This is a genomic window from Streptomyces sp. NPDC001508 (assembly GCF_040298665.1).
In the GTDB taxonomy this organism is placed as follows: domain Bacteria; phylum Actinomycetota; class Actinomycetes; order Streptomycetales; family Streptomycetaceae; genus Streptomyces.
Genome location: NZ_JBEPAP010000025.1, coordinates 1 through 114,410, shown reverse-complemented (window position 1 = coordinate 114,410; position 114,410 = coordinate 1). Strand labels below are relative to the sequence as shown.

Below are 114,410 nucleotides of genomic sequence, written 5' to 3'. Positions count from 1 at the left end.
CCCGGAACGCCGTCGGGGAGCCGAAACCCGCCTGGTGCGCGATGCGTTCGACGGGGTGCGCGGTCGTCTCCAGCAGGTGCTGCGCGCGCCGCACCCGCGCCCGGTGCAGCCACTGGAGCGGGGTCGTGCCGGTCTGCTCGCGGAAGCGGCGGTTCAGGGTGCGGGTGCTCATGCCCGCCTTCGCGGCCACCTCCTCCAGGGTGAGGTCCTGGTCGCAGTGGTCCTCCAGCCACTCCAGGAGCGGTTCCAGGGTGGCGCCTGCGGGGGCCGGGGGCAGCTCGTGGACGATGAACTGGGCCTGGCCGCCCTCCCGTTCGAGCGGCATGACGCACATGCGGGCCGCGTGTGCGGCGACCGCGGAGCCGTAGTCCTTGCGGATCATGTGCAGGCACATGTCCATTCCGGCGGCGGCGCCCGCCGAGGTGAGGAACTGACCGTTGTCGACGTACAGGACGTTCGGGTCGACGGTGATCTCCGGGTGGCGGGCCGCCAGATGGCGGGCCCCCACCCAGTGCGTCGTGGCGCGCAGGCCGTCCAGCAGGCCCGTCGCCGCGAAGACGAACGCGCCGACGCAGATGGACGCGATGCGCGTGCCGTTCGCCGCCGCGGCGCGCAGCGCCTCGGCCACCCCGGGCGGCAGCGGCACCGTCGGGTCCGCGACGCCGGGCAGGATGATCGTGTCGGCGTCCGCGAGCGCTTCAAGACCGTACGGCGCCCGCACGGTGAACGCGCCCGCGCTCATCTCGCCCGGCGGTGAGCACACCCGGATCCGGTAGGCCTCGCGGCCGTCCGGCAGCCGGGCCCAGCCGAAGGTGTCGATCGGGGCGGCGATGTCGAAGGGGATGACCTGGTCCAGCGCCAGTACGGCCACGGTGTGCATGGCAGGAAACGTAGCTTACGACGGATTGTGGCCAGGCAGGCGGGCCGGGGGAAGCGGGCCGGGCGGTGTGGTGGGAGCGGGCGGCGAGAATCCGTTGGTCTCTGGCATTACTGCCGCTTCTGCCGCGCCGGCCGGCTGTCTAGCGTCGTCCCGTGACCAAGTTCCTGCTCGCCGTCCATGTACTGGCCGCCATCGTCGCCATCGGTCCCGTCACCGTCGCCGCCAGCATGTTCCCGCCGGCCGCCCGCCGGGCCCTGGCCGCCCCGGAGGATGTCCGGGCCACCGGGACCGTGGAGCTGCTGCACCGGATCTGCCGGGTGTACGGCGTCGTCGGTGTCGCCGTGCCCGTCTTCGGGTTCGCCACGGCGAGCAACATGGGCGTGCTCGGCAGCGCCTGGCTGATCGTGTCGATCGTGCTGACGGCGATGGCCGCCGTGGTGCTGGTGGCGCTGGTGCTGCCGCGGCAGAGCGCGCTGGTCGAGGGGGCGGGCACGCGGGAGACGACCGTACGGCTCGCCATGTTCACCGGGATGTTCAACATCCTGTGGGCGATCGTCACGGTGCTGATGATCGTCCGCCCGGGATCGACCACCGGCGCATGACCCTCCGGGGGAAGGCGCGGACCCTCCTGCGGGCCGCGCGTCCCACCTCCGAGGCGCGCCTCCCACGGGCAGCCGCCTCTCCGGTCCGGCGGCTCCGATCACCGCCCCAAAGGGGCGCGGGGCTGTATCAATATGCGGCTCCGCCGCGATGGGGCCCCTGTTCGAGCGAAGCCGGGAACTTGGGGGAGCGCCCAGCCACGACGGCGCCGCGGACAACCGACGGCACATCGCGGCACATCCGATCGCTGCACAACCAGCGGAGCGTTTCGGCCTAGTCCGCCGCCGTCAGCGGACGGGCGATGTCCTCCAGCGCCCGTCGCTGCGCCGGTACCGCGAGGACCGCCGCGACCAGTCCGGCCGCGCACATCAGGCCCGCTCCGACCTGGAAGGCGAGGACCGTGTCGGCGACCCTGCCGGTGCCGGTGAGTTCGGCGAACAGCAGGGGGCCGCTGATCCCGCCGGCGGCGGTGCCGAGGGCGTAGAAGAAGGCGATGCACAGGGCCCGGGTCTCCATGGGGAAGATCTCGGAGACGGTCAGATAGGCGCTGGAGGCGCCCGCCGAGGCGAAGAACAGCACCGCGCACCAGCACGCGGTCAGCGTGCTCGCGTCGAGGGCACCCCGGTCGAACAGCCAGGCCGTGCCGAACAGCAGCAGGCCGGAGAGCAGATAGGTCGAGGAGATCATCACCCGCCGGCCCACGGTGTCGAAGAGCTTGCCGAGCAGCAGCGGGCCCAGGAAGTTGCCGGCCGCGATGACGACGAAGTAGTACCCGGTGCGGTCGGCGGGGATGTCGAAGAACGTGGTCAGGATCGCGCCGAAGCCGAAGGTGATCGCGTTGTAGAGGAACGCCTGCCCGATGAAGAGGGCGAAGCCGAGCACGGCGCGGCTGCGGTAGTCGTGCAGGACCGTGCGGGCGATCTCCCTGAAGCCGATGTCGCGGCGCTGGCGGATGACCAGTTCGCCGTGCGGCTCGGGCAGCGGCTCGCCCCGTTCCTCGGTGACCCGCCGCTCGATCGCGGCGACGATCCGTTCCGCCTCCCGCTCCCGGCCGTGGATGAGCAGCCAGCGCGGGCTCTCCGGGACGTGCCGCCGCACCAGGAGGATGACCAGGGCGAGTACGGCGCCCAGCGCGAACGTAAGCCGCCAGCCGATGTCCGCGGGCAGCAGGTCCGTGTTCAGCGCGACGATCGACAGCAGTGAACCGCCGACGGCGCCCAGCCAGAAGCTGCCGTTGATGAGCAGGTCGACCCGGCCGCGGTAGTACGCCGGGATCAGCTCGTCGATCGCCGAGTTGATGGCCGCGTACTCGCCGCCGATGCCGAAGCCCGTCAGAAAGCGGAACAGGAAGAACCACCAGGTGGAGAAGGAGATGGCGGTCAGCGCGGTGGCGGCCAGATAGAGCCCCAGGGTGATCATGAAGAGCTTGCGGCGGCCGTGCCGGTCGGTCAGCCGGCCCCAGAAGAGGGCGCCGGAGCAGGCTCCCGCGACATACAGCGCGGCGGCGACCCCGGTGACCTCACCCGAGGTGATCGGCAGCCCGCTGCCGGGCTCGGACAGCCGACTCGCGATGTTGCCGACGACCGTGACCTCCAGGCCGTCCAGGATCCACACGGTGCCGAGGCCGAACACGATCCTCCAGTGCCAGCCGGACCAGGGCAGACGGTCCAGCCGGGCGGGCACGGAGGTGGTGACGGTCCGGCCGGTGGCGGCCTCGGCAGCGGTCATGGGCGCGGCTCCCTCGTCGTCGGTCGCCGCGTCGCCGAAGAGCCCGGCCGGGCCCTGGCCACCGGCCCGGCCAGGACAGGTCCTAAGCGCCGAACGCCTGCGACACCGTGTAGATCAACAACCCTGCCAGGGAACCCACCACTGTGCCATTGATACGAATGAACTGCAGGTCACGGCCGATGTGCGCCTCGATCTTCCGGGTGGTGTGCTCGGCGTCCCAGCCGGCCACGGTGTCGGTGATCAGGGAGGTGATCTCCTTGCGGTAGGTCGTCACGACGTGCACCGCCGCGCCCTCGACCCAGCTGTCGACCTTGTCCTGGACCTTGGGTTCGGTGGCCATCCGGGCGCCCAGCGACAGCAGCGAGGCGCGCACCCGCAGCCGCAGCTCGCTGCGCTCGTCCTCGGCCGCCGAGACGATCATGGATCGTACGGCCGTCCAGGCGGAGGCGATCAGGTCCTGGACCTCGCCACGGCCCAGCACCTCACCCTTGAGCCGTTCCACGCGCGCGCGGGTGTCCGTGTCGGACTGCAGGTCGGAGGCGAAGTCGCCGAGGAAGCGGTCGAGGGCGCCGCGCGCCGGGTGGGAGGGCATGTCCCGCATCTCGGTGACGAAGCGCAGCAGCTCCTTGTAGACCCGTTCGCCGACCTTCTTGTCGACGAAGCGCGGCGTCCAGCCGGGAGCGCCGCCCTGGACGGCGTCCATGACCTGCTCGTCGTGCAGGACGAGCCAGTCGTGCGCCCGGCCGACGATCAGGTCCACGAACCGTCTGTGACCGCCGTCCGCGACGATCTTCTCCAGCATCTTCCCCATGCCGGGGGCGATCTCCTGGGTGTCGGCGCGGCGCGTGATGGCCTCGCCGACCACCGCCTGGACGTCGGAGTCGCGCAGCACCGTCAGCGCGCCGCGCAGCGCCGTGGCCAGCTCCGCCGTCACCCGGTCCGCGTGCTCGGGCTCGGCCAGCCAGGCGCCGAGTCTGCTGCCGATGCCGACGGCGCGCAGCCGCTGCCGTACGACGTCCTGGGACAGGAAGTTCTCGCCGACGAACTCGCCGAGCGAGATCCCCAGCTGGTCCTTCTTGTTGGGGATGATCGCGGTGTGCGGGATGGGCAGGCCGAGGGGGTGCCGGAAGAGGGCGGTGACCGCGAACCAGTCGGCGAGCGCGCCGACCATGCCGGCCTCGGCCGCCGCGGCGACATAGCCCGCCCAGGGGCCCGCGCCCGCGTTCGACGCCCATTTCGCGAGGCCGTAGACGACGGCCACGAAGAGCAGCAGGCCGACCGCGGTGAGCTTCATGCGTCGCACGCCGCGCTGCCGCTCCGCGTCGGCCGGGGTGAACGACGTCATGGCGCGGTAGCCGCGCGGCACCGCGGCCCCGGCCGCCGCGCCCGCCGCCGCACCAGCCGCCGCTCCTTCGATCGTGCGTTCGGCCATACGCTCGGCCATACGTTCGGTCGTGCGCCTTTCCGCGCCTTCCTCCGTGCCGTCCATACGCTCCACCCGTTCGGCGATCCCGCACCCATTGTCCCAACCTGACCGACTCCTGGAACGGAACAAGAGTTCCCGGCGTCTGTCCGGACGGGGGTTTGCACAGGGTCCTGTCAGGTCACCCCGGCTCATGACGCATCATGGGCTCGTCGGACCGGAGCCAGGGCTCCCCTCGCCGAGGAGAACAGCACAAGCATGACCAGGCGTCATGGCTATGTCCTGCTCAGTGCGGTCATCGCGCTGGTGCTGGGACTGTCCGCCGCCATCTACGCCGGCGTGGCGGCCGACGGCGGCACATCCCGCACCACCGTCGCCGGCCACCGCCCGCGGCACGACTCCTCGGCGGCCCCCGCGTCCACGGGCACCTGGGTCGGCGCCTGGTCCGCCTCCCCGGTCGGCGGCGAACCCGGCACGGAGACACAGGGCATGGCGGGCCGCTCGATACGGAACGTGGTGCACACGAGCGTGAGCGGCACCAGCGCCCGGATCACGCTGTCCAACCTGTACGGCCAGTCGGCGCTGGCCGTCACGCACGCGTCCCTGGCGGTCGCCGCCGGTGACGGCACCGCGGCCGCCGTGGCGCGCACGATGCGGCAACTCACGTTCGGCGGCGGCACCGGTGTGCTGATAGCGCCCGGCGAGCAGGTGGTGAGCGACGCCGTGCGGATCACCGTCCCGCACGACGCGGACATCCTGGTCACCACGTACTCCCCGACCGCGGCCGGACCGGTCACCTACCATCCGCACGCGCGGCAGACCTCGTACGTCGCCCAGGGCGACCGCACCGAGGACGCGGCCGGCGCCCGCTACACCGAGCAGACGTCGGTCTGGCGCTATCTGACCGCCCTCGACGTGCTCAGCAACGAGTCCGACGGCACGGTGGTCGTGTTCGGCGACTCGCTCACCGACGGCATCACCTCCACCGAGAACGCCAACCGCCGCTGGACGGACCTCCTCGCCCGGCGGCTGCGCGACGCCGTCGCGGACGGCGCGGACCTGCCCCGCTACGGCATCGTCAACGCGGGCATCAGCGGGAACCAGATACTCGCGGACGGGCTTGGCCGGCCCGCCGACAACGAGAGCGCGCTCGACCGCTTCGACCGGGACGTGCTCGACCGTACGAACGTCAAGGTGGTCGTCATCGACCTCGGGGTCAACGACATCCTGCGCAACCCGCGGCTCGCCGACCCGGACCGCGTGGTTGAAGGGCTGCGTACGCTGGTCCGCCGGGCCCATGCCCGCGGCCTCAAGGTCGTCGGCGCCACCCTGATGCCGTTCTCCGGGCACCGGGGTTCGACACCGGCCCGCGAACACGTCCGCCAGGAGATCAACGCCCGGATACGCGGGGGCCGGGTCTTCGACGCGGTGGTCGACTTCGACGCGGCCCTACGGGATCCGTGGAGCCCGCGACGGCTGCGCCCGCAGTACGACTCCGGCGACCATCTGCACCCCAGCGACCGCGGCTACCGCAAAATGGCCGAAGCCTTCGACCTGGCCACCCTCAAGGGCGCGGGCCAGGCGGAACTATAGCGGAACCAGCACCGATAGCCGACCGACGGCGGCAGGGTCGTGACAGCTCAGCCGTCGGCCGGGTGGGTGGCGTCCTGCGAGGCGCGGGTGGGCGCGGCCGAGCCGTGGGGGTGTGGCACGGGTGGTGGCCGATGTCCGTCTGGGGCCGGGCAGCACCCCGTGGCCCCGGGCGCGGGCAGCCCCGTGACAGGGTCGGGTAGCGCCCCATGGCGCCGGGGGGCTCTGCCAAGCTGGCCCGTATGGACGCGTCCGACCTCGCCGCGCTGCTCGCGCGGCTCTCGCCCGGTCAGCGGCTGGCGCCGTCCGGCCACACGATGCGCACGGGCACACCGGTCCGCTCCGCGTAAGCGACCACGTCCGCTGTCCCGCCGAACGCCCAGGCCGGTTTCCCGTCCCACACGGCGATCAGCTCGTCGACCAGGCCCACCAAGACCTCGCTTCCCGCCTGGTGCGCCTCGGAGGTTGACTCGGTCATGCCGGTTTCATGGATGTCGACCGCGCCGCCGTACAGCTCGTCATAGACGGGGTGGTGCCACTCCGGAAGGCTCTCGCGGTACTCCGCCGCGGGAACGACGACTTCAAGCCGGCCGCCCCGCTTCAACACCGCTTCCGCAAACCACGAATCGGGACCATCGGCAATGCACGACACGGCCGTCAGATCAGCGGTGTCCAAGTCGCGTACGACCTCATCGAGCATGGCGCATACCCGTTGCTCCACGTCCTTGCTGAGCCCGCGGTGTCCGGTGATCCCTACGCGCATCGGTGATCCCCTCTGCTACAGGTAGACGCCGTGAAGGCGCTCGTCGAAGTCTCGTACCACTGCGTGGCCCCGGGAATCGCGTACGCGGATGAAACCCCGTACGACCGGGACAGCTTCGGCGTGCTCTGGGTCCGGTACGCCCTGCGGCCCAAGCAGCGGCGGGGCAGCCCACAACTGCGGAACGTCCACCCCTACCGGCAGCGCCGGGCGATGCTGAACATGATGTGCCAGGTCTGCTCCCGCACGCCGACCGACCCCCACGGCCCGCACCTGTTTCTCCTGCGGGACAGCGTCGGCCCGATCCGGGAAGGGGAGCGCACGACGAGCCCGCCGGTATGCGTACCGTGCGCCGGGATCTCCATCCAGCTCTGCCACGCCCTGCGCGGTGGACAGTTCGTGGCGGCGTGGGCGAGGCGTGTACCCGCGTGGGGAGTCGTCGGCCCCCTCCATCATCCCGTGACGCTTCAGCCGGTCCCGGGGGGTCACATGGAGCAGGTGAAGTACGGGTCGGAGTGGGCGCCATGGGTCCGGGCCGCCCGCACGATGGTGGAACTGCGCGGAGTGACACCAGCAGACCTGGACCGGGAGTTCGCGGGCCTCGGCCGTGACCGCCTGGAGGAAGAGTTCGCCCGGGTCGCGGCACTGGCGGCGGTCGCCTGACGGCCGCATAGGCCCCCGGGCGGGGTCGGTCTGGACACCACAACCCCGAACCCCAGCACCCCAAGCCCCGGGGAGTCAGGCAGCCCCCGAGACCCGGGGACCGGGGCGAACGGTCCTCCTGGTGGGTGTCGTTCAGTGCTCCCAGTGGCGGCGTCGTTCGCGCTCGTCGCGGATGCGGTCCCCGCGCCTGCCCTCGGGGAGTTCGCGGCGTTCGGACCGCCGGTCCAGCCGCTGCTGCCGGCGCTCCTCCTTCAGCCGTTGCCGCTCCGCGCGGGCGATCTTGCGTTCCACGCCGACGCCGCCCCAGAAGGCGAAGCCGGTCACGATCACCCGTGGCGCGCCGGGGTCGCCGGGCACGCCCTCCTGCCGGTGGTCGAAGCCGCCCATGATGCCGATGCCGCGCACCACGACCTCCACCCCGGGGGGCACCACGACCTGCATACCGCCCATGATCGCAACGCAGTTGATCACCACTTCGCGGTCCGCGAAGTCGGCGTCCCGCAGATCGATCTCGCCGCCGCCCCAGAAGGCGAAGCTGTTGAAGCGGCGCGGCACGGTCCAGCGCCCCTTGCGCTGGAACCCGGACATCACGGCGACCGCCCAGGACGAAGAGCCCTCGCCGCCGACGATCCGGCCCGCCCAACTCCCGTCCGCCGCGGGCTCCTTGTTCAGCGCCACCGCGGGCGGCGGGGCCACCGCGCCGGCCGCGGGCAGGTCCTTGGTGATCGGGGCCAGTTCCCGGTAGGTGCGCGCCTTGTAGGTGGCGTCGAGCCGTTCGTCGAACTCCTCCATGTCGAGCCGCCCTTCCGCGAGGGCGTCCCGCAGGACTTCGGCGACCCGCTCGCGATCGGCGTCGGAGGCGCGCAGTTCCGGGGCATCGTCGGTCATAGCCAGCAGCCTACGAGGTCCGCCCGTGCCCGTGCTACGAGGCGGCCGGGGCCACCGTACGGCTAGGGCGTCGGCATTGGCCCTAGGAGACGGCGCCCTCGGTCTCGCCGGCGTACATTCTGGCGATCACCGCCTCGATGTCCGGTTCCCGTACGGACAGGTCCGCCAGCGGGTAGCTCGCGGCGATCCGTGCCACCAGCGGCGCCGCCGACGCGGACGCCGGGAAGGCGAGCCACTGCCGGGGCCCCTCGACCTTGGTCACCCGGGCCCCGGGCACCTCGATCGGCGGGACCTCCCGTTCCAGGTCCACCACCAGGGTCCGCTCGCTCTCCCCAGCCTCGTGCAGCCCGGCGAGAGGGCCGTCGTACACCAGCCGCCCGTGGTCGATGACCATCACCCGGGAGCACAACTGCTCGATGTCCTGAAGGTCGTGCGTGGTCAGCAGGACGGTGGTGCCCCGGTCGGCGTTCAGCGTGCGCAGGAACTCCCGCACCCTGGCCTTGGAGACGACGTCGAGGCCGATCGTCGGCTCGTCGAGATACAGCACCTCGGGGTCGTGCAGCAGGGCCGCCGCGATGTCCCCGCGCATCCGCTGGCCGAGCGAGAGCTGGCGCACCGGCACGTCCAACAGGTCGGCCAGTTCGAGGAGTTCGACGCAGCGGTCGAGGTTCTCCCGGTACCGCCGGTCGGGGATGCGGTACATGCGGTGCACCAACCGGTAGGAGTCGATCAGCGGCAGGTCCCACCACAGCGTCGTGCGCTGCCCGAACACCACCCCGATGCGCTGCGCGAGCCGCCGGCGCTCACGGGAGGGGTCGATGCCGGCCACCCGCAGCCGGCCGCCGCTCGGTGTGAGGATGCCGGTGAGCATCTTGATCGTGGTCGACTTGCCGGCGCCGTTCGGGCCGATGTAGCCGACCATCTCGCCGCGCGTCACGGTGAAGGAGATCGAGTCGACCGCCCGTACCTGTCGCCGTTCGCGCCGCAGCAGACCGGTCTTCCTGCGTACGTCGAAGACCTTCTCCACGCCGTCCAGTTCGATGAACCGGCCCGGTTCGACGAAGTCGCCGTCCGTCACGTGCTAACTCCCTGTACTCCGGTAGGAACGAAGCCCCGCCCGCCACGCAAGGCCCGCCAGCGCGCAGCACACCACCGCCACCAGCGGCGGCGCGAACGCGGTCCACCCCGGCAGGTCGAGCGGATACGGCCGGTCGAGCACATAGCTCGCGGGCAGCCAGTTGACGAAGGCGAGCGGCAGCACGAACGTCACCCCGCGCACCAGGTCCTTCCCGAACACGGCCGGCGGATACTGCAACAGGGTCGTACCGCCGTACGTGAACGCGTTCTGCACCTCGGCGGCTTCCTGCGCCAGGAACTGGAAGGCCGCGCCCGCCACGAACACCGCGCAGAAGATCGCCGAGCCGCTGACCAGCATCACCGGCACCAGCAGCGCCTTCGGCACGGTCCAGTCGACGTCGGCCCGGCCGAGCGCGTACCCCAGCACCAGCACGCCCTGTGTGATCCTGCCCAGGCGGCGCAACGCGAAGCGGTCCGCGCCGACCTGGGCGAGCACCGGCGCGGGCCGCACGAGGAGCGTGTCGAAGGAACCGTCGCGGATCCGGACGCCCAGGGTGTCCGACGAGCCGAACAGCAGGTCGGCGATCCCGAACGCCGTCACCGACAGACCGTACAGAAAGGCGACCTCGGGCAGTGTCCAGCCGCCGAGCGAGCCGACCTGCGAGAACATCAGCAGGATCGTGACGAAGTCCAGCCCGGTCACCAGCAGGTTGCCGAGCGCCGTGAGAACAAAGGACGTGCGGTAGGTCATCGTGGACCGGATCCACATCGCGGCGATCAGCCGATAGGCCCGCAGGCCCTCCCCCAGCCCGGAGATCTCAGCCACCCTGCACCACCACCCGCCGCGTCGCCGCCGACTGCACCACTCGCCCCGCCGCCAGCAGCGCCACCGCCCACGCCGCCTGGAAGGCGTACGCACCCAGCGGGTCGGCCTCCCCCATCAGCACATCGGCCGGCATCTGGAGCTGCGCCGCCCACGGCAGCGCCTGGACGATGTCGCCGAGCGCGCCCGGGAAGGCGTTCAGCGGCAGCGTCATGCCCGAGCAGAAGATCCCCGCGACCATCAGGACCTGCGAGACACCCATGCCGTCCAGGAACCAGAACACGCTCAGGGCCGCCAGATAGCGGATGCCGAAGCTGACGACCATCGCCAGCAGCAGCGCGACCAGGAACGCCGCCCAGGTGGTGACGTCCGTCGGCAGCGCCATCGGGAAGAACAGCGCACCGAAGGCGAACGGGATCACGCCCCGCCCCGCCATCTGGAACAGCGCCCGCCCCAAATCGGATGCCAGCCACCACAGTTGGAGGTCGGCCGGCCGGTACAGATCGACGGCGATCTCGCCCGTGCGGATCCGGTCCATGAGATCCTTCTCGACCCCGCCGCCCTGGATGGCGAGCGTCGCGTACAGGCACTGTCCGAGCCACACATAGGTGACCGCCTGTGACTGGTCGTACCCGCCCAGGTGCGGTCTCTCCTCCCACAGCGCCAGGTAGGTGTACACGAGGATCAGCCCGAAGGCCGTGTTGGTGAACACCCCGGCGGCAGTGGCCACCCGGTATGTCGCGTATCGTCGGAATCCCCCTGCCGCGACGGCCGCGTACAACCGTCCCGCGCCCATTCCCACCGACCTCCCGGACCGCCCGACACCGAAGCGCAGGAGCTTAGCGGGCGGGCAAGGCCGCGGGCCACGCGTTTTCCCGGGGACGCGTGCCGGAATCCGGGAACGGAACGCTTGGTGCGAGAGTCTTCAACAGGGGGCGCAGAAGGCGTACGAGGGCGTACGGGAACGTACGACGTAAAACAGGAGTCCGTGCACGAGATGAGCGACGAGCCGCAGCCGCAGCAGCCGACCGATGGCTGGGCACCGACCACCACGCAGGGGGGACCCGGCGAGCCGGGCAAGAAGCCCAAGCGCCCCAAGCGCACGGGCTGGCGCCGGCTCCTGCCGACCTGGCGCATGGTGCTCGGCACGTCCGTCATCGGCGTACTGCTCCTCATCGGGCTGTTCTTCCTCGGCTACTCCCTGGTGAAGATCCCCCCGGCGAACGCTCTCGCCACCAAGCAGAGCAACGTCTTCCTCTACGCCGACGGCAGCCAACTCGCCCGCGACGGTGAGATCAACCGGGAGAGCGTCACCCTCGCCCAGATCTCCAAGGACGCCCAGCACGCCGTACTGGCCGCCGAGGACCGCGACTTCTACTCCGAGTCCGCCGTCGACCCCAAGGCCATGATCCGCGCCGTCTGGAACACCGCGACCGGCAAGGGCAAGCAGTCCGGTTCGACGATCACCCAGCAGTACGTGAAGAACTACTACCTCGCGCAGGAGCAGACCGTCACCCGCAAGGTGAAGGAGTTCTTCATCTCGATCAAGCTGGACCGCACCGAGTCCAAGGACCGGATCCTGGAGGGCTACCTCAACACCAGCTACTTCGGCCGCAACGCCTACGGCATCCAGTCCGCCGCGCAGGCGTACTACGGCGTGGACGCCACGGACCTCGACCCGGCCCGCGCCGCCTATCTCGCCGCGCTCGTCAACGCCCCCAGCGAGTACGACGTCGTCGCCCGCCCCCAGAACAAGCCGGCGGCCGTGGCCCGCTGGAACTACGTCCTGGACGGCATGGTCAAGAAGGGCTGGCTCAGCCGGTCGGAGCGGTCGGGCCTGAAGTTCCCCATGCCGAAGGAACAGACCTTCTCCACCGGGCTGTCCGGGCAGCGCGGCTATCTCGTCGAGGCCGTCAAGAACTACCTCACCGCCAACAAGATCGTGGACGCGGACGAGTTGGAGGCGGGCGGCTACCGCATCACCACCACCCTGGAGAAGGGCCGGCAGAACGCCCTCGTCAAGGCCGTCGACGACCGGCTGATGTCCAAACTGGACAAGAAGAACCGCAAGGTCGACACCTACGTCCGCGCGGGCGGCGCCTCCATCGACCCGAAGACCGGCAGGGTCGTCGCGATGTACGGCGGCATCGACTACGTCAAGCAGTACACCAACGGCGCCACCCGGGCCGACTTCCAGGTCGGCTCCACCTTCAAGCCGTTCGTGTTCACCTCGGCGGTGGAGAACGACTCGACCACCCAGGACGGCCAGACGATCACACCGAACACCTACTACGACGGCACCAACAAGCGGCCCGTGCAGGGCTGGAGCGGCGAAACCTACGGCCCCGAGAACGAGGACCAGGTCTCCTACGGCGACATCACCGTGCGCTCCGCCACCGACAAGTCCGTCAACGCCGTGTACGCGCAGATGGCCGTCGACGTCGGCCCGGAGAAGGTCAAGCAGACCGCGATCGACCTCGGCATCCCCGCGGACACCAAGGACCTCAGCCCCGGCCCGTCCATCGCGCTCGGCACCGCCACCGCCAGCGTCCTCGACATGACCCAGGCGTACGCGACCCTCGCCAACCACGGCAAGCACACCGCGTACACCCTCGTCGACAAGATCACCAAGGACGGCACCGAGGACGTCGAACTGCCCGAACGCAAGACCGAGCGGGCCGTCAGCCGGCAGGCCGCCGACACCACCACCTCCGTCCTGCGCAGCGTCGTCGAGAACGGCACCGCCACCGCCGCCCAGGCCGCCGGACGCCCCGCCGCGGGCAAGACCGGCACCGCCGAGAAGGACCAGGCCGCCTGGTTCGCGGGCTACACCCCCGACCTCTCCACGGTCGTGGCCGTCATGGGCCAGGACCCGGTCACCGCCGCCCATGAATCGCTCTACGACGTGATGGGCCTGCCCCGCATCAACGGCGGCGGCGCACCCGCGGAGATCTGGGGCCAGTACACCAAGGACGCCCTGAAGGGCCACTCGGTCACCTCCTTCGACCTGGAACTGCAGCCGGGCGCCGACCAGACCATGCCGCCCAGCTCCCCGTCCGCCTCCCAGCCCGGCACCGGCGGCCAGGACACGGGCGGCACCCCCGGCACCGGCGACCCGAACGACCAGGGCCAGACCCAGGGGCAGACCTCCGGAGGCGACAACGGCGGCACCGACGGCGGGGACACCGGCACCGACGGCACCGGCACCGACGGCGGCACGACCGACGGCTCCGCGAACGCCGGGACCAGCACCGGCACCACCGACGGCGGCGACGTGGGCGGCACAGCCGGGAACACCGCCGACGGCGGCACCGGCACGGGCGGCGGCACCCCCAGCACCCCGGGCGGCGGCGCCACGACGGGCACCGCGGGGCCGCTGGACGACCTCACCGGGTAGCGACCCGACCCGGGGGCCGCGGTCAGCGACCGGTCAGTGACCGGACGTCGCCTTCAGCCCCACCACGGCGACCAGCAGCAGACAGATGAAGAAGATCCGGGCGGCGGTCACCGGCTCCCCCAGCACCACCATGCCGAGCACCGCCGCCCCGGCCGCGCCGATGCCCACCCACACCCCGTAGGCGGTACCGATGGGCAGGGACCTAGCGGCGTACGAGAGCAGCACCATGCTGGCGACGATGCCGGCACCGGTGAACACGCTGGGCACCAGGCGGGTGAAACCGTCGGTGTACTTCATGCCGATCGACCAGCCCACCTCAAGCAGACCGGCGACGACAAGCAGAACCCAGGCCATGACAGGCACCTCCGGGACAGACGCACGGACAGAACGGGGGTGCGTCGTCTTTGCCTGCGTCCCGGTACGGCGCGTCTCGTCGGGCTCCGTCAAAGCCAGTGCTGTGGCCGGAAAGGTTTGCCGGAAAGCTCGCGGCGTCCGGTGCGGTGCATCGCAAGGCGGAGCATCTCCCGCGTACTGGATGTACTCGGGTGATGCGACAACGCGGCGTGGGGGCACCTCCCGGCCGAAGGCTGGGGGAGTGCCGTGCCGGGCGTCGCGAGCCGGTGAACCTTTCCGGTCGCAGCACTAGCAACGAAACCACGGATGGGGCCGGTGACAAAGGTCACCGGCCCCATCCGCCGTCGAAGAACAGATGTGATCTACAGATACAGGCCGGTGGAATCCTCCGACCCCTCGAACCGGTCGGCGGCCACGGCGTGCAGATCACGCTCGCGCATCAGCACATACGCGACACCCCGCACCTCGACCTCGGCCCGGTCCTCCGGGTCGTACAGGACCCGGTCACCCGGCTCCACGGTCCGGACGTTCTGCCCCACCGCCACGACCTCGGCCCAGGCCAGCCGGCGGCCCACGGCCGCGGTGGCGGGAATCAGAATGCCGCCGCCCGAACGCCGCTCGCCCTCGGTGGTGTCCTGCCGCACGAGGACCCGGTCGTGCAACATCCGAATGGGCAGCTTGTCGTGATGGGGAGTGCTGCTGTGCTCGTTTCTGTTGGCGCTCACGCCTTCGAACCTACCTGCCTTTTACCTGTCCATGAGCGACCGGGTCAGCCCTTGCGGCGCCGGGAACCGAGGGCCAGCAGCCCCACCACCCCGACGACGACCAGGGCCACCGGCACGATGCGCTCCGCACGCGGCGCACCCTGCTCGTCGACGAACTGCGCCCCGACGTCGCTGATCACCCGGTTGACCTGCACATAAGCCCGTCCGAGAGTGCGGTCGACATGGGCGACGACCTTGGCCTTGGCATCCCCGACGACCGTCTTCGGATGCACCCGCACCCCGATCTCGTCGAGCGTCTCGGCCAGCACTTCACGGCGGCGCCTGATGTCCGCCTCGATCTGCGCCGGGGTTCTGGTGTCCGACGTGTCCGCCACCGTACGGCCTCCGAAGTCTGCTGGTGCTGTTGCGGACAGTCTGTCAGCTTCCCACGCCGCCGCACCGCCAGGACCCCCCGTTACGCTAGACCGATGAGCGAGCGACTCCAGCCCGGGGACGTGGCCCCCGCCTTCACCCTCCCCGACGCCGACGGCAACGACGTGTCCCTGTCGGACCACAAGGGCCGCAAGGTCATCGTGTACTTCTACCCGGCGGCCCTCACCCCCGGCTGCACCAAGCAGGCGTGCGACTTCACCGACAACCTGGACCTCCTGGCCGACGCGGGCTACGACGTGATCGGTATCTCCCCCGACAAGCCGGAGAAACTGGGGAAGTTCCGCGAGAAGGAGTCCCTGAAGGTGACCCTCCTCGCCGACCCGGACAAGCGGGTCCTCCAGGAGTACGGCGCCTTCGGCGAGAAGAAGCTGTACGGCAAGACGATGGTCGGCGTCATCCGCTCCACGGTGATCGTCGACGAGGAGGGCAAGGTGGAACGGGCCCTGTACAACGTCAAGGCCACCGGCCACGTAGCCAAGCTCATCAAGGACCTGGCCCTCTGACCCCAGCCCCCTCCCCACCCAACGGCCCGCCCCGGAACACCCCGGGCCGGGCCGTTCGCATCTCGTTCGTAACCGTCCGATAAACGGTTCGTTACCCCACACGAGTCCACGAACACCAGACCGAACACGGAGGGGGCCGGAATGGGGGCCAGCGCATACAGCAGGGACCGGCTGCAGGCCGCAGCCGAGGGGGCGCGGACACTGTCGGAGGCATTGGGGCGACTGGGGGTGGATCCACGCAGCTCCACCCGGAACTACATCAGGGACCGCATGCGGAGGCTGGGAATCGACACGTCGCACTTCGAGCGGGAGGGCTCCAGGTGGACCCGCGAAATCCTCCAGACAGCGGTGTCGGCCTCGTCCAACATGGGCGAGGTACTGCGCCGTCTCGGACTCGATGTGGTCGGCGGGCACCACACTCACATCAGCCGCCGCATCAAGGCGTACGGCATCGACACCTCTCACTTCCGGGTGCCGACGCAGGGGGGCGGGCGGCGGCCTCGCGCACCGGAGGGGTTGCTGGTGAAGCAGTCGGCGGCCGACGCCCGGCGGATGCAGAGCAGCCGCCTCAAGCGGGCCATGCTGGCGCACGGCATCGACGAGCGGTGTGCCATGTGCGGCATGGCACCGGTGTGGCTGGGGGAACCGCTGCCCCTTGAGGTCGACCACATCGACGGCGACTGGCGCAACAACGAGATCGAGAACCTGCGGCTGCTCTGCCCCAACTGCCATTCCACCACGGACACTTACCGAGGCCGTGGCGCAAGGCGATCCGGGACGGCACCTCATGAGTGACGTCGTGCGGTACACCCGGGAACGGCTGATGGAGGCGGCCCGGCACTGCTCCGATGTGGACGAGGTCATCGCCTGTCTCGGCACCACACCGTACGGAACCCTCCGGCGACACATCATGAAGCGGTTCGCCCACTTCGGCATCGACGTCTCACACTTCCGTCCCGTCGGCAGGCTCCGCCGTCCCACGTCCGGCGAACTGCGTGGTGCGGTGGCCGCGTCGACATCACTGGCGGAGGTGCTGCGCCGCCTGGACCGCCCGGACAACAGCGGGCAACGTGCCACTCTCAGGAAGTGGATCACGGAGGAGCGCCTGTCGACCGACCACTTCCTGGGACAGGCACACCGGCGGGGAAAGCGAGCCCCGAACAGCCGGCACCCCTCAGAGGTTCTGGTACGGCACGAGGGCGAGCGCCGGACGCGGACCTCGCGGCTGCGCCGTGCGCTCCGTTCGGTCGGCGTCCCGGAAAAGTGCGCCGGGTGCGGGGTGGGGCCGCAGTGGCTCGGGCGCCCCATGACGCTGGAGGTCGATCACATCAACGGGGACTGGCGCGACGACCGGCGGGAGAATCTGCGGTTGCTGTGCCCCAACTGTCATGCGATCACCAGCACCTGGTGCAGAGGGGGAGGACGGCGGAAGGCGTAGCGCAGTAGAGTAACCTGCGATTGGAGCGCCCGTACGCCAACGGCCGAGCGGCGATTTTTAGGGGATCGTGTTTGTCGGTTCGAATCCGACCGGGCGCACAGGTAAAAGGAGCCCCGCACCTTCGATTCGAAGGTGCGGGGCGTTTTTTGTGGCGTCAGCCCAGTAGGTCTCGTATCGCTGGTACCAGGGCTCGGAAGGCCTTGCCTCGGTGGCTGATGGCGTTTTTTTCGGGTGGGGTGAGTTCCGCGCAGGTTCGGGTGTCGCCGTCCGGCTGGAGGATCGGGTCGTAGCCGAAGCCGTTCGTGCCCGTGGGGCGGTGCCGGAGGGTGCCCCGCAACTGGCCCTCGACCACCGCCTCCCGCCCGTCCGGCAGGGCGAGGGCCGCCGCGCAGGCGAAGTGCGCGCCGCGGTGTTCGTCGGCGATGTCGGAGAGCTGGGCGAGCAGCAGATCGAGGTTGGCCTTGTCGTCGCCGTGCCGTCCGGCCCAGCGGGCCGAGAAGATGCCGGGGGCGCCGTTCATGACGTCGACGCACAGGCCCGAGTCGTCGGCGACGGCGGGCAGTCCGGTCGCGCCAGCCAGGGTGTGCGCCTTGAGCAGCGCGTTCTCGGCGAACGTCACGCCCGTCTCCTTGACGTCGGGGACGTCCGGGTAGGCGTCCGCGCCGATGAGGTCGTGGGTGAGTCCGGCGTCGGCGAGGATCGAGCGGAGTTCGGTGATCTTTCCGGCGTTGCGGGTGGCGAGGATGAGGCGGGTCATGCGGGCCAGTATCCCCCTGTCCGGTGGGCCGGTTTACGGGGTGCAGACCTTGGTGAGTTCGCCGGCCGCGTCGGTGACGGGGCCGATGTCGGGGGTGCTGTCACCGTTCTTGATCGCGGTGCGGACACCCGTGACGGCGTCGCCGAGGTCGTCGACGGCCTTGTTGACGTCGATGTCGTCGGTCTTGTCGCCGATTTTGGTGAGGTTCTTCTCGATGGCGTCGAGGGCTTCGTCGGCGCGGGTGGGGTCGGTGGCCGCGTTCTCGGCCGCCTGTTGGAGTTCGGTCACGTTGTCGGCGATGGCGTCTGCGGTGCGGACGCAGTCGAGGGCCTTGTCCACGGCGTCGCAGCCGGTGGCGAGGCCGGTGGTGAGCGCGACGGCGGCCGTCACGGTGGCGATGGTGGTGATACGGGCGCGACGGTGGCGTCGGCTCGCGGCCATGGTTGGATCCCCTCCCCGGTTCCGGCTGGCCGGGCGCACGGTGAGTGCCGTACGCCCGTATGGATAGGGACGCCGGGGAGGCTGGCGGGGTTGCCCCGCGGATCACTCTGCTTTGGCGTTCCCTTTACTTTTCGAGGGTGGCGCGCAGTGCGGTGTGCTGGAGGGCGGCGAGTTCGGCGCAGCCGGTGACGGCGAGGTCGAGCAGGGCGTTGAGTTCGTCGCGGGCGAAGGGTTCGGCTTCGGCGGTGCCCTGCACTTCGACGAAGCGGCCGTCGCCGGTGCAGACGACGTTCATGTCGGTCTCGGCGCGTACGTCTTCTTCGTAGCAGAGGTCGAGGAGCGGGACCGAGCCGACGATGCCGACCGAGACGGCGCTGACGGTGCCGGTCAGCGGTCGGCGTCCGGGGCGGACGAGTTTGCGGTCCTGGGCCCAGGTGACGGCGTCGGCGAGGGCGACGTAGGCGCCGGTGATGGCGGCGGTGCGGGTGCCGCCGTCGGCTTGGAGTACGTCGCAGTCGAGGACGATGGTGTTTTCGCCGAGGGCTTTGTAGTCGATGACGGCGCGCAGGGAGCGGCCGATGAGCCGGGAGATCTCGTGGGTTCGGCCGCCGATCTTGCCCTTGACGGATTCGCGGTCGCCGCGGGTGTTGGTGGCGCGGGGCAGCATGGCGTATTCGGCGGTGACCCAGCCCTCGCCGCTGCCTTTGCGCCAGCGGGGGACGCCTTCGGTGACGGATGCGGTGCAGAAGACCTTGGTGTCGCCGAAGGAGACGAGGACGGAGCCCTCGGCGTGCTTGCTCCAGCCGCGTTCGATGGTGACGGGGCGGAGCTGTTCGGGGGTGCGGCCGTCGATTCGAGACATGGCGTTGAGCCTAGTCCCCCGGCGGGTGGGCTCCGGCCGTGCGTGGGCGGCCCCGAGGGGTGCGGGGGCGGGGGTGTTCGGGGGGTGTTCGGGGGGGTGGTTCGGTGCAGGTGGGGCTGGTGTGCCCGGTGGGGCTGGCATGCCTGTGGGGCTCGGTGTGCCGGTGGGGCCCGGCCGCTGGAAACCGTCGGCCGGGCGGGGCCCCTGGCGGGATGCGCCGTGTGGGCTCACATCATGTCTTCGATCTCCGCGGCGATCGGGTCGGCGTCGGTGCCGATGACGACCTGGATGGCGGTGCCCATCTTGACGACGCCGTGGGCGCCGGCGGCTTTCAGGGCGGCGTCGTCGACCTTGGAGGGGTCCACGACCTCGGTGCGCAGCCGGGTGATGCAGCCCTCGATCTCTTCGATGTTGTCGACTCCGCCGAGGCCGGCGACGATTTTCTCAGCCTTGCTGGCCATGTTGTTTCTCCCTGATCTGAACCGCTTTGTCGCAGTAACCCACAGTCGGCGCAGCTTCGCGAGCGGTCAGGTCCTGGGTACCGCATGATGACCGTCACGTCAGCGGAGCCACCCACAACTGGTCTACACCAGCTGCCAGGGGGTCACCAAACCTCTTCGCGATGTTCCGTTTCGCGATCATCCGGTTCGGTGCACAGGGCCCGGCACACGGGAGGCACAGGGCGAGGTCATGGACGTCACCGTGGCGTAGCCGGGGGCGGCAGTACGCTTGTGCAATTCGCGGGTTCCGTTCCTGCCCTTCACCGTGCTACAACAGGTCTAAACCAATGCGGTGGTGTAGACCACCACCTGATGGAGGAAGCATGAGCACCGCCACCGCGTCGGCGGCTCCCGCGAGGAAGCGGGGGACCGGCCTGTTCCAGGGCCTGCAGAAGGTCGGCCGCAGCCTGCAGCTACCGATCGCCGTGCTGCCGGCGGCGGGCATCATGGTGCGGCTCGGCCAGCCCGACATCTTCGGCAAGGACGGGCTCGGCTGGGACAAGGTCGCCGCCGTGTTCGACAACGCGGGCAGTGCGCTGACCGGGTCCCTGCCGATCCTGTTCTGCATCGGTGTGGCCATCGGGTTCGCCAAGAAGGCGGACGGCTCGACGGCGCTCGCCGCGGTGGTCGGCTTCCTCGTCTACAGCAAGGTCCTTCAGGCGTTCCCGGTCTCCGAGGAGGTGATCCAGAAGGGCAGGGACACAGCCGCCGTCTACAACGACCCCGGGGTGCTCGGGGGCATCGTCATGGGTCTGCTGGCCGCCGTGCTGTGGCAGCGTTTCCATCGCACCAGGCTGGTCGACTGGCTGGGCTTCTTCAACGGCCGCCGGCTCGTGCCGATCATCATGGCCTTCGTCGGCCTCGTCATGGGTGTCTTCTTCGGTCTTGTCTGGGAGCCGATCGGCAACGGCATCTCGCACTTCGGCGAGTGGATGACCGGCCTCGGCTCGGGCGGCGCCGCCCTGTTCGGCGCGGTGAACCGGGCGCTGATCCCGATCGGCATGCACCAGTTCGTCAACACGGTGGCCTGGTTCCAGCTCGGTGACTTCAAGAACTCGGCCGGTGAGGTCGTGCACGGCGACATCACCCGGTTCCTGGCCGGTGACCCGTCCGCCGGTCTCTTCCAGTCCGGCTTCTTCCCGATCATGATGTTCGGTCTGCCGGCCGCCGCGCTGGCCATCGCGCACTGCGCCCGGCCGGAGCGCCGCAAGGCCGTGCTGGGCATGATGGTCTCCCTGGCGCTGACCTCGTTCGTGACCGGGGTCACCGAGCCGATCGAGTTCTCCTTCATGTTCGTCGCGCCGGTCCTGTACGTGCTGCACGCCGTGCTCACTGCGGTGTCGATGGCGGTGACCTGGGCGCTGGGCGTGCACGCCGGTTTCAACTTCTCGGCCGGTCTCATCGACTACGCGCTGAACTGGCATCTGGCGACCAGGCCATGGCTGATCATCCCGATCGGGCTGGTCTTCGCGGCCGTCTACTACGTGACGTTCCGCTTCGCCATCGTCAGATTCGATCTGAAGACTCCTGGCCGGGAGCCCGCGGAGGAGGTCGAGGACCTCACCAAGGCGTGAGCCGCACCACAAAGGCGTGGGCCGCACGGCGCGGCACCGCCGCACGGCACGACGACGGCCCCGGAACCGCTCGGTTCCGGGGCCGTCCGGCCTTCTCGTGCGTACGGGCCTGAACCCCGTACGTACTAGATCTCGTACGTCGCTCTCGGCGCCGCCAGTTCCACCGGGCCGTCGAAGACGGCGCGGGCGTCCGCCAGATTGGCCTCGGGGTCGGTCCATGGGGGGATGTGGGTGAGTACCAGACGCCGGGCACCCGCGCGGGCCGCGGTCTCGCCCGCCTCGCGGCCGTTGAGGTGCAGGTCGGGGATGTTCTCCTTGCCGTAGGTGAACGCGGCCTCGCACAGGAAGAGGTCGGTGTCCCGGGCCAGCACGTCCAGCGCCGCGGTGACACCCGTGTCGCCGGAGTACGTCAGCGATGTCCCGCCGTGTTCGACGCGGATGCCGTACGCCTCCACCGGGTGCCGCACCCGTTCGGTGTGCACCGTGAACGGGCCGATCTCGAATGTGGACGGCTTGACCGTGTGGAAGTCGAAGACCTCGCTCATGGACGAGGCGGTGGGGGTGTCGGCGTAGGCGGTGGTGAGACGGTGTTCCGTGCCTTCGGGTCCGTAGACCGGGATCGGGGCGGCGCGTCCGCCGTCGTGCCGGTAGTAGCGCGCCACGAAGTAGGCGCACATGTCGATGCAGTGGTCGGCGTGCAGATGACTGAGGAAGATCGCGTCGAGGTCGTAGAGACCGCAGTGGCGCTGCAGCTCGCCAAGGGCGCCATTGCCCATGTCGAGCAGCAGCCGGAAGCCGTCGGCCTCGACGAGGTAGCTCGAACAGGCCGAATCCGCGGACGGAAACGACCCCGAGCAGCCGACGACGGTGAGCTTCATGAAGCAGAAACCTCCGTTGGCGGTGAATCCGGCTGGAGTGAACTGGATGGAACTCTCCAGAAAGGGTGAAAGGGGTTCAGGAAAGGGGCACACAGGGGTCGTGCGGTCCGTCGAGCGTAAAGCGCGCAAGCACGGGTCGCGCCTCTGCCAGGGGCCGTTGTGGGCGAACTCACCTGTGGTGTCACCGATTCGGCTGGACCGGATGCGGATGTCTGAACAGAGGGCGCGCGCGGGGTTGCACGCGCCGGTACCGTCAACGATATGGACACGTCCTGGTGGCTGGCGCTCGCGGCGGTGGTACTGCTCGCGCTGGTCGCCACGCTCGTGGACGGCTGGGGGCGCAGCCGTCGCCCGGCGCGGCGCGGGAGGCGTCCGCCGGGCCACGAGGAGCGTCCGCGGGCGCGCGCCGAGCGGCCGCGGCCGGGTGACATCTGGTGGGCGAACGTGCCCTACGGAAGCGGGCCGGAGTCAGAAGCGGCCGCGCGCAGCGCGTCAGGCAGGGCGGCGGTGCATGACGGACGGGCGAGGGACCTGCCCTGTCTGGTGCTGGCGGTGCACGGCAGGCGGGCCACGGTGGCGAAGATCACCAGCAAGTACCACGACGAGCGTGCCGGGGTGATCCCGCTGCCGCCGGGTTCGGTGGGCGACGCGCACGGCCGCCCGAGCTTCCTGGAGACGGACGAGCTGTGTCAGGTGCCGGTGTGGGACTTCCGGCGCCGGGTGGGCATGGTCGATCCGGTCCTGTGGGACCAGGTACGCCATCTGGCCACCTGAGCGGGGGCCGGCCCGCGCGGGTGCGGACCAGCGGACCCACACCGCGACTGCCCAGTTCTGGATGCCCGGCAGGAGACCCCGCCGGGTCCTACGGGGGTGACGGTGCCTCGTAGGCGGCGACCGCGTCTCCCGGCAGGATGACGGAGCCGGGGTTGACGGGTTTCAGCGCGTCGCCGCTCGCGGTGAGCGGCTTCCAGGGACGGTCCGCCGTGCCGACCAGCGTGATCCGCATCACCCCGCCGCACGCCAGGCACAGGGTGCGGCCGTTGTCGGCGGCGGGCACCTCGGCCGTGGTCGCACAGCCCCCGGGCGTCGCCACCGGGCTCGACGGGCGCGCCGTGTCCGCTCCGGACAGCGGGACCGGAGCGGTCTGTGTGGCGGGAGTTGACGCCGGGACAGGCGAGAACGCCGGGGCCCAGGAAGCCGCTGAAGAGGGGCCGGGGCGGTGGGCGCCGTGCCGCCGTCCGCGCCGCAGCCGCAGCCGCAGCCGCAACCGCAACGAGCGAGCAGGATCGCGGCCGGGGCGGCGGCCGTCGTGCGGTGGATCGTCGTGCGGCGCATGGGGTGACCGCATTCCGCCGGGTGTCGGCCCGGTACAGAGGGGACATGCCACCCGGCCGTGCGGATTCCTCGCGGTCCCCGGCCGGTGTCCACCGGCCGGGGTCGGCCGCTCGGCGCCCTCGGCGGCGCCGGGCCTGCGGCGCTACGCCCAGAGCTGTCCCTGGAGCGTCTTGATGGCCTCTTCCGTCGTGGCCGCCGTGTAGACGCCCGTGGAGAGGTACTTCCAGCCGCCGTCGGCCACGATGAAGACGATGTCGGCGCTCTCGCCGGCCTGCACCGCCTTGCGGCCGACACCGAGCGCGGCATGCAGCGCGGCGCCCGTGGAGACGCCCGCGAAGATGCCCTCCTGCTGGAGGAGTTCACGGGTGCGGGTGACCGCGTCGGCGGAGCCGACCGAGAAGCGGGTGGTGAGCACGGAGGGGTCGTACAGCTCCGGTACGAAGCCCTCGTCGAGGTTGCGCAGGCCGTACACCAGGTCGTCGTAGCGCGGTTCGGCGGCGACGATCTTCACGTCCGGCTTGTGCTCGCGCAGGAAGCGGCCGACGCCCATGAGGGTGCCGGTGGTGCCGAGGCCGGCGACGAAGTGGGTGATCGAGGGCAGGTCGGCCAGGATCTCCGGGCCGGTGGTGGCGTAGTGGGCGCCGGCGTTGTCCGGGTTGCCGTACTGGTAGAGCATCACCCAGTCCGGGTGCTCGGCGGCCAGTTCCTTGGCGACGCGTACGGCGGTGTTGGAGCCGCCCGCGGCCGGCGAGGAGATGATCTCGGCACCCCACATGCCGAGCAGGTCCCGGCGTTCCTGCGAGGTGTTCTCGGGCATCACGCACACCATGCGGTAGCCCTTGAGCTTGGCCGCCATGGCGAGGGAGATGCCGGTGTTGCCGGAGGTGGGTTCCAGGACGGTGCAGCCGGGGGTGAGCCGGCCGTCCTTCTCCGCCTGCTCGATCATGTGCAGGGCCGGGCGGTCCTTGACGGAGCCGGTCGGGTTGCGGTCCTCCAGCTTGGCCCAGACCCGCACATCGGCGGAGGGTGACAGGCGCGGCAGGCGGACGAGCGGTGTGCCGCCCACCGCGGCGAGCGGGGAGTCGTAGCGCATCGGGGACCAGCGGCCGTTCAGGCCATACCGCCGGCCACGGCCGGCAGGATCGTCACGGTGTCGCCGTCGGACAGCTTGGTGTCGATGCCGTCGACGAACCGGACGTCCTCGTCGTTCAGGTAGACGTTGACGAAGCGGCGCAGCTTGCCGTCTTCCACGATGCGGGCCTGGATGCCCGCGTGCCGGGTGTCGAGGTCGGCGAACAGCGCGGCGAGGGTGTCGCCGCTGCCCTCCACCGCCTTCTGGCCGTCGGTGTACTGGCGGAGGATGGTGGGGATGCGGACCTCGATGGCCATGGTTGCGGGCTCCTGTCGGAAGTGTCGGATCGGGGCGCACAGAGGGGTCCCCGGGCTTTCGCACCGGGGAGCGCCGCGGCTCAGGGCCGCACGGCGGCAGGGAACGTCAACAGATGGCGCTGTTCAGCCTGCACAGATCGACGTGCAGCCGCGCCACGAGCAACACGCTCGGCGTCTTCTCGCTCACGTCGTGGAGAACCATGGGGTCATCGTATCGATTCCCGGTCCGCTTCCTCGAAGGCCATCTCGCATCGTGGATGAATTCTGACCGAACTGTGGTCAGTGGGCCCGGTCAGTACGCGTCGACGACCTTGACGTCCTCCTCGGTGACCTCGCCGTCGAGGATCCGGAAGGAGCGGAACTGGAACTCGCCGAGGCCGTCGGTGTCCGCCGTGGAGACGAGGACGTAGTGGGCGCCGGGCTCGTTGGCGTAGCCGATGTCGGTGCGGGAGGGGTAGGCCTCGGTCGCGGTGTGGGAGTGGTAGATGATCACCGGCTCCTCGTCGCGGTCGTCGAGGTCGCGGTAGAGCTTCAGGAGGTCCTGCGAGTCGAACTCGTAGAAGGTGGGCGAGCGGGCGGCGTTGAGCATCGGGACGAAGCGCTCGGGCCGGTCGGTGCCCGCGGGGCCCGCTACCACGCCGCACGCCTCGTCCGGGTGGTCCTCGCGGGCGTGGGCGACGATCCGGTCGTACAGGTCCTGGGTGAGGGTCAGCATGCGGGCAAGGATAAGCAGAGGGGCCGCTCCGTACCGATGGTTGGTACGGAGCGGCCCATATGACGGACGCCCTGAGCGGCGGCCGCCGCGGGCGCCCTGTGTGACGCGCTGCGGCCGGGCGTCCTCGGCGGCGGGGCCTCGGTGAGGAGGTCCCCGGCGGTCAGAGCGCCTTCTCCAGTGCCGGTTCGCGGGGCTCGGTGATTCCCGGTGTGCGGTTCCTGAGCACCAGCCAGCCGATGCCGAGCGCGGTCGCCCAGCCCGCCATCACATACAGGCAGACCCGGGAGTCGGCGTCGTAGGCGATCAGCCCGGTGACGAAGACCAGGAACGCGATGGCGATCCAGCTGCACACCGAGCCGCCCGGCGCGGGGAAGGAGGACGCGGGCAGCCGGCCCGAGACGACCTCGCGGCGGTAGCGGACGTGGCTGATCAGGATCATCAGCCAGGTCCAGATGCCGGCGGCGGTGGCGACGGAGGTGACGTAGCCGAACGCCTTCTGGGGGACGATGTAGTTGAGGACCACGCCGATGCCCATGAAGGCGACGGAGACCGTGATGCCGAGCGCGGGGGTCCTGGTGGCCGAGAGCCGGCTGAACGCCTTCGGGGCCTCGCCGCTGTCGGCGAGGGTGCGCAGCATGCGGCCGGTGGAGTACATGCCGGAGTTGCAGGACGACAGGGCCGCGGTGAGCACCACGAAGTTGACGATGCCCGCGCTGGCCGGGATGCCGATGACCGCGAACGCCTTCACGAAGGGGCTGACGCCCTCGGCGAACTCGGTCCACTTCACCACGCACAGGATCACGGTGAGCGCGCCCACGTAGAAGAGCGCGATCCGCCAGGGCAGGGTGTTGATGGCCTTCGGCAGGGTCTTCTCGGGGTTCGCCGACTCGCCGGCGGTGACGCCGACCAGTTCCACGGCGAGGTAGGCGAACATGACGCCCTGCAGGGTCATCAGGGACGAGCCGATGCCCTTGGGGAAGAAGCCGTCGAACTGCCACAGGTTGGAGACCGTCGCGGTGTCGCCCGCCGCGCTGAAGCCGAAGGTGAGCACGCCCAGGCCGATCACGATCATGCCGATGAGCGCGGTGACCTTGACCATCGAGAACCAGAACTCGATCTCGCCGAACAGCTTCACCGAGATCAGGTTGGCCACGAGCAGGACCACCAGGAAGACCAGGGCCGTCACCCACTGCGGGACGACGGGGAACCAGTAGTGGACGTAGATCGCGGCGGCCGTCAGCTCGGCCATGCCGGTCACCACCCACATCAGCCAGTACGTCCAGCCGGTGAAGTAGCCGAAGAACGGGCCGAGGAATTCCCGTGAGTACTCGGCGAAGGAGCCCGAGACGGGCCGGTAGAGCAGCAGCTCGCCGAGCGCGCGCATGATGAAGAAGATGACGCCGCCGGCCAGGGCGTACATCAGGATGAGGCTGGGCCCGGCCTTGGCGATGTTCGCCCCGGCTCCGAGGAACAGACCGACGCCGATGGCGCCGCCGATCGCGATCATCTGGACCTGACGGCTGCCGAGCCCGCGCTCGTAGCCCTCTTCGGGTGCCTGGGATGCCTCGGTGACCTGCGCTGAGGTCATGTGTGGTGCGCCTTTCTCCATGTCGATCCAGGCCCTTCGTCGGGCCTTGGACCGGGTTTCGATCCCCCCGGACGGATGGAGTGGTGCCTGGCCGGTGATCACCGGCTCGGTGGCGCACCCGGCCGAACATGGGTGGTGTTCGCCGGGCGGTCGTGAAGATGTACCACGACCGCCCCGCTGATCACACCGGTGGACTGTGACGCATCACTCGACCAAAAGGGGGCAAGTGCCGCACAACCCCCGCAAAAACGGGCACATGGGTGACGCGATCGTTATCAGGATCTGAGTGTCCCCTGAGCGAACACGACAAGGGGGCGAATCAGTACAAGAGCGTGGACACGAGGGTTTCCTGGAGCCCGCCCAGCCACAGATACGCCATCACCATCGGCTTGCGCGGGTCCTCGTCCGGCAGCCGGTAGAGCAGATCGGTGTCGTCCTCGTCGGTGATCTCCAGCCGGGAGCCGATCGCCAGCCGCAGGTCGTTGAGCGCGCCCAGCCACTGCCGGGACTCCGCCGGCGACAGCTTGAGGACCGCGCCGCCCTCCCCCGCCTCGGCCAGCTCGTCCAGGGCGCGGATCACCGCGAGGGCGTTCTCCCGCTTGCCGGCCCGCAGATCGTTCTCCGTGTAGCGGCGGAACTCGGCGGAGTGCGCCTGCCGCTCCTCGGCCTCCTCGGCCGTGTCCGGGGCCCGGCCGGGATCGCTGTAGGCGTCCGGGAAGAGGCGGCGCAGCACGGGGTCGGCGGGCGGCTCGCTCGGGCCCTCGGCGAACAGCTCGGCGAGCGGGTCGGCGGGGGCGTCCGGGGCGGGTCCCGGGCCGATCAGTTCCAGCAGCTGGACCGCCAGCGACCGGATGATGGAGATCTCGACGTCGTCGAGCGCGACGGCGGCGCCGCCGCCGGAGAGCGGTTCGAAGTGTCCTGGCATCAGTGAGGTCGTTACTTCCGGTCCTGCTGGAGGGTGGCCCACAGACCGTAGCCGTGCATCGCCTGCACGTCGCGCTCCATCTCCTCGCGACTGCCGCTGGAGACGACCGCACGGCCCTTGTGGTGGACGTCGAGCATGAGCTTGGTGGCCTTGTCCTTGGGATAGCCGAAGTACGTCTGGAAGACGTACGTCACATAGCTCATGAGGTTGACCGGGTCGTTGTGCACGATGGTGACCCAGGGGACGTCGGGCTCGGGTACGGCGAAGACCTCCTCCGCCGACTCGGTGCGTTCGATCTCTACGGGCGCGGGTGACGTCACATGCCCATGCTGCCACGCCGGGCAAAAATCGTCACACTGACGAGATGGGGGTAGCATGCCACTTCATGGACACAGCAGACCTTGGGCTGCCGGTGGACGTTCCGTCGACGGCGCTCTTCACGGACCAGTACGAGCTGACGATGCTCCAGGCGGCCCTCAGGGCGGGTACCGCCGGACGGCGCAGCGTGTTCGAGGTCTTCACCCGGCGGCTGCCGCACGGGCGCCGCTACGGCGTCGTGGCGGGCACCGGACGGGTGCTGGACGCGGTCGAGAACTTCCGCTTCGACGCGGGCGTGCTCGGCTTCCTGCGGGAGCGGCAGATCGTCGACGAGGAGACCCTCCAGTGGCTGTCCGGCTACCGCTTCGGCGGTGACATCTGGGGCTACCCCGAGGGCGAGGTGTACTTCCCGGGCTCGCCGCTGATGCGGGTGGAGGGGACGTTCGCCGAGTGTGTGCTCCTGGAGACGGTGATCCTGTCCATCCTCAACCACGACTCGGCCATCGCCGCCGCGGCCTCCCGGATGGCCTCGGCGGCCGGCAGGCGGCCGCTGATCGAGATGGGCGCCCGGCGCACCCACGAGCTGTCCGCCGTGGCCGCCGCGCGCGCCGCCTACATCGGCGGCTTCGCCACCACCTCGGACCTGGCGGCCGGCTTCCGCTACGGCATCCCGACGGTGGGCACCTCCGCCCACGCCTTCACCCTGCTGCACGACCGCGAGCGGGACGCCTTCCGGGCCCAGGTGGACTCGCTCGGGCGGGGCACCACACTGCTGGTGGACACCTACGACGTCGCCGAGGCCGTCCGGACCGCCGTCGAGGTCGCCGGCCCCGAGCTGGGCGCGGTGCGCATCGACTCCGGGGACCTGCTGCTGGTCGCGCACCGGGTGCGGCAGCAGCTGGACGAACTGGGCGCCGTCGACACGAAGATCGTCGTGACCTCGGACCTGGACGAGTACGCCATCGCCTCGCTCGCCGCCGCGCCCGTCGACGCCTACGGCGTCGGCACCCAGCTGGTAACCGGCTCCGGGCATCCGACCTGCTCGATGGTCTACAAGCTGGTGGCGCGCGCCGAGTCCGGCGACCCGCGGGCGCCGCTGGTGCCGGTGGCCAAGCGGTCCACCGGCGGCAAGACCTCCATCGGCGGGCGCAAGTGGGCCGCGCGGCGGCTGGACCCGGACGGGGTGGCGGAGGCCGAGATCATCGGCACCGGACCGGTGCCCGCGGATCTGGCGGACCGGCAGCTCCTGGTCGAGCTGGTCAAGGGCGGCGAGGTGGTGGCCCGCGAACCGCTGGACGTCGTCCGCGACCGGCACGCCGCCGCCCGCGCCAACCTGCCGCTGTCCGCTACCCAGCTCTCGCGCGGGGAACCCGTCATTCCGACGGAGTATGTGCCGGCACGGTCGGGTAACTAGGGCGGGACCGCTACCGCCCGCTCCCGACGCCCCCTCCCGGACCGCCGCCGAAGTCTCTAGGCTCGTATCTTCCCTCCCCAGGCTCCGCGAGCCGGGGACCGCCAGTCGAAGGACACCGACCATGCGCCGCGCCTTGATCGTCGTAGATGTGCAGAACGACTTCTGCGAGGGGGGCAGTCTCGCGGTGGCCGGGGGTGCCGATGTGGCCGCCGCCATCACCGAGCTGATCGGTCAGGCACCGGCCGGCTACCGGCATGTGGTGGCGACCCGTGACCATCACATCGCGCCCGGTGGTCACTTCGCCGACAACCCCGACTACGTGCACTCCTGGCCCGCGCACTGCGTCGCCGGCACGGAGGGCGTGGGCTTCCACCCGAACTTCGCCCCCGCGGTGGCCTCCGGCGCGATCGACGCCGTCTTCGACAAGGGGGCGTACGCGGCGGCCTACAGCGGCTTCGAGGGCACCGACGAGAACGGCGTCCCGCTGGCCGACTGGCTCAGGGCGCGTGCGGTCGACGAGGTGGACGTGGTGGGCATCGCCACGGACCACTGTGTGCGCGCCACCGCCCTGGACGCCGTGCGGGAGGGGTTCCGCACGAACGTCCTGCTGGACCTGACCGCCGGAGTGGCCGAGGACACGACGGAGCGCGCGCTCGAGGACCTACGCAAAGCAGGCGTCACCCTCACCGGCAAACCCCTCACTTGACCACGCTCGAAAGGGGCGCGAGGACCCGCGCACAGAACGACAACCCCGGCCCCCCGGCAAACCCCGGTCAGCCATCTACAGGGGCGCAGGGAACTGCGCGACCAGCCACAACACACCCGCACCCGACCGCACAACCCGACGTCGGCAAACCCAGCGCACACGGAGCTTCGGCCGGGCCGTACAAGGTCAGCGCAAGATCAACCACCGTCCACGCCTAACCCAGCGGAGCGCTGGGGCGCAGCAGGGCCCTGATCGGATGCCACAGCTCGGTCACCAGATCCGCCGCCGTGACGTCGGCGGCGGGCGCGGTGCGCCATATCAGCCCGTCCGGATGGTGCAGGACCGCCGTGATCTCGTCCGGTGTCGGCGGGGCCGCGTTGCCGCGCAGATACACCGCCCGCATGCCCAGGTTGCGCAGCCGGGTCAGGGCCCGCGCCCGGTTCTGTGCGTGCACGAGCACCCGCACTCCGCACGCGGGCGTACCCGCGGACGAGCCGTCGGCGGCGGGGCTGGGCAGGTTCAGTGCCACCACCACGGTGCCGTTCGGCAGCTTGCAGAAGCCTCCTGCGGCCATTCGGTCACATCCCCGTTTCGGTCGGTGTCAATAAGAGCGCCATAGGACGCACCTAAACACGATCGGCGGCGACCCGCCAAGGGGTCACCACCGATACGCCTCTGACCTGCGGGGATGCAAACTACCTCACCGCGGGGCCGACCTCGATCTCGATTGTCGAGCCATCCTTGGCCTGCTTGTCGATCTTGATCTTGGTGTTGGTGTCAGTGATCTTGACACCGCCCGCCGGGTTGGCCGGGTCGTAGTAGCTGTGGGTGTGGTCGTTGAAGACCGACACCCCCTTCGATGACCTGATCACGGTCGGCACGTCCGCCTTGTGCAGCGTGATGCCGTCCGTGCGCTCCAGGCTGAACGTCGAGTCGTAGGCCTGGATCCGGTTGCGCATCAGCGTGCCGTCGGTCCACCGCAGCGCGTTCGGGTGCGAGTCGACCGGGAGGATCAGACCGGTACCGGGGTGGCTGCCGGTGTTGTTGTCCTGCTGGGAGGTGTCCCACTTCCAGATCAACAGGCCGTTCTGGTACGGGTAGTGCTCCACCCAGTCCGGACGGGTCGTCGAGAAGCCGAAGTTGTACGGGCCGGTCTTCAACGTCCTGTCGTACGACGCGTACTGGCGGTTCTCCGCGATGTAGTACTGCTTGTAGTCCTTCGTGAAGGACGCGCCGACCCGGGAGAAGCCGTTCGCAGTCCAGGCCGCGTCCGCGCTCTCCGCGTCGTCCGAGAAGACCGTCGCGCCGTCCGCGGTCACGGTGATCCGGTCGGCCGCGAAGCCCTTCTGTGCCACGCCGCCGTCGGTCTGGTAGCGCAAGCGCAGCTGGAACTCCCGGCCCGCGTAGGCGTCCAGCGGGTACGACAGCTTCTTGTAGCCGTCGAGCGTGCCGGTCAGGGCCGGCTTGTCGCTGCCGTCACGCGGGAGGGGCTGACCGTCCACCGTGCCGTCGAGCGCGGTCCAGTCGGCGCCGCCGTCGGTCGACACCTCGGTGTAGAGGAAGTCGTACCCGGCCTCGATGTCGTACCAGCCGTCCAGGGTCAGCGCGGCCGAGGACGTGCCGGTCAGATCGACGGAACGGGTCAGCGTGTTCTTGAGGCCGTCACCGCTGCCGCTCCACCACTGCGTCGCGCCCTGCGCCGGGGCGACGATCTCGGTCGTGACGGCCTTTTCGGGCAGCGTGACGACGAGCGCCTGCCGGTGCTTGGTGTTGTACTCGGCGAGGCCCAGCTTATGCCAGGACGTGATGCCGGCCTTCGCCACGTCGTAGTTCAGCCAGCCCAGTTGGAGCTTGTCCCAGGCGTTCATGTCGCCGGGCAGGTCACCGATGGCCTGTTGGCCCCGGCCGAGCCAGGAACCGGACGACATCAGGGTCCAGAAACCGGTGGAGTTCTCGCCGCCCGCGGTGTCGTACTCGTCCGGCAGGCCGAGGTCATGGCCGTACTCGTGGGCGAAGACGCCGAGGCCGCCGTTCTCCGGCTGGATGGTGTAGTCACCGACCCAGATGCCGGTGCCGCCTATCTGCGCGCCGCCGAGCTTGTTGTGGTCGGGGCCGGTGGCGCCGGCGTCGGTGCCGAAGGCGTACCAGCGGTGGGCCCAGATGGCGTCCGTGCCCTGGGCGCCGCCGCCCGCGGACTCGTCCTCACCGGCGTGCACGATCTGGAAGTGGTCGATGTAGCCGTCGGGCTCGTTGAAGTCGCCGTCGCCGTCGTAGTCGTAGCGGTCCCACTGGTCGTACCGGGCCACGTCCGCCTGGATGTCGGCGTCGGAGCGGCCGGCCGTCTTCTGGTCGGCGACCCAGGCGTTCAGTCCGTCGCCAACGACGTCCCAGACGCTGGAGCAGGTGCTGCCGCCGCATGCATTGTTGCCGTAACGGGCCTCGTTGTAGGGGACCTTGACCCAGTCGGAGACCTCGCCGTCCACCGAGTAGCGGCCCGAGGACTGCTTCTCGTAGTACTTCTTCAGCGACTCGGTGTGCTTGCCGGTGCCGAAATAGAGGTCCTCGTAATGCTGCTGGTTGTAGTCGGACTTCCACTCGGTGCTGTTGTCCTTGGTGCGGTCCGGCGCCGCTATCTCGTTGTGCAGCGGGCCGGCGGAGCCGCCGTACCGGGGGTCGACCCGGTCGCCGAACTCGACCAGGATCGTGAAGATCTTGTCGGTCTTCTCCCGGCCGAGTTCGACGTACTTGCTGTCGCCCTTCTTGCTGTCGAGCCGTACGACCTTCGAACCGTCGCGGTCCTTCACCCGGGCCTTGCCGGCGATGACCTGGTTGAGTGCCTCCTGGCGCTGAGCGTCCTGGGTCTTGCTCAGCGGGCCGTCGAGGTCGTGCGTCTCCTGTTTCACCGGGGCCGGGTCGTGCCGGTTCGCGGCGGCCGACGCGGCCGTGGTGCTCGCCTCCGCGACGGCGAACGTCGCGAACGTGGCCGAAGCCGCCGCGAGCGCAACGCCGACCGCGGCGACTCTGAACGTCCAGGGTCTGCTGGTCACTTGAGATCCTCCCCCGCGCCGCGCACACGGAATGGAGGGTTCCGGGCTTGGAGGTCCGTGCGCGCCTGATCAACGCGTGTAGTCAAGTGACGACATTTGACTAGAGGTTTACGAGAAAAGACAGATCTTGACTTGAGCAGGTCAACTGCATTATGGGGCGGGCGCGTTGGGGACGGATGCCTGTGGCATACCCAACCGGCGCATGAGACCGTCCACTTGCTGGATGCATGACTCCGTGCGCCCCCCGTGCACCGGTACCGTGGGTTAGGCCACGCTTACCGGCCGTTCCCCTCGGGCATGCACGCGAATAGAGTCGAATGTGGAACACCCGGAAGTCGGCGGAGAAGCCAGGCCGGTTGCCCGCCTCACCCCCAATATCCTCCGAGGACACGATTGCCATGCCTCGTCCGACTGCCGCACAGCTCGCCTACGGTTCCTGCACCGTGATCTTCTCCACGCTCGCCATGCTGCTGCTGTCGCAGACGAGTTCGGGAGCGGGGATCACCGTGATCGCCCTCGCGGCGCTCGCCCTGGGGCTACTGGTCGCCCTGACGGTTCCCCTGCCCAAGCCCCGTACGGTCGCCCCGGCGGCCGGGACGCCGGCCACCGCCGAGCGGGTGGTGCCGGCGCCGCGCAAGCCGGTGGCCGCCGTGGCCGAGCCCGTGCGCGAGCCCACCCCTCGCTGAGTGACACACGAAGTCGGCGGGTCCGTGAAGAACACGGACCCGCCGACTGCTGTTCGTTTCCGGCGGCCTGTGCGGCCCGCCGGACTCATCTGGTGCTGACCACCACCGTCTTGGCGGCCTTGTCGTGCAGGCCCTGCTTGTAGGGCCGGTCGAAGAAGCTCCAACCGCCGCAGATCGCGGTCCAGATGCAGGCGCAGCAGAACGCGAACGGGATCCACAGCACCAGCGCGCGCACCAGCGCGGTCTGCACGGAGGGCGTGGAGCCGTTGCCCAGGTCGGCCACGCGCATGCCGAGCCACTTCTTGCCCAGGGTCTGGCCGGTCCGGGAGATCAGGACGGTGTCGTAGGCGATGTAGAGCACGGCGGCGACCAGCGACTGCACCAACGACTTGCCGACCTCGACCCTGTCGCTGTTCACCTCGTACTCGCGCACCCCGAAGGCCCAGGTGATCAGCCAGACGACGATGCCGACCAGGATCAGGTCGATGATGCGGGCGAGGGTGCGCTTGCCGCTGTCGGCGAGCGGGGGCATACCGGCGAGCGGGTCGGCGGGCCCGCCGGCGCCCCCGTAGGGCCCGGCTCCGTAGGGCCCGCCGCCGTAGGACGGGGGCTGCTCACCGCCGTACGGAGGCGGCTGCTGACCCCCGCCGGGCGGTGGCGGCTGCCCGCCCTCGCCGCCCCCTGGCGGGGGCTGACCAGGGGTGTCGTAGGGCGCGCCCGACCCCGGGCCGGACGGGGGCCGCTTCCTGAACGGGTCTTCTTCCGGTGGCTGCTGTCCTGAGCCGGGGGGCGGTTCGCTGCTCATGGCCCGAGTGGACCGCGAACCGCCGGATTCCGCATCCGGCGGACGGCCGTCCGGGGTACCGAATCGAAGAAGCCGTACGGCGGACCCACGGCTGCCGCAACGGGCGTAGTGACCCCGGTCAGCCTGCCACGAAGGTGTGGGCCGCCTTGTCGTGCCAGCACTGATGCCACGGGCGGTCGAACAGGCACCAGGCGTAGCCGACGACACCGATGCCGAGCAGACCCGGGACGGTGTGCACGAGCCAGCGCCGCAGGGACGCGCCGAAGGCCGGCGGCTCATGGCCCTCGATGTCCCGTACCTCCAGGCCGCACAGCCGCTTGCCCAGGGTGCGGCCCCACTTGGCGGTGGGCAGCACCTCGTAGAGGACCCCGGCGAGCAGGAGGACCGCGAGGACGATGCCGAGGTACGTCCCCGTCGTGCCGTCGAGCAGCCAGACCGTGACGGTGCGGCCGGAGAGCTCGGCCGCGTCGATCTTCTCCTGGATGTGGTCGGCCGCCCTGGTGCCGAGCGGCACGGCGGCCACTGCGGTGACCGCGCCGACGGCCGCGGTGTCGATCAGCCGGGCCGCCAGCCGCTTGCCGAGCGCCGCGGGCCGGGCCGCCGCCTGCCGCCGCACCATCGCCTGGAAGGGATCCTCCGCGGGCGGCTTCCAGGGGGCCACGGGCTGCTCGTCCCCGCCGCCCGCGAGCCGGTGCACCTGCTGGGCCCAGGAGGACTGCCCGCCGCCGCGCCCGGAGGTCACGGGGGTGGACTGCTGTGGTACGGAGGGAGTGGCGGTGCGGGCCGCGGCGCCCGCCGCCCGGTTCTCGTCCTGCGCCGCCGCGGCACGGGCCGCGGCGGCCTTGCCGGCCCCGAACCCGGGCCCGCCGGAGCCCGTGGCGGAAGAAGCAGCCGGGGAGGGAGCCGGGGAAGCGGCGCCGCCCGCGCCCGGAGCGGAGGCGGCAGCGGAGGCGGAGCCGTCCGCGCCGGAGCCCTGTGCCGGGATCGCCGCCCCGGACCCGCCGGAACCACCGGACCCAGCCGGACCCGGCGGACCCTGGCGCGGGCCGAAGGCCGGCCCGCTCCGGTCCGCGGGGGCCGCAGCGCCCGGTTCCCCGGTGCGCGGCACCGCACGGAAGGTCATGGTGCCCTCGTCCTCGGCGGCGGGCGCGGCGGCCGGGCCGGGGACGGGACGGCGGAAGACGAACGTGCCGCTCGCCGGCAGGTCGCCGGATTCGGCCGGCGGGATCGTCGCCGTGCCGTCGGTGCTGGTGGCCCGGCCGTCCGGCGCCGGCGGCGGGTCGGCGGGCACCCGCGGGTCGCCGCCCCAGGAGACCCGGCGGTCCGGTTCGCCGCCGAAGCCGGACTGCCGGGACCGGTCGGCACTCCACGCGGACGCCGGCTCGGGCCCGGCGGGCTCCGGCTGCGGCCCGGCGGGCTCCGGCTGCGGCCCGGCGGGCTCCGGCTGCGGGTCCTCGTCGAAGAAGTGCGGGCCGGTCTCCTCGACCGCGGGTGCGGCCGGACGCGTCCCGGCCGGCGGGCTGAGCGGTTCGCCGTCCCGGGGAGCCGGCCGGCTGGTGCCCGGCACCCAGGCGGCCCCGTTCCAGTACCGGACGTAGCCGGGGATGGACGGGTCCGGGTAATAGCCCTCGCGAGGCCTGTCGTCGCCGGGGGCCGGGGTTGGGGCGCTCATGTCCGTCGTCCCGTATCTGCTCGGAAGTCGGTTGGGGGTCTCCACATCTATCAGACCCGGTGGCCCGCCACGGCCAGTCCGGCCGGACCCACCCCTTTCCGGGCAACCTGCGCACCGGCTTCACGGCCGGGGAAAAAAGTTCTCCGAACCCGCGTAATGCCCACGCCCCCGCCCTCTCTCCACTCGTACGGGACCGCCAGCGGCGCCCCGTACACCTGCCTGAGAGAGGAACCGCACGTCATGCACTGCACCGTGGTGGAGCGCGAACTGGAGCTGAAGCTCGTCCTGTCGCCGGAGCGCAGCGTGCCGGTCCCGGCGCGGCTCTCCTACCGCACCGACGACCCGTACGCCGTCCACATCAGCTTCCACATCAACTCCGAGCAGCCCGTCGACTGGACGTTCGCCCGCGAACTGCTGGTGGAGGGGGTGTTCCGGCCGTGCGGGGACGGGGATGTGCGGGTGTGGCCGACCAAGGCGAACGGCCGCAGCGTCGTGCTGATGGCGCTCAGTTCGCCCGACGGCGAGGCCCTGCTGGAGGCGCCCACCACCTTGGTGTCCGCCTGGCTGGAGCGGACGCTGCGGATGGTGCCGCCGGGGTCCGAGGCGGAGCAACTGGGCCTCGACGACGCGCTCCACCAGCTGCTCGCCCGGTGACACCGGGTGCGGCGCGGGGTCAGAACAGCTTGCCCGGGTTGAGGATGCCCAGCGGGTCGAAGACCTGTTTGACGGCGCGTTGCAGCTCCACGCCGACCGGACCGATCTCCCGGGCCAGCCACTCCTTCTTCAGGACGCCGACACCGTGCTCGCCGGTGATGGTGCCGCCCAGTTCCAGGCCGAGGGCCATGATCTCGTCGAAGGACTCGCGGGCCCGCCGGGACTCCTCGGCGTCGTCGGCGTCGAAGCAGACGGTGGGATGGGTGTTGCCGTCACCGGCGTGCGCGCACAACCCGATGGTCAGCCGGTGCTTTTCGGCGATGCGCTCGACGCCCTCCAGCATCTCGCCCAGCCGGGAGCGGGGCACGCACACGTCGTCGATCATCGTCGTGCCCTTGACCGCCTCCAGCGCGGTCAGGGACAGCCGGCGGGCCTGGAGGAGCATGTCGGACTCGGCGGCGTCGTCGGCGGGGACCACCTCGGTGGCGCCGGCGGCCTCGCACAGCGCGCCGACGGCGGCCAGGTCGGCGGCCGGATCCGGGGTGTCGAACGCGGCCAGCAGCAGCGCCTCGGTGGACTCCGGGAGGCCCATGTGGGCGAGGTCGTTGACGGCCTTGACCGTCGTCCGGTCCATGAGTTCCAGCAGGGACGGCACATGGCCGCCCGCCATGATCCGGCACACCGCGTCGCAGGCGGCGGCCGCGGAGGCGAACTCGGCCGCGAGCACCAGTTGCCGGGGTGGCTTGGGCTTCAGCGCGAGGACGGCCCGTACAACGATGCCGAGCGAGCCCTCGGAGCCGACGAACAGACGGGTCAGGTCGTACCCCGCCACCCCTTTCGCGGTGCGGCGGCCGGTGGACAGCAGGCGGCCGTCGGCGAGCACGACGTCAAGGCCGAGCACATACTCGGCCGTCACCCCGTACTTCACACAGCACAGGCCGCCGGAGGCGGTGCCGATGTTGCCGCCGATGGTGCACATCTCCCAGCTGGAGGGGTCCGGCGGGTAGTACAGGCCGTGCTCCTCGACCGCGCGGGAGAGCGTGGCGTTGACGACTCCCGGCTCGACGACGGCGACGCGGTCGACCGGGCTGATCTCCAGGATGCGGTCCATCTTGGTGAGGGACAGCACGATGCAGCCGTCGGCGGCGTTGGCGCCGCCGGACAGGCCGGTGCGGGCGCCCTGCGGGACGACGGGCACGCGCAGTTGTGTTGCGGTGCGCATGACGTGCTGGACCTCTTCGACCGTGCGCGGCAGCACCACCACGGCCGGGCTGCCGGCCGGGCAGAAGCTCGCCATGTCGTTGGCGTACGAGGTCGTGACGTCGGGGTCGGTGAGGACGGCCTCGGCCGGCAGGCCCGCGCGGAGCCGGTCGGTCAGGTCGCCCATCGCCGTGTCGGGTGCGGCTTCGATTCGGCTCATGATCACAGCCTTGCACCCGGGGCCATCGGTGTGAACCCCATCGGGGGCGCGCCTTCGGCTGCCGGGCTGTGGCGGTCATATGAACGCACAGTATGACTATGGAGAACGAACAGTCCGGGCCGGGCACGTCCCTGGTGGCCGCGCCGCCGCGGCGCACCCGCGTGCTGCGGCGAGTACTGGTCACCCTGGTGACGGCCGGTACCGCGGGTGCCGCCGGGTATGTCGGAGTGCTGATGCTGCTGCCACCCCCGCAGCCACCGCCGGATCCACCGCCCGCGCCGGCGCCGGGCCCACCGCCGCTCACGACGGTGACCGCCGGGATGCCCGCCGCGCTGCCGGGCCTGACGGCACTCATCAGGGACCGGGAACTGCATCTGCGCACGCATCCGCGGGACGCACAGGCATGGGCCGTGCTGGGAACGGCCTATGTGGAACACGGACGCAGAACCGCGGACGCCGGGAACTTCCCGAAGGCCGAGAACGCGCTGCAGGCCTCGCTGCGGGAGCGGCCGACGGCCAACGCGCAGGCGCTGGACGGGCTGGCGGCGCTGGCCAACGCCCGGCGGGACTTCGGCGAGGCCAAGCGGCAGGGCGAGCAGGCGCTGGCCCTCCAGCCCACACGCTGGACGGCATACGCGCTGCTGATCGACGCCTACACCGGACTCGGTGACTACGAGGCGGCCCGCGGCACCCTGGACAAGCTGATGGGGCTGCGCACCTCGCCCGCCGAACGCCCGGCGGTGATGGCGCGGGCCTCCGCCGTCTACCGCGACCGGGGCTGGCGCGAGGACGCGGCCGCGCAGGTCGCGGACGCCGCGGCGACCGCCGGTACCCCCACCGAGCAGGCCGCCTATCTGGAGCGGGCCGGGCAGCTGGCCTGGGAGCGCGGGGACCGGGAGGACGCGCTGCGGCACTTCGAGGCGGCCGTCCGGCTGGACCCGGACCAGCGGGCCGCGCTCGCCGGGCAGGGACGGGCGCTGGCCGCGCTCGGCCGCACGGCGCAGGCGGTGGACGCCTATGCCCTCGCGCTGGCTGGTCAGCCGTCCCCGCAGTACGCGCTGGAACTGGGCGAGCTGTATGAGTCGCTGGGCATGACCCAGGAGGCGCGGGGCCAGTACGACCTGCTGCGGCAGCGGGCGGACCGGGACATCGCGGGCGGGGTCGACGACGATCTGGTCATCGGGCAGTACGAGGCGGACCACGGCGACCCGCAGCAGGCGGTGCGGCGGCTGCGCGACGAGTGGGACCGGCAGCCGGGGATCGAGGTGGCGGACGCGCTCGGCTGGGCGCTGTACCGGTCCGGGGACCCGGAGGAGGGCCTTGAGTACGCGCAGAAGGCGACGGACAAGACGAAGGGCGGCGGGGTGCGCAGCGCGCTGTATGTCTTCCACCGCGGCATGATCGAACGCGACCTGGGCGAGTACTCCTCCGCCCGCCGCCACCTCAAGGAGGCCCTGCAGATCAACCCGTACTTCTCCCCGACCCGGGCGGCCGAGGCGAGAACGGCCCTGCGGTCCCTGGGCGACCCCGCGGACACCCCGGCCCCCGCCTGGTGACCCGCCGCGGGGGACCACCCGACGAGATGCCGCCGGGTGGTCCCCCGACCCTCGTGCCCCGTGCCCCGGGCCTGTGCCGATCAGGGCTAGCTAGAGGTTGCCGCGGCGCTCCTGTTCCCGCTCGATCGCCTCGAACAGGGCCTTGAAGTTGCCCTTGCCGAAGCCCATCGAGCCATGGCGCTCGATGATCTCGAAGAAGACGGTCGGGCGGTCCTGGACCGGCTTGGTGAAGATCTGCAGCAGGTAGCCGTCCTCGTCCCGGTCGGCGAGGATCTTCAGCTCACGGAGGGTGTCGACGGGGACGCGGGTGTCGCCGACCCAGTCGCCGAGGGTGTCGTAGTACGCGTCGGGGGTGTCGAGGAACTCGACGCCGGCCGCGCGCATGGTGCGTACGGTCTGGACGATGTCGTTGGTGCTGAGGGCGATGTGCTGGACTCCGGCGCCGCCGTAGAACTCCAGGTACTCGTCGATCTGGGACTTCTTCTTGGCGAGCGCGGGCTCGTTGATCGGGAACTTGACCTTGAGCGTGCCGTCGGCCACGACCTTGGACATCAGGGCGCTGTACTCGGTCGCGATGTCGTCGCCCACGAACTCCTTCATGTTCGTGAAGCCCATGACCTTGTTGTAGAAGCCGACCCACTCGTTCATGCGGCCGAGTTCGACGTTGCCGACGCAGTGGTCGACGGCCTGGAAGGTCCTCTGGGCGGGGGGTTCGACGATCGGGTCGGCGGCGGCGTAGCCGGGCAGGTAGGGCCCGTCGTAGCCGGAGCGTTCCACCAGGGTGTGCCGGGTCTCGCCGTACGTCGCGATCGCGGCGAGGACGACCGTGCCGTGCTCGTCCTTCAGTTCGTACGGCTCCGTCACGGAGCGGGCGCCGTGCTCGACGGCGTAGGCGTGGGCGGCGCGCGCGTCCGGCACCTCGATGGCGAGGTCGATGACGCCGTCGCCGTGCTCGGCCACATGCTGCGCGAGGAAGCGGCCCCAGTCGGTGGCGGGCCTGATCACGGAGGTGAACACGAAGCGGGCGGAGCCGTTCTCCAGGACGTAGCTCGCCGTCTCACGGCTGCCGTTCTCCGGTCCGAAGTAGGCGACCAGCCGCATGCCGAAGGCGGTGGAGTAGTAGTGCGCGGCCTGCTTGGCGTTGCCCACGGCGAAGACGACCGCGTCCATTCCCTTGACCGGGAAGGGGTCGGCCTGCCGTGCGGTGTCGGGAGTGTGGTGTGTGTTCGCGTCGATTACGGCCATGGCGGAAGCGTGGCTCCGGCCTGCAAGGTGCGCAATAGTTTGTGTATCGACTGGGCAATATGTAGGGCCGAACGGCCCTATCGGCGGTCTCTCTGTACATGATGACCACCACACATGCTGACCACCGCGGGAGGCGCGATGGCGATCGATCATCTGGACGGGCGCATCATCGTCCTGCTGGCGCGGGAGCCGCGGATCGGGGTGCTGGAGATGTCCCGCCGGCTGGGTGTCGCCCGGGGCACCGTGCAGGCGCGGCTGGACCGGCTCCAGTCGAACGGTGTCATCCGCGGCTTCGGCCCGCAGGTCGATCCGGCGGCCCTCGGCTATCCCGTCACCGCCTTCGCCACACTGGAGATCCGGCAGGGCCAAGGGCCCGATGTGCGGGCGCACTTGGCGTCCGTGCCGGAGGTGCTGGAGCTGCACACCACCACCGGGACCGGGGACATGCTGTGCCGTCTGGTGGCCCGCTCGAACGCCGATCTGCAGCGGGTGATCGACCGGGTCGTCGGCTTCGAGGGCATCGTCCGCGCCGCCACGGCGATCGTCATGGAGAACCCGGTTCCACTGCGGATCATCCCGCTGGTGGAGCAGGCGTCCCAGGACCGGGACGCGCCCTGAAGCCTGAAGGGGCACGGGGAACTGCGCGACCAGCCACGATGGTGCCGCAGCCGACCGACGGCACAGCGCGGCAAGTCCAGCGGAGCGCTTAGCAGCTCGGGACCGAGGGCTTGTTCTTCTCCAGGGCGACCAGGGAGTCCACCGCGCCCTTGAGCGTGGTGACGGGGATCAGCCGCAGCCCCTTCGGCAGTTCCGCCTTGGCGTCGGCGCACTCCGCCTTCGGCACCAGGAACACCGTCGCCCCGTCCCGCCGGGCCGCCTGCGTCTTCAGGGCCACGCCGCCCACCGCACCGACGGTCCCGTCGGTGTCGATCGTGCCCGTGCCGGCGATGGTGCGCCCGCCGGTGAGGTCGCCGCCGCTGCCGTCGCCGTCCAGCTTGTCCACGATCCCGAGGGAGAACAGCAGGCCGGCGCTGGGGCCGCCGACGTCCGCGAGCTTCAACGTAACCTTGATGTTCTTGTCGGTCAGATCGAGGTGGCCCAGCGCGGCCCGGGTGGCGGCGTCCTGGGACTGCTGCATCTGCGCGACGTTGTGCCGCTCGATCTCCTTGACGCTGTTCCCGCTCGGATAGACCGAGTCGCGCGGCATGACCGCCCGGTCCGTGCGGAACCAGTTGTCGATCACATCGCCGAGCGAGACGTCCGCGTCCGGGGAGGTGGCCTCGATGGTCGTCATCCGCAGCTCGCCGCTCGTCCGCCGGACCGGCGCACCGGAGACCGTGATCACCTCGGTGCCCCTGTTGGCGCCGAGCACGTTCGCCGTCATCCCGGGCTGCGCCACCGAGAACGGCAGCGGCGCGAAGACCGCGGTGGCGATCAGTGCCGCGACGGGCAGGGCACAGACAGCGACGGCCTGGAGGCGCGTGAGACGAGAGAGCACGGGGTCAATCTAACGCGCCCCCCACATCAGGCCACCGCCCGACCACCACGGCCGACGGCCCCCCGGGCACCCCCGTCAGCGAAGGACCTCGGCGACCTCACGGGCACCCCCGTCAGCGAAGGGCCTCAGCGACCTCACGGGCCGCGTCCAGGACTCGAGGGCCGACCCGCTCCGGGACGGAGTCCGCCAGCATCACCACACCGACAGCATGCCAAGCGCCCCCGTCAACGATCGACCACGGCGACCTCGCGGGCCACGTCGAGAAACCCACGGGACCCACCGGCTCCAGGACGGAATCCGCCCACACCACCACACGGAAACCACGCCGGACGGCCCCGTCAGCGAAGGGCCTCAGCGACCTCACGGGCCGCGTCCAGGACTCGAGGGCCGACCCGCTCCGGGACGGAATCCGCCAGCATCACCACGCCGACGCTGCCCTCCACCCCCGTCACCCCGATCAGCGGCGCCGCCGCCCCGCAGGCCCCGGCCTCCAACTCGCCGTGGGTCAGGGTGTAGCCGGGATCGGCGGGCGGCACCTGCCGGGCCGCGAGGATCGCCCGGCCCGCGGCCCCGCGGTCCAGCGGATGCCGGAACCCCGCCCGGTACGCCACGTGATAGTCCGTCCACGTCGGCTCCACGACCGCGACCGCCAGCGCCTCCGAGCCGTCCACCAGCGTGAGATGGGCCGTCGCCCCTATGTCCTCGGCAAGCGACCGCAGCGCGGGCAGCGCCGCCTCCCGTACCAGCGGATGCACCTGCCGGCCGAGCCGCAGCACGCCCAGTCCGACCCGGGCTCGCCCGCCCAGATCGCGCCGTACGAGCGCATGCTGTTCGAGCGTGGCGAGCAGCCGGTACACCACGGTCCGGTTCACGCCCAGTCGATGGGAAAGCTCGGTGACGGTCAGCCCGTGGTCCGTGTCGGCCAGCAGCTTGAGGACCCTCAGTCCCCTGTCGAGCGTCTGAGAGGTCTCCGCGGTCACGACGCCCACTCCTTAGGTGGTGAGGTCGGCGACCCACTGGTGGCGGTTGCGTCACCGAGTCCCGTCGGCGAGGCGTGTCAGAGGCCGCCGATCGGCAGGACGGCCCGGCGGCTCCGGGCCCAGTCGCTTCACGGCTGCGCTCCGCGGCGGCGCTGCCACGGGGCGTGTGCGTATCCGGACAGTAGCGAAGCCGGTTCGCTGAGCGGAAGCCTCCGTCCAGAATCCGGGCGCTCTCCGGTATGAACCATCCGTGTTCACCCCGATACGCTCCCCACACGGAACCCCTCGGTCACCGCATCCGCGTGGCCCACTCCTGCACCTTGGCGATCCGCTGCCGCAACTGCCCCGCCGTCGCCTCGGCGCTCGGCGGTCCGCCGCACACCCGCCGCAGCTCGGTGTGGATCACGCCGTGCGGCTTGCCGCTCTGATGGACGTACGCGCTGACCAGCGTATTGAGCTGCTTGCGCAGCTCCATCATCTCCTTGTGGCTGACCACCGGCCGCCGCTCGGCGGGCAGTTCGAGCAGATCGGCCTCGGTGTCCGGCTTCTTGCGGCTGTGCGCGATCTGCCGTGCCTGCCGCTTCTGCAACAGCAGTTGCACCTGGTCGGGCTCCAACAGGCCCGGAATGCCCAGGTAGTCCTGTTCCTCCTCGCTGCCCGGGTGGGCCTGCATGCCGAACTCGGCCCCGTCGTAGAGCACCCGGTCGAAGACGGCGTCGGACTCCAGCGCCTCGAAGGGCAGCATGTCCTGCTCGCCGGTGTCCTCGTCCTGCTCCTTGTTCGCCTCCTCCATCTCCTTCTCGGACTCGGCGTACGGGTCCTCCTCGCCCTCCTTCTTCGGCTTGTCGAGGGCGTGGTCGCGCTCGACCTCCATCTCGTTGGCGAAGGTGAGCAGGTCGGGAACGGTCGGCAGGAAGACGGAGGCGGTCTCGCCGCGCCGCCGGGAGCGCACGAACCGGCCGACGGCCTGCGCGAAGAAGAGCGGCGTGGAGATGGTCGTGGCGTACACGCCGACCGCGAGCCGGGGCACGTCGACGCCCTCGGACACCATGCGGACGGCGACCATCCAGCGGTCGGTGCCCTCGCTGAACTCGTCGATCTTCTTGGAGGCGCCGACATCGTCGGACAGGACGACCGTCGCACGGCTGCCGGTGATCTCCCGGATGAGTTTGGCGTAGGCGCGCGCCGAGTCCTGGTCGGTGGCGATGACCAGCGCGCCCGCGTCCGGGATGGCCTTTCTGACCTCGGTGAGCCGCTGGTCGGCGGCGCGCAGCACGCTCGGCATCCACTCGCCGCGCGGGTCGAGCGCGGTGCGCCAGGCCTGGCTGACCGCGTCCTTGGTCATGGGCTCGCCGAGCCGGGCGGCGACCTCGTCGCCGGCCTTGGTGCGCCAGCGCATGTTGCCGCTGTAGGAGAGGAAGATGACGGGCCGCACCACCCCGTCCGACAGCGCGGACCCATAGCCGTACGTGTAGTCGGCGGCGGACCGCCGGATTCCGTCCTGCCCCTCCTCGTACGTGACGAAGGGGATGGGGTTGGTGTCGGAACGGAAGGGGGTGCCGGTGAGCGCGAGCCGCCGCGTGGCGGGCTCGAACGCCTCCAGGCATGCCTCGCCCCAGGACTTGGAGTCACCTGCGTGGTGGATCTCGTCGAGGATCACGAGGGTCTTGCGCTGCTCGACGCGGTTGCGGTGCAGCATCGGGCGCACACCGACACCGGCGTAGGTCACGGCGACCCCGTCGTACTCCTTGCCGAGCGGGCCCGCGCTGTACTCGGGGTCCAGCTTGATCCCTATCCGCGCCGCCGCCTCCGCCCACTGCTTCTTCAGGTGCTCGGTCGGCGCGACCACGGTCACCTGCTGGACGACATGGTGGTGCAGCAGCCAGGACGCCAGGGTCAGCGCGAAGGTTGTCTTGCCGGCGCCGGGCGTGGCGACGGCGAGGAAGTCACGCGGCTGCTCCTGGACGTACTTCTCCAACGCCCCCTGCTGCCACGCGCGCAGTTTGCTGGCGGTGCCCCAGGGAGCGCGGCCGGGGAAGGCGGGGGAAAGGTGGTGGGAGGAAGCGGCGGTAGTCACGGTCTCCGGTGCAGAGGGTCGAATCAGCGCGCCGCGCGCGGCGGTTCGGCCACGGCGGTGCTGGGTTACGGTCGGGCGGCTCGGCTGGGTATGACAACCGGGCCACCCTACCGGCGCCCCATGGCCACCCACGCGCGAACCCGGCCGGGTCGCCCACGGGTGGGACAGACGTCACAGCGGACACACGAGGCGACGGTCGTTGCGCCTGCGCGCATGCCGCCGGACGGTCACCCGGCACCGACGGACGATCCCCCACGCGCCGACGGACGGGTGGCGGCGGCGGCTGCGACGGGGCGCGGCAGGGTGACCGGCGCCACCGGTGGCAGTCTCCGCCGCGGAAGCCGCCATGCTCACCCCACCCACCGACAGACAGCGGCAGATGCCCGGCCGTGTCCCTCCGCGGTCGCTCAGCGTGTGCGCAACCGCGTCGTCACCCACACCCCGAGCAACGCCACCACGGACATCGGCAGAAACACCGCGGCGAACGCGGCAGGGTGACCGCCGCCGCCGGTGGCGGTCTCGGCCGCGGAAGCCGCCATGCTGCCGCCCCCCAGCGCGGCGAACGCGGCGCCCGCCGCCGCCAGCAGGACGACGTTGGACAGGGCGTCGGAGATCTGCAGGGCGGCGGAGTTGGCGCCGGCCTCCTCCGGGGCGGACAGCCGCAGCAGGAGCACGCTGCTGGAGGAGATCACCAGCCCCATCCCGAAGCAGCCGAATCCCCAGGCGACCGCGACGGTCCACGCGGGCACGGCGGGCACGAGCACACTGGAGGCGGCGGCGATCGCGACGGCCGTCAGCACCATGCCGACGGTCATCAGCCGCTCCCGGTACGGTTCGGCACGCGGCCGGGACTGCATCCAGGACCCCAGCGCCCAGGTGCCGCCGCCCGCCGCCAGCGAGAACCCGGCCAGCGTCGGCGACAGCCCCCGCTCGGCCACCAGCATCAGCGGCACGAACGACTCGGCCGCGATGAAGGACCCCGCGGCGACACCGCGCAGCAGCACGACGGACGGCAGCCCGCGTGCCGCCCGGTAGGTGCCGCGGGGCAGCAGCCCGAGCACGGCCGGCACCAGCAGCGCCGCGCCCGCCGCCCCCGGGACGAGGGAGACCCAGCGCAGGTCCTGCGCGGCGAACTGGAGCAGCCCGGCGCCCAGGGAGACGGCGAACGCGAGCCGGATGCGCCGCCGGTCGAGGGAGCCGGACGCCTTGCCGCCGGACGCGGTGCCGTCGGTCCGGGCGTCGGTGCTCACGGGACCGGACGCGCGCCGTCGTATCTGCGGCAGCGCGAGCGCCAGCGGGAGCACGACCAGCACCGGGATCGCCAGGAACACCCACCGCCAGCCCAGGTGCTCGGTGACCGCGCCCGCGGCGAGCGGGCCGACGATCGACGGGACGACCCAGCCGGCCGCGAACGCCGCCATGATCGCGGGACGCAACCGCTCCGGGTAGGCCCGGCCCACGACCACGTACAGCGCGACGATCACCAGCCCGCCACCCAGGCCCTGCACGGCCCGCCCCAGGATGAACACCCACATCGAACCGGCGGCCCCGGCCACCACCAGCCCCACCGCGAAGGAGCCGATCCCCGTGGTCAGCGCCCCCAGCGGCCCCCGCCGGTCCGACCACTGTCCCGCGAGCACCATGCCGAACAGGCTGGTGGTGAAGTACCCGGAGAACGCGAACGCGTACAGGGACACCCCGTCCAACTCCCGCGCGGCCACCGGCATCGCCGTCCCCACCGCGGTCGCCTCGAACGCGATCAGCAGCACCACCGAGACGATCGCGACGCTCAGCGCCCGGTACGTTCGGCCCAGCACTCCTTCCTCGGGCCTGCCTGCGGGTTCGGCTGCGGGTTCGGCTGTGGGTTCTCCTGCGGGTTCTCCTGCGACCTCGGTGTCGCGCGGCTCATGGACGCTCATGACGGCCAGCGTAAGGCTCACAACCGACCTTGACCCCTGTCCCGGGTCTCCCGCCGCCTGCGACCTTGGTCGTACGCCTCCCCGGTGTGGCACCCCCGTTTCATGAACGCCGTATGGCAGTCCCGTTGCGTCCCCCGCGTCCCCCTTGATCCCCGCCCCGCCCCGCCCTACGGTCGTCCTATCGACACGGCCGTGTGCCCGAGTGGTTTAGGGGCTCGCCTGCAAAGCGAGTTACGTGGGTTCGATTCCCGCCACGGCCTCCGAATACGGCTGATCTGCATGTTTCCAGGTCAGACGCAGCTCTTGAGGTCTGTGACTCCCAGGCCAGAGGCAGCCAGGGCCAATGCCGACTGGCCCGGCTCCACGGAGCGCCACGCGGCGTGAAGGGAGCCCAAACGTCATTGCATACGCCTCTTCGGAGCGCGCTCAGATTGGAGTTGCTCCGGTCCGGCGACGGCCCGGGGACGTCCTGAACGTCGCTGCGCCGGCCCGGCCGTGCGACCTCACGCCGGCTGCCGCCGCAGCGTATCCGTCGCCGAACCGATGCGCTGCATCCGATGCCGGCGCAGCCTGCTGCCCAGCAGCGCCGTGACAACCGACTGCACCACCACCAGGTACATCAGTTGCCGATAGACAAAGATCTGCAGCGGCAGGGTCCACAGCGGTTCGAACTTCTCCTTGTCGAGGCGGAGCGCGTAGAGGGCACTGAACACCTGCACGGCCGTGAAGCCGAGCCATACGGCCCCGGCCTGGGCGGCGCTCTGGAACAGCAGCCCGTACGCGGACAAGAGCTACTCGTCCTGCCATATCCGGACCCGCCTACGGCCTCGGGAAGGTCCTGTCGTCGACGAACCAGTCTGCTCGACTTTCCGGGTGTTGCATGTCGAATGTGCGGCCAGTCAGCATGTTGTCGGGGCCGAAGTGGCCGTCATAGTGGCTGCTACGGACACCCCGGTCCGTGAGGAACAGGGCACACGCAAGGCGCCTCAAAGGGGCCTGGTCCGCTTCAGAGCACGCCGCCTGCTTCGTCCTGGAAGAGTTCCGTCCAGTAGTGCCAGTCCGCGTCCGTTGTCGTCGGGGTCGTGTCGATCGACGTGAGGGTCCGGATCATCGTCGCGGCCAGCTGGTCGTATGCCTCCGTGGTCAGTTCGTGGCCCAGGTGCTCGTCGATCGTGCGCTCGTGGTGCAGCAGCCAGAGGGTGTAGGCGAGGGTGGAGATGTCCGTGTTGAGCGGGTACAGCGCCGCCTCGGGCTCGCTGAAGTTGAGGATCGCGCCCGTGCTGCCGTCGACCACGAGGCTGTTGTCCTCGACCAGATGGCCGAGGCGTATGAGGCGGTCGGAGTGCGCGGGGAGCACTTCGAGGGGGTATTCGCCCGACCGCTCGTCCCTGTAGTACTCCGTGAGCGTCGGCAGCGGTACGTCCGTGTCGAGGCGGAACAGCACCGCGTCCTCGGGCAGCCCCGTCTCGCGCAGGAAGCGGCGCGTCGGCTCGTGGGTGAGCGCGGCGGGGAAGTCGACCTCCTCGAAGCGGGCCACCCGGCCCGGCCCGAACTCCTCGTCCAGGAGCCGGCCGGGGAGGTCCAGGGCGAGGCCCCGTGCGGTGCCGGGGCTCGCGACCAGGGAGAGCGGGCGGATCAGCGCGGCGGCCTTCCAGTACGGCGGCACCTCGCCGTCCGTGCCCTCCTCGAAGAGCGCGAGAAGCCGACGGGATGCCTCGGTGGCGGTCTTGGTGCCGTACCGGCCCGCGTAGCGGGCGAACCGGCCACGCAGACCGGCCAGTTCCTCCGTGACCGCGGCGAAGCGCAGCAGCGTGTGCAGGGAGGGCGCGAGGGGGCGGCTGTCCGTCGGGTCAAGCAGGTCGGTGGTGGTGATCTCGCCGGTGCTGCCGTCGAGCAGGATCGACTCCGTCTCCATGCCGACGGGGCCGAGGAGTTCCCCTATCACGAGCCGGTCCCGCAGCTCGCCCGCCAGCCGGGCCGGGCCGTCGACGGCGTCCGCGAGCGTGCGCAGGCCGGTCGTGCGCAGCGCCGCGAAGGTCAACAGGTCGCTGTCGTCGGGCAGTCCGGGACCGGTCAGCAGGCCGCGCGTGGGCGCGTGCGTGACGTAGAGGTCCAGCTCGGCCTCGGTCAGCGTGATCGCCGCGGCCATGGCGTCGGTCGTGCTCATCGCTCCCCCGCGATTCCCGTCGTACGTCGTCCTGCGTGGTCGTACGCCGTTGTGCTCGGTCGGGTCTTCCCTGGCGCGGGGCACGTCCGGTCGGCCGGTCCGACGTCCGAGGCGGCCGTCCCCCACTGACCGTCACACTACGCGGCACCACTGACAACGCCCCACCGGAAAGGACGTCATGCGACCCTCGCACGTTGCGTCCCGGCGGGAATCGCGTCCGTCGTCTCGGTGACGGCCCACGCCGTGGTGACCGGCCGCCGCCCGAGCCGCGGCGACCACGGCCCCCGCGTCAGGTGAAGTAGACACCGCCCAGCACGACGGCGACCGCCGCCAGCGCGAACACAAGGATCCACAGCAGCAGCCGGCCCGGACCGGGTGCCGGTTCGTAGCGCGGACCCTGGGGGGCTTCGGGTGTGCTCATCGGTCCGTGACCACCGCGGCCTGCGGGCGGATCGGCAGACGGTTGACCGGACGGCCGGTCGCGGCGCGTACGGCGGAGGCAATGGCCGCCGGGGAGGTGACGACCGGGACCGCGCTGACCGCCTTCGCGCCGAACGGAGCGACCACGTCCCGCTCCTCGACCAACTTGACGATCTTGATGTCCGGTGTGTCCAGGGCCGTGGGCAGCGCGTACCCGGTGAGGTCGGGGTGCCGGACCAGACCGCGGGGGGTGCGCAGGTTCTCGGTGAGCGCGATACCGACGCCCTGGGTGACACCCGCCTCGATCCGGGCGGTCAGCTGCGCCGGGTTGAGCACACGGCCCACGTCCTGGGCGACGGCCAGCTCCACGACCCGCACCGAACCGAGTTCGATGTCGACGTCCACCACCGCGCGCACCGCGCAGAACGCGAGGCCCACGAAGGCGTCGCCCTGCCCGGAGTCGTCCAGCGGCTCGGTGGGGTGCGGGCGGCACTGGGCGGTGGCCCACAGTTCCTTGCCGTCCATCGCCTCCGTGACGGTCGTCGACAGCACACCGTCGTACGAGGTGATCTTGCCGTCGGTGATCTGGAGCAGTTCGGTCGACATCCCGAACTTGTGCGCCAGGGGCTGCAGAAGCTGGGCGCGGACCATCTTCGCCGCGCGCTCCACGGCTCCGCCGGAGACCCAGGTGTGCCGGCCGCGCGAGCCCGCGCCTGCCGGGGGCTGGTCGGTGTCGACGGGGGCCACGTGGACCTCGTCGATGCCCAGGGTCTCCTGGACGATCTGCCGGGCGAGCGTGGTGAAGCCCTGGCCGGTCTCCACCGCCGCGCACAGCACGGTCGCCGTGCCCTCCTGGACCTTGACGGTCGCCGTGGAGACCTCGTCGGCGCCCTCCGCGCCGAGCATGTGGACCATGCCGAGGCCATAGCCGACGCCCCGGCGCACCGCGCCCGGCTCGCCCGCGCCCTCGGGGCCGCCGGGCAGCAGCCAGTCCTCCTCGGGGATGTCCTTGGGGAGCGCGGGCAGCGGGAAGTCCCGTACGGCCTGGAGGAGTTCGGCGACCGGTGCCGGGCAGGTCACCGTCTGGCCGATGGGCAGCACGTCCCCGGTGGCGAGCGTGTTGCGCAGGCGCAGCTCCGCCGGGTCGAGGCCGAGTTTCTTCGCGAGCTTGTCCATCTGCGCCTCGTAGGCGGCGCACACCTGCATCGCGCCCTCGCCGCGCACATGGCCGGAGGGCGGGTTGTTGGTGCGTACGGCCCAGCCCTCGATGAAGGCGTTCGGCACGACGTAGGGGCCGCAGGCGAAGGAGACGGCGGCGGCCAGCGCCTCGGCGGAGGTGTCGGCGTACGCGCCCGCGTCGAGCAGGATCTGCGCCTCGACCTTCACCAGCCTGCCCTCGGCGTCGGCGTGGTGGCGGTAGCGCAGCAGCGTGGGGTGCCGGTGGGCGTGGCCCAGGAAGGACTCCTCGCGGGTCGCGGTCAGCTTCACCGGGCAGCCCGTCTTCAGGGCGAGCAGGCCGAGCGGGAGCTGGAAGCCCTGGTCCTCGCGGTCGGCAGTGGCCCCGGGGACACCGGTGACGACGATCTTCACCCGGTCCGGGGACAGGCCGTAGCAGGCGGCGGCGGTGTTGCGGTCGGTGTGCGGGTCGGTGGAGGCCAGATACAGCTCGACGCCGCCGTCGGGGCGGGGCACCGCGAGGCCGGCCTCGGCGCCGATGGGCGCGGGGTCCTGGCGGCCGATGCGGTACTGGCCCTCGACGACGATCTCGCCGGCCGCGTCCGCATCGCCGTGGCGCAGCGGGATATGGCGGATCAGGTTGCCGTCGGGGTGCAGGGGTTCGGCCTCGAACGCCTGCTCGGGGTCGGTGACCGGGTCAAGGGTCTCGTACTCGACGATGACGGCGGCGGCGGCCATCCGCGCGGTGTCCGGGTGGTCGGCGGCGACGGCCGCGATGGGCTCGCCGTGGTGCCGTACGACCTCGGAGGCGAACACCGGCCGGTCGGGGGTGCCCCGGCCGTGCCACGGGGTGCCGGGCACGTCCTCGTGGGTGATGACGGCCCGTACGCCGGGCATCTCGCGCGCGTGGGAGGTGTCGACGGAGACGATGCGCGCGTGCGCGTGCGGGGAGCGCAGCACGGCCGCCCACAGCAGGCCCTCGGCCCACAGGTCGGCCGCGTACGGGAAGGTGCCCTCGGTCTTGGCGGGGGCGTCGGCCGACGGCAGGGACACGCCGAGGCCGTGCGGCAGTTGTTCGGGGGCGTCGGCGGCCTCCGGGACCGTGGTCGCGGTGCCGGCTTCGTTGGTCACGCCTGGCCTCCGTCCTGGCCGTAGGGCTGGTCGTGCGGTCCCGGCGCGTGCCGCGTCTCGAACGCCGAGGCGTGGACGCCGCCGGCGCCCGGGCCCGCCTGGTGCGGAATACGCGCCCCGTCCGCGTCGTCCTGCTCGGCGTCGGCCGCGCTGTGCGCCTCGCGTTCGGCGACGACCTCCTTGACGGCGTCCAGGACGCCCCGGTAGCCGGAGCAGCGGCACAGGTTGCCGCACAGGGCCTGACGCGCCTCCAGTTCGGTGGGCGCCGGGTTGCCCTCCAGCAGGTCGTGCACGGTCATCGCCATGCCGGGGACGCAGAATCCGCACTGCACGGCGCCGCGTCTGGCGAGCGCCCGCTGGACGTCGGAGGGCCGCCCGTCGACGGCAAGGCCCTCGACGGTGCGGACCTCGCTGCCGGCCGCGGTGACCGCGGGCACCAGGCAGGAGGCGACGAGGCGCCCGTCCACCTGGACGTTGCAGGCGCCGCACTCGCCCTGTGAGCAGCCGTCCTTGGCGCCGGCGAGCCCGAGCCGCTCGCGCAGCACGTACAGCAGCGACTCGCCGATCCAGGCGTCGGTGACGGGGCGGTCGGTGCCGTTGACGCGCAGGACGTACGAGGCGAGGGGGTGGTCGTCGTGCGGGGGCGGCGGCGCGTCCGCGGCCTCCTCGGCCGGGGCGGCGGGGCCGTCGGGCGTGGCGGGCGGCTGCGCGCCGTGCGGACCGCTCGCGGTGTCGTCGGGCGACTCGGGCCCTGCCGGGGGCTCAGCGGCCCCGTCAGGGCCCTCCTCGTCGCCGTCGGCGGCTCCCGGCGCCTCGCTGCTTCCGGTGGTCTCGTGGTCCGCGGCGGGCCCGGTGGCCTCAGTGTCGGCAGCGGTCCCGTCCGTCTCGTGGGTGACCGGCACCGTCTCGTCGGCGACGGGCGCCGTCTCGTGGGTGACCGGCGCGTCGGCCTCGGGCGGGGCCTGGGAGGCGGCGTGTTCGGCCACGGGCTCGTGGCCGTCGTCGGGCCGGAGCGCCGTGCCGTGTGCGGCCGTGCCGTGTCCCGACGCGGTGCGGTCCGCCGGGCCGTGCCCCGCGGGCGCGGGGACAACCGGGCCGTGCCCCGCGGGGGCGTGGTCTGTCGGGCCGTCAGCGCCCGGGACCGCCTCGCCCGGTCCGGCCGGGGCGTCCTGGTAGGGCTCGGCGGGCGCGAACCGCTGCGGAGCGACGTGCGGCGCGCCCCCCTCCGGCGGCCCGTCCGCGCGCGGGGGCGCGGCCGGCTGTCCGGGCGGTGCCGCCTGCTGTTCCCAGGGCTGTCCCGCGGTCTCCGTGGCCCAGGGCGCGGGGGCGCCGCCGGGCAGGGTGGCGGGCGGCGTGCCGCCCCACTGCTCGACGAGGGAGGACGCGCTGAACTCGCCCGACTCGTCCGGAAGGTCACCCCCGACGACGGGGATGGACCACTGCCCGGTCACGTCCTGGCCGGCGGCGGGCGCCACCGGTTCCTCGTAGGTCCAGTGCTGGGTGGCCGCGGGCGGGTACGTGAACCGGTCGCCGGCGCCCGGCTGCTGGGGCACGGCGTTCGGGTCGGGCCACTGCGTGCCGTCGGCCGGCATCGACCAGCCGCCGGTGCCCGCGGGGTCGGTGCCGTCCCCGGCGGGGGCCGCCGCTATCTGCGGCGGCACATAGCCGTGGCCGGGCGCGGCGAGCGGGCTGTCCGAGGACAGCAGCGCGTCGATGCCTCCCTCGGGCAGCTTCACGAAGGCGGTCGCGCCGTCGTCGTAATCGCCCTGGGGCAGCGGGTCCCAGCGGCCGCCCTCCCGGGGCGGGTTCTCTCCGTGCTGGTCGTCGGTCACGACAGCGCCCTCCCCAGTGCTCGTCGGGCCAGCGCGGCGACGGTGCGCCGCAGGTGCAGTACGGCGGGCGGCAGTTGCGGTACGGAGCCGTCCTGCTCCGGGGCCGGGTCGGGGATGCAGGCCGCGGCGACGTACTCCCCGAAGGCGTGCAGCGCCTCGGGCACGAGCGCGCGGTCGTTGTCCCAGTCGATGAGCCGGGCCACCCACTGCTCGGCTTCCAGGGGCCGCAGCGGCATCGGCGCTATGGCACCCACGGCGCACCGCACTCCGCGCCGCGCGGGGTCGAGGACGAGCGCCACGGAAGCGGCGGCCCGGCCGGGCCCCGTGCGTCCGGTCGCCTTCAGGAAGACCTGCGGGGCGTGCAGCAGCGGCACGCGTACGTAGCCGATGAGTTCGCCACCGCCGAGCATCTCCACGCCGGCGAGCAGATGCGAGACCGGAAGCTCCCGGCGCGCCCCCTGAGGGCCCGCGATGACCAGCGTCGCCTCCAGGGCGGCGAGGACCGGCAGCGCGTCGCCCGTGGGCGCGGCCGAGGCGATGTTGCCGCCCAGGGTGCCCGCGTTGCGGATGTGCGGCGGGCCGGCGGCGCGCGCGGCGGCGGCGAGCGCCGGGATCAGGGCCGCGAAGTCCGGGCGGCCCATGCGCGCGTGCGTGAGTCCGGCGCCGAGGAGCGCGTGGCCGTCCTGGTACTGCCAGCCGCGGATCTCGCTGATGCGGCCTAGGCCCACCAGGGCGGCGGGCCTGAGCTGTCCGGAGTTGACGGCGGCCATGAGGTCGGTGCCGCCCGCCACGGGGACGGCGGCCGGCATGGCGGTGAGCGCCGCCACGGCCTCGTCCAGCGTCGTGGGCAGGGTGACGGCCTGCGCCGCCTGCGGTGCGTGCGTGGTCAAACCGGCTGCCCCTTCCCGCTGCCCCACCTGGTCCCACCTGTGTTGCCGTACGGTACGTGCTGACAGGGCGGACGTGGCAACTCTGGCACATCTTCGCAAGGCCCGAACGCGGGGGTCCGCTAGGAGGCATTCACCCCCCTCGCTGGGGAGATGGCATGTTTTCCACCGTCCTCACCGATGCGCGACGAATGACACTCTTCGGTGACCCCTGAGGTCTTTTTCCAGCACGTGTTCGGGCCTCGCGGGCGGGCCTCGCGGGCGGGCCGCGACGGCGAGCCCGCCGGCGGGAGCGGGCGAGGCGGGCGACCGGCCGCGGGACGACCGGCCGCGGGACGACGACGGCCGGTCGTGCCTGGTGGCGACCGGCCTGCCGCGGGGCTACCGCTTCGGCGGCGGCCCGTCGAGGGGCCGGCCCGGCACGCCGGGGCGGCGCTGCCACGACCGGGGCCCGGACGGCGGCCGGTAGTCGACGCCCAGGGCGTCGAGCCGCCGGTAGTGGGCGGCCATCCGGCGCTCGAAACCGGCGAAGTCCCGCTCCGCCGGGGCGGGCAGGCGACTCCAGGCCACTTCGGCGAAGGCGGCCAGCCTCGGGAAGGCCTGATAGTCCACGCGCGCGTGGTTCTCCATCACCTCGGTCCACAGGTTGGCCTGGGTGCCCAGCACATGGCGGGCCTGCCGCGCGTCCAACTCCGGGGGAACGGGCTCGAAACGGTAGACGTCCTCCAGGGTGCGGACGAAGCCGATCGGTACGGGTTCGTCCGGGTCGGCGGCCTGCCGGTGGTCGAGGTAGACGTGCTGTTCGGGGCACATGACGACGTCGTGGCCGGCACGCGCGGCGGCGATCCCGCCCTGGTAGCCGCGCCAGGACGCGACGGCCGCGCCCTCGGCGAGCCCGCCCTCCAGGATCTCGTCCCAGCCGATGAGCCGGCGCCCGCGCGCGGTGAGCCAGCGGTCGAAGTGCCGGATGAACCAGGACTGCAACGCGTCCTCGTCGGCCAGCCCGAGTTCCTTGATGCGGGCCTGTGCGGTGGGCGACCGCCGCCACTGGTCCTTGGGGCATTCGTCGCCGCCGATGTGAATGAACCCCGAGAACGCCGAGAACGGCGAGAACGGCGAGAACGCTGAGAACGGCGGGAACGGCGGGTCTGCCGAGTCCGCCGGGAACTCGGTGGCGCCCACGGGGAAGAGTTCCAGCAGTTCCTCGAACACCCCCTCGTAGAACCGCAGGGTGGTGTCAGTGGGGGCGAGTATGTTCGAAGAGATCCCCCAGGTGTCCCAGACGGAGAGGGCGGTGGTGTCGATGACGTCGGTGTTGCCGAGTTCCGGATACGCGGCGATGGCGGCCTGCGAGTGGCCCGGCAGGTCGATTTCCGGGACGACGGCGATATGCCGCTCGGCGGCGTAGGCCACGATCTCCCGGATGTCGTCCTGGGTGTAGTGGCCACCGTGTGGCTTCTCCTCCCACAGCGGTGAGGCCCGGTGACCGAATTTCGTCCGCGCCCGCCAGGCTCCGGTCTCGGTCAGCTTGGGGTACCGCTTGATCTCCACCCGCCATCCCTGATCGTCCGTCAGATGGAAGTGGAAGACGTTGAGTTTGTGCGCGGCCATCAGATCCAGGTACCGAAGGACGCCTTCCTTGGGTGTGAAGTGCCGGGCCACGTCGAGCATGAGACCGCGCCAGCGGAACCGCGGGGCGTCCTCGACGGCGATGGCGGGCACCGTCCAGCGGCGGTTGGGGGCGAGCGGGGCGCGCCGGAAGGCGTCGGGGCCGAGCAGTTGACGCAGCGTCTGCGCGCCCCAGAACACGCCGGCCGGGCCGCCGCCGTGCACGGTGACGGCGTCGCCGTCGATGTGCAGTGTGTAGCCCTCAGGCCCGAGCCGGGCGGCCTCCTCGGGCCTGGTCCGCAGCCGGAGGGCCCCGCCGCCGTCGGCGGATCCGGGCGGCAGCGCGAACCCCGTCGCGGCCCCGAGCGCACCGCGCAGCCAGCGGGCGGTGTGCTCGGTGCCGGGGCCGGCGTCGATCACCGTGCTCGCGTCGAGCACGAAGTCGGCACCGGCGGCCGGATTCCCCGCCGTCAGGGGGGCCGGGATCAGTTCCGTCGTCGTCGAAGTCACGTCACTCCTTGACCGCTCCGCCCAGTGCGGAGACCAGCCGTCGCTGTACGAGTACGAAGAAGATCAGCACCGGAATCGTCATCACCGTGGAGGCCGCCATCACACCGCCCCGGTCCGGCTCGTCCGGCTTGTGGAAGACCAGCGGAGCCATCGGCAGGGTGGACTGCGAAGTGCCGCTGATGATGAAGGACTTGGCGAACAGGAAGTCGTTCCAGGCCGAGATGAAGGAAAAGACGCCGGTGGCCACCAGACCCGCGAAGACGAGCGGAAAAAGGATCTGCCACAGAAATCGCGCACGGCTCGGCCCCGTCGATGTACGCGACCTCCTCCAGGGCCTCGGGTGCCGCTTTCACGAAGCCCCGCAGCATCCGGATCTCGAAGGGCAGCGAGAGGGCGATGTGCGGCAGGATCAGTGAGCCGAGCGGTTCGGTCGGCCGAAGTCCCGCATGAGGAAGGACGGGGATCGTGAGGGCTTCCACGGGCACCGTCCGGGCCACCAGGAACCTGATCGACAAGGTGGTGCGGAAGCGGAAACGGAATCGGGTCACGGCGGTCGCCGCGAGAAACGCGATCAGTGCCGAGGCGGTCACGACCGTGCACGCCACGACGAGGCCGTTGAGGAAGTAACGGCCGAATTCCTGCTGCCCGAAGACCCGCAGGAAGGAGTCAAGGAACGGCGTCAGGGTCCACGGCCGGGGTTCGTCCGACTCGATCTCGCCGGCTGGTTTGAAGGCGCTGAGCACCATCCAGTACAGCGGGAAGGCGACCACCGCGGCGACGAGGAGCACCGTCGCCTCGGCCATCGCGGGGCCGGGCCGTCGCGGAAAGCCGCGCACAAGATTCACGACACTCACAGCTCCTCCCCCTGCCGGCGCAGCGATCGCGGGTAGCCGAGCGTCACGGCGAGCAGGATCAGCAAAGCCGCTCCATCAGGTCGACGGCCGGCGTGCGGTGCGTCGTGCTCTTCAGCACACCGATGGTGTTGCCGCCCGCGAACGCGGGGGCGACCGGCCCGGGCGCCACCCCGGGCAGTGGCACCACCGCGTGCTTGCCGTTGACCTTCCCGGCCTCGACGGCCGCGTGGCTGAAGTCGCCGCCGATCACCATGCCCGCCTTGCCGGCCGCGAACGCGGTCACCGTGTGGTTGCCGGTCGTGCCCGCGCACTTGGCGGCGGGACAGTTGTCGTCGGAGAACAGGGAGGTGTAGGTCTTGATGCCCTTCTGCGCGGCCGCGCTGTCGATCGCGGAGGCGTACGAACCGCCCTTGCCGGGGGCGAGTTCGCCGCCGCCCGCCCACAGGAAAGACAGCGCGCCACAGGTGTGGGCGCCGCCGACGGCCAGGCCGTACAGGTCCGGCTGGGCCGCCCGGAGCGCGCGGGCCGTAGCGGCCAGTTCGGCCATCGCCTTCGGCACGGAAAGGCCCAGGTCCTCGAAGACGTCGCTGGTTGCCGACCTCCTGGAAGAGCCACACGCGCAGGGTGCCGCTCTTGGCGTCCTCGTCGGAGGCGGAGTCGGAGGAGGACTGCGGGGCGCAGGCGGTGAGGACCGGGGCGGTCAGCAGTGCGGGAGCGAGACGTGCGGACAGCTTCATGGAGTGACCCTCCGGAAGTGCGTTGCAGCATACGCAATGACGATTTCGCTCTGCACAACACAGGGAGGTTATGAACTACATGAACATGCCGACAAGAGGTCTGAACCATTCTGTGACCCGGCCGCCGCGCTTCCCGCACCGCCCCGGCACGACAAAGGCCCCCGGAGCACGCCGCAGCGCACCCGGAGACCTCGCGGGATATCAGCCGGCGGAACGCCGGTTACTTGCCGTCGCCCTCGTCACCACCGCTGCCCATGGACTCGTAGATCTCCTTGCACATGGGGCACACGGGATACTTCTTCGGATCGCGGCCCGGCACCCAGACCTTGCCGCACAGCGCCACGACGGGGGTGCCGTCGAGGGCGCTCGCCATGATCTTGTCCTTCTGGACGTAATGGGCGAAGCGCTCGTGGTCACCGTCGCCGTGGGACACCTGTGGCGTCGGCTCTACGAGGGTTCCCGTACCAGTCCCGCGCTCGGGCTCAAGAGTGCTCATACCAGCCAGGGTACTGAAGCCGGCACCCATCAGTTGAGAGACGGGTCGTCGGGATACGTGGCCACCATCGCCAGCTCGCCGCGCTGCCGGCGCAGCACCTCGCGCCACAGCCGCTCCGGGGAGGGCGAGGAGACGTCACCGGGCTCGGACTCCACGACGTACCAGGCGCCCTCCACCAGCTCGTCCTCCAGCTGCCCGGGGCCCCAGCCGGCGTATCCGGCGAAGATCCGCAGCGAGCCGAGGGCCGAGGCCAGCAGCTCGGGCGGGGCCTCCAGATCGACGAGGCCGATCGAGCCGTGCACCCGGCGCCAGCCCAGCGGGGCGTGGTCGCCGGACGCTTCCCCGGGGATGACCGCGACACCGAGCGCCGAGTCAAGCGAGACCGGCCCACCCTGGAAGACCACTCCGGGCTCACCGGCGAGGGCAGCCCAGCCCTCCAGGATGTCGCCCACGTCCACCGGGGTCGGACGGTTGAGGACCACACCGAGGGAGCCCTCCTCGTCGTGGTCGAGGAGGAGCACCACCGCGCGGTCGAAGTTCGGGTCCGCCAGGGCGGGCGTTGCCACGAGCAACCGCCCTGTGAGCGAGGACACCTCGGTCATGCCAGACATGATCCCGCATCTTCCCGCCGAGTGGGGAGCCAACGGGGGTACGCGGGTGAATGCGGCCGGGATTCACGGGCGGGGCGGAGCCCGGGCCTGGTGGGGCCGTGTCCCGGGGCGGCGGCGCGGGGCCCCCGGCGCCGGTGGGCGCACGCCCGGCCGACCCCCGCGGCCGGTGACCCCATGTGCCCGTCGGGAAACGGTTCGTGTTGTGACAGAGCTATGACGCACCTGGGCGCCCCTCGGGCTTACGGGAGGGGGGCTCACGGCGATTACTCTGTCTCTCTCTGGCCCTGCCCCCTCCACGGAACGCGAGTTACATGACCGTCAACGACGATGTCCTCCTTGTCCACGGCGGAACCCCGCTGGAGGGCGAGATCCGTGTCCGCGGTGCGAAGAACCTCGTACCGAAGGCCATGGTCGCCGCCCTGCTGGGCAGTGCGCCGAGCCGGCTGGGCAATGTGCCGGACATCCGGGACGTCCGGGTCGTCCGCGGGCTGCTCCAACTGCACGGGGTGACGGTGCGTCCGGGCGACGAACCCGGCGAACTGGTGCTGGATCCGACGCACGTGGAGAGCGCGAACGTCGCTGACATCGATGCCCACGCGGGCTCCTCGCGCATCCCGATCCTGTTCTGCGGCCCGCTGCTGCACCGGTTGGGGCACGCGTTCATCCCGGGCCTGGGCGGCTGTGACATCGGCGGCCGGCCCATCGACTTCCACTTCGACGTGCTGCGGCAGTTCGGCGCGGTCATCGAGAAACGCGCGGACGGCCAGTACCTGGAGGCGCCCAAGGGGCTGCGCGGCACAAAGATCCGGCTGCCGTACCCGTCCGTGGGCGCGACCGAGCAGGTGCTGCTGACGGCCGTACTCGCCGAAGGCGTCACGGAGTTGTCCAACGCGGCCGTCGAACCGGAGATCGAGGACCTGATCTGCGTCCTGCAGAAGATGGGCGCGATCATCGCGATGGACACCGACCGCACCATCCGCATCACGGGTGTGGACAAGCTCGACGGCTATGCCCACCGGGCCCTTCCGGACCGGCTGGAGGCCGCGTCCTGGGCGTCGGCGGCGCTCGCGACCGAGGGCAACATCTACGTCCACGGCGCCCAGCAGCGCTCGATGATGACCTTCCTCAACACCTACCGGAAGGTGGGCGGCGCCTTCCAGATCGACGACGAGGGCATCCGCTTCTGGCATCCCGGCGGCCAGCTGAAGTCCATCGCGCTGGAGACGGACGTGCACCCGGGCTTCCAGACCGACTGGCAGCAGCCGCTCGTGGTGGCGCTCACCCAGGCGACGGGCCTGTCCATCATCCACGAGACGGTCTACGAGTCCCGGCTGGGCTTCACCTCCGCGCTGAACCAGATGGGCGCGCACATACAGCTCTACCGCGAGTGCCTCGGCGGCTCCGACTGCCGTTTCGGGCAGCGCAACTTCCTGCACTCCGCGGTCGTCTCGGGCCCCACCCGTCTACAGGGCGCCGATCTCGTCATCCCGGACCTGCGGGGCGGTTTCTCGTATCTGATCGCCGCGTTGGCCGCGCAGGGCACATCCCGGGTGCACGGCATCGACCTCATCAACCGCGGCTACGAGAACTTCATGGAAAAGCTCGTGGAACTCGGCGCGAAGGTGGAACTCCCCGGCAAGGCCCTCGGCTAGGGCTGCCCTAGCCGCCCCGCTCGACCGCCCGCACGACAATGGGCGGCCCCCGACGAAGGAGGCCGCCCCATTTATCGTTTTCCGCGCCCGCCGCGGACACGCCCCGAAGGGGCGCGGGGAACTGCGTGACCAGCCACAACCGACCCGCAGTCACCCACGACACACCAGCCGAACGACGCTCCCGTGGACCACCGCTCGAAGCGGAGCGCTTACTTGCCCTTGGCCGATTCCTTGAGCTTGCTGCCCGCGGAGACCTTCACGCTGTAGCCGGCGGGGATGTTGATGGGCTCGCCGGTCTGCGGGTTGCGGGCGGTGCGAGCGGCCCGGTGGGTGCGCTCGAAGGTCAGGAAGCCGGGGATGGTGACCTTCTCGTCGCCCTTGGAGACGACGTCACCGACGACCTCGGCGAACGCGGCCAGAACGGCGTCGGCGTCCTTGCGGGTCACTTCGGCGCGGTCGGCCAGCGCGGCCACCAGCTCACTGCGATTCATGTTGTTACTCCCGTGTTCTTCTTACTGTTGGGGCGTGCCATGCGGCGGAGCCGCAGATCAGGCACAGCGAAGCCGATGCGCTCGCGCCCAGGGACGCATCCTGCCCCCACCTGCGGCGGGAAAGCCAATCCGGCACCCGTAGGAGTCGTGAGAACACCCTAGGGAGTCACACGAAAAGCGCCTGCTCGGCCGTCACCCTAGAGGGCGCCCGGCGTCAGGAGGTTCCGCGACGCGCCGGTGCGAGGCCGCCATGTCGATCGTCACGCCTTGCACACTACGGTACGAAGCGCTACAGCGCGCCCGCGGCCGCCCTGGCCGCGTCCCGCACCGCGCCGGCCACCGCACCCGCGACCTTGTCGTTGAAGACGCTCGGCACGATGTAGTTCGGGTTCAGTTCGTCCTCGGTGACCACATCGGCCAGCGCCTGCGCCGCGGCCAGCATCATCTCCGTGTTGACGGTGTGGGACTGGGCGTCCAGCAGGCCGCGGAAGACGCCCGGGAAAACCAGCACGTTGTTGATCTGGTTCGGGAAGTCGGAGCGGCCGGTGGCCACAACCGCGGCCGTCTGACGGGCGATTGCCGGGTCGACCTCGGGGTCCGGGTTCGCGAGCGCGAACACGATCGCGCCGTCCGCCATTCCCGCCACATCGTCGCTGTCGAGCACGTTCGGGGCGGAGACACCGATGAAGACGTCCGCGTCGCGCACGGCCTCCTTCAAGGTGCCCGTGAGGCCCTCGGGGTTGGTGTTGTCCGCGATCCAGCGCAGCGGTGAGTCGATGGGCGCGGCCACCAGGTCCTCGCGGCCGGCGTGCACGACGCCGTGGATGTCGGCGACGACGGCGTTCTTGACGCCCGCGGCGAGCAGCAGCTTGAGGATGGCCGTACCCGCCGCGCCGGCCCCGGACATGACGACGCGGACGTTCTCGATCGCCTTGCCCACCACACGCAGCGCGTTGGTCAGCGCCGCCAGGACGACGATCGCGGTGCCGTGCTGGTCGTCGTGGAAGACGGGGATGTCGAGGGCCTCGCGCAGCCTGGCCTCGATCTCGAAGCAGCGGGGCGCGGAGATGTCCTCCAGATTGATGCCGGCGAAGCCGGGGGCGATCGCCTTGACGATCTCGACGATCTGGTCGGTGTCCTGGGTGTCGAGGCACAGCGGCCAGGCGTCGATGCCGGCGAACCGCTTGAACAGGGCCGCCTTGCCCTCCATGACGGGCAGCGCGGCCTTCGGGCCGATGTTGCCGAGGCCCAGCACCGCGGAGCCGTCCGTCACAACCGCAACGGAGTTGCGTTTGATGGTGAGCCGGCGGGCGTCCTCCGGGTTCTCGGCGATCGCCATGCAGACCCGGGCCACCCCGGGCGTGTAGACCATGGACAGGTCGTCACGGTTGCGGATGGGGTGCTTGGACTGCATCTCGATCTTGCCGCCGAGGTGCATGAGGAACGTACGGTCGGAGACCTTGCCGAGTGTGACGCCCTCGATGCCGCGCAGCTTCTCCACGATCTCGTCGGCGTGCCCGGTCGAGGTGGCCGCGATGGTCACGTCGATACGGAGCTTCTCGTGGCCGGACGCGGTGACGTCGAGGCCGGTCACCGAGCCTCCGGAGGACTCCACCGCGGTGGTGAGCTGCGAGACGGCGGTTCCGCTCGCGGGCACCTCCAGCCGGATGGTCATCGAGTAGGAGACGCTGGGCGCCGTTGCCATGGCCGACTTCCTCTGCTTTCACCGTGTCGCGAAGTTGTGCCGTCCGATCGTCGCACCTACCCCCGAGTACGTGGTAGCCGCCCCGGATTGCGGACGTTTTGTTCACCGGCACGACATGATTTCGGAAGACAACTTCCACCATACGAGATCCGACGACCCGCCGAGGCGGCGAGGCGGCGAGGCGGCCGGGTGCCAAAGGGGACCAGGCAACGAAAGAGGCCCACGTCCCGATGAGACGTGGGCCTCTCCACCGTTCATGACACCGACCCGCCATGCTCGCCTCGCGGCAAGTGGTCGCTCGTAGCGACGAAGGTTGGGCCCGGGGGCTTGGATCGAGCCGGTGTCACACCCAGGCTAACAAACGGATCCCGTACAGCCATTCCCGTCCGGAGAGTTCATCGCGCGTTCAGTCCCGCAGGAGGTCCGGCACCCCGGCCGTGTCCGGCTCGTCCCGGTCCCCCGAGACGACCGTCAGCTGCTGGGTGGCGCGGGTCAGCGCGACGTACAGCACCCGCAGACCGGCCGGGCTCTCGTCGGCGATCTCCGCCGGGCAGACCACGACCGTCGCGTCGTACTCCAGGCCCTTGGCCTCCAGGCTGCCGAGCGCCACCACCCGGTCGCCGAGCCCGGCCAGCCAGCGCGCGGCCTCCGCGCGCCGGTTCATGGCGACGACGACGCCGACCGTGCCGTCCACAAGGCCGAGCAGCCGCTCGGCCTCCGCGCGCACGGTCTTCTCCAGGGAGCCCCGCAGCACGGTGAAACGCGGCTCGACCCCGGTGGAGCGCACCGCGGTCGGGGACTCGGAGCCCGGCATCGCGAGGGCCAGCACCTTGGACGCCAGGTCGGCGATCTCGGAGGGGTTGCGGTAGTTCACGGTGAGCCGGAAGCGCCGGGTACGCGCGGAGCGGCCCGCCGCCCCGCCCCCGCCGGGACGCTGGTGGGAGCCGGGCAGGCGGGTTCCCAGGGCCTCGTCGCGGGCCTCGGCCGCCTCGTCGGGGTCGGACCAGGAGGACTGGGCCGGGTCGCCGACGACCGTCCAGCTGGCGTGCCGCCCGCGCCGGCCGACCATCCGCCACTGCATGGGCGTGAGGTCCTGCGCCTCGTCGACGATGACATGCGCGTACTCGACGCGCTCCTGCGCGAGCCGCTCGGCCCGCTCGCGCTGCGACTCCTCGCGCAGCGGCATCAGCTCCTCCAGGCCGGTGAGCTGGTCCAGCGGGTCCAGTTCGCGCTTCTTGCGGGGACGGGCCGGGGTGCCGAGGATCGCCTGAAGCTCGTCGAGCATCGCGATGTCGTGCACGGAGTACCCGACCCGCTTCAGGGAGCGGGCCACCTTGCGGATCTCGCCCGGGTTGAGGATGCGGCGGGCCCAGCGGCCGAGCCTGCGCTCGTCGGCCATCGCGGCCAGGACGGCCTTCGGGGTCAGCTCGGGCCACCACGCCTCCAGGAAGGCGATGAAGGTGTCCTCGCCGGTGACGTCCTCGTCGAACGAGGCGCGCAGCTCGGCGGCCAGCTCCGGGTCGCTGTGCCGGGCGGCGGCGCCGGACTGCTCGTACAGGGCGTCCAGGAGCAGCCTGCGGGCGCGTGGGCGCAGCAGGTTCACGGGGGCGGTGCCGCCGAGCGCGGTACGGCGGATGCGCTCCAGTTCGGCGGCCCCCAGCTCCAGCCGCCGCCCGAAGGCGACGACACGGAGCCGGCCGGGCGTCCCCGAGGGAGCCCGCGGTCCGGCGTCGGTGTCGTCGTCCTCGCCGAGGGCGAGCTGTCCGGCGGCCGGTGCCGTGCCGCCTCCCGGCCCCGGCTCCAGTGCCCCGCGCGCCGCCTTCCGCAGCACCTTCAGCATCCGGTACGACCCCTTGGCCCGGGCCACCGACGGCGCGTCGTACAGCGTGGCCTCGGCGCCGTCGACGAGCGAGCCGATCGCCCGGATCGCGACCTGCCCCTCCTCGCCGAGCGAGGGCAGCACGCCCTCGGTGTACGCCACCAGCAGCGGGGTCGGCGAGACGATCAGGATGCCGCCCGCGTACCGGCGGCGGTCCTGGTAGAGCAGGTAGGCCGCCCGGTGCAGCGCGACCGCCGTCTTGCCCGTGCCGGGCCCGCCCTCCACATAGGTCACCGAGCCTGCGGGGGCGCGGATGACCAGGTCCTGCTCGGCCTGGATGGAGGAGACGATGTCCCGCATGGTGTGGCCGCGGGCCTGGCCCAGCGCGGCCATCAGGGCGCCGTCGCCGATCACCGGCAGCCGTCGGCCGTCCAGGAAGGCGGTCAGCTCGGGGCGCATGAGGTCGTCCTCGACGCCCAGCACCCGGCGCCCCTTGGAGCGGATGACGCGACGGCGCACGACCCGTCCGGGATCGACGGGGGTGGCGCGGTAGAAGGGGGCCGCCGCGGGTGCCCGCCAGTCGATGACCAGCGGCGCGTAGTCCTCGTCCAGCACGCCGATGCGCCCGATGTGCAGGGTCTCGGCGATGTCGGCGGTGTGGTCGGCGCGCACCGCGCCCTCGGCGGGTTCCACGGCGGTGTAGGCGCCGTCGGGGCCCTTCTTGCCGTCCTTGCCGGGGAGCAGATCGATCCGGCCGAACAGGAAGTCCTCGAACTCGTTGTTCAGCCGGTTGAGGTGGACGCCGGCCCGGAAGACCTGCGCGTCGCGCTCGGCGAGCGCGCCGGGCGTGCCGACCTGGCCGCGCCGGGCCGCGTCGTCCATGAGGAACTCGGCCTCGTGGATCTTCTCCTCAAGCCGCCGGTACACCCGGTCCAGGTGTTCCTGTTCGATGCCGATCTCCCGGTCCCGTACGGAATCGTGGACCGAGCCGACGGCGGATTGCTGAGCCTGAGCGGCCACCGGGCCCCCTTCTGACGTGCTGGGCAGCCGTCAACCGTACGCGAAGGGGGCCCGTGGAAGCTACGGCCCGTCCGGCGGATCCCACCGGACGGGCTCACACATCGACGCCGGACGGCCTCACGCGTCGATCTGGACGAGCTTCTTGCCGCCGAAGGTCATGACCTCGAAGTGGTCGATCTCGTCCGGTTGCAGGGAGGCCCCGCCGCGGACGTAGAGGGGGTTCTTGGCCTCCTCGGTCTTGGCGTCCGGCAGGCCGTAGCCCCAGTTCGGCACGGACCAGGAGGTCACCGTCTCGCGCTCGCCGTTCTTGCCGACGGCGATCAGCGAGCACTTCTCCGGTCCGGTGACGTTCTTCAGCTCCAGGACGGTGTCCGCGCCCCAGCGCTTCTTCTCCACCGCGACCGTCGCGGTGACATGCGTCTTCGGGTCGGTCGCCGTGACCTTGTCCGACATGGTGGTGAACGCGGTCCGGGCGGGGGGCGCGGCCACGGTGCCGGTGCCGCCGTCCGAGCCGCCGCTCGCCGCCAGCGCGGTCAGCGGACCGCCGATGATCAGCGCGGCCGCCGCGGCGACCAGGTAGAAGCTCCGCCGCCGTTTGCGGGCGCGGCGCTCGGCGACCTCGTCGACCAGCTTCTCCGCGAGCCGCGGGCTGGGCTTGGCGGACAGCGACTCCCCGATCGCGGGCGTACCGGCTCCCGGCAGGTCCGCGAGCGCGGCCAGCATGGGCTCCATCCCGGCGAGTTCGTCGAGCTGCTGCGCGCACCATTCGCATCCGGCGAGGTGGGTTTCGAAAGCGGTCGCCTCGGTGTCGTCGAGGATGCCGAGCGCGTAGGCGCCGACCGTCTCGTGCTCGTTGGGCGCCGGAGATCCCTGCCTGGGGCTCATGGGTCCAGACATACCCGGACCCCCCGTGCTGAATCCGTTGAGTCCCCCGTACCCACTCATCACGCCGTCACCCCCCGCTCCTCCAGTGCCAGCTTCATCGAACGCAGGGCGTAGAACACCCGTGAGCGGACCGTGCCGCTGGGTATGCCCAGGGTCTCGGCCGCCTCATTGACGGTACGCCCCTTGAAGTACGTCTCGACGAGCACCTCCCGGTGGGCCGGGGTCAGGTCGTCGAGCGCGTCAGACAGCGTCATCAGCCACAGCGCCTTGTCGATCTCGTCCTCCGCGGGGATGACCTCCAGCGGCGACGGATCGACCTCCTGCGGCCGGGCCTGCCGGCTGCGGTGGCCGTCGATGACGATGCGGCGCGCGACCGTCACCAGCCAGGGGCGTACCGATCCGGTCGCTCGATTGAGCTGACCGGCGTTCTTCCAGGCACGGATGAGCGTTTCCTGCACCACGTCCTCGGCGCGCTGCCGGTCTCCGGCGACCAGCCGGAGGACATAGGCGAGGAGGGGTCCCGCGTGCTCGCGATACAGCGCACGCATCAACTCCTCGTCGGGCTCCGAGGGCTGGGACATGCGATGTCGGGCCCTCGATCCACGTTCATTGGCCACGACGGAATCCTTGCGCACGCCCACCTCCGATGTCCGGGGGTTCCCCCAGTCGGTCGCTCGACCACGGGTACGGAAGCGGAGTGCGGTGTGTTCAAAGTGGGGTGACGGTTTTCCTCGGTGTACCGCGACGAGAGGGGACATGCGCGCACATTCCCACCGCGTTTTCTTTACATTTCCGACACGCCGACCGGAGCGCCGACGCTGCCCCCACGCCGACGCGAACAAACCCCGTGTTACCCATATCACTTCCCCGACTGGCCTATTGCTGAGCCGGATTGGAGCACGGCACGCACATATGACACGCGAGCGGGGTGCGGGGTTGGGGTGCGGTGGGCACGTACTGGATGGGAACGGGGGCGGAGTTGGGGTGCGGTGGGCACGTACTGGCCGCGAGCGGGGCGGAGTTGAGGTGCGGGTCGGGTGCAGGGGGGCGGGGTTGGGGGTGGGTGATGTGGGGCGGGGTCAAGCGCGGGCCAGGGCTGCTCGGCGGCGGTGGCGGGCCACCCGCTCTCGGTTTCCGCAGACCTCGCTGGAGCACCAGCGCCTGCGCCGCCCACGGGACGTGTCCAGGTACACGATGGGACAGTTGTCCCCCTCGCACTCCCGGACGGCCGCACGCGCCACGGGGTCGGTGAGCAGGTCCACGGCGTCCCGCGCGAGGGCCCCGAGCAGCGCCGCGCACTCGGGCGGACCGGCCAGCTCCCGCACGAGGGCACCGTCGCCGCGGCGCACCGCGCGCGGCGCCGGGGGCGCGGTCTGCGCGACCGCGTTGACCTGGGCGAGCGCGAGATCGTACGGCCGCCCGTCGCCCTTGACACTGCCGCGCACCAACTGGCCGATGTGTCCGCGCAGTTCGCGGAAGCCGGCCAGCCAGGAGGGGTCGGCGTGGGCCAGTGGGGTACCGGGCGGTACGAGTCCGGAGCCGAGGATCCAGGCCCGCAACGGTTCCACCGCGTGCAGTTGTTCCTCGGGGTGCGCGGTCGCGAGGAGGTCCAGACAGCTCCGTCCGGCGTGGAACCGCGGCTCGTAGGGGGCCGTACCCAGTGCCATGTGCCAGTCACCGCCTAGGGCAGGGAACCGTTCCCTCTCCCACAGTGCCTGCCCGCTTCCGCGCCCGGAACCCCTCACACCGCCCGAGGCCGGCCCAGCCCACACGCCACGGGCAAGTCCCACCGGCCCGCCACCACCGGGCGCGCAGGCTCACCGACACACACCGGGCACGAGCAGGCGCCCGCGCCTTGCGCGCCGCGTGTATACGGACGCGCATCTCGGCCATGGCCGGGGCCCGGAACCCCTATCACCGCCCCGGCCCGTACGGCCCGTACCGCCCGCGCGGCACGGACGGTCCCAGCCCCCCGGCACCACCCGGTGCACAGGCTCACCGAGGCACCGGCCCACACCCGGCACAAGCCCGGCACCGGCAGGCGTCCGTGCCTTGCGCGTAGTGCGTGTGGGGGGGTAGGCGGGGCGGTCAACCGTCGTCAGCCGTCGGCGTACTTCGCGTCCGTCGCCGGGTCCAGGGCCAGCCGGTAGCCGCGTTTGACCACCGTCTGGATCAGTCTGGGCGTGCCCAGGGCCGTACGCAGCCGGGCCATCGCCGTCTCCACGGCGTGCTCGTCCCGCCCGGCGCCGGGCAGCGCCCGCAGCAGTTCGGACCGGGCGACCACCCACCCCGGCCGCCGCGACAGCGTCCGCAGCAGTGCCATCCCGGCCGGCGGCACCGGCCGGAGTTCCCCGTCCACCAGCACCGCGTGTCCCCGGATCTCCACCCGGTGCCCGGCGATCGGCAACGCCCGTGCGCGGCCCGGCAGTTCCTGGCACAGCACCTGCACGAGCGGCCCGAGCCGAAAGCGCTCCGGCTGCACCGTGGTCACCCCGCGGTCCTCCAACGGCAGCGCCGTCACCGGCCCGACGCACGCGGGCAGCACCGCGTGGTGGAGGGCGTCCAGCAACTCGCCCAGCAGGCCCCGCTCCTCCGCCCGGGACAGCAGCGACGCGGCGGCGGGCGCGCTGGTGAAGGTGATCGCGTCCAGTCCTCGGGTCAGGGCCGCGTCCAGCAACCGGTCCACGGGGCCGATGTCCTCGGGCGGCATCCACCGGTACACCGGCACCGCAAGCACCTCCGCTCCACCGGCCCGCAGCGCCTCCACGAACCCGGGCAGCGGCTCCCCGTGCAGTTGCACGGCGACCCGTCGCCCGGCCACGCCCTCCGCCAGCAGCCGGTCGAGGACCTCGGCCATCGACTCGCTGGCCGGCGACCACTCCTCGGTCAGTCCCGCGGCCCGGATCGCGCCCTTCACCTTGGGCCCGCGCGCCAGCAGTTCGACACCGCGCAGCCGCCCGAGCAGCGGCTCGCCGAGCCCCCACCCGTCGGCCGCCTCGACCCAGCCGCGGAAGCCGATGGCGGTGGTGGCCACCACCACATCGGGCACCCGGTCGATGATCTCCTTGGTCGCGGCGAGCAGTTCGCCGTCGTCGGCCAGGGGCACGATGCGCAGGGCGGGCCCGTGCACGACGACGGCACCGCGCCGCTGGAGCAGCGCCCCGAGTTCGTCGGCGCGGCGCGCGGCCGTCACGCCCACGGTGAACCCCGCGAGGGGCCCGCGCGCCGGTCGCTGCTGTTCGTCGTACATCGCTCTCGTCCCGTACTCCAGTCGTCGTACCGCAGTTCGTACCACAGGTCGTACCACAGATCGTCGTATCGCCGGCCTTCGTACAGAGGGTCGTTGTACAGAGGGCTTTCATACAGAGGGTCGTCGTACGGAGTGTCTTCGTACAGTCGTCGTACAGCGGACAGCGGTGCCGTACTCCGACGAGCCTGTCAACGGCGCATGACAGGCTCGGTTCGGCTCCATGTCGACGGCGTTACGTCACACCCGGACGTAGCCGAGCTGCCGTTTCGTCTCGGTGGCCGTCTCGGTGGCGGCCACGGCGGCCGACCGGCGAAGGTATACGGCCCAGGTGACCGCGAAGCAGACGGCGTAGAAGGCGAGGAAGGCGACGAACGCGCCGGTGCCGGACCCGGAGCTGAGGAACGACTGCCGGAAGGCGAGGTTGATGCCGACCCCGCCGAGCGCGCCGACCGCCCCGATGAGCCCCATCGAGGCCCCGGACAGCCGCCGCCCGTAGTGCGCGGCCTCCTCGCCCGTCAGCCCCGAGGCCAGCGCTTTGGCCTGGAAGATGCCGGGGATCATCTTGTACGTCGAGCCGTTGCCGAGCCCGGTGAGCGCGAACAGGACGACGAACACGACGACGAACAGCGCCGGCGACTCCCGCAGACCGGCGACGACGAGCGCGGCGGTGGCCGCCGCCATGGCCACATACGTCCACAGCGTGATGCGGGCGCCGCCGTACCGGTCGGCGAGCCGGCCGCCCAGGGGCCGCACCAGCGAGCCGAGCAGCGGACCGATGACGCTGGTACGGGGATCAGCTGCTACGGGGCTCAGTTGCTGCGGGGATCGGTTGCCGGGGGGCGACGGCCGCGGGGCTCGGGCGCCGAGGGCCGGGCGGCCAGGGCGCGGTCGGGCGGGTGGTGCGCGGCGCCGAACGGTGACGGGCCGCTGCCGACTCCCGAAGGTAGGAAGGGCGCGTTTCCGGCCTGTGGCGCCGGGTGACCGCCCGGGAACGTTGCTCTCACCCTGCGGGCGGGCCGGCTGAGAGGTCGACGTGAGGTCGAGAGGTCGACGTGGAGCCGAGAGGTCGACGTGAGGTCGAGAGGTCGACGTGGGGCCAAGAGGTCGACGTGGGGCCGAGAGGTCGACGTGGGGCCAAGAGGTCGGCGTGAGTATGAGAGGTCGACGTGGGCTGAGAGGTCGACGTGGGCTGAGAGGTCGACGTGGCCCGGCGGCGGCATGGGACGGCTGAGAGGTCCGCGTGACCCGGCCGCGCCACAGCCGCCACCGGGCCGAGCGGATTGACCGCGCACGCCCACTTCCGGACGCGCGTAGCACTCGGCATCATGGCTGTGCTCCACGCTCCGCCCGCACCGCCCTCCCATCCGACGCCCTACGGCACAGCGCCTACCGCACCGAACGCACGGCACCGCACACGACGGACTCCGTCCGCCCGCGAGGACGCGGGCCGGCGGCCTGTTCCGGCGACCTGTACCTGCGGCCTGTACTGGCAGCCTGCACCGGCGGCCCGCACCGGCGACCACCAAGCACCGCGCTCGAGCGGCCACCACCAGGCCGTTTGATTGTCATGAACAGGACATCACTGCACGGGCTGCCCGACGGCCTGTGCCCCCACGAAAGGGAACAGACATGGCCTGCGGATCGACCTCGCTCTGGGCGGGCGAAGCGACCTGGTTCTGCTGCGGCAACGCCTGGGGCTCGTGCGGCAGCGCCAACACCGGCGCCTGCGGCACCTGCCAGTCCGCCCAGAACATGGCGGCCTGGCCCAACCTCTCCTCGGCCTGCTGGGACATCACCCGGCCCGACCTGTGCGGCGACAACATGCCGCGGCGCACCTGCGGCGCCGTCATGAACGTCCGCCACCAGTGCTCGGGCGCCACGGTGTGCGTCACGCTCGCCGACTGCGGCCCGCGCACCAAGAGCTTCTGCGGCGAGTCCTCGTGCTGCAACGGCTCCTGCCGCACCAACCGAGTCATCGACCTGACCCCGGCCGCCTTCTCGGCGATCGGCAGCCTCAGCTCCGGCATGGTGCCGGTCTACATCTACGAGTGACCTGGTCAGCGCACGGACCCCGCCCGAGTCGGCGCACGAGTCCCGACCGAAGTCAGCGCGGAAGTCACGCCAGAACCCAGCGCAGTAATCGCATCAGGAGATCAGGAGAGGACGACATGAGCCACAGCCAGACACCCGGCAGGCGCCGGCTGGACCGCAGACGCTTCCTCACGACGGCCGCCGTCGGCGGCGCCACCATCGTCGGCGCCTCCGCGCTCGGCGGCCTCGACGCCGAGGCGGCCTTCGCGGCGCCGATGCCCTCGCTCGACCCGGCGGTCTCCGCCGCGTTCGCGGAGGGCCGCGTCGTCGCCGTCAACCGGAGCGTGCTGGACGTCGCCGGCTCGCACGGAGAGCGGCACCTCGTCCAGCTGACCAACGCCACCAGCGTCTGGAAGCTGCGCACCACCACCGCGGAGGCCATCGAGACCGGCGACGGCCTCTACGCCCGCGGGGTGACCATGCCCGACGGCACCATCGCGGCGGACGCGGTGTGGGTCAACATCGTGAACGTCTACTGCACGATCCGCGGCATCGCCAAGGACCGGCTGCACCTCGCCCACAACGACCACGAGTTGGTCGGCCGGGTCGTGCCCGAGACCACGACCGCCTCCTACCGGGGCGGCGCGCTCACCTCCGACCTGTCGCGGATGCGGATCGGCCAGACCGCGCAGGTGCTCGGCGCCTGGCGGCCCGCGGACAACCACATCGACATCGCCCGCGTCGCACTCGGGCACTGAGGGGCGGTGCCATGATCCCGCTCCTCTCCGACCTGGCGCCGCTGGTGTGCGGAGTGCTGTTGGCACTGACCGGCGCGGCGAAGCTGTTCGGCCGGCGCACCGCCCAACTGGCCGCCAACACCGTGCTGGTACGGGTGCTCAACGACGGCCGACGGGCCACGCTGGCACTGCGGACCGTGGGCGGGGTCGAACTCGCTGTGGCCGCCGCCCTGTTGGCCGTACCCACCGGTTCCGTTCCCGGACTCGCCGCGACCGTTCCCGGACTCGGCACGGCGGCGCTCGGCCTCGGCTTCACCGGTTACCTGGCGTATGCCAGGGCGACCGCGCCCGAGTCGTCCTGCGGATGCAGCGCCCGCTCCGAAGGCCCCATCGGCGTACGGTCGTTCACCCGGGCCGGGCTCGTCGTGGCCGGCGGCCTGGTGGCGGCCACCGCGGACACCGCCTGGTGGTCGACGCTCGCCGGGCGCCCCGGCGCCTCCGCGGTCCTGCTCCTGGCCGCGGCGGCCCTGCTGCTTGCCGTCTCCTCGGACCTGGACCATCTGTGGCTGGTGCCACTGCGCCAGGCCCGGCTGCGGGTGTTCGGCAATCCGCTGCCGTCGGCGGGCGGTGAGCGCGTACCGGTCGAGGCGACCGTGCAGTTGCTGGAGCGCTCCATGGCCTGGGAGACCGCGCGCCCCGTGGTCCGCTCGGCGCTGCTCGACCACTGGGACGACGACGGCTGGCGGGTGCTGCGCTACGCGGGCACGTACGCGGACGCCGATGGGTCCCGTCCGGTGAGCGTGTTGTTCGCCCTGGACATCACGGCGGACATCACCTCCGCGCCGCACCCGGCGATCCGCGTCTCCCTGGTCGACGAGGAGACGGAAGAGATCCTTCCGTCCGAGGCACTGGCTCCCCTGCCCCGGCGGACCCCGCTGCCGATAACCACCTGAGGGCTGCGCCGCGGGGCCGCCGATGTGCGGTGTGCGCTACGACAGCGCGGAACGCCCTCATCGCAAGGTCCCGCATCCGTCGAGACATCGAAGCGACGAGGCACCGAGGCACCGAGGCGTACCCGCCAGGATGTCGCAGACATGACGCAGTCGTCTGGCCGTCACCTCTGGCGGACACGCGTAGACCTCGGGCACCATCTCCCTGCACCACCTGCACAGCCGCCCCATAGGAAGCACGGCCCGACCGCAGGAAAGGTCCCCCCATGAAGATCCGTTCCGCCCTCACGGCCCTCGCCCTCACCGTCGCCCCCGGGTTTGCCGTCCTCGCCGGCGCCGGGGACGCCCTGGCCGCCCAGGACGGTGCCCAGGCTGCCGCCGTCACCAAGATCTCCCACGCGACCGCCACCTCGATGTTCCGCTCGTCCGGCATCACCTGGTCGTCGTCCGGGAACTGCTCCGACCGCAACAACTCGACGTGCACGTCCTTCGATCAGCTCAACCTCGCCACCGCGCAGGGCGCCCAGACCCTCAAGGGCTCCACCGGCTGCGCGCTGAACATCACCGGCGGCACGGAGACCGGGCACGCCAGCGGCACGTACTCGCACTGGAACGGCTACAAGCTCGACTACGCCAAGAGCACCTGCCTCACCAACTACGTCAAGGGCAACTTCACCTACATCGGCGTCCGCGGCGACGGCGCACCCCAGTACCAGTCCGGCGCCGGCAACATCTACGCCGACGAGGGCAACCACTGGGACGTCCTCTACTACAACTGCGGCGGCTGCTAACCCACCCCCACAGGCCCGCCCCCTACCGGGCGGGCCCTCGGCCCAGTTCCGGAAACCGGCGGGCGCGTCAACCCCTTGGGCCGTCGAAGGTGACCCATGCCGTGATCCGGCGGAGCAGTGTGCGGTAGGCGTCGCGGTGAGATGTCGCCGTAGTGCTCAGGGTGAGCAGGACCAGGCTCGTGCCATCGGGGTGCGGAACGTGGGCGCAGAGCTGGAGGAGCAGCATCTGCGGCAGACCCGAGCCTGGCCTCGGCGCGCGTAGCGTCTCGCTGAATGCGACGGGGCCGCAGTCGAGTTCGTCGTACGCGATATTCCCATGGCCCTCGGCCGTGGTAACAGCCCTGGCCGCAGTGACACCACGCGGGGCCCACGAGGTGTTCATCCAAGTGATCGTGAAAAATGAGAGCAGAACGCCTCTGTCGTCACTTGCCGTGTCATCGCGATGCAGCCCGAGCGAACAGTGGACAGTTCCTTCCGACCGCAAGGCGCAGAGCATCCGGTGAGCGGTCGTCAGGCTTGTGAGGAACCTTTGGCGCGTCGCCTCGTCCGGCACCGAGCAAAGAAGAGGCGCCACGCCAGCGCTCAGTTCTTATGTCTCAAGTGAGCCCGACGAAGCGGGAAGTGAAGCGACGGGCAGCGATACGAATCCCGGAGGCATGGCGAACCAGATGCCGTCTTCTTCCTCTTCAGCTCCCGCGCCGGGTCGGACGCAGAGATTCTGATCTGTTGCCGTCACGAATGCATCACACGATTTTGATTGAGGTTCATGCTAAACACGCGGGCGCGATACACGGGCCACATATGTGGCGCCGGCCCGGCGGGCACGCTCGCTGTCGACGATGCCGACCTGCCATGCCTGAGGGGTGCGGCCACTGTCGAACACCGAGCGCTGATAGAGAAGATGGAGGCGTTTGGGAGCCTTGCCGCCCCTGGTCGGCGCCGCAACAACTGCCAGGAGGCGCGGATCACCGGCAAACCAGAGAGGTTCGATCTGGGCCCTGCGCCTGGGCTTGGTGCGCGGGCCGTCCATGCGTCTCAGCCACCAGTACGATCGCTGGTGCCTGAGAAAAACCAAGGGAATCTTCTCCTCGAAGTCGTCCGGGTTGCGGAACTCGAACCACATGCCGTCGTCTTGAGCGGCTGGATGCTTTCCGAGGCCGCTCGGTACCCCTTCCAACGATTGCCAGGGGTACTCACGCAGGACGCGTCGCATACGGTCGGCCCAGCGGAAATATGTCAACTGGTTGCAGAGTCGGTAGAAACCGTAGAGAAAAAACGGCATGAAGAGCCAAACGAACCAGTTCGGCGTGTACATAGAGACACCGAGCAACATGAGCCAGCTCGCGGGCCATCCAATGAGCCCCACCACGTTGATGGCCATGTGCTTCACCCAGGCGCGGCGGGTCGGGGCGTGGCCCCAAGCCTGGGTGCTTTCGGTGGAGTTCATAGGAGTGTCGCCTTACGGTTCGATCGAGGTGATCAGTGCTACTGGATCAGGGGCGAAAGATCCGGCTAGCGAGATCGATTGTTTCTCCCACGTTGACCGGCCCGAGAAAGTAGCCATCCATCCCGGTACCGATGTTCGCTGTAGCGTCGTTGTCCATTGCGTCGAAGTTGCTCGCGGCCAGTCCGTAGGACGCGGTGGCGAAACCGGCCCAGGGAGCGGCGGCTTCGGTTGCCTCGACCGTTGGCCTCAGCCGTGGCGCCTTCTCCACGACCCATGTGGTGATCGGGTTGTGCAGATCCGAGAACTCTCGCGCACTCGCCATCGTCTGGTCCCCCGCTGCGACGAGTCTCTGTCCGGCCGTGAGCGCCTCACCTGCTTCCCCGACCCCTCTCATCAGTACGGGTGTGCCCTTCGTGACGGCGCCCAGTCCGGGCAGCATCCCCAAGCCATCCGCGGTCACTGCGACCACGTTGCTCCAGAAATCCGCGTCGAATTCCTGGCGCCGGAACCCGTCCCAGAGCGAGGCACGCACTGCCGGGTCGGCCAGTCTTCCCGCCGCGGCGCCGGCGCTGAGGGCGGACGCAGCCAGCAGCAGTACGGCCGCTGCGGTGCCTCCGGTCGCCATGGTGAGGGCAACGATGCCGACAACGGTCGCGGACCAGGTGAGGATGTCTGGGAGGTTGTCTGTTAGCCAGTTCAGGGTGGTTTTTAGGACGCCTGGGGGGTGGGGGGTCAGTTTTTTTGTTGCTGTTTGGATCTTGGTGGCCCGGTGTCGGGCCTTCTCCTCGTGTTCCTCGGCGAGCTTCCTCGCCCGGCGGATGATGGCGTCCAGGTCGGCCTCGGCGTGCGCGACGGCCGCGTTCGCCTGGGTCAGGGACTTGTGGGCGTCGTCATGGCCGGGGTGGGCCTCCCTGTCCAGGGCCGGGGAACTCCGCGCCCCGGACGCCCGCCCCCTCGCCTTGTCCAGGACGTCCCGGGCGTCCCGCGCGTCCGCGTCCAGTCGGCCCGCCCGGCGTTGGAAGTCGTCGAGTTCACCTTCCCAGCGGACCAGTTGCCCGGCGGCCTTGCGGATGGAGTGCGCGGCGTTCCTGAGATCGAGGGCCAGCGGACCGCCCCGCAGTTCCTCCCGGAAGGCGACCGCTGCGTCACCCTTCCAGTGGCTGCCGTCCATCAACCGCGTCACCAGGCCGTGCGTCTCCTCCAGCACCTCGGCGCACGAGGCCAGCTTCTTGTGAAGGTCACGCACGGAGTGGGTGTCGCCCGGTGCCGGGTCGAAACCAAGGTGCGGGTACGGGTTCGCCTCCGCGCCGGGAGCCGTGGTCACCGTACGGCCCCGCCCGTACCGCGCGCGCCCTTCCTCAGCGCCGCTTCCAGGGCCCGGTCGACCTCCCGGTAACTGTCCTTGCTCTCGCCGATGATCCTCGCCAGCGACTCGGTCTGCTCGCCGATCCGCTCGGTGCCGTACTTCCAGGCCGCCTGGAAGTCCTCGCACGCGGAGTCGAGGTCATCGGTGCCGAGGCCGCTGACCGTCGCGTCGGCCAGCGCCCTGCGCAGGCCCTTCAACGAATCGCTCGACTTGTTCAGCAGCCTCATGAAGTGCTTCAACTCGTCGTCGTCGACGGCCAGTCGATCTGCCATGCGGTCCGCTCCCCTGGTGTGCCCTCGGACGAAGCGGAATCACGCTATCCGCCTCCGCGGCACACCGGCGCGCCCGTTCCCCCCGGTGGGGCAACGGGCGGGCTACGCCTTGACGGCGACACCTCTCACCGGTTGACGGCCTGGATTTCCTGGACGACGACGTTCTGGGTGACGCCGAAAGTGCCCTCCCCGAGATCACCGCCCGCTCCGCCGGTGCCGGTCCAGTGGATCTCCCAGGTGATGGTCGCCTTCAGCGGGTAGGAGCCGTTGCCCGAAGAACGCAGGTACTTCACTCCGCACGGGGGTGTCCGGTCGGACTTGCCCTTGGCGTACGGTTCGCCGATGCGGTGGTTGTTGATCTCACAGACGCCGGACGCGGGGTAGGTCACCGCGTCCGCGGTACCCGGGTCGATCTTGAGCGAGACCGGTTCCGCCGTGGTCGTCGCCTCGATGCCGAGGACCGGAACGGAAGCGGTCACCGATACCGGCCTGAACGTGGCGCCGTCCAGCCAGGCCCAGGTGGGGAGGTTGACCTTCGTCGTCTCCGCGGGGGCCAGGTCCACCGTCGTGCTCGGCACCCGGATCTCGTTGTACGCCAGTTCCGCAAGGATCTCGGGAGTCACGGCGTTCTTGATGTCGGCCGGTGGGGGGTCGCCTTTGTCCACCCAGAAGTAGGGCTCTTTGCACTTGTCCCAGCCCGGCGGGAAGTCCTTGTTGACGTACGAGTCCCACCAGTAGCCGTCGCCGGCCTTGTCCTTGTTGAAGTCCGTGTAGGGGTGGCCCTTGACGTAGCGGTCGCGCTGCTGGGCGTCCCACTCGTAACCCGTCGAGTCGGCGGCCCAGATCGGCTCCAGGTACGCCTTGAGTTGGTCGGGCGTGTACTTGGGCGCGTACCAACAGGCAGGCGGCGTCCAGTTGGTGGTGGACGTCAAGGGCCCCACAGCCCCACCGGCCCCATTCTTGGAACGGTCGTAGACGATGACTCCGGCCTGTGAGCTGATGGTGTCGCCGTCAACACCGCCCGACGTCTCCCCACTGGGCGCGGGCGTCTGGGCACCGCCACCGATCTTGTTGTCGGCCATGGCGGGGACGGCACCCACCACAACCGAGCCGATCAACGACAGCGCGGCCAGCGACCGTGCTGCGACGCTCAAGGCTGGCACTTGGCGCTCCCCCTCTGCGACATGAGCTTCTCGACGGCCCAGACACCCTTGTCGTTCTTCGTCAACTGGCTGCTGTAGAGGACGTAGCTGTTCTTGGTGACTGGGGTCTTGTCGACCTTCTTCGTCTTCAAATAGAGGTCGTACGCCTTACCCTGATCCTCGCAGTAGACGAGCGACGCCGTGTTGCCACCGCTGACGTTCACCACGGGGTTGTAGTAGCGGTAGCTGCCCGTCGTACGAGCCTGTGCCTTGACATACGCCTCAATGAACTGTTGCGTCTGAGCCGCTGCTTCACCCTCGTAATAGAACCTGTAGGCGTCGTCGAGCGCGTTCTGGTTGACGATTGCCAGGTCCACCGCCTTGATGGACTGTTCGCTGTCCGACAGGACCGCGTCCTTGTCCGGGTCGCCCGTCTTCGGCCAGTCGAAGGTGTAGGTCAGATCCGACGGGAGGGTGATCTTCGGGCGGTTTGAGGGGGTTGGGTGGGTGGGGGTTGGGGAGGTGGTTTTTGTGGGGGTGGTGTCTGCGCCGGCGATCTTGTCGTTCGGGGCTGTGTCGTCGTCGTTGCCGCCGCACCCGGCGAGGAGCAGTGCGGCCGTCGCTCCGGCGGCGGCTGTCGTGAGCAGACGGGTGCGGCGGGTCACGGTGGGCTCCTGGTGGGGCAGTTGAGTGGGGCAGTTGAGTGGGGTGGACACGGTAGCCGGATCGGGCGCGGGCACACCAGGGCGATATGACTCGCCCCGCCCGCGCGGCAGGCGCGAAGCGGGGCAAGGGGGACCGATCGGCGTCATCGGCAAGGGCGTTGATGACCGTTCCGTGACATGGCCGGTGCCGTGGGTGGCCGCGCGGTCGGTCAGGCTCTGCGGCGCCCCGCGGAGCGCTTCGCGCCGTTGGGCCACAGCCTCGGGCTCCGCTTCGCCGCGAAGTCCTCGATCCAGCCGAAGGCGAGGATCGCCAGCCCGATCAGCGGCCAGACCAGGAAGAACATCCACAGCATGTAGGTGGAGTCGAGCGCGGCGGTCGCGCGCTCGCTCTGCATGAACGGCAGGTTGTACGCCTGGTCGATGATCGGGACCGTGGCCATGATCAGCAGGTTGTGCCAGAGGTAGATGGTGACCGCGCGGTTGTTGGACAGGGTCACCAGCTTGTCCCAGCGCGCCAGCCGGCCCGGCAGCTCCGACCAGGACGGCGAGTACTGCAACAGAATGACCACAAACCCGAAGGACCACGTCGCCTGCGCCAGCGGGATGTCGTTCAGGTCCCAGCCGTCGGGGCCCAGATGGCCGGAGGCCCACCACAGGCCGAAGGCCATGACCACCGCCGAGCAGGAGACGGCGAGGTAGCGGGGTATGCGCTTGAGCAGTCCTTCGTGGTGGGCGAAGCCCAGGACCCAGCAGCCGCCGTAGACCGCGAAGTCCGTCACCGCGTTGCCGGTCTCGCCGGGGATGGTCACCAGGCCCGTGCTGACGATCGCGGTCAGGCCGAGGGGGGCCAGCAGGGTCGGCCAGGGTGCGCGCCGGAACGCCCACAGGAGCAGCGGGGAGGCCACGACGAACCACAGGTAGGCGCGCAAGTACCAGAGCGGGCCCGCCGCCTGCACCGCCCAGGTGTCCTCCAGCAGGCCCGACTTCGAGCCGATGTGCCAGGGGAAGGGCGGGGCGCCGACCGGGATGATGTAGTCGATCAGCTTGACGAGGCCCCAGGTGCCGCCGTTGTCCGGGTCCTTCACCGGGTTCCAGCCGCCCGCGAACATCATCGCGAGCGCCACCACGCTGAACGCCCAGAGCGGCGGCAGGAGTCGACGGATCCGGCCCCGGATCACGCCGAGCGCGGGGCGTTTGAGCGAGCGTGCCATCAGGGAGCCGGCCAGCGCGAACATCACGCCCATCGACGGGAACAGCACGGTCAGCCAGGCCCAGCCGAACAGGTGGTAGACGACCACGCGGACCAGGGCTATCGAGCGCAGCAGGTCCAGGTAGCGGTCGCGCCCCGAGGACGCCTTGGCCGGCCCGGTCCCAACGGCAGCACCACCGACACCGGCAACACCGGCGATCCCGGTAGCACCGGTCACCCCGGCACCACCGGCGACCCCGGCAGCACCGGCGGCCCCAGAGGCACCGACAGCGCCCACCGCACCGCCCACCCCCGCGACACCGGCCGAAGAGGGCGCGGTTCCGGCCGCGGGGCCCGTCGTCCGCTGCGGCGGAATGCCGTACGACGGCGTCGGCTCCTGGCCCGCGCCGGTCCCGGTCGTGTATCCGTGGGTCATGCCACGGGCCTCCGATCACTGCTGCTGTGCGCCCGCTGGCGCGGCATCGGTCCGCCCGGTGCCTCGACGACGCCCGTGCGGCGCAGCTTCTGCCAGCGCAGCCGGCCGCCGGTGAGCGCCGTGATCCAGGACTGGAGCAGCACGACGTACATGAGTTGGCGGTAGAGGATCTGCTGCAGGGGCAGCGAGATGAGGTGGGTCATGCGTTCGCGGTCCAGGCGGAACGCGTACGCCGCGCACACGGCCTGGATCGCCAGGACGCCCAGCCAGGCCACGACGGTCTTCTGCGTCGGGCCGAAGACCACCCCGTACAGCAGGAAGACGTCGATCAGGGGCGCCAGCAGCGGGGCCACGACCATGAACAGCGACACGAACGGCAGGCCCACCCGGCCGAAGCGGCCCGACGGGCCCCGTTCGACCAGGGCGCGGCGGTGCTTCCAGATCGCCTGCATGGTGCCGTACGACCAGCGGTAGCGCTGCGACCACAGTTGCTGGACCGACTCCGGGGCCTCCGTCCAGGCGCGCGCGTTCTCGGCGTAGACGACGCGCCAGCCGTCCCGGTGCAGGGCCATGGTGACGTCGGTGTCCTCGGCCAGCGTGTCGTCGCTCATGCCGCCGATCCGTTCCAGGGCCGACCGGCGGAACGCGCCCACCGCGCCGGGGATCGTCGGCATGCAGCGCAGGATGTCGTACATGCGCCGGTCGAGGTTGAAGCCCATCACATACTCGATGTGCTGCCAGGCGCCGATCAGCGAGTCGCGGTTGCCGACCTTGGCGTTGCCCGCGACCGCGCCGACGCGCGGGTCGGCGAAGGGCTGCACCAGCTCGCGGACCGTGGCCGGTTCGAAGACGGTGTCGCCGTCCATCATCACGACCAGGTCGTGACGGGCGTTCGCCAGACCGCGGTTGAGCGCGGCCGGCTTGCCCGCGTTCAGCTGCCGTACGACGCGCACATTCGGCAGGCCCATCGCCTCCACGATCCGGGCCGTGCCGTCCGTCGAACCGTCGTCGACGACGATGACCTCGATCGGGTGCTCGCTCGCCATCAGCGAGTTGACGGTGTTCTCTATGCACTTCGCCTCGTTGTACGCCGGGACGATCACCGAGACGGGCTCGGTCACCGGCGGACCCCAGCTGAAGCCCTTGCGGCGCACCCGGCGGGCGTGCAGGCCGGAGAGCAGCAGCATCAGCACGAAACGCCCGATGACCAGGCTGCCGATCACCGCGAGGCCGACGACGAGCACGCCGGTGATGTCGTCCGCGGCGCGCACCAGGAAGATCCACGCCTTGCCCTTCCACAGGTCGACGCCGCTGACCGGGGTGAGCGCGCTGGGCGCGCCGAGTGCTTCGGTCAGGTTGTCGAACCGGTAGCCCTGTTCCTGGAGTTCGGGCAGGAACCGGTCCAGGGCCTGCACGGTCTGGTGGCGGTCGCCACCGGAGTCGTGCATCAGGACGATGGCGCCCTTGCCGTGGTGCGGGGTGGCGCGGCGGATGATCTCGTCGACGCCGGGCTTCTTCCAGTCCTCGCTGTCCGTGTTGTTGACGACGGTGATGTAGCCGCGGCTGCCGATGTACTCGGTGACCGGCCAGGACTTGTTGTCCATGGCGTCGGCGAAGGAGGAGTACGGCGGCCGGAACAGCGAGGTGCGGATCCCGGCGGCCCCGGTGATCGCCAGCTGGTTCTGGGACAGCTCCCAGTCGATGCGCTTCTTCGACTGGTAGGAAAGGTCGGGGTGGTTGAAGGTGTGCAGGCCGACCTCGTGACCCTCGTCGACCATGCGCTTGACCAGCTCCGGGTAGCGGGAGGTCATGGTGCCGGTGACGAAGAAGACGGCGTGCGCGTGGTGCTTCTTCAGTACGTCGAGGACCTTCGGGGTCCAGGTCGGGTCGGGGCCGTCGTCGAAGGTGAGGACCAGGTGGTGGTCGGGGACGCTCAGGCTGCTCGTGCGACCGTCGCGGGTGTCGATGACCGGGCCGCCGTCGATGATTTTCTCCGGTACCCGGTCGGAGGCGGCCTCGGGCTGGATGCGGTGGTCGGCGAGGATCTCGCTGTGGACGTAGCCGCGCAGCATCAGCATCGCGATCAGGGCGACGAGGACGAGCACGGGCAGCAGCAGGCGCATGGGCACACGGCGGCGCCGGGAGCCGTCATCGGCGCCGGGCGCGGCCCGGTGACGGCGGGTGCGAAGTGCCATCAGAGGTTGTGCTCCGGGGACGGGTCGGTGGCGGGCGATGCCGTGGAGCCGGGCTCCTCGGCGATCGGCGCCGGGGCGGGCGAGTCACCGGCCAGCGTGCCGGTGCCGGCGCTGCCTCCGGCCGCGGACTCGGAGGGGTCGGGTGAGGGGCCGTCGGGGTCGACGGGGTCGCTCGGGTCGGGCGAGGCCGAGGGGGGTGGCTCCGTGGAGGGCTTGGGCCCTGCGGTCGAGCCGCCGCCGCTGCCGCCGGCGCCCGAACCGGACGTGGATCTGCTCGCCGTCGGCTGCGGGTCGGTGGCCGTGCCGGTCCTGCCGGGGCTGGTGGTGGCGCCGGGCTGGGCGGCGCCCGTGCCCGGTTCCCGGGTGGTGCCGTTGCTCGCCGTCGGGGTGGGCCCTGGGGTGGCGCTGCCGGTGCCGGTGCTGGAGGGGCTGACGGACTCGGCGGGCATCGGGGAGGTGTCCACCTTGCCCGCCGGGCGGTCGGCGTTCTCGCCCGGCACGGGCAGCCAGGGGGCGTCGGAGCTGCCGGACAGGAGGGTGGCGACGATGACGACGGCGTAGACCGCGCAGGCGAGGCCGACGACCATGCCGAGGCGGCGGAAACGGCGGCTGCGGCGTCCCGACTCGTCGACGAAGACCGGTCCGTCGGAGCCGTCCTGGCCGCCGGAGGGGCGGGCGCCCTCGACCGGGTGGAGCCGGGCGTCGCCCAGCTGTACGGCATCGAGCTGGACCGTCACCTCGTGCGGATCGTGGGACGGGTCCGCGGTCGGCGCGCCGCCCTCACCTCCGGTCGAGAGGGCCGAGAGGGAGGTGTCCCAGGGGTCACGCAGCGCCCCCGAGGGCGCCGTGGCACCGGCCGTACGGGCGCGCCTGGCGGAACCCGCACCCCGCGCGCGGCCCGCGGAACCGGCCGGACCAGGGTCCTGAGCGAGCCCCGCGGAACCGGCGGAGCCGGACGCTCCAGAGTCCCGCACGAGCCCCGCGCGACCGGCAGAACCGGCGGAGCCTATGGCGGACCCGGCGGAGCCGCCGGCGGAACCGGCCGAACCCGCGGAGCCGGCGGCCGCGCCGGGACGACCGGACGCCCCGCCGGGCCAGGCCGGGCCGCCCGCTCCGGTCGCGGGCAGCACCGCGGTCTTTTCGGCATCGGATATGAGCCGGCCGCGCCCCGCACCCGCAATAGCTTCGGTCCCGGCCTTGGTCCCGGTCCCGGTCTCCGGAACCTCGCGCTCCTGCGCCGTCCCGCCGTGGGATCCGTCGTCCGCCGTCCCGCCGTCGGACCCGTCGTCCGGGCCTGCGCCGGACCGGACGTCCGGCCCTGCACCGGACCGGCCGCCGGATTCACTGACGAACCGGTCGGCGGACCGGCTGCCGAACCAGCCGTCGAACGCATCGTCAGGCCCACTGTCTGGACCCCGGTCCGCGCGGAGGGCGGTCGTGCTTCCTATCTCCGGGTATGCCCGAGTCTCCGGGAATGCCCGGGTATCGCCCCCGGTCACGGGAAGGTTCCGGGTCGTCGCTGCGACGTCGGACCGTTCCGGTTGGGCGTCTTCTCGCCACTTCTTCACGCGCGCACATCCCCCCACGGGACAGTTCCGGGTGCGCTCACGACACCGAGCACCCGTCGATCGAACCGAGCCCCCACCCGGCCCGAGCGCCCCCTTTACCACAGCATGCTCGGGGCCACGAATGTAGCGTACGCGAAGGATGTGTGGTCACCGCGTATCAGTTCCTGGCACACATCACTTCCTGATCCATGGCCGAAATCCATCCCTCGGCGGGCCGCCGCAGCCACCCCTCCGCGGCGGCGACCTCGGCCGCCGCCCGCCGAAGCGCGTCGAATCCAGGATGGACCAGCCCCTTTCGCCACACGAGTGACACGGGCGAGAGCGGGACAGGATCGACGAGTGGGCGTATAACCGTGCGGGGCATGGCCGGAAAGCCCACCACGGCGAGAATCGGGTTCCGCGTCTTCGCCATCACCCGCTCGAACTCCTCGTCCCCGACGGCCGGCGGAAGAGGCGGCGCGAGCCGGATGTCCCACCCCTGGAAGAGGCAACGCGCGAGGTCGGTCCACTCGGGGGTGCGCGGATTGCCGGCCCCGGCGTACACGGTCTCGCCCGCGAGCGCGGCCATCGGCACCGCCTCCAGCGGGGCCAGCGGATGGTCGTCGGGCAGTACCAGGGCCATGGGTTCATAGCGGACCGGCTGCTGTTCGAGTCCGGCCCGCAGCACCGGGCCGAGGCCGGCGAACCGGCCGAAGGAGGCGTCGAGCCGGCCCGCGAGGAGTTCGGCCGCCGCCCCGGTCAGCCCGCTCTCGTAGCGGGCCATCAGCTCGTGTTCCGGGGCCAGCTCGCGGGCCCGGTGCAGCACCCGGCGGCCGGTGGCCAGGCCCGGCAGGTTCAGGTCGACCAGCAGGGGCCGGGCCCGGCCGGCGGCTGCGAGCAGGTCGTCCTGGGCGGCGAGCACCCGACGGGCGTACGGCAGCAGGCGCGCGCCGTCGGCGGTCAGCGTCACCTGCCGCGTCGTACGCAGGAACAGCTCGGCGCCCAGCTCCCGTTCCAGCCGCCGCACGTCCCGGCTGAGCGCCTGCTGGGCGACATACAGACGGGCGGCGGCCCGGGTGAAGTGCAGTTCCTCGGCGACGGTGACGAAGGCGCGCAGAAGGCGGGGGTCGAGGTGGGCGGGAGCGGGCACCTGCGGAATCTACAACGGATGTGCGTGAATCCGCCCCGAACAGGTGTTGGACCCCGCGGCCACCCCCGGACGACGGTAACCCCATGCCACCGCCCCCCGCCGAACCCCAGACCGACCCGTCCCCCAAAGCACGGCCTGAGGCGCGCCCGCAGCCGGCCGCCGCGGCGCTGCCTCGGCAGCAGACGGAAGCGGCCCGCGACGCACCCGCGAAACCCGCGACGCCCTCCGCATCAGGGCCCGCAGCACCCCGCACGGCACCCGCTGCGCCACCGGCCCGAACAGCCCCCGAGCCCGTGACTCACCCCTCCAGCCGGACAACCACCCAAGCCCCCGCCAGAACACACACCGACCCCTCCCCCGAAGCACCACCCGAGCCCCCCACCCACACCCGCACCCACGCCCCCACCCGGACAACCACCTCACCCCCCGCCACGCCCCACCCCGACCCCTGGTCCCAGCAGGCCGGCCCAACCCCCGTCAAGGCGACCCCCCTGGCCCCCTACCGTCGTCTCTTCGCGCGTCCCGGGGTCCGGGCCACCGGCGGAGTACTCCCGGAACGGCCCGCTCGGCCTGCCCGACGGCGTCCATCTGGAGGGTCTGAAGGACTTCTGGCAGCGCGTCGACTACGGCCAGAAGCTCCTCAACTCCGTGCTGATCAGCGGCTCGGTGGCGGTCCTCGCGGTCGTCGTGTCGGTGCTCAACGCCTATGCGATCGGCATCGGCCGGATCAAGGGCCGTACCTGGGTGCTGGCGTTCTTCGTGCTCGCGAACGTGCTGCCGCAGGAGGCGCTGGTCTATCCGCTCTACTACCTGAGCAAGCAGGCGGGCCTGTACGACACCCGGATCGGCGTGATCATCGTGTTCACGGTGATCCAGGCGGCCTTCGGCACATATCTGCTGTCCTCGGTGCTGTGCCGGTTCCCGCGGGAGATCATCGAGGCGGCCCGCATCGACGGGGCGAACACATGGCAGGTGCTGTGGCGGATCGTGGTCCCCGTCAGCCGGCCCACCCTCGGCGTGCTCCTGGTGTTCTTCTTCGTCTGGACCTGGAACGAGTTCCTGCTCCCCCTGGTCATGCTGGTCTCCAGCGACAACCAGACCGTGTCGGTGGCGCTCGGCGTCCTACAGGGCCAGCGTCTGATGGACGCCACCATGACCAGCGCGGCGGCCCTGCTCGGTGTGCTGCCGGCGGTCGTCTTCTTCCTCGTCTTCCAGCGCACGCTCATCCGCGGGCTCGCCGCGGGTGCCGTCAAGTAGGGAGCCCCTGTGAAGTTCACCGACGGCTACTGGCTGTTGCGCGAGGGCGTCACCGCGGCCCACCCGGTCGAGGTCCTCGACGTCACCGCCGCTGGGGACACCCCCTGCGGGGGAGGCACGCTGGAGATCCACGCGCCGACCCGGCCCGTCCGCCACCGTGGCGACCTGCTGACGGGACCGGTCGTGACGATCAGCGTCCATGCCCCGCTGCCCGATGTCATCGGCATCACGTTCACCCATTTCGAGGGCGGGCAGCCGCGCACCCCCCGGTTCGAGGTGCGGCGGCAAAAGTGCGCGGCGCAGGTCTCGTACGACGACGAGCACGCGCTGCTCACCTCCGGCACCCTGTCGGCCCGGGTGGCCCGCACCGGCCCCTGGCGGGTCGACTTCCTGGCCGGCGGGCGCACCCTGACCGGCAGCGGCGCCAAGGGCATGGGCATCATGCGGGATGCGACCGGCGCGCACTATCTGCGCGAGCAGCTGGACCTCAGGGTGGGCACGGGCGTCTACGGTCTCGGCGAGCGTTTCGGGCCGCTGGTCAAGAACGGCCAGGTCGTCGACATCTGGAACGCCGACGGCGGCACGGCCACCGAACAGGCATACAAGAACGCCCCGTTCTATCTCACCGACGCCGGCTACGGCGTCTTCGTCGACCATCCGGGCAAGGTGTCCTTCGAGGTGGGTTCGGAGTCCGTGTCCCGGGTCCAGTTCAGCGTCGAGTCACAGCAGTTGACGTACTACGTCATCCACGGCCCGGATCTGCTGGTCGCGCCGGTGTTCAGCGACGAGGGGGATGTGACGTACTACGTGCCCGAGGGCACCTGGACCCGCTTCGCCGACGGGCGGACGGTGACCGGGCCGCGCTGGGTGCGCGAGCGGCACGGCTTTCTGAGTGTGCCGCTGCTCGTGCGGCCGGGCGCGGTGATCCCGGTGGGCGCGGTGGACGACCGGCCGGACTACGACCACGCCGACGGGGTCACACTGCGCGCGTTCCGGCCGGCGCGCGGCGCACCGGTGACGGTGCGGGTCGGGGACATGACCTTCACCGTCGTACGGGAGGGCGACACGCTGCGGGCCTCGGCCGGCGATCCCTCGCGGCCCTGGGCGCTCGCGGCCGGGGAGCGGACCGCGCGGGCCGGGGCCGGTACCGGGTTCCTCACGGTGGAGCTGGGCTGACGCAGGAACGTGACAACGACGAAGGCGATGTGCGCCCGCGCAGTCCGCGGGCGCACATCGCCTGTCGTGTGTGTGGAGATGGCGGGAATCGAACCCGCGTCCAACGGTGCGGAATCAGGGCTTCTCCGTGTGCAGTCCGCTGCGCTTTTCTCAGCCCCGGAGATCACGCGGACAAGTCTCCGACGGGCTCAGTCACTGTTTGGTTTCCCTCTTCACCCCGTGACCGGGATCGAGGTTTAGTCCCCTAGCTGATGCCAGGATCCGGGTCGGGAACAGCCCCGGGCTGACACTCCCTTTAGTAGGAGGCTCGCTCTTGCTGCCTATCAGGCAGCGAGGGCGAAGGCCTGCTGGGAGGAATCGCGCTTGGTATTGGCGATTATTTTTTTCGGCCTGTGGTTTACGAGATCATGGCCGCTTCCTCGACACGCTTCCCCTGCTTCGACAACCGCTGTCGAAACCGATCATCCCCATATTGACTTTTCAAGTCATGCACCCGCCCCGGGGTGCGCTGCCATCGTACGTGACCAACGCACCCGCATGCCAGCGTATTCCCGCCGGCCGGTCAGGACTGGCCGCGCTGCTTGCGCCGGGCCGCCGCCATCGCGCGGTCCGCCTCGCGCCGGTCCTGCTTCTCGCGCAGCGTCTGGCGCTTGTCGTACTCCTTCTTGCCCCTGGCGAGCGCGATCTCGATCTTGGCCCGGCCGTCCTTGAAGTACAGCGCGAGCGGCACGATCGTGTGACCCGTCTCCTGAGCCTTGGACTCCAGCTTCTCGATCTCCTCGCGGTGCAGCAGCAGCTTCCGCTTGCGGCGGGCGCTGTGGTTGGTCCAGGTGCCCTGGGTGTACTCCGGCACATGCACGTTGTACAGCCACGCCTCGCGCGCGTCGAGCTGCACGAAGCCGTCGACCAGCGAGGCCCGTCCCTGGCGCAGCGACTTCACCTCGGTCCCGGTGAGAACCAGGCCGGCCTCGAAGGTGTCGAGGATGTGGTAGTCGTGCCGCGCCTTCTTGTTCTGCGCGATCAGCTTGCGCCCTTTTTCCTTAGCCATAGTGCCGACCATTTTCGCACCATGGAGGGGGTGTGGGGGAAGCCGATAAACCGCGGCGCTACGAGGGGTCGCCGAGCCCGCTGAGCACGGTCTCGGCCCGCTCCAGCGCCCGCCGGCCGGCCACCAGGTCGGGGGTGATGCCCCGGCCGTCGACGGTGTGCCCGGAGGGGGTGCGGTAGTGGCCGACGGTCAGCTCGGCGACGGAGCCGTCGGGCAGCCGGGTCGGCATCTGGATCGAGCCCTTGCCGAAGGTGCGGGAACCGACCACGACCGCGCGGCCCCGGTCCTGGAGGGCGCCGGTGAGCAGTTCGGCCGCGCTCATCGTGCCGCCGTCGACGAGCGCGACCAGGGGTCTGGTGGTGTCGCCGCGGGCCTCGGCGTGCAGGGCGCGCTGCTCGCCGTCGACGTCGTAGGTGGCCACGAGTCCGCCGTCGAGGAAGGCGGAGGCCGCGGTGACGGCCTCGGTGACCAGGCCGCCGGAGTTGCCGCGCAGATCGAGGACGATCCCGGCGCCGGCCGGGGTCTGCCGCACGGCGCTGCGCACGACGTCGCCCGCGCCCTTGGTGAAGGCGTCGATCCTGATGACGGTGACGCCCGCGGAGAGCCTGCGGACGGTCACGGAGTCGGTGGACAGCCGGGCCCGGCGCAGGGTCTCGCTCCAGGTGCGCGCGCCGCGCTCCAGGCCGAGCCGGACGGCGGTGCCCGCGGGGGCGTCCAGCGCGTCGCCGCGCAGCAGGGCGACCACCTCGGTGACCGGCCGCCCGTCGACCGCGGTGCCGTCGACGCTGCGCAGCCGGTCGCCCTTGCGGATCCGGGCGGTGGCCGCGGGCGACCCGGACTGCACCTTGGTCACCTCGATACGGCCGTCGCCCGCGCGCCGCGCCCACAGGCCGACGCCGGTGTACTGGCCGTCGAGTGCCTCCTTGAACTCCTGGTACTCGCCCTGGGAGTAGACGGCGCCCCAGCGGTCCCCGCTGCGGCTCACCGCGCGTTCGGCCGCCTCCATGGGGGACTTGCCGTCGGCCATGGCCTCGGCGGCGGCCTTCTGGACGGCCTCGGGCCGGACGGTCGCGCGGGCCGCGCCCTGGAAGGCGGCCCCGCGGCCGGAGCCGGCGGGGTCGGGGAAGGAGCCGGTCGCGGCACCGGTGACGAGCGCACCGGCGAAGACCAAGGTCAGGGCCGCCCCACGGCGGAAGCGGCGGGACTGACAGAAGGGGTCGCTGCCTGACATGCCGGTGAGTCTAGGACAACGCGAAGGGCCGTACGGCCGGTTGACCTCACGGCCCTCTTGGCGTGCGTCACACCTTCAGGTACTTGCGCAGCGCGAAGAAAGCGGCAAGTGCGGGCATCAGCAGGCTCGCCGCGAGGATCAGCGGGAGCTTGGTGAACACGGCGTCCCAGCCGACGAAGTTGATCAGGTTCAGCTTGGATGACAAGGCCATGCCGTGGTCGACGGTGAAGTACCGCCCGACCACGAGGAAGACGCAGGCCAGAGCGCCGCCGATGAGCCCGGCGACCGCGGCCTCCATGATGAACGGCGCCTGGATGTAGAAGCCGGAGGCGCCGACCAGCCGCATGATCCCGGTCTCACGCCGTCGGCTGAACGCCGAGACGCGCACCGTGTTGACGATCAGCAGCAGGGCGACGACCAGCATCAGCGCCATCACGCCGAGCGCCGCGCTGTTCATCAGATTGAGCAGGCCGAACAGGTTGTCCAGAATCCCCTTTTGGTCCTGCACCGACTGCACGCCGTCACGCCCGTTGAAGGCGGTCGCGATGACCTGGTACTTCTCCGGGTCCTTCAGCTTGATCCGGTACGACTCCTGCATCTGGTCCGGGGTGAGCGAACTGGCCAGCGGGGAGTCGCCGAACTGCTGCTTGTAGTGCTTGTACGCCTCGTCCTGCGACTCGTAGGTGACCTTCTGGACGACCGCCATCTTCTGCAGGTCGGCGAGGATCTGCTTCTTCTGGTCCTCGGTGGCCGCGCCCTTGGCGCAGTTGGGGTCCGACTCGGCGTCACTCTTGTTGCAGAGGAAGATCGAGACGTTGACCTTGTCGTACCAGTAGCCCTTCATGGTGGTCACCTGGTCGCTCATCAGCAGCGAGCCGCCGAACAGGGCCAGGGACAGGGCGACGGAGACGATGACGGCGAAGGTCATCGTCAGATTGCGGCGGAGACCTACACCGATCTCCGACAGTACGAACTGGGCGCGCATGGCGTCGGATCAAGCCTTTCCGTGGAACTTGTGCGGTGTCAGTGCTGGTAGCCGTAGACGCCGCGGGCCTGGTCGCGCACGAGGCGTCCCTTCTCCAGCTCGATGACGCGCTTGCGCATCTGGTCCACGATGTTCTGGTCGTGCGTCGCCATCACCACGGTCGTGCCGGTCCGGTTGATCCGGTCGAGCAGCTTCATGATGCCGACGGAGGTCTGCGGGTCGAGGTTGCCGGTGGGCTCGTCGCAGATGAGCAGCTTGGGCCGGTTGACGAAGGCGCGCGCGATGGCCACGCGCTGCTGCTCACCACCGGACAGCTCGCCGGGCATGCGTTGCTCCTTGCCGCCGAGCCCGACGAGGTCGAGCACCTGCGGCACGGACTTGCGGATCTCTCCGCGCGACTTGCCGATGACCTCCTGGGCGAAGGCCACGTTCTCCGCGACCGTCTTGTTCGGCAGGAGCCGGAAGTCCTGGAAGACCGTTCCGAGCTGGCGCCGGACCTGCGGCACCTTCCAGTTGGATACGCGCGCGAGGTCCTTGCCCAGGACATGCACCTGGCCGTGGCTGCACCGCTCCTCGCGGAGGATCAGCCGCAGGAAGGTGGACTTTCCGGAGCCGGAGGACCCCACGAGGAAGACGAACTCGCCCTTCTCCACTTCCAGGGACACGTCCCTGAGCGCGGGGCGGGTCTGCTTGGGGTAGACCTTGGAGACATTGTCGAATCGGATCACGGATGCACCACGGGTCGCCGGGGGTAGATGTGCGTGACCATACGCGAACCCGGCGGGCGAGCGCAGGCGCCGGACGAGGTTGTGCGGAGCTTGTACATTTTTGTGCCGGGTATCGGGGGTGTACTGCCGGGTATCGGGCTCGTACGTGGGACCGCCGGGTGCCGGTGACCCGCGCACGCTTCGCGGGAACCTGGCACAGTGGTGAGGGGAACGTTCTCGTTCCCGTAGGCGTTGTTCGGTTGACGGCCGGTGCAAGGAGGGCGAGCGCATGACGTACGACCGGTTGGTGTGCGCGAACTGCGCGGCGCCCGTGAGCGAAGGCCGGTGCCCCGTGTGCCGGGCCAACCGCGAGCGGCTGCAGCAGCAGGGCTTCTTCCAGGACGGCTTCCTCGCCGGTCTGAACCCGATGGCGCTGATCGCGCTGCTGGCGGTGCTGATCGCCGCGGTGGCGCTGGTGGCGCACCAGACCGCGTGAGCGGACCACAGAGCGGCTGAGGACGGCCGAAGGGCCCGGAGCGGCAGGCGGCAGGCTCCGGGCCCTTCGTCATGCATCACACATACGAACCGTGTGAGCCCGACCACTGTCCTTCGCGCTCAGGCGGCGGTGCCGCCCCGACCGCCCGCGAGGCGCGGCAGGACGCGGAAGGCGACACCACCGGCGATCATGGTGGCGGCGCCCGCGATCAGGAACGCGGTCTGCCCGGCACCCGTCTCGGCCAGCTCGTCGCCGCTGCCCTGGGCCTGGGCGCCGGCGGCCGGGGTGTCCGAACCGGTACTGGTCAGGGCGGAGGAGCCGCCCTCCTGGGCCGAGCTGCCGGAGCCGCCCTTGGGGTCGGTGTTGCTGTTGCCGCCGCTGTTTCCGTTGCCATTGCCGTTCCCGTTGCCATTGCCGTTGCCGTTCCCATTGCCGTGGGTCGGGGCGGAGGTGGGCTCCTCGGTCGGCTCGGTGGGCTCCTCCGTGGGCTCGGTGGGCTCCTCCGTGGGCTCCGTCGGCTCGTTCGAGGGCACGGAGGTCTCCGGCGGCGACTCCGGGGTGGTCGGGATGCCGGTGTCGGTGGGGTCCGGGCTCGGCGACTCGTCGGCGGCGCAGAGGACGCCGAGCAGGCAGTCCTCCGACTCGCTGGCGGAGGCGGCGCCGGCCGCCGTCAGCGAGGCGCCGGCCGCGATCACGGCACCGGCCGCGATCCGCGCGATCCGGATCCGCGTCTTCTTGGTCATCTGGTTGCTACCCCCAGTAGCTGATGTCAGTGTGCGGCGCATGGGGCCGGCCGTGATCGACGGGGGTAGCCGGTGAAGTCCGTGTCCAACAAGTCCTTCACGCCCCCCGGTTCACATGCGCCCCAGAGATACGCATGGCACGGTTCACCCTTCCGATTTTCCAAGGAATCGTCAAGGCCGTTGCGTGCGCAATGTCCAGCGTCAGGGCATTTACGGGGAGTTGGCGCCTGTGACTGTGATGTAAAACCCGGACAAATGACAACTGCCGCCCCAAGGACGGCAGTTGTCATGGTCGACTTGGCTGCTTCGGTTACTTCTCCTGCTGCTTGCGCCAGCGAATCCCGGCCTCCAGGAAGCCGTCGATCTCACCGTTGAACACGGCCTCCGGGTTGCCGACCTCGAACTCCGTGCGCAGGTCCTTGACCATCTGGTACGGGTGCAGCACGTACGAACGCATCTGGTTGCCCCAGGAGTTGCCGCCGTCGCCCTTGAGGGCGTCCATCCTGGCCTGCTCCTCCTGCCTGCGCCGCTCCAGCAGCTTGGCCTGGAGAACGTTCATCGCGGTGGCCTTGTTCTGGATCTGCGACCGCTCGTTCTGGCAGGAGACCACGATGCCGGTGGGGAGGTGGGTGATGCGGACCGCGGAGTCGGTGGTGTTGACGCCCTGACCGCCCGGGCCGGAGGACCGGTACACGTCGATGCGCAGCTCGGACTCGTCGATCTCGACGTGGTCGGACTGCTCGACGACGGGCAGGACCTCGACGCCGGCGAAGGAGGTCTGGCGGCGCCCCTGGTTGTCGAAGGGCGAGATGCGCACCAGCCGGTGCGTGCCCTGCTCCACGGAGAGGGTGCCGTAGGCGTAGGGGACCTGCACGGCGAAGGTGGTCGACTTGATGCCGGCCTCCTCCGCGTACGACGTCTCGTAGACCTCGGTCTTGTATCCGCGCTGCTCGGCCCAGCGCAGATACATGCGCTGGAGCTTCTCGGCGAAGTCGGCCGCGTCGACGCCGCCGGCCTCGGCGCGGATGTTGACGAGCGCCTCGCGCGCGTCGTACTCCCCGCTGAGCAGCGTGCGGACCTCCATCTCGTCCAGCGCCTTCCTGACCTCGGTCAGCTCGGCCTCGGCCTCGGCGCGGGTGTCGGGGTCGTCCTCGGCCTCGGCCAGCTCGAAGAGCACGCCGAGATCGTCGATCCGGCCGCGCAGCGCCTCCGCCTTCCTGACCTCGGCCTGGAGGTGGGAGAGCTTGCTGGTGATCTTCTGCGCCTCGTCCGGGTTGTCCCACAGGGACGGCGCCGCCGCCTGCTCCTCAAGCACGGCGATGTCGGCCCTCATCCTGTCGAGGTCCAGGACGGCCTCGATCGACTCCATGGTCGAGGAGAGGGACTTCAGCTCTTCGGATACATCGACGACTGCCACGCCTCCAGACTAACGGCAATGGCAACCGGCCTCGCCCGCCCGGCACCCTCCGCCCGACCGAGCCCACGGAGCGATCGTGCACGTGTGCGCGTCCTGCCGGGCACCGTCACGATGCGGCAGCGAGCCGGCGGTGCGCCGAAACCACCCGCCCGACCACACCCCCGGCCCGGACGGCCGACGGCACAACACGGCCCACCCGGCGGAGCGCCCCGTGGGCAACCTCACGGCTGCCGTACGCCCATGCGTCTCCCGGCTGAGGCCGTCGCGGCACGGCAACGGCCCCGGCGAGCGGCGGCACAAGTCGGCCCACCCGGCGAAGCCCCCCGTGGGCAACGTCACCGCATCGCGGACCCGGCGCGGCAACCAGCCCGAGGCACACCGCACCACACACCCGACCACAACGCCAGCCCCGAAAGGCCGACGCGACCCCACCGACGGCGCACCCCGTGAGGACCGTCACGACATCGCCGACGCGTACATGCCCGACCCGGCACCCGCCCCGACCCACACCCGAAACCCCCCGACCGCCCACCACCCCGCCCCAGACAGCCGACGACAGAACACGACCCAACCCGCAGAGCACGCCCACTACACACCCGACCACGACGCCGGCCCCGGAAGGCCGACGGCACAACGCGGCCCCACCCGCAGGGCACACCGTGGGGAACGTCACCCGGTCGTCTGCGTGGCCTGACCCCACGCCGCCGCGGCGCGGTGGCGAGACCGGCGTGCGACGGACCCCCGACTGACCACAGGCCCGGCACCGAACAGCCAGCGGCACAGCGCGGCCCAACCCGCGGAGCGCACGTCAGGGTGTGGTGGAGGTGTGCGGGGTCTGTGGGGTGGCGCCCGCGTCGTCGCCCGAGGTGGCCAGCCAGGTGCCGACGCCGATCGCCGCCGCGAGCAGCGCGCCCGCCACTCCCAGCGTCACCCGCCGGCGCCGGGCCGCCGCGCGGTGCCGGGCCGACCCGGGGCGCGCGGCGCCGGAGGCGCGGGGCACGCGCGCGGTGCCCCGGGCGCCGCCCGCCAGCTCGTCGGCTCCCGGCACCCGCATCGAGGTGTGGGTGTCCCGGTTGGAGTCCGGCTGCGCGCCGGGGACCAGCGACACCGAGCCGCGCCTGCGCGCCCGCTCGCCGGGCGCCGGTGCCGCCGCCGAGGGCCCGGCGGCCTGCGGCGCCGGCTCCGCGTCCGGCTCGTCCACGTCCAGCGGCGGCATCCCGGCCAGCTGGGGCAGCTGCTCCCGCAGCCGCGCCGCCAGCTCGGAGGCCCGCAGCCGCGAGGCGGGCGCCTTCGCCAGGCACTGTACGAGCAGCTGCCACAGCTCGTCCGGGATGCCCGGCAGCGGCGCGACCGTCTCGGTCACGTGCCGGCGCAGCACCGCGCCCGGGTGGCCGCCGCCGAACGGGGTGAACCCGGCCAGCAGCTCGTACAGCACGGTCGCGAGGGCGTAGATGTCGACGGCGGCCCGCGGCGGCAGGCCCTCCACGATCTCCGGTGCCAGATAGTCCGGGGTCCCGATGATCTTCGTGGCGCGGGTCCGCTTGGGGGTGTCGATCAGCTTCGCGACCCCGAAGTCGGTCAGCAGCGCGGGGTGCGCACCGCCGGGTCCGAGCGGCCCCTGCATGTCCAGCAGCACGTTCTCGGGCTTGACGTCCCGGTGCACCACCCCGGCCGCGTGTGCCGCCGCCAGTGCCTCCGCGACGTCCGCGACGACGGCGACCGCGGCCTCGGGGGCGAGCCGCCGCTCCCGCTCCAGGCGGGTGCGCAGGTCGGTGCCGCGGACCAGGTCCATGACGAGGGCCAGGTCGTTGCCGTCGACGACGAGGTCGCGCACCGAGACGATGTTGGGGTGTTCCAGGCCGAGCAGCGCCGTGCGCTCCTGCACGAAGCGTGAGACGAGTTCCTGGTCGGACGCGAGGTCCTCGCGCAGCAGCTTGATGGCGACGGGCCCGTCCGGTCCCTCGCCCAGCCACACCGTGCCTGCGCTGCCCCGTCCCAGGATCTGGTTCGCGGTGTACCGGCTGCCGATCTTCCGTGCCAAGACTGCTCCTACAGACGCGTGTTGCCGCTAAAGCTACGCGTCCGGGGAGCCAACCTTCACCGCGGCGGCCGAAATCACCCGTCAGGTGTCGACAAATCCCCAGACCGAGCTCCAGTTGCCGCAGACCGAGCCCTAGTTGCCCCCGGAGCCGCCGCCCAGGTCCTTGATCCAGCCGGTCACCGTGCCGAACCAGTCGCTGAGCTGTGCCCAGTAGCCCTTGCCGGTCCCGATCCAGTCCTGGAGGGGGCTCAGCTCCCACACCAGCCAGCCCGCCACGAACAGGATGACGATCGTGAACAGGCAGCCCTTCAGACAGCCGAGCCCGGGGATCTTCATCGGGTTGGCGCTGCGCTGCCGCGGCTGCCGGGGCTGCCGCGGCTCGGGCGCCGGCCGCCGCGGCTCCGCCGGTGCGGGCGGCGCGTACCGCTCGGGCCGCGGCGCCGCGTACGGCTGCGGCTGGTACTGCTGCTGGCGCCCGTGGCCGCCCGGGGGCCGCTGCCGGTGCTGGGGCGGGGGCTGCTGCTGCGGCCGGGCCACCTGGCGCTGGGGGCGGCGGCGCAGCGGGTCCTGGTCCGGGTCGAGGTACTGGACCTGCGTCTGATCGTTGCGGTCGCGGGCGGCGCGCAGCTGGTTCTGCCAGGGGTGCGGCTGCTCGGGCTGCTGCCCCTGCTGCCCGGGCTGGTCCGGCCGTCCCGGGGGCATCGGCGGCATGACGGCGGTCGGGTCGGCAGCCCCGGTGTTCGGCAGCACCGCGGTGGGATCGGCGGCGCCCGCCGGACCGCCGGTGTGCGGCAGCACGCTGGTCGCGGCGTTGGGGTCGTACGCCCCCGCGGCGGCGCCCGTCGGCAGCACCTGGGTCGGGTCGGCGGCCCCGGGCACGCCCGGTACGGCGGCGGGCGCCGGGTCGGGGGCCAGCAGGGCGCCGACGCCCTCGGCGGCGGCGATCTGGGCGGAGTTCGCGTGTACGCCGATGCCCTCGGCGACGACCCGCAGGCCGCGCGCGAGGTTCTCGGCGCCGGGCCGCTCGTCGGGGTTCTTGCGCAGACAGCGCTCCATGACCGTCCACAGCGGGTCGGGCACGGTGGACGGGCGGCGCGGCTCGGCGCTCAGGTGCTGGTGCAGGACTTCCAGGGCGGAGCCGCCGGAGAACGGCGGACGGCCGGTGACCAGCTCGTACAGCAGGATGCCGGCGCCGTAGATGTCGACGGCGGAGGTCTGCGGGCGGCCCTCGGCGGACTCCGGCGCGATGTACGCGGGCGTGCCGACGAACTCGTGGGTGCGGGTCAGGCCCGGGGAGTCGGCCAGGCGGGCGATGCCGAAGTCCGTCAGCAGCGGGTTCATCCGGCCGTCGCGCTGCTGGAGCAGCACGTTGGCGGGCTTCAGGTCCCGGTGGACGACGCCGTCGGCATGGCTGGCCGCGAGCGCGTCGGCGACCTGGGCGGTCAGCAGCGCGGCGGCCACGGGCGTGAACGGGCCGTTCTCGCGCAGGTAGCGGTGCAGGTCGGGGCCCTCGACGAGGTCCATGACGAGGGCGAGCAGATCGCCCTCGACGACGAGGTCGCGCACCCGGACGATGTTCGGGTGGGTGAGCCGGAGCAGGACGGAGCGCTCCCGCAGAAACCGCATGACGATGTCGGCGTCGCTCGCCAGTTCCTCCTTGAGGACCTTGATCGCGACGGTCTCGCCCGGCTGGCCGGGCACGGCAGCCTCGGCGCCCGCCGTCTCTCGCTGGCGGGCTCGCCAGACGGTGCCTGTGGCGCCGCGTCCGAGCGGCTCCTCAAGCAAGTACTTGCTGCCTACCGGCCGCACGTCATGCGCTCCCTGCTGCTTGCTGGTGTTCCGATCCACTGTAGTGCCGCCCTCGGGGGCGCCACATGAGCGTTCCCGTCGCTGTCCGAGGGAAAGACGCTCCCCTCGTTCTCCTGGTTGCCGAAACGCTGCCGAACCGGGACAGGGCCGATCTCAAATGAACAACCGCGGGGCACCGGTCAGCCACTTTTGTGGTACCGCTCAGGCACTTTTGAGGTACCGGTCGGGCACTTTTGGGGGCAGAGCCGACCAATCAAGATCACTTATCACCGGGCCGCGGGCGCGTTGCCGGTGACAGGTGCGAGGATGCCTGCAGTACTGGCCGACGTGCTCGTGTGGGGTGGGGGAGCCCGCGCCCGTGCAGAAGGGACCGCTGACGGCGATGCAGATCCGGCTGACCGTCGTAGACCCGCTGGGCCCGTTCCCGCAGGGGGGTCGCGCCGCGCGCCGCGACGTGCTGGTCACGGCGCCCGCCGGCACCGCCCTGGCGGCGGTGACGTCGGCGCTCGCCTCGACGGTCGCCGGCGACGGGGGCACGGCCCGTGACACCGCGAACGCCCCGGTCGTGCTGTACGCCGGCGACGAGCGGCTGGACACCCGGCGCTGCACCCTCGGTGAGCCCCCGCTGGTCGACGGTGCCGTGCTGGCCCTGGGCGCGCCCGCCGAGCCGGAGCCCCATCCGGAGCTGGACGACGCCGCGACGCAGCTGCATGTGGTCGCGGGGCCGGACGCGGGCGGGGTCCATCTGCTGCACGGCGGCCGGATCACCGTGGGCCGTTCCGCCGACGCCGACATCCCGATAGACGACCCCGACGTCTCCCGCCTGCACTGCGCCGTCACGGTCGTCGGCGACGGCCGTGTCTCGGTCGCCGACCTCGGCTCCACGAACGGCACGGCGCTGGACGGCGTGCGGGTGGCGGACCGCCCGGTCCGCTTTGCGCCGGGCGCGCTGCTGCGGATCGGCGAGTCCACCCTGCGGCTTACTCCGTCCGGGGGGCCGAGGGCCCTGATGCGGACGGCTCCCGACGGCGAGGGCTGTGTGCGGGTGACCCCGCGCACTGAGCACGCGACGGACGCCGGGGATGCCGAATACGTCGACTACGCCGACTACGCCGAGTACGCAGCCGGGGCCGGGGACACCGGCCTCGCGGGGTACGCCGGGGAGACCGGGTACGCCGAGGGCGCCGGGCGCATCGAGCGCGGCACGGCGCCGGAGAGCGGGCGGGGTGCGCCGTCCGGGCCCGCCCGGCACGCCCACGGCACGGCGGGCTGGGGCGCCCCGGACAGGGCTCCGCGGGCCCAGGAGCACCGCCCGGTGCAACCGCCGGTGGTGCCCGGACAGGGCGGCGCGCCAGGGATCGAGAGCCGGGATGCGCGCGGCCGGGGCCCCGGGACGCCGGGCGCGGACACCCACGCCGGCCGCTTCGGGGCCGCCGGCCCCGGCGCGGCCTTCGGCGGCCCCGGCCACACGGGCAAAGGACCGGGCACACCGCCGGACACGCCCGCGGGCCCCCGGGCGGCGGCCCGCGGCACCGGTACGGACGGCACCGCCCCCGTCCCGCACGCGCGGGGCGGCCACCCCGAGGACACCCCGGGCACGCGCCCGCGCGGACACCACGGCCCGGACGGCCCGGCCGGGTTCCACGGGTACGGCGGCGGCCCGGAAGCGGACGCCCCGCCCGCCGGGGGACGCAAGGGCACTCCGGTGCGCGGCACCGACCTGCCGCCCGGCCTGCGCAGGCGCGGCGGCCTCGGCGCGTGGGCGCGACGGCTGGCCGGGGGGCGCACGGATCCGGCGGCCGGCGGCCCGGGGCCGTACGACCCGCCGGGCGCCGGCGCGCCCGGCGGTGCCGCGCCGGGCGGTGCGCGGCGGCCGGAGACCTGGCCGGACCCGGCGGCCCTGCTGCTGACCGCGCTGGGCCCGGGTCCCCGGCTGTGGGAGCGCGGTCCGGGACACCCGCAGACGCTCACGGTCCGGCTGGGCACCGCCGACGGGGCGGCGCCGGGCGGCCCGGCGCCGCTCACCGGCACACCGGTCACGGTCGGCCTGCGCGAGGCCGGGGCGCTGGGCCTTGCCGGGCCGCGCCCGCGGCTGTCCGGTCTGGCCCGCGCGGTCCTGGCCCAGCTCGCCGCGCTGCACTCCCCCGACTGCCTGGAAATCGTCCTGATCAGCGCGGACCGCGCACGCCCCCTGGAGGAGCGCACCGCCGAGTGGTCCTGGCTCGGCTGGCTGCCGCATGTGCGCCCGGGCCACGGCCAGGACTGCCGTCTGCTGCTGGCCTACGACCGCGAACAGGCCGCGGCCCGCACCCAGGAGCTGCTGCGCCGTCTGGAGAGCCAGCCGGCCGACGGCTCGGCAGCGCCGCGGCTCTCCTCGGCCGCGGGCGGCGGCGAGACGACGGGCGGCTTCCCCGGCCCGTACACGGTCGTCGTCGTGGACGGCGATCCGGGCGGGGCGGCCCTGCGCGAGGCGGTGGCACGGCTGGCCCTGGAGGGGCCGCGGGCCGGGACGCATGTCGTGTGCCTGGCGGAGACACCGCCCGCCCCGGCCGCCGCGCCGGGGACCTACGAGGCGGCCTACGAGGCCGCGTGCGCGGTCGCGCCGACGTTCCGGGCGTGCGGCGCCGTCGCGCTGCTCGGCGGTGATGTCGCCACGGCACTGCACCTGCTGCACATCCCCGGGCCCGGCGCGCACACCGGGCCGGCCGGTCCGCTCGGCCCCGGCACCCCGGCCGCGGTCGACGCGGTCTCGGCCGCCTGGGCGCAGCGGTTCTCGCGGGCGCTGGCGCCGCTGCGCACGGACGGCGCGGTCGACGAGCGGCATGCGCGGGTGGCCGCGCCGCTGCCCCAGTCGGCGCGGCTGCTGGACGAGTTGGGGCTCGCCCGGGCCACACCGGCGTCGCTGATGGCGCGTTGGGCGGACGCGGCGGACGACACGGAGTCGCCGGGCGGGCGGGCCTGGGCGGTGCTCGGCGCGGGCCCGCGCGGCCCGCTCGGTGCCGACCTGGTCGCCGAGGGGCCGCATCTGCTGGTCGAGGGGCCGCCGGGCAGCGGCCGTACGGAGCTGCTGCGGGCGGTCGTCGCCTCGCTGGCCGCCGCCGAGCGCCCCGACCGGCTGGGCGTGGTGCTGGTCGACGGGCGGGACGGCGTGGGCGCGGGCGGCGAAGGGCTGCGCGTGTGCACGGACATACCGCATGTCACCACCCATCTGGCCGCCAACGACCCGGTGCGGATGCGGGAGTTCGCGCAGTCGCTGAGCGCCGAGCTGAAGCGGCGGGCCGAGTTGCTGGGGCGGGCGGGCTTCGCCGAGTGGCACGCGCAGCGCGAGGTGTCGGGCCGGATGGTCGCGCAGCGCACCCCGCCGGGGCGGCCCGCCGCGAGTGGCGGCGACCTCGAATCCCCGCCCAGCACGACGCTGCGGCTGCGTCCCGCCGCGGCCCGGCAGGGGCGGACGGAGGCGCCGCCGCCGCTGCCCCGGCTGGTGGTGGTCGTGGACGATCTGGACGCGCTGGTCTCCCCGGCGCTCGGTTCGCCGGGCCGGCCCGCGGCGGGTTCGGTGGTGCGGGCGCTGGAGGCGGTGGCGCGGGACGGCGGACGGCTCGGCGTCCATCTGGTGGCGGCGGCCGGGCCGGGCGGTCGTACGGCCGAGACGGAGCCGGCGCGGCAGGCCGCGCTGCGCGTCACGCTGGACGCGCCGTCCTGCGGACCGGACGAACCGGCGCCGGGCCGCGGCCGGTTGGCCACGGCGGACGGTCGTGTCACCGCGTTCCAGGCCGGGCGGGTGACCGGGCGGATCCCGCGTACGGCGACCCAGCGGCCCACGGTCGTCCCGCTGGACTGGCATCGCATGGGCGACCCGCCGGCCCGCCGGCCGGTACGCGAACTGGGCAACGGCCCAACGGACTTGGCCCTCCTGGCAAGCGCCGTGGAACGCGCGGCCCAACAGGTGTCGGCCACCCGGGTCCCGTCCCTGCTGTAGTCAGAGGCGCCATGCATACGCGGCCGATCACGAGCCGGTCACGATCAGCGGGTTGACACCGCAGGCGCTCTTGCCGCGTTCGAGGGGCCGGGCGTAGACCGTACGGCACGGTACAGCGCTCGGACGTTCAACGGCGAACGAAGAACGGGGCAGTGATGCGCAGCAGGAGCAGCACCATCCGGACACACAGGGCCGTCACCACACTCGCCGCTCTCCTCGTGGGGGCGCTCGCGCTCAGCGCCTGCGCGGGCAGCGACGACGACAAGAAGACCGGCGGCGGCGAGAGCGGCGGCGCCACCGGGACGGGCGGCGGCGTCACCCTGCCGAAGCTGGACGGCGCGAACCTGGAGGTCGCCGCCGTGTGGACCGGCGGCGAGCAGAAGAACTTCAAGCAGGTCCTCGCGGAGTTCGAGAAGCGCACGGGTGCCAAGGTCACCTTCGTACCCGCACAGGACCCGATCATCAACTTCCTCGGCTCGAAGATCGCGGGCGGCCAGCCGCCGGACGTCGCGCTGCTGCCGCAGCCCGGTGCGATCAAGCAGGCGGTGGACAAGAACTGGGCCAAGCCGCTGGGCCCCGAGGCGCAGGCCCAGCTGGCCAAGAACTACGCGCAGGGCTGGCAGGACATCGGCAAGGTCGACGGCAAGCAGTACGGCGCCTACTACAAGGCCGCCAACAAGTCGCTGATCTGGTACAACGCCAAGGCGTTCGAGAACGCCGGCGCCAAGGAGCCCAAGACCTGGCAGGAACTGCTGACGGCGGCGCAGGCCGTGTACGACTCGGGGGTCACGCCGTTCTCGGTCGGCGGCGCCGACGGCTGGACCCTCACCGACTGGTTCGAGAACATCTACCTCTCCCAGGCGGGCCCTGAGAAGTACGACCAGCTCGCCCAGCACAAGATCAAGTGGACGGATCCCTCCGTCAAGGAGGCGCTGACCACGCTCGCCCAGATCTGGGGCACGAAGGACTATGTCGCGGGCGGCGCGAAGGGCGCGCTCCAGACCGAGTTCCCGGCCTCCGTCACCCAGACCTTCACCGGCGGCGACCAGCCCAAGGCGGCGATGGTCTACGAGGGCGACTTCGCGCAGGTCAACATCGGTGAGACCAAGGCGAAGGTGGGCACGGACGCGAAGGTGTTCCCGTTCCCGGCGGTGGGCTCCTTTGCGCCGGTGGTCTCCGGCGGTGACGCGGCGGTCGTCCTGAAGGACTCCAAGGCGGCCCAGGCACTGGTCACCTTCCTCGCCTCGGCGGACGCGGCGACGATCCAGGCGAAGCTCGGCGGCTATCTCTCGCCGAACAAGAACGTGCCCAACTCGGCCTATCCGAACGACGTGCAGCGCACGATCGCCAAGGCGCTGGTCGACTCGGGCGACGACTTCCGTTTCGACATGTCCGACCAGGCCCCGCAGGCCTTCGGCGGCACGCCCGGCAAGGGCGAGTGGAAGGCGTTGCAGGACTTCCTGAAGAACCCGTCGGATGTCACGGGCGCCCAGGCGCAGTTGGAGAAGGACGCGGCGGCGGCGTACGGGAACGGCGGCTGAGCCGGCGATGGCGTCGGCCACGGCGGCGGGGGGGCCCACCGTCCCCCGCCGCGCCCCGCAACCGCAAGAGCGTGACCGGGACCCGCAGGACGGTGGCAGCGCTCTTCCTGCTGCCCGCCCTGGTGCTGCTCGGCGCGCTCGTGGTCTACCCGATCGGGTACTCGCTCGTCCGCAGCTTCTACGACTCCTCGGGCGACGGATTCGCCGGATTCGACAACTACCGTGCCCTGTTCACCGACGACGGCATCCGCACCGCGCTGAAGAACAACATCATCTGGGTGGTGTTCGCGCCGACCGTGTCCACCGCCCTCGGCCTGGTCTTCGCGGTGCTGACCGAACGGGTGCGCTGGGGAACGGCGTTCAAGCTGGTCGTCTTCATGCCGATGGCGATCTCCATGCTGGCGGCCGGGATCATCTTCCGGCTGGTGTACGACCAGGACCCGGACAAGGGTGTCGCCAACGCCGTGTGGGTGGGGATCCACGACACGTTCGCCCAGTCGTCGGCGTTCCCGAAGGCGCACCCGGGCCGCGAGTCGCCGCTGCGGGCGGACGGCGGCGGCTTCATCACGTCGGCGACGGTCCGCGCGGGCACCCCGGTCACCCTGCCGCTGGTGGGTGTGGCCCCCGACCAGATGCCCGGCGACGCCCGCACGGCTCGGGCCGCGCGGCACGAGCCGGGGAAGGTCACCGGCACCACCTGGCAGGACTTCACCCGCGGCAAGGGTGTCGGCACGCTGGGCGCCCCCGACCCGTCCGAACTCGGCTATGCGGGAATGAAGATCGAGGCGGTGCGGGACGGCAAGGTGGTGGCCGCCACGAAGGCCGCCGCCGACGGCACGTTCACGCTGCCCGCGGCGGCCGACGGCGCCCGGCTGCGGCTCCCGGCGGACAACTTCGAGGCGCCCTACAACGGCGTCGACTGGCTGGGCCCTTCGCTGGTGACGCCCGCCATCATCGGGTCGTACGTATGGATGTGGGCGGGTTTCGCGATGGTGCTGATCGCGGCCGGGCTCGCGGGGGTGCCCCGGGAACTCCTGGAGGCGGCGCGGGTCGACGGGGCGAACGAGTGGCAGGTGTTCCGGAGGGTCACCGTGCCGCTGCTCGCGCCGGTCCTCGCGGTCGTGACCGTCACCCTGATGATCAATGTGCTGAAGGTGTTCGACCTGGTCTTCATCATCGCGCCCGGCTCCTCGCAGGACGACGCGAACGTGCTGGCCCTCGAGCTGTACCGGAAGGGCTTCTCGGAGGGCCGGCCCGGCGTCGCGAGCGCCATCGCGGTGCTTCTGCTGCTGCTGGTGATCCCCGTGATGTGGTTCAACATTCGCCGGCTGAGGCGGGAGGTGCGGCGATGACGACGCAGGCCGAGGGCATCGGCGAGGCGGCCCCGGGCCCGGTGGTCAAGGCCCGGCAGTCGCTCGGCGCGCGGATCGCGGAGCGGCTGAGCGGCGGACTGGTCCGCGCGGTCCTGCTCGTCGTCGGCCTGTTCTGGCTGGTGCCGACGATCGGGCTGCTCATCTCCTCCCTGCGCACGCCCGAGGACATGAGCGCGGACGGCTGGTGGAAGGTGTTCGCCAAGCCGTCCCAACTCACCTTCGACAGCTACCAGAAGCTGCTGGAGAACAGCGACATCACCAACTCCCTGGTGAACACGGTGCTGATCACGGTCCCGGCGACGGTGCTGGTCGTGGTCATCGGCTCGCTGGCGGGCTATGCCTTCGCGTGGATGGAGTTCCCGGGCCGCGACTGGCTGTTCCTCGCCATGGTCGGACTGCTGGTGGTACCGGTGCAGGTGGCGCTGATCCCGATCGCCGAACTGTTCGGCGAGGTCGGGCTGTTCGGGTCGATCCTCGGGGTGGTCCTGTTCCATGTCGGTTTCGGCCTGCCGTTCGCGGTGTTCCTGCTGCGGAACTTCTTCGCGGAGATCCCGAGGGAGCTGCTGGAGGCGGCCCGGCTGGACGGCGCGGGCGAACTGCGGCTGTTCGCCCGGGTGGTGATGCCGCTCGGCGGGCCCGCCATCGCCAGCCTGGGCATCTTCCAGTTCCTGTGGGTGTGGAACGACATGCTGATCGCGCTGGTGTTCACCAAGTCGGGTTCGCAGCCGATCACGGTCGCCCTGCAGACGCAGGTCCGCCAGTTCGGCAACAACATCGACGTGCTGGCACCGGGCGCGTTCATCTCGATGGTGATCCCGCTGGCGGTGTTCTTCGCGTTCCAGCGGCAGTTCGTGTCCGGAGTCATGGCCGGCGCGGTCAAGTAACACGGTCAACCGACCGGAAACGGGCCATGGTTGAGGGGCGGGCCGGTATCGGCCCGCCCCTCGACGGCGTGCCCCGGGTGTCCCCCACTTGCCGCACGAACCGTAACCACTTCACTCCACCGGCCGTTCCCGGGCAGAACGCCCGCGACGACCGACCCATGGATGTGCCGTGCCCAGGTTCAGTGTCATTGTCCCCGCGTACCAGGTCCAGGCATATCTGCACGCATGCCTGGACTCGGTGCTGGAACAGTCGTACCCGGATCTCGAACTGATCGTCGTGGACGACCACTCGCCGGACGCGAGCGGAGCGATCATCGACGAGTACGCGGCACGCGACCCGCGGGTCCGGCCGGTGCACCTGTCCGAGAACGTGGGCCTCGGCCGGGCCCGCAACGCGGGCATGAAGTGCGCGACCGGCGACTACCTGGTCTTCCTCGACGGCGACGACACGCTCACCCCACGCGCCCTGGAGTGGATCGCCGACCGGCTCAAGGAGACCGACGAACCGGACGTCCTGGTCTACGACTACGCGCGCACCCACTGGACGGGCGAGGCGGTCCGCAACAAGGTCGCCGCCCAGCTCAGCGAGCAGGGCCCGGCCCCCTTCCGGCTCGCGGACCGGCCGGGGCTGCTGAACGTCCTGATGGTCGCCTGGAACAAGGCGTACCGCAGGGAGTTCGTGGAGGCCGAGCGGCTGTCGTTCCCGCCGGGCTACTACGAGGACACCCCCTGGACCTTCCCGGCCCTGATGTCGGCGCGGTCCCTCGCGACCCTGGACCGGGTGTGCGTGCACTACCGGCAGCGCCGCAGCGGCAACATCCTCGGCACCACCAGCCGTAAGCACTTCGACATCTTCGAGCAGTACGACCGGGTCTTCGCCCACCTCGCCGAGCGGCCCGAACTCGCCTGTTGGAAACCGGCGTTGTTCCAGCGCATGGTCGACCACCTGGCGACCGTGTACGGCAAGCCCGACCGGCTGCCGCCGGACAGCCGGGCCGAGTTCCTGCGCCGCGCCCGCGCCCAGTACCGGCGCCACCGCACGCCGGGCACCCCCGTTTCGGCGCGCTCCCGCCTGCGGCACGCCCTGATCCGGCTGGGCGCGCACCGCACCTACCGCGCGCTGCGGCTGGCGGCGTCCCTGCGCCGGGGCGTGCGAAAGCCCGCCGCGGGCCTGCGCCGGGTGGTGCGCGCCGCCGCCCTGTGGCTTCACTACCGGATCCAGCTCTGCCTGCCCGTGCGCCCCGACCGGGCGGTGTTCGCCGCTCACGGGGGCCGCGGCCACGGCTGCAACCCGGGCGCCCTGGAGGCCGCGTTCCGCAGGTACGCCCCGCACATCCGCACGGCGTGGATCGCCCGGCCCGAGCACCAGTACACCGTGCCGCCGGCCACCCGCCGGGTGCGGCCGGACACGGCGGCCTACTGGACGGCGCTGGCCCGCGCCAAGTACCTGGTGGTCAACACCGATCTGGACCCGCGGCTGGTCAAGCGGCGCGGCCAGGTCTGTGTGCAGACCCGGTACGGCACCCCGCTCAAGCGGATGGGCCTCGATCTGCAGGACCGCCCGGCCGCCGCCGGCGCCACCGACTTCGGAACGTATCTGAACGGCGTCGACAAGTGGGACTACGTCCTGTCCGCCAACCGCCACTCCACCGTGACCTGGGAGCGGGTCTGCCCGGGCCGCTACACCACACTGGAGTACGGCTACCCGCGCAACGACGTGTTCCAGAAGGCGACCTCGGCGGACGTGGCCCGGCTGCGTGAACAACTCGGCGTCCCCCGGGGCACCGTGGCGATCCTGTACGCGCCGACCCACCGCGACCACCGGCGCGAGCAGCGCCTGCTGCTCGACCCGGAGCGCCTGCTGCACCGGCTGGGCCCGCGCTATGTGCTGCTGTTCCGCGCCCACCCCGGGCACGACGGGCCGCCGGTGGAGGGCGAGCGCGTCATCGACGTCAGCGGCCATCCGAGCGTGGAGTCCCTGTGCCTGGCGTCGGACGCGCTGGTCACCGACTACTCGTCGATCATGTTCGACTACGCCAATCTGGACCGGCCGATCGTCGTGTACGCCCCGGACCGGGAGGCGTACGAAGCGGCCCGCGGCACCTACTTCGATCTGCGCTCCTGTCCGCCGGGCGCGTACGCGCGCAGCGAGGACGAGCTGATCGACATCTTCGCGACCGGCCACTGGCGCGGCTCGCGCTCGACCCAGCTGCGGGCCGCGTTCCGGGAGCGGTTCTGCCCGTTCGACGACGGCCGGGCCGCCGAGCGGGTCGTCCGGCATGTGGTGCTGGGCGAGGCCGTGCTGCTGCCGCCGGTCACGCCGCTCGCCGAACGGCATCCGGTGCCGTCGGCGTCCTCGGCGCTCGCCCATCCCCCGTTGGTCACCCTTCCGCAACCTTCCGGTCCGGTCCCCGTCACCGACTGCCGCTGAACACCGTTGGCCCTCTCGGGAGTTCCCATGCCCTGCAGCACCTCGCGGCCCACCCCGACCCGGCCGTCCACCTGGCGGCCGACCGGGCGGCCCGGCCGCGTCCGTACGGCCTGAGTCCCGGGACCTTGGCGACCCGGGAGGCAGGTAACACAACAGAAAGAGCGCAATGCCCCGCTTCAGCATCATCGTTCCGTCCCACGGGGTCGCGGGCCGGCTGTCCCAGGCGCTGGACTCGGTCCTCGCACAGTCCTTCACCGACCTGGAGCTGATCCCGGTCTGCGACTCCCCCGACTCCCCGGCGGCGGACGTCGCCGGGGAGTACGCCGAGCGGGACTCCCGGGTGACCCCGGTGCACTCACCGCCGTCCGCCGGGCTGAGCGGGGCCCGCAACGCCGGGATGCGGGCGGCGTCGGGCGGTTATCTGCTGTTCCTGGACGGCGACGACCTCCTCCTGCCGGGCGCGCTGACGGCGCTGGACGCGCGGCTCGGCGCGACGGGCGACGTGGACGTGCTGTACTTCGAGCACGAGCGGACCCCCTGGTGGGAGGGCGAGCCGAGCAACCCGGCCGCCCCGCTGCTGGCCGCCGCCCCCGGCGGCGCGTTCGCGCCCGCCCGCGCCCCGCGGCTCACCGGCGTAACGCTCCCGGCGTGGAGCGCCGCCTACCGCCGCTCCTTCGTCGCCGAGCACCGACTCGCCTTTCCCGACGGCCACTTCACGGATCTGGGCTGGGGCGGCCTGACGACCCTCGCCGCCGAGCGGGTCGCGGTGCTGCGCCGGGCCCTGGTCCGGCACCGGCTGCGCCGGCAGGGCAACCGGCTCAACCGGCCCGGCGCGCACCAGCGCGAACTGCTCGACCAGGTGGACCTGGTGCTGGCACGGGCCGCCGAGCGGCAGCTGCCCGGCGAACGGGCCAGGCCGCTGTTCGCACAGCTCTTCGCGGTCGTCCTGAAGACGGCCTCCCGGCCCGAACGGCTGCCCTCCGGGCACCGGGCCTTCTTCCGCCGCGCCCGCCGGCTGTACCGGCGGCACCGACCGGCCGGTTTCCGGGTGCCGGCCGGCAGCCTGGGCGTCCAGCACCGGCTGCTCGCGGCGGGCGCCTACACGGCGTTCTGCGCGCTGCGCGCCGCCAACCGGTCGGCGGTGCGGGCGGCCGAGCGCGTCCCGCGGCCCCGCGGGCTGCGCACCCGGCTGCGCTACCGGGCGCAGCTGCGCCGCCCGATCGACCCGCGGCTCGCGGTGTACTGCGCCTACTGGGGCCGCGGTTACGCGTGCAGCCCGGCCGCGATCCACGCCAAGGCCCGCGAACTCGCCCCGCACATCAGCTCGGTGTTCCTGGTGGAGGCCGGCCAGGAACACGCCGTACCGCAGGACGTGGACCGCGTCGTGATCGGCTCCCGCCGCTACTGGGAGGTGCTGGCCCGCGCCAAGTACCTGGTCAACAACGCCAACTTCGCCGAGGGCGTGGTCAAGCGGCCGGGCAGCGTGCATGTGCAGACCCAGCACGGCACCCCGCTGAAGACGATGGGCGTGGACCAGTCGACGTACCCGGTGGTGGCCGCGCAGTCCGGCAGCTTCGCCAAGCTGCTCGGCCGGGTCGACCGCTGGGACTTCAACCTGTCCTCCAACCGCCACTCCACCCAGATGTGGGAGCGCGCCTTCCCCGGCTCGTACGAGGCACTGGAGTACGGCTATCCGCGCAACGACGTCTACTACACGGCGACCGCGCAGGACGTGGCCCGCGTCCGCCGGGAAATCGGGGTGCCCGAGGGCCGCACGGCCATCCTGTACGCGCCCACCCACCGCGACCACCACACCGGTTTCGAGCCGGGCCTCGACCTGGAGGCGTTCTGTGCGGCGGCCGGCGAGGACGTGGTGGTGCTGCTGCGCGCCCACTACTTCTACGACCGCGGGCAGGCGGCGGCCGGCGGCCCCGCCGACCGGATCATCGATGTGTCCGCGCACCGCTCCTCCGAGGAGGTCTGCCTGGCCGCGGACGTGCTGATCACCGACTACTCGTCGATCATGTTCGACTACGCCAACCTGGACCGGCCGATCGTCGTGTACGCGGACGACTGGGACGTCTACCGGGAGACGCGGGGCGTCTACTTCGACCTGATGGCGGCGCCGCCTGGCCCGGTGGCACGCACCCCAAAGGAGCTGGCACAGATCTTTCGCGACGGCACGTACGCGGGGGCCACGTCGCGGGCGCTGCGCGCCGCGTTCCGCGAGCGGTTCTGCGAGTTCGACGACGGCCGGGCCGCCGAGCGGGTGGTGCGGCGGGTGCTGCTCGGCGAGTCACCGGAGGCGATCCCGCCGGTGATGCCGCTCGCAAAGCGCGTCCCCGCCCCCGCCGCCGTGACCCTCGCAAGGAGCTGACCCGCAGTGCCCCGCTTCAGCGTCATCGTCCCGTGCTTCAAGGTGCAGGGTTTCCTGCGCGAGTGCCTCGACTCGGTCCTGGAGCAGTCCTTCGCGGACTTCGAGGTGATCGCCGTGGACGACCGTTCGCCGGACGGCTGCGGCGCGATCCTCGACGAGTACGCGGCCCGCGACCCGCGCGTGACCGTGCTGCACCTGCCCGAGAACGTCGGCCTCGGCCGGGCCCGCAACGCCGGACTGCCCCACGCGACCGGCGACTACCTGCTGTTCCTCGACAGCGACGACACCCTCACACCCGGCGCCCTCAGCGCCATGGCCGACCGCCTCGCCGAGAGCGACGACCCGGACGTCCTGGTCTTCGACTACGCCCGCACCTACTGGTGGGGCGGCACCCGCCGCAACGTCCTCGCCCAGGTACTGACCGAAGCCGGCGACGGCACCTTCACCGCGGCCGAACACCCCCGCATCCTCGACCTGCTGATGGTGGTGTGGAACAAGGCGTACCGCCGCGCGTACGTGGCCGCACACGACTTCCGCTTCCCGCCCGGCTACTACGAGGACACCCCCTGGACCTTCCCCGTGATGCTCAGCGCCGGACGCATCGCCGTGCTCGACCGGATCTGCCTGAACTACCGCCAGCGCCGCCAGGGCAACATCCTGTCCACCACCAGCCGCAAACACTTCGACATCCACGACCAGTACGAACGGGTCTTCGCCTACGTCGACGAACACCCCGAACTCACCGCCTGGCGGCCGTTCCTGCACCGCAAGATGGGCGAACACTGCCTGGACATCCTCGCCAAACCCGACCGCCTGCCGCCGTCCGACCGGGCCGAGTTCTTCCGGCGGACGGCCGCGCTGTTCCGCCGGCACACACCCGAGGGCGCCCGGATCGACGGCGAGGTCTCCGTGCTGACCGGCCCGTACCCGGCCTATGTGGCGTGGCGGCAGGCGGGGCGGGCCGGCCGGGAGCTGGCGCGGCGCGGCCTCCAAGTCCGGCGGGCGGCGGCCGGGCGTGTCAAGCGGGGCGTCTTCACGGTGCACGCCGGCCGCCCGCTGGACCCGCAGATGGTGCTGTACTCGGCGTTCTCGCACCGCGGGGTGCTCGGCGACCCGGCCGCCGTGTACTACAAGGCGCGGGAGATCGCCCCGCAGCTGCGGGGCGTGTGGGTGGTGCGGGAGGCCGCGGACCGCGCGCTGGTCCCGGACGATGTGGAGCATGTGCTGCTCGACTCCCCCGCCTTCCACCGGCTGGTCGCTCGGGCCGGCTTCTTCGTGAACAACGTCAACTGGCCCGGCACGCTGGTCAAACGGCCCGGCAGCATGCACATCCACACCCACCAGGGCACCCCGCTCAAGTACATGGGCGCGGATCTGCTGGGCAAGCCCGGCGCCCGGCTCGGCGTCGACGTGCCGCAGATGCTGCGCCGGGCCGACCGCTGGGACCACAGCCTGGTCGCCAACCGCCACTCCGAGCTGGTGTGGGAGCGTGCCTACCCCTGCC

The 114,410-nt window shown here is 71.4% G+C and carries 97 protein-coding genes, 1 tRNA gene, 1 other RNA gene, 5 pseudogenes and 1 riboswitch (1 of these 105 running past the window's edge); of the genes and pseudogenes, 31 read left to right on the top strand and 73 right to left on the bottom strand.

All coding sequences use genetic code 11. The annotated features are described in order from the left end of the window. Positions 1-880 carry the 5' portion of a GlxA family transcriptional regulator gene (locus tag ABT245_RS23005; RefSeq protein ID WP_351736414.1) on the bottom strand. 95 nt of this gene lie to the left of the window's left edge, so only the first 880 of its 975 coding nucleotides appear in the window; its start codon is at positions 878-880; the stop codon falls past the left edge of the window. 152 nt (positions 881-1,032) lie between these two features. Here ABT245_RS23005 and ABT245_RS23000 point away from each other — a divergent pair, with 152 nt between their 5' ends. Beyond that, entirely contained in the window at positions 1,033-1,482 is a 450-nt protein-coding gene (locus tag ABT245_RS23000; RefSeq protein ID WP_351736412.1) for a hypothetical protein, read from the top strand. 271 nt (positions 1,483-1,753) lie between these two features. On the opposite strand, the gene ABT245_RS22995 is transcribed toward ABT245_RS23000, so the two are convergent. Then, positions 1,754-3,208 carry an MFS transporter gene (locus ABT245_RS22995; RefSeq protein ID WP_351736410.1) on the bottom strand — a complete coding sequence of 485 codons (1,455 nt, stop codon included), beginning with the start codon at positions 3,206-3,208 and terminating at the stop codon, positions 1,754-1,756. Between the two features lie 82 nt (positions 3,209-3,290). Beyond that, positions 3,291-4,697: a DUF445 domain-containing protein gene (locus ABT245_RS22990; RefSeq protein ID WP_502982166.1), complete on the bottom strand. Its 1,407-nt coding sequence runs from the start codon at positions 4,695-4,697 to the stop codon at positions 3,291-3,293. A 192-nt stretch (positions 4,698-4,889) separates the two neighbouring features. Here ABT245_RS22990 and ABT245_RS22985 point away from each other — a divergent pair, with 192 nt between their 5' ends. Further along, positions 4,890-6,224 (top strand): SGNH/GDSL hydrolase family protein, encoded by a 1,335-nt coding sequence (locus tag ABT245_RS22985; protein WP_351736408.1) that lies wholly within the window; start codon positions 4,890-4,892, stop codon positions 6,222-6,224. Positions 6,225-6,510: 286 nt separating this feature from the next. Here ABT245_RS22985 and ABT245_RS22980 read toward each other — a convergent pair whose 3' ends face one another. Continuing rightward, the gene (locus tag ABT245_RS22980) at positions 6,511-6,984 is read right to left on the bottom strand and encodes a hypothetical protein (RefSeq protein WP_351736406.1); all 474 of its coding nucleotides are present in this window, start codon (positions 6,982-6,984) and stop codon (positions 6,511-6,513) included. Between the two features lie 30 nt (positions 6,985-7,014). Between ABT245_RS22980 and ABT245_RS22975 the strand changes: the two genes are divergently transcribed. After that, positions 7,015-7,644, top strand: coding sequence for a hypothetical protein (locus ABT245_RS22975; protein ID WP_351736404.1), 630 nt, complete (start codon positions 7,015-7,017; stop codon positions 7,642-7,644). A gap of 132 nt (positions 7,645-7,776) precedes the next feature. Here the strand turns inward: ABT245_RS22975 and ABT245_RS22970 are convergent, their stop codons facing one another. The 4 genes from ABT245_RS22970 to ABT245_RS22955 form a co-directional block, all read right to left on the bottom strand. Then, positions 7,777-8,532: a DUF1707 SHOCT-like domain-containing protein gene (locus ABT245_RS22970; protein WP_351736402.1), complete on the bottom strand. Its 756-nt coding sequence runs from the start codon at positions 8,530-8,532 to the stop codon at positions 7,777-7,779. Positions 8,533-8,614: 82 nt separating this feature from the next. Then, positions 8,615-9,610, bottom strand: a complete 996-nt coding sequence (locus ABT245_RS22965) for an ABC transporter ATP-binding protein (RefSeq protein WP_351736400.1) — start codon at positions 9,608-9,610, stop codon at positions 8,615-8,617. Between the two features lie 3 nt (positions 9,611-9,613). Beyond that, positions 9,614-10,435: an ABC transporter permease gene (locus ABT245_RS22960; protein ID WP_351736398.1), complete on the bottom strand. Its 822-nt coding sequence runs from the start codon at positions 10,433-10,435 to the stop codon at positions 9,614-9,616. Further along, entirely contained in the window at positions 10,428-11,228 is an 801-nt protein-coding gene (locus ABT245_RS22955; protein ID WP_351736396.1) for an ABC transporter permease, read from the bottom strand. Before ABT245_RS22955 ends, ABT245_RS22960 begins: the two co-directional genes overlap by 8 nt. Positions 11,229-11,429: 201 nt before the next feature. Here ABT245_RS22955 and ABT245_RS22950 point away from each other — a divergent pair, with 201 nt between their 5' ends. Then, entirely contained in the window at positions 11,430-13,829 is a 2,400-nt protein-coding gene (locus ABT245_RS22950; RefSeq protein ID WP_351736394.1) for a transglycosylase domain-containing protein, read from the top strand. Between the two features lie 33 nt (positions 13,830-13,862). On the opposite strand, the gene ABT245_RS22945 is transcribed toward ABT245_RS22950, so the two are convergent. The 3 genes from ABT245_RS22945 to ABT245_RS22935 all read right to left on the bottom strand — a co-directional run bounded on the left by ABT245_RS22945 (position 13,863) and on the right by ABT245_RS22935 (position 15,282). Then, complete coding sequence (locus tag ABT245_RS22945) at positions 13,863-14,183, bottom strand: DMT family transporter (protein ID WP_351736392.1); 321 nt, start codon at positions 14,181-14,183, stop codon at positions 13,863-13,865. Between the two features lie 38 nt (positions 14,184-14,221). Next, positions 14,222-14,285: riboswitch (guanidine-III (ykkC-III) riboswitch) on the bottom strand. 260 nt (positions 14,286-14,545) lie between these two features. Next, complete coding sequence (locus ABT245_RS22940; RefSeq protein ID WP_451620872.1) at positions 14,546-14,848, bottom strand: GroES family chaperonin; 303 nt, start codon at positions 14,846-14,848, stop codon at positions 14,546-14,548. A 104-nt stretch (positions 14,849-14,952) separates the two neighbouring features. Next, a complete protein-coding gene (locus tag ABT245_RS22935) occupies positions 14,953-15,282 on the bottom strand; it encodes a DUF3618 domain-containing protein (RefSeq protein WP_351736388.1) in 330 nt (109 codons plus the stop codon). Positions 15,283-15,375: 93 nt separating this feature from the next. Here ABT245_RS22935 and bcp point away from each other — a divergent pair, with 93 nt between their 5' ends. From bcp to ABT245_RS22920, 3 genes are all read left to right on the top strand, one after another. Further along, on the top strand, positions 15,376-15,843 hold the full coding sequence (gene bcp, locus ABT245_RS22930) for a thioredoxin-dependent thiol peroxidase (RefSeq protein ID WP_351736386.1): 468 nt from the start codon (positions 15,376-15,378) through the stop codon (positions 15,841-15,843). 141 nt (positions 15,844-15,984) lie between these two features. After that, positions 15,985-16,638 carry an HNH endonuclease signature motif containing protein gene (locus ABT245_RS22925; RefSeq protein WP_351736384.1) on the top strand — a complete coding sequence of 218 codons (654 nt, stop codon included), beginning with the start codon at positions 15,985-15,987 and terminating at the stop codon, positions 16,636-16,638. Further along, positions 16,631-17,281: an HNH endonuclease gene (locus tag ABT245_RS22920; protein WP_351736382.1), complete on the top strand. Its 651-nt coding sequence runs from the start codon at positions 16,631-16,633 to the stop codon at positions 17,279-17,281. The genes ABT245_RS22925 and ABT245_RS22920 overlap by 8 nt, the downstream gene beginning before the upstream one ends. A gap of 154 nt (positions 17,282-17,435) precedes the next feature. Here the strand turns inward: ABT245_RS22920 and rdgB are convergent, their stop codons facing one another. The 4 genes from rdgB to ABT245_RS22900 form a co-directional block, all read right to left on the bottom strand. Then, positions 17,436-18,038 (bottom strand): RdgB/HAM1 family non-canonical purine NTP pyrophosphatase, encoded by a 603-nt coding sequence (rdgB, locus tag ABT245_RS22915; protein WP_351736380.1) that lies wholly within the window; start codon positions 18,036-18,038, stop codon positions 17,436-17,438. Positions 18,039-18,071: 33 nt separating this feature from the next. Next, entirely contained in the window at positions 18,072-18,479 is a 408-nt protein-coding gene (locus ABT245_RS22910) for a hypothetical protein (protein WP_351736378.1), read from the bottom strand. 124 nt (positions 18,480-18,603) lie between these two features. Beyond that, on the bottom strand, positions 18,604-19,341 hold the full coding sequence (rph, locus tag ABT245_RS22905) for a ribonuclease PH (RefSeq protein ID WP_351736376.1): 738 nt from the start codon (positions 19,339-19,341) through the stop codon (positions 18,604-18,606). Between the two features lie 227 nt (positions 19,342-19,568). Beyond that, positions 19,569-19,802 carry a PTS sugar transporter subunit IIB gene (locus ABT245_RS22900; protein WP_351736374.1) on the bottom strand — a complete coding sequence of 78 codons (234 nt, stop codon included), beginning with the start codon at positions 19,800-19,802 and terminating at the stop codon, positions 19,569-19,571. A gap of 362 nt (positions 19,803-20,164) precedes the next feature. Between ABT245_RS22900 and ABT245_RS22895 the strand changes: the two genes are divergently transcribed. Next, a complete protein-coding gene (locus ABT245_RS22895) occupies positions 20,165-21,415 on the top strand; it encodes a PTS transporter subunit EIIC (RefSeq protein WP_351736372.1) in 1,251 nt (416 codons plus the stop codon). Between the two features lie 125 nt (positions 21,416-21,540). Here the strand turns inward: ABT245_RS22895 and ABT245_RS22890 are convergent, their stop codons facing one another. Further along, a complete protein-coding gene (locus ABT245_RS22890; protein ID WP_351736370.1) occupies positions 21,541-22,293 on the bottom strand; it encodes an MBL fold metallo-hydrolase in 753 nt (250 codons plus the stop codon). 261 nt (positions 22,294-22,554) lie between these two features. On the opposite strand from ABT245_RS22890, the gene ABT245_RS22885 reads away from it, so the two are divergent. Beyond that, positions 22,555-23,067: a type II toxin-antitoxin system PemK/MazF family toxin gene (locus tag ABT245_RS22885; RefSeq protein WP_351736368.1), complete on the top strand. Its 513-nt coding sequence runs from the start codon at positions 22,555-22,557 to the stop codon at positions 23,065-23,067. 88 nt (positions 23,068-23,155) lie between these two features. Here ABT245_RS22885 and ABT245_RS22880 read toward each other — a convergent pair whose 3' ends face one another. The 8 genes from ABT245_RS22880 to clpS form a co-directional block, all read right to left on the bottom strand. Continuing rightward, a complete protein-coding gene (locus ABT245_RS22880; protein ID WP_351736366.1) occupies positions 23,156-23,641 on the bottom strand; it encodes a hypothetical protein in 486 nt (161 codons plus the stop codon). A 129-nt stretch (positions 23,642-23,770) separates the two neighbouring features. Beyond that, positions 23,771-24,721, bottom strand: a complete 951-nt coding sequence (locus tag ABT245_RS22875) for a PLP-dependent cysteine synthase family protein (RefSeq protein ID WP_351736364.1) — start codon at positions 24,719-24,721, stop codon at positions 23,771-23,773. Positions 24,722-24,738: 17 nt separating this feature from the next. Further along, the gene (locus ABT245_RS22870) at positions 24,739-25,017 is read right to left on the bottom strand and encodes a MoaD/ThiS family protein (RefSeq protein WP_351736362.1); all 279 of its coding nucleotides are present in this window, start codon (positions 25,015-25,017) and stop codon (positions 24,739-24,741) included. Positions 25,018-25,123: 106 nt separating this feature from the next. Beyond that, complete coding sequence (locus tag ABT245_RS22865; RefSeq protein WP_351736360.1) at positions 25,124-25,219, bottom strand: putative leader peptide; 96 nt, start codon at positions 25,217-25,219, stop codon at positions 25,124-25,126. Positions 25,220-25,309: 90 nt separating this feature from the next. Beyond that, positions 25,310-25,732, bottom strand: a complete 423-nt coding sequence (locus ABT245_RS22860) for a M67 family metallopeptidase (RefSeq protein ID WP_351736358.1) — start codon at positions 25,730-25,732, stop codon at positions 25,310-25,312. A 160-nt stretch (positions 25,733-25,892) separates the two neighbouring features. Continuing rightward, the gene (locus tag ABT245_RS22855) at positions 25,893-27,320 is read right to left on the bottom strand and encodes an amino acid permease (RefSeq protein WP_351736356.1); all 1,428 of its coding nucleotides are present in this window, start codon (positions 27,318-27,320) and stop codon (positions 25,893-25,895) included. Between the two features lie 319 nt (positions 27,321-27,639). Continuing rightward, positions 27,640-28,245: a DUF2017 domain-containing protein gene (locus ABT245_RS22850; protein ID WP_351736354.1), complete on the bottom strand. Its 606-nt coding sequence runs from the start codon at positions 28,243-28,245 to the stop codon at positions 27,640-27,642. Between the two features lie 11 nt (positions 28,246-28,256). Further along, positions 28,257-28,622 carry an ATP-dependent Clp protease adapter ClpS gene (clpS, locus tag ABT245_RS22845; protein WP_351736352.1) on the bottom strand — a complete coding sequence of 122 codons (366 nt, stop codon included), beginning with the start codon at positions 28,620-28,622 and terminating at the stop codon, positions 28,257-28,259. A gap of 8 nt (positions 28,623-28,630) precedes the next feature. Between clpS and ABT245_RS22840 the strand changes: the two genes are divergently transcribed. Next, entirely contained in the window at positions 28,631-29,977 is a 1,347-nt protein-coding gene (locus ABT245_RS22840) for a nicotinate phosphoribosyltransferase (protein WP_351736350.1), read from the top strand. A gap of 121 nt (positions 29,978-30,098) precedes the next feature. After that, the gene (locus ABT245_RS22835; RefSeq protein ID WP_351736348.1) at positions 30,099-30,683 is read left to right on the top strand and encodes an isochorismatase family protein; all 585 of its coding nucleotides are present in this window, start codon (positions 30,099-30,101) and stop codon (positions 30,681-30,683) included. A 214-nt stretch (positions 30,684-30,897) separates the two neighbouring features. On the opposite strand, the gene ABT245_RS22830 is transcribed toward ABT245_RS22835, so the two are convergent. Continuing rightward, a complete protein-coding gene (locus ABT245_RS22830; RefSeq protein ID WP_351736346.1) occupies positions 30,898-31,257 on the bottom strand; it encodes a hypothetical protein in 360 nt (119 codons plus the stop codon). 121 nt (positions 31,258-31,378) lie between these two features. Further along, complete coding sequence (locus tag ABT245_RS22825; RefSeq protein ID WP_351736344.1) at positions 31,379-33,730, bottom strand: immune inhibitor A domain-containing protein; 2,352 nt, start codon at positions 33,728-33,730, stop codon at positions 31,379-31,381. 398 nt (positions 33,731-34,128) lie between these two features. Between ABT245_RS22825 and ABT245_RS22820 the strand changes: the two genes are divergently transcribed. After that, positions 34,129-34,416 (top strand): hypothetical protein, encoded by a 288-nt coding sequence (locus tag ABT245_RS22820; RefSeq protein WP_351736342.1) that lies wholly within the window; start codon positions 34,129-34,131, stop codon positions 34,414-34,416. 85 nt (positions 34,417-34,501) lie between these two features. Here ABT245_RS22820 and ABT245_RS22815 read toward each other — a convergent pair whose 3' ends face one another. Continuing rightward, a complete protein-coding gene (locus ABT245_RS22815) occupies positions 34,502-35,221 on the bottom strand; it encodes an RDD family protein (protein ID WP_351736340.1) in 720 nt (239 codons plus the stop codon). Between the two features lie 118 nt (positions 35,222-35,339). After that, positions 35,340-36,893 carry an RDD family protein gene (locus tag ABT245_RS22810; RefSeq protein ID WP_351736338.1) on the bottom strand — a complete coding sequence of 518 codons (1,554 nt, stop codon included), beginning with the start codon at positions 36,891-36,893 and terminating at the stop codon, positions 35,340-35,342. 240 nt (positions 36,894-37,133) lie between these two features. Here ABT245_RS22810 and ABT245_RS22805 point away from each other — a divergent pair, with 240 nt between their 5' ends. After that, a complete protein-coding gene (locus tag ABT245_RS22805; RefSeq protein ID WP_351736336.1) occupies positions 37,134-37,547 on the top strand; it encodes an SsgA family sporulation/cell division regulator in 414 nt (137 codons plus the stop codon). A gap of 19 nt (positions 37,548-37,566) precedes the next feature. Here ABT245_RS22805 and ABT245_RS22800 read toward each other — a convergent pair whose 3' ends face one another. Further along, a complete protein-coding gene (locus tag ABT245_RS22800) occupies positions 37,567-38,973 on the bottom strand; it encodes an FAD-binding oxidoreductase (protein ID WP_351736334.1) in 1,407 nt (468 codons plus the stop codon). 92 nt (positions 38,974-39,065) lie between these two features. Between ABT245_RS22800 and ABT245_RS22795 the strand changes: the two genes are divergently transcribed. Further along, complete coding sequence (locus ABT245_RS22795) at positions 39,066-40,523, top strand: tetratricopeptide repeat protein (RefSeq protein WP_351736332.1); 1,458 nt, start codon at positions 39,066-39,068, stop codon at positions 40,521-40,523. A 90-nt stretch (positions 40,524-40,613) separates the two neighbouring features. On the opposite strand, the gene hppD is transcribed toward ABT245_RS22795, so the two are convergent. Next, positions 40,614-41,768 (bottom strand): 4-hydroxyphenylpyruvate dioxygenase, encoded by a 1,155-nt coding sequence (hppD, locus tag ABT245_RS22790; RefSeq protein WP_351736330.1) that lies wholly within the window; start codon positions 41,766-41,768, stop codon positions 40,614-40,616. 138 nt (positions 41,769-41,906) lie between these two features. Here hppD and ABT245_RS22785 point away from each other — a divergent pair, with 138 nt between their 5' ends. Next, positions 41,907-42,386 carry an Lrp/AsnC family transcriptional regulator gene (locus ABT245_RS22785; RefSeq protein WP_351736328.1) on the top strand — a complete coding sequence of 160 codons (480 nt, stop codon included), beginning with the start codon at positions 41,907-41,909 and terminating at the stop codon, positions 42,384-42,386. A gap of 88 nt (positions 42,387-42,474) precedes the next feature. Here the strand turns inward: ABT245_RS22785 and ABT245_RS22780 are convergent, their stop codons facing one another. The 5 genes and pseudogenes from ABT245_RS22780 to ABT245_RS22760 form a co-directional block, all read right to left on the bottom strand. Then, on the bottom strand, positions 42,475-43,266 hold the full coding sequence (locus ABT245_RS22780; RefSeq protein WP_351736326.1) for a S16 family serine protease: 792 nt from the start codon (positions 43,264-43,266) through the stop codon (positions 42,475-42,477). A gap of 112 nt (positions 43,267-43,378) precedes the next feature. Then, positions 43,379-43,474, bottom strand: a pseudogene (locus ABT245_RS22775) (IclR family transcriptional regulator); the annotation flags it as partial. Positions 43,475-43,604: 130 nt separating this feature from the next. After that, on the bottom strand, positions 43,605-44,246 hold the full coding sequence (locus ABT245_RS22770) for an IclR family transcriptional regulator (RefSeq protein WP_351736324.1): 642 nt from the start codon (positions 44,244-44,246) through the stop codon (positions 43,605-43,607). Positions 44,247-44,535: 289 nt separating this feature from the next. Next, on the bottom strand, positions 44,536-46,323 hold the full coding sequence (locus ABT245_RS22765) for a DEAD/DEAH box helicase (protein ID WP_351736322.1): 1,788 nt from the start codon (positions 46,321-46,323) through the stop codon (positions 44,536-44,538). A 407-nt stretch (positions 46,324-46,730) separates the two neighbouring features. Continuing rightward, entirely contained in the window at positions 46,731-48,242 is a 1,512-nt protein-coding gene (locus ABT245_RS22760) for an MFS transporter (RefSeq protein ID WP_351736320.1), read from the bottom strand. A 188-nt stretch (positions 48,243-48,430) separates the two neighbouring features. On the opposite strand from ABT245_RS22760, the gene ABT245_RS22755 reads away from it, so the two are divergent. Further along, positions 48,431-48,502 (top strand) — tRNA-Cys (locus ABT245_RS22755). A gap of 243 nt (positions 48,503-48,745) precedes the next feature. On the opposite strand, the gene ABT245_RS22750 is transcribed toward ABT245_RS22755, so the two are convergent. From ABT245_RS22750 to ABT245_RS22700, 11 genes and pseudogenes are all read right to left on the bottom strand, one after another. Continuing rightward, positions 48,746-49,030 carry a hypothetical protein gene (locus ABT245_RS22750; RefSeq protein WP_351736318.1) on the bottom strand — a complete coding sequence of 95 codons (285 nt, stop codon included), beginning with the start codon at positions 49,028-49,030 and terminating at the stop codon, positions 48,746-48,748. A 218-nt stretch (positions 49,031-49,248) separates the two neighbouring features. Next, positions 49,249-50,409 carry an SUKH-4 family immunity protein gene (locus tag ABT245_RS22745; RefSeq protein WP_351736316.1) on the bottom strand — a complete coding sequence of 387 codons (1,161 nt, stop codon included), beginning with the start codon at positions 50,407-50,409 and terminating at the stop codon, positions 49,249-49,251. Positions 50,410-50,698: 289 nt separating this feature from the next. After that, positions 50,699-50,830 carry a hypothetical protein gene (locus ABT245_RS22740; protein WP_351736314.1) on the bottom strand — a complete coding sequence of 44 codons (132 nt, stop codon included), beginning with the start codon at positions 50,828-50,830 and terminating at the stop codon, positions 50,699-50,701. Next, a complete protein-coding gene (locus tag ABT245_RS22735) occupies positions 50,827-53,136 on the bottom strand; it encodes a xanthine dehydrogenase family protein molybdopterin-binding subunit (RefSeq protein WP_351736312.1) in 2,310 nt (769 codons plus the stop codon). Before ABT245_RS22735 ends, ABT245_RS22740 begins: the two co-directional genes overlap by 4 nt. Beyond that, positions 53,133-54,968, bottom strand: coding sequence for a 2Fe-2S iron-sulfur cluster-binding protein (locus ABT245_RS22730; RefSeq protein WP_351736310.1), 1,836 nt, complete (start codon positions 54,966-54,968; stop codon positions 53,133-53,135). Before ABT245_RS22730 ends, ABT245_RS22735 begins: the two co-directional genes overlap by 4 nt. Further along, positions 54,965-55,858, bottom strand: a complete 894-nt coding sequence (locus tag ABT245_RS22725) for an FAD binding domain-containing protein (protein ID WP_351736308.1) — start codon at positions 55,856-55,858, stop codon at positions 54,965-54,967. Before ABT245_RS22725 ends, ABT245_RS22730 begins: the two co-directional genes overlap by 4 nt. 378 nt (positions 55,859-56,236) lie before the next feature. Further along, positions 56,237-57,973, bottom strand: a complete 1,737-nt coding sequence (locus ABT245_RS22720) for a beta-N-acetylhexosaminidase (RefSeq protein ID WP_351736306.1) — start codon at positions 57,971-57,973, stop codon at positions 56,237-56,239. Between the two features lies 1 nt (position 57,974). Next, a pseudogene (locus tag ABT245_RS22715) lies at positions 57,975-58,818 on the bottom strand (carbohydrate ABC transporter permease). Positions 58,819-58,891: 73 nt separating this feature from the next. Continuing rightward, positions 58,892-59,564 (bottom strand): annotated as a pseudogene (locus ABT245_RS22710) (extracellular solute-binding protein); the annotation flags it as partial. Positions 59,565-59,784: 220 nt separating this feature from the next. Beyond that, complete coding sequence (locus tag ABT245_RS22705; protein ID WP_351736304.1) at positions 59,785-60,060, bottom strand: DUF3039 domain-containing protein; 276 nt, start codon at positions 60,058-60,060, stop codon at positions 59,785-59,787. A gap of 29 nt (positions 60,061-60,089) precedes the next feature. Continuing rightward, positions 60,090-60,662 (bottom strand): YqgE/AlgH family protein, encoded by a 573-nt coding sequence (locus ABT245_RS22700; protein WP_351736302.1) that lies wholly within the window; start codon positions 60,660-60,662, stop codon positions 60,090-60,092. Between the two features lie 320 nt (positions 60,663-60,982). On the opposite strand from ABT245_RS22700, the gene murA reads away from it, so the two are divergent. Then, complete coding sequence (gene murA / locus ABT245_RS22695; protein ID WP_351736300.1) at positions 60,983-62,323, top strand: UDP-N-acetylglucosamine 1-carboxyvinyltransferase; 1,341 nt, start codon at positions 60,983-60,985, stop codon at positions 62,321-62,323. A gap of 209 nt (positions 62,324-62,532) precedes the next feature. On the opposite strand, the gene ABT245_RS22690 is transcribed toward murA, so the two are convergent. The 8 genes and pseudogenes from ABT245_RS22690 to ABT245_RS22655 form a co-directional block, all read right to left on the bottom strand. Next, positions 62,533-62,814 carry an HU family DNA-binding protein gene (locus tag ABT245_RS22690; protein ID WP_351736298.1) on the bottom strand — a complete coding sequence of 94 codons (282 nt, stop codon included), beginning with the start codon at positions 62,812-62,814 and terminating at the stop codon, positions 62,533-62,535. A 289-nt stretch (positions 62,815-63,103) separates the two neighbouring features. Then, positions 63,104-64,519, bottom strand: a complete 1,416-nt coding sequence (locus ABT245_RS22685) for an NAD-dependent malic enzyme (RefSeq protein ID WP_351736296.1) — start codon at positions 64,517-64,519, stop codon at positions 63,104-63,106. A gap of 406 nt (positions 64,520-64,925) precedes the next feature. After that, entirely contained in the window at positions 64,926-67,358 is a 2,433-nt protein-coding gene (locus tag ABT245_RS22680) for a HelD family protein (RefSeq protein WP_351736294.1), read from the bottom strand. A 117-nt stretch (positions 67,359-67,475) separates the two neighbouring features. Beyond that, positions 67,476-68,243: an anti-sigma factor family protein gene (locus ABT245_RS22675; protein ID WP_351736292.1), complete on the bottom strand. Its 768-nt coding sequence runs from the start codon at positions 68,241-68,243 to the stop codon at positions 67,476-67,478. A 59-nt stretch (positions 68,244-68,302) separates the two neighbouring features. Next, positions 68,303-68,824 carry a sigma-70 family RNA polymerase sigma factor gene (locus tag ABT245_RS22670; protein WP_010039908.1) on the bottom strand — a complete coding sequence of 174 codons (522 nt, stop codon included), beginning with the start codon at positions 68,822-68,824 and terminating at the stop codon, positions 68,303-68,305. Positions 68,825-69,322: 498 nt separating this feature from the next. Further along, a complete protein-coding gene (locus tag ABT245_RS22665) occupies positions 69,323-69,910 on the bottom strand; it encodes a CGNR zinc finger domain-containing protein (protein ID WP_351736290.1) in 588 nt (195 codons plus the stop codon). 431 nt (positions 69,911-70,341) lie between these two features. Continuing rightward, positions 70,342-71,493, bottom strand: a complete 1,152-nt coding sequence (locus ABT245_RS22660) for a uroporphyrinogen-III synthase (protein WP_351736288.1) — start codon at positions 71,491-71,493, stop codon at positions 70,342-70,344. Positions 71,494-71,730: 237 nt separating this feature from the next. Continuing rightward, a pseudogene (locus ABT245_RS22655) lies at positions 71,731-72,270 on the bottom strand (MFS transporter); the annotation flags it as partial. A gap of 852 nt (positions 72,271-73,122) precedes the next feature. On the opposite strand from ABT245_RS22655, the gene ABT245_RS22650 reads away from it, so the two are divergent. The 4 genes from ABT245_RS22650 to ABT245_RS22635 all read left to right on the top strand — a co-directional run bounded on the left by ABT245_RS22650 (position 73,123) and on the right by ABT245_RS22635 (position 76,002). Next, positions 73,123-73,545, top strand: a complete 423-nt coding sequence (locus tag ABT245_RS22650; protein ID WP_351736286.1) for an RlpA-like double-psi beta-barrel domain-containing protein — start codon at positions 73,123-73,125, stop codon at positions 73,543-73,545. A gap of 116 nt (positions 73,546-73,661) precedes the next feature. Then, complete coding sequence (locus ABT245_RS22645) at positions 73,662-74,282, top strand: cell wall protein (protein WP_351736284.1); 621 nt, start codon at positions 73,662-73,664, stop codon at positions 74,280-74,282. 11 nt (positions 74,283-74,293) lie between these two features. Continuing rightward, positions 74,294-75,214 (top strand): MauE/DoxX family redox-associated membrane protein, encoded by a 921-nt coding sequence (locus ABT245_RS22640; RefSeq protein ID WP_351736282.1) that lies wholly within the window; start codon positions 74,294-74,296, stop codon positions 75,212-75,214. Positions 75,215-75,477: 263 nt separating this feature from the next. Further along, positions 75,478-76,002 carry a hypothetical protein gene (locus tag ABT245_RS22635; protein ID WP_351736280.1) on the top strand — a complete coding sequence of 175 codons (525 nt, stop codon included), beginning with the start codon at positions 75,478-75,480 and terminating at the stop codon, positions 76,000-76,002. A gap of 67 nt (positions 76,003-76,069) precedes the next feature. Here the strand turns inward: ABT245_RS22635 and ABT245_RS22630 are convergent, their stop codons facing one another. The 10 genes from ABT245_RS22630 to ABT245_RS22585 form a co-directional block, all read right to left on the bottom strand. Continuing rightward, positions 76,070-76,384 carry a hypothetical protein gene (locus ABT245_RS22630; RefSeq protein ID WP_351736278.1) on the bottom strand — a complete coding sequence of 105 codons (315 nt, stop codon included), beginning with the start codon at positions 76,382-76,384 and terminating at the stop codon, positions 76,070-76,072. Positions 76,385-76,771: 387 nt separating this feature from the next. Further along, positions 76,772-77,449, bottom strand: a complete 678-nt coding sequence (locus ABT245_RS22625; protein ID WP_351736276.1) for a hypothetical protein — start codon at positions 77,447-77,449, stop codon at positions 76,772-76,774. A gap of 46 nt (positions 77,450-77,495) precedes the next feature. Continuing rightward, positions 77,496-78,773, bottom strand: a complete 1,278-nt coding sequence (locus tag ABT245_RS22620; protein WP_351736274.1) for a hypothetical protein — start codon at positions 78,771-78,773, stop codon at positions 77,496-77,498. Then, on the bottom strand, positions 78,770-79,087 hold the full coding sequence (locus tag ABT245_RS22615) for a DUF6317 family protein (RefSeq protein ID WP_351736272.1): 318 nt from the start codon (positions 79,085-79,087) through the stop codon (positions 78,770-78,772). Before ABT245_RS22615 ends, ABT245_RS22620 begins: the two co-directional genes overlap by 4 nt. 125 nt (positions 79,088-79,212) lie before the next feature. Next, positions 79,213-80,250 (bottom strand): hypothetical protein, encoded by a 1,038-nt coding sequence (locus tag ABT245_RS22610; RefSeq protein WP_351736270.1) that lies wholly within the window; start codon positions 80,248-80,250, stop codon positions 79,213-79,215. Further along, complete coding sequence (locus ABT245_RS22605; RefSeq protein ID WP_351736268.1) at positions 80,238-80,945, bottom strand: hypothetical protein; 708 nt, start codon at positions 80,943-80,945, stop codon at positions 80,238-80,240. Before ABT245_RS22605 ends, ABT245_RS22610 begins: the two co-directional genes overlap by 13 nt. A 158-nt stretch (positions 80,946-81,103) precedes the next feature. Then, positions 81,104-82,519, bottom strand: a complete 1,416-nt coding sequence (locus tag ABT245_RS22600) for an acyltransferase family protein (RefSeq protein WP_351736266.1) — start codon at positions 82,517-82,519, stop codon at positions 81,104-81,106. Next, positions 82,516-84,714, bottom strand: coding sequence for a bifunctional polysaccharide deacetylase/glycosyltransferase family 2 protein (locus tag ABT245_RS22595; RefSeq protein ID WP_351736264.1), 2,199 nt, complete (start codon positions 84,712-84,714; stop codon positions 82,516-82,518). The genes ABT245_RS22600 and ABT245_RS22595 overlap by 4 nt, the downstream gene beginning before the upstream one ends. Beyond that, entirely contained in the window at positions 84,714-85,451 is a 738-nt protein-coding gene (locus ABT245_RS22590) for a hypothetical protein (RefSeq protein WP_351736262.1), read from the bottom strand. Before ABT245_RS22590 ends, ABT245_RS22595 begins: the two co-directional genes overlap by 1 nt. 988 nt (positions 85,452-86,439) lie before the next feature. Continuing rightward, positions 86,440-87,411, bottom strand: a complete 972-nt coding sequence (locus ABT245_RS22585; protein WP_351736260.1) for a LysR family transcriptional regulator — start codon at positions 87,409-87,411, stop codon at positions 86,440-86,442. Positions 87,412-87,948: 537 nt separating this feature from the next. On the opposite strand from ABT245_RS22585, the pseudogene ABT245_RS22580 reads away from it, so the two are divergent. Next, positions 87,949-88,668 (top strand): annotated as a pseudogene (locus tag ABT245_RS22580) (carbohydrate ABC transporter permease); the annotation flags it as partial. A 9-nt stretch (positions 88,669-88,677) separates the two neighbouring features. Then, positions 88,678-89,844, top strand: a complete 1,167-nt coding sequence (locus tag ABT245_RS22575; RefSeq protein WP_351736258.1) for a glycoside hydrolase family 31 family protein — start codon at positions 88,678-88,680, stop codon at positions 89,842-89,844. A gap of 70 nt (positions 89,845-89,914) precedes the next feature. Here ABT245_RS22575 and ssrA read toward each other — a convergent pair. The 5 genes from ssrA to ftsE all read right to left on the bottom strand — a co-directional run bounded on the left by ssrA (position 89,915) and on the right by ftsE (position 93,836). Continuing rightward, positions 89,915-90,313, bottom strand: a transfer-messenger RNA (tmRNA) gene (gene ssrA, locus ABT245_RS22570). Positions 90,314-90,406: 93 nt separating this feature from the next. Beyond that, complete coding sequence (smpB, locus tag ABT245_RS22565) at positions 90,407-90,892, bottom strand: SsrA-binding protein SmpB (protein WP_351736256.1); 486 nt, start codon at positions 90,890-90,892, stop codon at positions 90,407-90,409. A gap of 58 nt (positions 90,893-90,950) precedes the next feature. Beyond that, positions 90,951-92,123 (bottom strand): S41 family peptidase, encoded by a 1,173-nt coding sequence (locus ABT245_RS22560; protein ID WP_351736254.1) that lies wholly within the window; start codon positions 92,121-92,123, stop codon positions 90,951-90,953. A 67-nt stretch (positions 92,124-92,190) separates the two neighbouring features. Then, on the bottom strand, positions 92,191-93,108 hold the full coding sequence (gene ftsX, locus ABT245_RS22555; RefSeq protein ID WP_351736252.1) for a permease-like cell division protein FtsX: 918 nt from the start codon (positions 93,106-93,108) through the stop codon (positions 92,191-92,193). Between the two features lie 38 nt (positions 93,109-93,146). Next, entirely contained in the window at positions 93,147-93,836 is a 690-nt protein-coding gene (gene ftsE / locus ABT245_RS22550) for a cell division ATP-binding protein FtsE (RefSeq protein ID WP_351736250.1), read from the bottom strand. 268 nt (positions 93,837-94,104) lie between these two features. On the opposite strand from ftsE, the gene ABT245_RS22545 reads away from it, so the two are divergent. Further along, entirely contained in the window at positions 94,105-94,311 is a 207-nt protein-coding gene (locus ABT245_RS22545) for a hypothetical protein (RefSeq protein ID WP_351736248.1), read from the top strand. A gap of 119 nt (positions 94,312-94,430) precedes the next feature. Here the strand turns inward: ABT245_RS22545 and ABT245_RS22540 are convergent, their stop codons facing one another. From ABT245_RS22540 to ABT245_RS22525, 4 genes are all read right to left on the bottom strand, one after another. Continuing rightward, positions 94,431-95,054, bottom strand: coding sequence for a hypothetical protein (locus tag ABT245_RS22540; RefSeq protein WP_351736246.1), 624 nt, complete (start codon positions 95,052-95,054; stop codon positions 94,431-94,433). Positions 95,055-95,364: 310 nt separating this feature from the next. Further along, positions 95,365-96,471, bottom strand: coding sequence for a peptide chain release factor 2 (gene prfB / locus ABT245_RS22535; protein ID WP_351736244.1), 1,107 nt, complete (start codon positions 96,469-96,471; stop codon positions 95,365-95,367). Positions 96,472-97,279: 808 nt separating this feature from the next. Next, on the bottom strand, positions 97,280-98,512 hold the full coding sequence (locus ABT245_RS22530; RefSeq protein WP_351736242.1) for a serine/threonine-protein kinase: 1,233 nt from the start codon (positions 98,510-98,512) through the stop codon (positions 97,280-97,282). Positions 98,513-98,644: 132 nt separating this feature from the next. After that, a complete protein-coding gene (locus ABT245_RS22525) occupies positions 98,645-100,321 on the bottom strand; it encodes a serine/threonine-protein kinase (protein WP_351736240.1) in 1,677 nt (558 codons plus the stop codon). A 382-nt stretch (positions 100,322-100,703) separates the two neighbouring features. On the opposite strand from ABT245_RS22525, the gene ABT245_RS22520 reads away from it, so the two are divergent. The 7 genes from ABT245_RS22520 to ABT245_RS22490 form a co-directional block, all read left to right on the top strand. Then, positions 100,704-104,300 carry an FHA domain-containing protein gene (locus tag ABT245_RS22520; protein WP_351736418.1) on the top strand — a complete coding sequence of 1,199 codons (3,597 nt, stop codon included), beginning with the start codon at positions 100,704-100,706 and terminating at the stop codon, positions 104,298-104,300. Positions 104,301-104,455: 155 nt separating this feature from the next. After that, complete coding sequence (locus ABT245_RS22515) at positions 104,456-105,841, top strand: ABC transporter substrate-binding protein (RefSeq protein ID WP_351736238.1); 1,386 nt, start codon at positions 104,456-104,458, stop codon at positions 105,839-105,841. A 71-nt stretch (positions 105,842-105,912) separates the two neighbouring features. Next, entirely contained in the window at positions 105,913-107,193 is a 1,281-nt protein-coding gene (locus tag ABT245_RS22510; RefSeq protein WP_351736236.1) for a carbohydrate ABC transporter permease, read from the top strand. Continuing rightward, complete coding sequence (locus ABT245_RS22505) at positions 107,190-108,098, top strand: carbohydrate ABC transporter permease (RefSeq protein ID WP_351736234.1); 909 nt, start codon at positions 107,190-107,192, stop codon at positions 108,096-108,098. Before ABT245_RS22510 ends, ABT245_RS22505 begins: the two co-directional genes overlap by 4 nt. A 169-nt stretch (positions 108,099-108,267) precedes the next feature. Continuing rightward, on the top strand, positions 108,268-110,529 hold the full coding sequence (locus tag ABT245_RS22500; RefSeq protein WP_351736232.1) for a bifunctional glycosyltransferase/CDP-glycerol:glycerophosphate glycerophosphotransferase: 2,262 nt from the start codon (positions 108,268-108,270) through the stop codon (positions 110,527-110,529). 166 nt (positions 110,530-110,695) lie between these two features. Next, the gene (locus tag ABT245_RS22495; protein WP_351736230.1) at positions 110,696-112,906 is read left to right on the top strand and encodes a bifunctional glycosyltransferase/CDP-glycerol:glycerophosphate glycerophosphotransferase; all 2,211 of its coding nucleotides are present in this window, start codon (positions 110,696-110,698) and stop codon (positions 112,904-112,906) included. Between the two features lie 6 nt (positions 112,907-112,912). Next, the coding region (locus ABT245_RS22490; protein ID WP_351736228.1) for a bifunctional glycosyltransferase/CDP-glycerol:glycerophosphate glycerophosphotransferase at positions 112,913-114,410 on the top strand (1,498 nt) is incomplete at its 3' end.

What these genes read in the sequence shown, in the direction of transcription:
- ABT245_RS22675 (WP_351736292.1), bottom strand. Translation starts at nt 68,243, where the DNA reads ATGAGCCCCAGGCAGGGATCTCCGGCGCCCAACGAGCACGAGACGGTC.
- ABT245_RS22540 (WP_351736246.1), bottom strand. Translation starts at nt 95,054, where the DNA reads ATGACCAAGAAGACGCGGATCCGGATCGCGCGGATCGCGGCCGGTGCC.
- ABT245_RS22835 (WP_351736348.1), top strand. Translation starts at nt 30,099, where the DNA reads ATGCGCCGCGCCTTGATCGTCGTAGATGTGCAGAACGACTTCTGCGAG.
- ABT245_RS22700 (WP_351736302.1), bottom strand. Translation starts at nt 60,662, where the DNA reads ATGACCGAGGTGTCCTCGCTCACAGGGCGGTTGCTCGTGGCAACGCCC.
- ABT245_RS22515 (WP_351736238.1), top strand. Translation starts at nt 104,456, where the DNA reads ATGCGCAGCAGGAGCAGCACCATCCGGACACACAGGGCCGTCACCACA.
- ABT245_RS22815 (WP_351736340.1), bottom strand. Translation starts at nt 35,221, where the DNA reads ATGAGCAGCGAACCGCCCCCCGGCTCAGGACAGCAGCCACCGGAAGAA.
- ABT245_RS22760 (WP_351736320.1), bottom strand. Translation starts at nt 48,242, where the DNA reads ATGAGCGTCCATGAGCCGCGCGACACCGAGGTCGCAGGAGAACCCGCA.
- ABT245_RS22560 (WP_351736254.1), bottom strand. Translation starts at nt 92,123, where the DNA reads ATGTCAGGCAGCGACCCCTTCTGTCAGTCCCGCCGCTTCCGCCGTGGG.
- smpB (WP_351736256.1), bottom strand. Translation starts at nt 90,892, where the DNA reads ATGGCTAAGGAAAAAGGGCGCAAGCTGATCGCGCAGAACAAGAAGGCG.
- ABT245_RS22945 (WP_351736392.1), bottom strand. Translation starts at nt 14,183, where the DNA reads ATGGCCTGGGTTCTGCTTGTCGTCGCCGGTCTGCTTGAGGTGGGCTGG.
- ABT245_RS22870 (WP_351736362.1), bottom strand. Translation starts at nt 25,017, where the DNA reads ATGGCCATCGAGGTCCGCATCCCCACCATCCTCCGCCAGTACACCGAC.
- ABT245_RS22795 (WP_351736332.1), top strand. Translation starts at nt 39,066, where the DNA reads ATGGAGAACGAACAGTCCGGGCCGGGCACGTCCCTGGTGGCCGCGCCG.
- ABT245_RS22920 (WP_351736382.1), top strand. Translation starts at nt 16,631, where the DNA reads ATGAGTGACGTCGTGCGGTACACCCGGGAACGGCTGATGGAGGCGGCC.
- ABT245_RS22950 (WP_351736394.1), top strand. Translation starts at nt 11,430, where the DNA reads ATGAGCGACGAGCCGCAGCCGCAGCAGCCGACCGATGGCTGGGCACCG.
- murA (WP_351736300.1), top strand. Translation starts at nt 60,983, where the DNA reads ATGACCGTCAACGACGATGTCCTCCTTGTCCACGGCGGAACCCCGCTG.
- ABT245_RS22665 (WP_351736290.1), bottom strand. Translation starts at nt 69,910, where the DNA reads ATGGCACTGGGTACGGCCCCCTACGAGCCGCGGTTCCACGCCGGACGG.
- ABT245_RS22670 (WP_010039908.1), bottom strand. Translation starts at nt 68,824, where the DNA reads ATGTCCCAGCCCTCGGAGCCCGACGAGGAGTTGATGCGTGCGCTGTAT.
- ABT245_RS22600 (WP_351736266.1), bottom strand. Translation starts at nt 82,519, where the DNA reads ATGACCCACGGATACACGACCGGGACCGGCGCGGGCCAGGAGCCGACG.
- ABT245_RS22505 (WP_351736234.1), top strand. Translation starts at nt 107,190, where the DNA reads ATGACGACGCAGGCCGAGGGCATCGGCGAGGCGGCCCCGGGCCCGGTG.
- ABT245_RS22830 (WP_351736346.1), bottom strand. Translation starts at nt 31,257, where the DNA reads ATGGCCGCAGGAGGCTTCTGCAAGCTGCCGAACGGCACCGTGGTGGTG.
- ABT245_RS22970 (WP_351736402.1), bottom strand. Translation starts at nt 8,532, where the DNA reads ATGACCGACGATGCCCCGGAACTGCGCGCCTCCGACGCCGATCGCGAG.
- ABT245_RS22875 (WP_351736364.1), bottom strand. Translation starts at nt 24,721, where the DNA reads ATGCGCTACGACTCCCCGCTCGCCGCGGTGGGCGGCACACCGCTCGTC.
- ABT245_RS22865 (WP_351736360.1), bottom strand. Translation starts at nt 25,219, where the DNA reads ATGGTTCTCCACGACGTGAGCGAGAAGACGCCGAGCGTGTTGCTCGTG.
- ABT245_RS22980 (WP_351736406.1), bottom strand. Translation starts at nt 6,984, where the DNA reads ATGCGCGTAGGGATCACCGGACACCGCGGGCTCAGCAAGGACGTGGAG.
- ABT245_RS22740 (WP_351736314.1), bottom strand. Translation starts at nt 50,830, where the DNA reads ATGAGCACACCCGAAGCCCCCCAGGGTCCGCGCTACGAACCGGCACCC.
- rph (WP_351736376.1), bottom strand. Translation starts at nt 19,341, where the DNA reads ATGTCTCGAATCGACGGCCGCACCCCCGAACAGCTCCGCCCCGTCACC.
- ABT245_RS22955 (WP_351736396.1), bottom strand. Translation starts at nt 11,228, where the DNA reads ATGGGCGCGGGACGGTTGTACGCGGCCGTCGCGGCAGGGGGATTCCGA.
- ABT245_RS22640 (WP_351736282.1), top strand. Translation starts at nt 74,294, where the DNA reads ATGATCCCGCTCCTCTCCGACCTGGCGCCGCTGGTGTGCGGAGTGCTG.
- ABT245_RS22595 (WP_351736264.1), bottom strand. Translation starts at nt 84,714, where the DNA reads ATGGCACTTCGCACCCGCCGTCACCGGGCCGCGCCCGGCGCCGATGAC.
- ABT245_RS22705 (WP_351736304.1), bottom strand. Translation starts at nt 60,060, where the DNA reads ATGAGCACTCTTGAGCCCGAGCGCGGGACTGGTACGGGAACCCTCGTA.
- ABT245_RS22820 (WP_351736342.1), top strand. Translation starts at nt 34,129, where the DNA reads ATGCCTCGTCCGACTGCCGCACAGCTCGCCTACGGTTCCTGCACCGTG.
- ABT245_RS22910 (WP_351736378.1), bottom strand. Translation starts at nt 18,479, where the DNA reads ATGGCCGCGAGCCGACGCCACCGTCGCGCCCGTATCACCACCATCGCC.
- ABT245_RS22650 (WP_351736286.1), top strand. Translation starts at nt 73,123, where the DNA reads ATGGCCTGCGGATCGACCTCGCTCTGGGCGGGCGAAGCGACCTGGTTC.
- ABT245_RS22745 (WP_351736316.1), bottom strand. Translation starts at nt 50,409, where the DNA reads ATGAGCACGACCGACGCCATGGCCGCGGCGATCACGCTGACCGAGGCC.
- ABT245_RS22895 (WP_351736372.1), top strand. Translation starts at nt 20,165, where the DNA reads ATGAGCACCGCCACCGCGTCGGCGGCTCCCGCGAGGAAGCGGGGGACC.
- ABT245_RS22545 (WP_351736248.1), top strand. Translation starts at nt 94,105, where the DNA reads ATGACGTACGACCGGTTGGTGTGCGCGAACTGCGCGGCGCCCGTGAGC.
- ABT245_RS22985 (WP_351736408.1), top strand. Translation starts at nt 4,890, where the DNA reads ATGACCAGGCGTCATGGCTATGTCCTGCTCAGTGCGGTCATCGCGCTG.
- ABT245_RS22635 (WP_351736280.1), top strand. Translation starts at nt 75,478, where the DNA reads ATGAAGATCCGTTCCGCCCTCACGGCCCTCGCCCTCACCGTCGCCCCC.
- ABT245_RS22855 (WP_351736356.1), bottom strand. Translation starts at nt 27,320, where the DNA reads ATGACCTCAGCGCAGGTCACCGAGGCATCCCAGGCACCCGAAGAGGGC.
- bcp (WP_351736386.1), top strand. Translation starts at nt 15,376, where the DNA reads ATGAGCGAGCGACTCCAGCCCGGGGACGTGGCCCCCGCCTTCACCCTC.
- ABT245_RS22615 (WP_351736272.1), bottom strand. Translation starts at nt 79,087, where the DNA reads ATGGCAGATCGACTGGCCGTCGACGACGACGAGTTGAAGCACTTCATG.
- ABT245_RS22860 (WP_351736358.1), bottom strand. Translation starts at nt 25,732, where the DNA reads ATGCTGACCCTCACCCAGGACCTGTACGACCGGATCGTCGCCCACGCC.
- ABT245_RS22995 (WP_351736410.1), bottom strand. Translation starts at nt 3,208, where the DNA reads ATGACCGCTGCCGAGGCCGCCACCGGCCGGACCGTCACCACCTCCGTG.
- ABT245_RS22660 (WP_351736288.1), bottom strand. Translation starts at nt 71,493, where the DNA reads ATGTACGACGAACAGCAGCGACCGGCGCGCGGGCCCCTCGCGGGGTTC.
- ABT245_RS22645 (WP_351736284.1), top strand. Translation starts at nt 73,662, where the DNA reads ATGAGCCACAGCCAGACACCCGGCAGGCGCCGGCTGGACCGCAGACGC.
- ftsX (WP_351736252.1), bottom strand. Translation starts at nt 93,108, where the DNA reads ATGCGCGCCCAGTTCGTACTGTCGGAGATCGGTGTAGGTCTCCGCCGC.
- ABT245_RS22805 (WP_351736336.1), top strand. Translation starts at nt 37,134, where the DNA reads ATGCACTGCACCGTGGTGGAGCGCGAACTGGAGCTGAAGCTCGTCCTG.
- ABT245_RS22880 (WP_351736366.1), bottom strand. Translation starts at nt 23,641, where the DNA reads ATGCGGTCACCCCATGCGCCGCACGACGATCCACCGCACGACGGCCGC.
- hppD (WP_351736330.1), bottom strand. Translation starts at nt 41,768, where the DNA reads ATGGCCGTAATCGACGCGAACACACACCACACTCCCGACACCGCACGG.
- ABT245_RS22625 (WP_351736276.1), bottom strand. Translation starts at nt 77,449, where the DNA reads ATGAACTCCACCGAAAGCACCCAGGCTTGGGGCCACGCCCCGACCCGC.
- ABT245_RS22940 (WP_451620872.1), bottom strand. Translation starts at nt 14,848, where the DNA reads ATGTTGCACGACCGGGTCCTCGTGCGGCAGGACACCACCGAGGGCGAG.
- ABT245_RS22890 (WP_351736370.1), bottom strand. Translation starts at nt 22,293, where the DNA reads ATGAAGCTCACCGTCGTCGGCTGCTCGGGGTCGTTTCCGTCCGCGGAT.
- ABT245_RS22520 (WP_351736418.1), top strand. Translation starts at nt 100,704, where the DNA reads ATGCAGATCCGGCTGACCGTCGTAGACCCGCTGGGCCCGTTCCCGCAG.
- ABT245_RS22990 (WP_502982166.1), bottom strand. Translation starts at nt 4,697, where the DNA reads ATGGACGGCACGGAGGAAGGCGCGGAAAGGCGCACGACCGAACGTATG.
- ABT245_RS22885 (WP_351736368.1), top strand. Translation starts at nt 22,555, where the DNA reads ATGGACACGTCCTGGTGGCTGGCGCTCGCGGCGGTGGTACTGCTCGCG.
- ABT245_RS22840 (WP_351736350.1), top strand. Translation starts at nt 28,631, where the DNA reads ATGGACACAGCAGACCTTGGGCTGCCGGTGGACGTTCCGTCGACGGCG.
- ABT245_RS22925 (WP_351736384.1), top strand. Translation starts at nt 15,985, where the DNA reads ATGGGGGCCAGCGCATACAGCAGGGACCGGCTGCAGGCCGCAGCCGAG.
- ABT245_RS22495 (WP_351736230.1), top strand. Translation starts at nt 110,696, where the DNA reads ATGCCCCGCTTCAGCATCATCGTTCCGTCCCACGGGGTCGCGGGCCGG.
- ABT245_RS22900 (WP_351736374.1), bottom strand. Translation starts at nt 19,802, where the DNA reads ATGGCCAGCAAGGCTGAGAAAATCGTCGCCGGCCTCGGCGGAGTCGAC.
- ABT245_RS22785 (WP_351736328.1), top strand. Translation starts at nt 41,907, where the DNA reads ATGGCGATCGATCATCTGGACGGGCGCATCATCGTCCTGCTGGCGCGG.
- ABT245_RS22850 (WP_351736354.1), bottom strand. Translation starts at nt 28,245, where the DNA reads ATGCCAGGACACTTCGAACCGCTCTCCGGCGGCGGCGCCGCCGTCGCG.
- ABT245_RS22630 (WP_351736278.1), bottom strand. Translation starts at nt 76,384, where the DNA reads ATGAACACCTCGTGGGCCCCGCGTGGTGTCACTGCGGCCAGGGCTGTT.
- rdgB (WP_351736380.1), bottom strand. Translation starts at nt 18,038, where the DNA reads ATGACCCGCCTCATCCTCGCCACCCGCAACGCCGGAAAGATCACCGAA.
- ABT245_RS22810 (WP_351736338.1), bottom strand. Translation starts at nt 36,893, where the DNA reads ATGAGCGCCCCAACCCCGGCCCCCGGCGACGACAGGCCTCGCGAGGGC.
- clpS (WP_351736352.1), bottom strand. Translation starts at nt 28,622, where the DNA reads ATGCTACCCCCATCTCGTCAGTGTGACGATTTTTGCCCGGCGTGGCAG.
- ABT245_RS22690 (WP_351736298.1), bottom strand. Translation starts at nt 62,814, where the DNA reads ATGAATCGCAGTGAGCTGGTGGCCGCGCTGGCCGACCGCGCCGAAGTG.
- ABT245_RS22685 (WP_351736296.1), bottom strand. Translation starts at nt 64,519, where the DNA reads ATGGCAACGGCGCCCAGCGTCTCCTACTCGATGACCATCCGGCTGGAG.